This window comes from Paenibacillus sp. JDR-2 (assembly GCF_000023585.1).
GTDB lineage: Bacteria > Bacillota > Bacilli > Paenibacillales > Paenibacillaceae > Pristimantibacillus.
The window spans coordinates 2875064-2990406 of the sequence record NC_012914.1 but is presented as its reverse complement, the minus strand read 5'-3'; the positions used below and the strand labels follow the sequence as shown (position 1 = coordinate 2990406).

Annotated in this window: 76 protein-coding genes and 1 pseudogene (1 of these 77 cut by a window edge); 13 read left to right on the top strand and 64 right to left on the bottom strand. The window is 50.3% G+C overall.

The window, feature by feature from the left end; genetic code table 11:
• The 21 genes from PJDR2_RS13090 to PJDR2_RS12990 form a co-directional block, all read right to left on the bottom strand.
• Positions 1 to 893: the 5' end (the start) of an ADP-ribosylglycohydrolase family protein gene (locus PJDR2_RS13090; protein WP_015844176.1), read on the bottom strand. The gene continues 1222 nt to the left of window position 1, outside the view; the window shows 893 of its 2115 coding nt (coding positions 1-893); its start codon is at positions 891 to 893; the stop codon falls past the left edge of the window.
• 32 nt (positions 894 to 925) lie between these two features.
• Entirely contained in the window at positions 926 to 1753 is an 828-nt protein-coding gene (locus PJDR2_RS13085; protein WP_015844175.1) for a carbohydrate ABC transporter permease, read from the bottom strand.
• Positions 1746 to 2636: a carbohydrate ABC transporter permease gene (locus PJDR2_RS13080; RefSeq protein WP_015844174.1), complete on the bottom strand. Its 891-nt coding sequence runs from the start codon at positions 2634 to 2636 to the stop codon at positions 1746 to 1748. Before PJDR2_RS13080 ends, PJDR2_RS13085 begins: the two co-directional genes overlap by 8 nt.
• 195 nt (positions 2637 to 2831) lie before the next feature.
• On the bottom strand, positions 2832 to 4667 hold the full coding sequence (locus PJDR2_RS13075) for a cache domain-containing sensor histidine kinase (protein WP_015844173.1): 1836 nt from the start codon (positions 4665 to 4667) through the stop codon (positions 2832 to 2834).
• 19 nt (positions 4668 to 4686) lie between these two features.
• Positions 4687 to 6261 (bottom strand): response regulator, encoded by a 1575-nt coding sequence (locus PJDR2_RS13070; protein WP_015844172.1) that lies wholly within the window; start codon positions 6259 to 6261, stop codon positions 4687 to 4689.
• A gap of 112 nt (positions 6262 to 6373) precedes the next feature.
• Complete coding sequence (locus PJDR2_RS13065; RefSeq protein WP_015844171.1) at positions 6374 to 7765, bottom strand: ABC transporter substrate-binding protein; 1392 nt, start codon at positions 7763 to 7765, stop codon at positions 6374 to 6376.
• Between the two features lie 222 nt (positions 7766 to 7987).
• Positions 7988 to 8839, bottom strand: a complete 852-nt coding sequence (locus tag PJDR2_RS13060; protein WP_049790045.1) for a sugar phosphate isomerase/epimerase family protein — start codon at positions 8837 to 8839, stop codon at positions 7988 to 7990.
• Positions 8836 to 9957, bottom strand: coding sequence for a Gfo/Idh/MocA family protein (locus tag PJDR2_RS13055; RefSeq protein ID WP_015844169.1), 1122 nt, complete (start codon positions 9955 to 9957; stop codon positions 8836 to 8838). Before PJDR2_RS13055 ends, PJDR2_RS13060 begins: the two co-directional genes overlap by 4 nt.
• An 80-nt stretch (positions 9958 to 10037) precedes the next feature.
• Positions 10038 to 13544, bottom strand: coding sequence for a discoidin domain-containing protein (locus tag PJDR2_RS13050; RefSeq protein ID WP_015844168.1), 3507 nt, complete (start codon positions 13542 to 13544; stop codon positions 10038 to 10040).
• Between the two features lie 213 nt (positions 13545 to 13757).
• Positions 13758 to 15104: a glycosyl hydrolase family 28 protein gene (locus PJDR2_RS13045; protein ID WP_015844167.1), complete on the bottom strand. Its 1347-nt coding sequence runs from the start codon at positions 15102 to 15104 to the stop codon at positions 13758 to 13760.
• A 178-nt stretch (positions 15105 to 15282) separates the two neighbouring features.
• Positions 15283 to 17466, bottom strand: a complete 2184-nt coding sequence (locus tag PJDR2_RS13040) for a Sip1-related alpha-galactosidase (protein WP_015844166.1) — start codon at positions 17464 to 17466, stop codon at positions 15283 to 15285.
• A gap of 111 nt (positions 17467 to 17577) precedes the next feature.
• A complete protein-coding gene (locus PJDR2_RS13035; protein WP_015844165.1) occupies positions 17578 to 20319 on the bottom strand; it encodes an alpha-mannosidase in 2742 nt (913 codons plus the stop codon).
• A 29-nt stretch (positions 20320 to 20348) separates the two neighbouring features.
• Entirely contained in the window at positions 20349 to 21884 is a 1536-nt protein-coding gene (locus PJDR2_RS13030; RefSeq protein ID WP_015844164.1) for an ADP-ribosylglycohydrolase family protein, read from the bottom strand.
• Positions 21885 to 22010: 126 nt separating this feature from the next.
• Positions 22011 to 23762: an amylo-alpha-1,6-glucosidase gene (locus PJDR2_RS13025; protein ID WP_015844163.1), complete on the bottom strand. Its 1752-nt coding sequence runs from the start codon at positions 23760 to 23762 to the stop codon at positions 22011 to 22013.
• A complete protein-coding gene (locus PJDR2_RS13020; protein WP_265525183.1) occupies positions 23759 to 25642 on the bottom strand; it encodes an S-layer homology domain-containing protein in 1884 nt (627 codons plus the stop codon). Before PJDR2_RS13020 ends, PJDR2_RS13025 begins: the two co-directional genes overlap by 4 nt.
• A gap of 43 nt (positions 25643 to 25685) precedes the next feature.
• On the bottom strand, positions 25686 to 30116 hold the full coding sequence (locus PJDR2_RS13015; protein ID WP_015844161.1) for a VPS10 domain-containing protein: 4431 nt from the start codon (positions 30114 to 30116) through the stop codon (positions 25686 to 25688).
• A gap of 108 nt (positions 30117 to 30224) precedes the next feature.
• A complete protein-coding gene (locus PJDR2_RS13010; protein ID WP_015844160.1) occupies positions 30225 to 31802 on the bottom strand; it encodes an ABC transporter substrate-binding protein in 1578 nt (525 codons plus the stop codon).
• A 63-nt stretch (positions 31803 to 31865) separates the two neighbouring features.
• Complete coding sequence (locus tag PJDR2_RS13005) at positions 31866 to 32759, bottom strand: carbohydrate ABC transporter permease (protein ID WP_015844159.1); 894 nt, start codon at positions 32757 to 32759, stop codon at positions 31866 to 31868.
• Between the two features lie 17 nt (positions 32760 to 32776).
• On the bottom strand, positions 32777 to 33775 hold the full coding sequence (locus tag PJDR2_RS13000; protein ID WP_015844158.1) for an ABC transporter permease: 999 nt from the start codon (positions 33773 to 33775) through the stop codon (positions 32777 to 32779).
• 140 nt (positions 33776 to 33915) lie between these two features.
• The gene (locus PJDR2_RS12995; RefSeq protein ID WP_015844157.1) at positions 33916 to 35688 is read right to left on the bottom strand and encodes a cache domain-containing sensor histidine kinase; all 1773 of its coding nucleotides are present in this window, start codon (positions 35686 to 35688) and stop codon (positions 33916 to 33918) included.
• A 20-nt stretch (positions 35689 to 35708) separates the two neighbouring features.
• The gene (locus tag PJDR2_RS12990) at positions 35709 to 37268 is read right to left on the bottom strand and encodes a response regulator (protein WP_015844156.1); all 1560 of its coding nucleotides are present in this window, start codon (positions 37266 to 37268) and stop codon (positions 35709 to 35711) included.
• Between the two features lie 329 nt (positions 37269 to 37597).
• On the opposite strand from PJDR2_RS12990, the gene PJDR2_RS12985 reads away from it, so the two are divergent.
• Complete coding sequence (locus PJDR2_RS12985) at positions 37598 to 38428, top strand: AraC family transcriptional regulator (protein WP_190276194.1); 831 nt, start codon at positions 37598 to 37600, stop codon at positions 38426 to 38428.
• Positions 38429 to 38566: 138 nt separating this feature from the next.
• On the opposite strand, the gene PJDR2_RS12980 is transcribed toward PJDR2_RS12985, so the two are convergent.
• Positions 38567 to 39259 (bottom strand): GDSL-type esterase/lipase family protein, encoded by a 693-nt coding sequence (locus PJDR2_RS12980; protein ID WP_015844154.1) that lies wholly within the window; start codon positions 39257 to 39259, stop codon positions 38567 to 38569.
• A gap of 169 nt (positions 39260 to 39428) precedes the next feature.
• Here PJDR2_RS12980 and PJDR2_RS12975 point away from each other — a divergent pair, with 169 nt between their 5' ends.
• The gene (locus tag PJDR2_RS12975; RefSeq protein WP_015844153.1) at positions 39429 to 39992 is read left to right on the top strand and encodes a GNAT family N-acetyltransferase; all 564 of its coding nucleotides are present in this window, start codon (positions 39429 to 39431) and stop codon (positions 39990 to 39992) included.
• Between the two features lie 72 nt (positions 39993 to 40064).
• On the opposite strand, the gene PJDR2_RS12970 is transcribed toward PJDR2_RS12975, so the two are convergent.
• Positions 40065 to 40739 carry a TetR/AcrR family transcriptional regulator gene (locus PJDR2_RS12970; RefSeq protein WP_015844152.1) on the bottom strand — a complete coding sequence of 225 codons (675 nt, stop codon included), beginning with the start codon at positions 40737 to 40739 and terminating at the stop codon, positions 40065 to 40067.
• A gap of 150 nt (positions 40740 to 40889) precedes the next feature.
• Here PJDR2_RS12970 and PJDR2_RS12965 point away from each other — a divergent pair, with 150 nt between their 5' ends.
• Complete coding sequence (locus PJDR2_RS12965; RefSeq protein ID WP_015844151.1) at positions 40890 to 41861, top strand: aldo/keto reductase; 972 nt, start codon at positions 40890 to 40892, stop codon at positions 41859 to 41861.
• A 59-nt stretch (positions 41862 to 41920) separates the two neighbouring features.
• On the opposite strand, the gene PJDR2_RS12960 is transcribed toward PJDR2_RS12965, so the two are convergent.
• The 29 genes and pseudogenes from PJDR2_RS12960 to PJDR2_RS12815 form a co-directional block, all read right to left on the bottom strand.
• Positions 41921 to 43639, bottom strand: coding sequence for an RICIN domain-containing protein (locus PJDR2_RS12960; protein ID WP_015844150.1), 1719 nt, complete (start codon positions 43637 to 43639; stop codon positions 41921 to 41923).
• A 24-nt stretch (positions 43640 to 43663) separates the two neighbouring features.
• Entirely contained in the window at positions 43664 to 44500 is an 837-nt protein-coding gene (locus PJDR2_RS12955) for a carbohydrate ABC transporter permease (RefSeq protein WP_015844149.1), read from the bottom strand.
• Between the two features lie 10 nt (positions 44501 to 44510).
• Complete coding sequence (locus tag PJDR2_RS12950) at positions 44511 to 45395, bottom strand: carbohydrate ABC transporter permease (RefSeq protein ID WP_015844148.1); 885 nt, start codon at positions 45393 to 45395, stop codon at positions 44511 to 44513.
• A 100-nt stretch (positions 45396 to 45495) separates the two neighbouring features.
• The gene (locus tag PJDR2_RS12945) at positions 45496 to 46890 is read right to left on the bottom strand and encodes an ABC transporter substrate-binding protein (RefSeq protein ID WP_015844147.1); all 1395 of its coding nucleotides are present in this window, start codon (positions 46888 to 46890) and stop codon (positions 45496 to 45498) included.
• Positions 46891 to 47010: 120 nt separating this feature from the next.
• Complete coding sequence (locus PJDR2_RS12940; RefSeq protein WP_015844146.1) at positions 47011 to 48321, bottom strand: ABC transporter substrate-binding protein; 1311 nt, start codon at positions 48319 to 48321, stop codon at positions 47011 to 47013.
• The gene (locus PJDR2_RS12935) at positions 48318 to 50117 is read right to left on the bottom strand and encodes a sensor histidine kinase (RefSeq protein ID WP_015844145.1); all 1800 of its coding nucleotides are present in this window, start codon (positions 50115 to 50117) and stop codon (positions 48318 to 48320) included. The genes PJDR2_RS12940 and PJDR2_RS12935 overlap by 4 nt, the downstream gene beginning before the upstream one ends.
• Positions 50114 to 51700: a response regulator gene (locus tag PJDR2_RS12930; protein WP_015844144.1), complete on the bottom strand. Its 1587-nt coding sequence runs from the start codon at positions 51698 to 51700 to the stop codon at positions 50114 to 50116. The genes PJDR2_RS12935 and PJDR2_RS12930 overlap by 4 nt, the downstream gene beginning before the upstream one ends.
• A gap of 202 nt (positions 51701 to 51902) precedes the next feature.
• A complete protein-coding gene (locus tag PJDR2_RS12925) occupies positions 51903 to 54557 on the bottom strand; it encodes a PA14 domain-containing protein (RefSeq protein WP_015844143.1) in 2655 nt (884 codons plus the stop codon).
• A 252-nt stretch (positions 54558 to 54809) separates the two neighbouring features.
• Positions 54810 to 59567 carry an S-layer homology domain-containing protein gene (locus PJDR2_RS31915; RefSeq protein ID WP_015844142.1) on the bottom strand — a complete coding sequence of 1586 codons (4758 nt, stop codon included), beginning with the start codon at positions 59565 to 59567 and terminating at the stop codon, positions 54810 to 54812.
• A 24-nt stretch (positions 59568 to 59591) separates the two neighbouring features.
• On the bottom strand, positions 59592 to 62276 hold the full coding sequence (locus PJDR2_RS12915) for a carbohydrate binding domain-containing protein (protein WP_015844141.1): 2685 nt from the start codon (positions 62274 to 62276) through the stop codon (positions 59592 to 59594).
• A 345-nt stretch (positions 62277 to 62621) separates the two neighbouring features.
• Positions 62622 to 64745, bottom strand: a complete 2124-nt coding sequence (locus tag PJDR2_RS12910; RefSeq protein ID WP_015844140.1) for a glycoside hydrolase family 52 protein — start codon at positions 64743 to 64745, stop codon at positions 62622 to 62624.
• A gap of 145 nt (positions 64746 to 64890) precedes the next feature.
• Entirely contained in the window at positions 64891 to 66675 is a 1785-nt protein-coding gene (locus PJDR2_RS12905; RefSeq protein ID WP_015844139.1) for an ABC transporter substrate-binding protein, read from the bottom strand.
• 238 nt (positions 66676 to 66913) lie between these two features.
• Positions 66914 to 67717 (bottom strand): sugar phosphate isomerase/epimerase family protein, encoded by an 804-nt coding sequence (locus tag PJDR2_RS12900; protein ID WP_015844138.1) that lies wholly within the window; start codon positions 67715 to 67717, stop codon positions 66914 to 66916.
• Positions 67714 to 68793, bottom strand: a complete 1080-nt coding sequence (locus tag PJDR2_RS12895; RefSeq protein ID WP_015844137.1) for a Gfo/Idh/MocA family protein — start codon at positions 68791 to 68793, stop codon at positions 67714 to 67716. Before PJDR2_RS12895 ends, PJDR2_RS12900 begins: the two co-directional genes overlap by 4 nt.
• A gap of 24 nt (positions 68794 to 68817) precedes the next feature.
• Positions 68818 to 69702, bottom strand: coding sequence for a carbohydrate ABC transporter permease (locus tag PJDR2_RS12890; protein ID WP_015844136.1), 885 nt, complete (start codon positions 69700 to 69702; stop codon positions 68818 to 68820).
• Between the two features lie 15 nt (positions 69703 to 69717).
• A complete protein-coding gene (locus PJDR2_RS12885) occupies positions 69718 to 70611 on the bottom strand; it encodes an ABC transporter permease (RefSeq protein WP_015844135.1) in 894 nt (297 codons plus the stop codon).
• A gap of 70 nt (positions 70612 to 70681) precedes the next feature.
• Positions 70682 to 72604 carry a hypothetical protein gene (locus PJDR2_RS12880; RefSeq protein WP_041613434.1) on the bottom strand — a complete coding sequence of 641 codons (1923 nt, stop codon included), beginning with the start codon at positions 72602 to 72604 and terminating at the stop codon, positions 70682 to 70684.
• 16 nt (positions 72605 to 72620) lie between these two features.
• Complete coding sequence (locus PJDR2_RS12875) at positions 72621 to 73979, bottom strand: response regulator transcription factor (RefSeq protein WP_015844133.1); 1359 nt, start codon at positions 73977 to 73979, stop codon at positions 72621 to 72623.
• Positions 73976 to 75724 (bottom strand): cache domain-containing sensor histidine kinase, encoded by a 1749-nt coding sequence (locus tag PJDR2_RS12870; RefSeq protein ID WP_015844132.1) that lies wholly within the window; start codon positions 75722 to 75724, stop codon positions 73976 to 73978. The genes PJDR2_RS12875 and PJDR2_RS12870 overlap by 4 nt, the downstream gene beginning before the upstream one ends.
• A gap of 80 nt (positions 75725 to 75804) precedes the next feature.
• The gene (locus PJDR2_RS12865; RefSeq protein ID WP_015844131.1) at positions 75805 to 77493 is read right to left on the bottom strand and encodes an amylo-alpha-1,6-glucosidase; all 1689 of its coding nucleotides are present in this window, start codon (positions 77491 to 77493) and stop codon (positions 75805 to 75807) included.
• Positions 77494 to 77582: 89 nt separating this feature from the next.
• Positions 77583 to 78878, bottom strand: a complete 1296-nt coding sequence (locus PJDR2_RS12860; RefSeq protein ID WP_015844130.1) for a glycosyl hydrolase family 28 protein — start codon at positions 78876 to 78878, stop codon at positions 77583 to 77585.
• Between the two features lie 3 nt (positions 78879 to 78881).
• A complete protein-coding gene (locus PJDR2_RS12855; RefSeq protein ID WP_015844129.1) occupies positions 78882 to 79673 on the bottom strand; it encodes a polysaccharide deacetylase family protein in 792 nt (263 codons plus the stop codon).
• Positions 79670 to 80713 carry an SGNH/GDSL hydrolase family protein gene (locus PJDR2_RS12850; RefSeq protein WP_015844128.1) on the bottom strand — a complete coding sequence of 348 codons (1044 nt, stop codon included), beginning with the start codon at positions 80711 to 80713 and terminating at the stop codon, positions 79670 to 79672. The genes PJDR2_RS12855 and PJDR2_RS12850 overlap by 4 nt, the downstream gene beginning before the upstream one ends.
• 13 nt (positions 80714 to 80726) lie before the next feature.
• A complete protein-coding gene (locus PJDR2_RS12845; protein ID WP_015844127.1) occupies positions 80727 to 80930 on the bottom strand; it encodes a hypothetical protein in 204 nt (67 codons plus the stop codon).
• Complete coding sequence (locus tag PJDR2_RS12840) at positions 80906 to 82639, bottom strand: hypothetical protein (protein ID WP_015844126.1); 1734 nt, start codon at positions 82637 to 82639, stop codon at positions 80906 to 80908. Before PJDR2_RS12840 ends, PJDR2_RS12845 begins: the two co-directional genes overlap by 25 nt.
• 173 nt (positions 82640 to 82812) lie before the next feature.
• Positions 82813 to 84477: a DUF4038 domain-containing protein gene (locus tag PJDR2_RS12835; RefSeq protein ID WP_015844125.1), complete on the bottom strand. Its 1665-nt coding sequence runs from the start codon at positions 84475 to 84477 to the stop codon at positions 82813 to 82815.
• A gap of 472 nt (positions 84478 to 84949) precedes the next feature.
• Positions 84950 to 85336: a VOC family protein gene (locus PJDR2_RS12825; protein ID WP_015844124.1), complete on the bottom strand. Its 387-nt coding sequence runs from the start codon at positions 85334 to 85336 to the stop codon at positions 84950 to 84952.
• Positions 85337 to 85450: 114 nt separating this feature from the next.
• Positions 85451 to 86325: pseudogene (locus tag PJDR2_RS12820) on the bottom strand (AraC family transcriptional regulator).
• A 145-nt stretch (positions 86326 to 86470) separates the two neighbouring features.
• Entirely contained in the window at positions 86471 to 86671 is a 201-nt protein-coding gene (locus tag PJDR2_RS12815; protein WP_015844123.1) for a hypothetical protein, read from the bottom strand.
• A 219-nt stretch (positions 86672 to 86890) separates the two neighbouring features.
• Here PJDR2_RS12815 and PJDR2_RS12810 point away from each other — a divergent pair, with 219 nt between their 5' ends.
• Together PJDR2_RS12810 and PJDR2_RS12805 are read left to right on the top strand one after the other, a co-directional pair.
• Positions 86891 to 90364 (top strand): glycoside hydrolase family 2 TIM barrel-domain containing protein, encoded by a 3474-nt coding sequence (locus tag PJDR2_RS12810; protein WP_015844122.1) that lies wholly within the window; start codon positions 86891 to 86893, stop codon positions 90362 to 90364.
• 303 nt (positions 90365 to 90667) lie between these two features.
• Positions 90668 to 91276, top strand: a complete 609-nt coding sequence (locus PJDR2_RS12805; RefSeq protein WP_015844121.1) for a hypothetical protein — start codon at positions 90668 to 90670, stop codon at positions 91274 to 91276.
• A gap of 26 nt (positions 91277 to 91302) precedes the next feature.
• Here PJDR2_RS12805 and PJDR2_RS12800 read toward each other — a convergent pair whose 3' ends face one another.
• The 5 genes from PJDR2_RS12800 to PJDR2_RS12780 form a co-directional block, all read right to left on the bottom strand.
• Complete coding sequence (locus PJDR2_RS12800; protein ID WP_015844120.1) at positions 91303 to 91980, bottom strand: HAD family hydrolase; 678 nt, start codon at positions 91978 to 91980, stop codon at positions 91303 to 91305.
• A complete protein-coding gene (locus PJDR2_RS33490; RefSeq protein WP_015844119.1) occupies positions 91973 to 92773 on the bottom strand; it encodes an aminoglycoside adenylyltransferase domain-containing protein in 801 nt (266 codons plus the stop codon). The genes PJDR2_RS12800 and PJDR2_RS33490 overlap by 8 nt, the downstream gene beginning before the upstream one ends.
• Before the next feature lie 76 nt (positions 92774 to 92849).
• The gene (locus tag PJDR2_RS12790) at positions 92850 to 95438 is read right to left on the bottom strand and encodes a metallophosphoesterase (protein WP_015844118.1); all 2589 of its coding nucleotides are present in this window, start codon (positions 95436 to 95438) and stop codon (positions 92850 to 92852) included.
• Positions 95439 to 95440: 2 nt separating this feature from the next.
• Positions 95441 to 96706, bottom strand: coding sequence for a class I SAM-dependent methyltransferase (locus PJDR2_RS12785; protein WP_015844117.1), 1266 nt, complete (start codon positions 96704 to 96706; stop codon positions 95441 to 95443).
• 149 nt (positions 96707 to 96855) lie between these two features.
• Entirely contained in the window at positions 96856 to 100821 is a 3966-nt protein-coding gene (locus PJDR2_RS12780) for a collagen-like repeat preface domain-containing protein (RefSeq protein WP_015844116.1), read from the bottom strand.
• 185 nt (positions 100822 to 101006) lie between these two features.
• Here PJDR2_RS12780 and PJDR2_RS12775 point away from each other — a divergent pair, with 185 nt between their 5' ends.
• On the top strand, positions 101007 to 101438 hold the full coding sequence (locus tag PJDR2_RS12775; protein ID WP_015844115.1) for a VOC family protein: 432 nt from the start codon (positions 101007 to 101009) through the stop codon (positions 101436 to 101438).
• A 26-nt stretch (positions 101439 to 101464) separates the two neighbouring features.
• Positions 101465 to 101968, top strand: coding sequence for a GNAT family N-acetyltransferase (locus tag PJDR2_RS31910; RefSeq protein WP_015844114.1), 504 nt, complete (start codon positions 101465 to 101467; stop codon positions 101966 to 101968).
• Positions 101969 to 101993: 25 nt separating this feature from the next.
• On the opposite strand, the gene PJDR2_RS12765 is transcribed toward PJDR2_RS31910, so the two are convergent.
• Positions 101994 to 103109 (bottom strand): DNA alkylation repair protein, encoded by a 1116-nt coding sequence (locus tag PJDR2_RS12765; protein ID WP_015844113.1) that lies wholly within the window; start codon positions 103107 to 103109, stop codon positions 101994 to 101996.
• Positions 103110 to 103205: 96 nt separating this feature from the next.
• On the opposite strand from PJDR2_RS12765, the gene PJDR2_RS12760 reads away from it, so the two are divergent.
• Positions 103206 to 103736, top strand: a complete 531-nt coding sequence (locus PJDR2_RS12760; protein ID WP_015844112.1) for a GNAT family N-acetyltransferase — start codon at positions 103206 to 103208, stop codon at positions 103734 to 103736.
• On the opposite strand, the gene PJDR2_RS12755 is transcribed toward PJDR2_RS12760, so the two are convergent.
• The 3 genes from PJDR2_RS12755 to PJDR2_RS12745 form a co-directional block, all read right to left on the bottom strand.
• Positions 103733 to 104254, bottom strand: coding sequence for a GNAT family N-acetyltransferase (locus PJDR2_RS12755; RefSeq protein ID WP_015844111.1), 522 nt, complete (start codon positions 104252 to 104254; stop codon positions 103733 to 103735). The two genes, PJDR2_RS12760 and PJDR2_RS12755, sit on opposite strands and share 4 nt — an antisense overlap.
• A 95-nt stretch (positions 104255 to 104349) precedes the next feature.
• The gene (locus PJDR2_RS12750; RefSeq protein WP_015844110.1) at positions 104350 to 104772 is read right to left on the bottom strand and encodes a VOC family protein; all 423 of its coding nucleotides are present in this window, start codon (positions 104770 to 104772) and stop codon (positions 104350 to 104352) included.
• An 89-nt stretch (positions 104773 to 104861) separates the two neighbouring features.
• Positions 104862 to 106817: a methyl-accepting chemotaxis protein gene (locus tag PJDR2_RS12745; RefSeq protein ID WP_041613432.1), complete on the bottom strand. Its 1956-nt coding sequence runs from the start codon at positions 106815 to 106817 to the stop codon at positions 104862 to 104864.
• Between the two features lie 359 nt (positions 106818 to 107176).
• On the opposite strand from PJDR2_RS12745, the gene greA reads away from it, so the two are divergent.
• On the top strand, positions 107177 to 107653 hold the full coding sequence (gene greA, locus PJDR2_RS12740; protein ID WP_015844108.1) for a transcription elongation factor GreA: 477 nt from the start codon (positions 107177 to 107179) through the stop codon (positions 107651 to 107653).
• A gap of 37 nt (positions 107654 to 107690) precedes the next feature.
• On the opposite strand, the gene PJDR2_RS12735 is transcribed toward greA, so the two are convergent.
• On the bottom strand, positions 107691 to 108581 hold the full coding sequence (locus PJDR2_RS12735; RefSeq protein ID WP_015844107.1) for a LysR family transcriptional regulator: 891 nt from the start codon (positions 108579 to 108581) through the stop codon (positions 107691 to 107693).
• 116 nt (positions 108582 to 108697) lie between these two features.
• Between PJDR2_RS12735 and PJDR2_RS12730 the strand changes: the two genes are divergently transcribed.
• Positions 108698 to 109795 (top strand): branched-chain amino acid aminotransferase, encoded by a 1098-nt coding sequence (locus tag PJDR2_RS12730; protein WP_015844106.1) that lies wholly within the window; start codon positions 108698 to 108700, stop codon positions 109793 to 109795.
• Here PJDR2_RS12730 and pdaA read toward each other — a convergent pair.
• Positions 109792 to 110586 carry a delta-lactam-biosynthetic de-N-acetylase gene (pdaA, locus tag PJDR2_RS12725; protein ID WP_015844105.1) on the bottom strand — a complete coding sequence of 265 codons (795 nt, stop codon included), beginning with the start codon at positions 110584 to 110586 and terminating at the stop codon, positions 109792 to 109794. The two genes, PJDR2_RS12730 and pdaA, sit on opposite strands and share 4 nt — an antisense overlap.
• 136 nt (positions 110587 to 110722) lie before the next feature.
• On the opposite strand from pdaA, the gene PJDR2_RS12720 reads away from it, so the two are divergent.
• From PJDR2_RS12720 to PJDR2_RS12710, 3 genes are all read left to right on the top strand, one after another.
• Complete coding sequence (locus PJDR2_RS12720; RefSeq protein ID WP_015844104.1) at positions 110723 to 111175, top strand: MarR family winged helix-turn-helix transcriptional regulator; 453 nt, start codon at positions 110723 to 110725, stop codon at positions 111173 to 111175.
• An 8-nt stretch (positions 111176 to 111183) separates the two neighbouring features.
• Positions 111184 to 112419 (top strand): MFS transporter, encoded by a 1236-nt coding sequence (locus PJDR2_RS12715; protein ID WP_015844103.1) that lies wholly within the window; start codon positions 111184 to 111186, stop codon positions 112417 to 112419.
• A 200-nt stretch (positions 112420 to 112619) separates the two neighbouring features.
• Complete coding sequence (locus PJDR2_RS12710; protein WP_041614248.1) at positions 112620 to 113723, top strand: winged helix DNA-binding domain-containing protein; 1104 nt, start codon at positions 112620 to 112622, stop codon at positions 113721 to 113723.
• 67 nt (positions 113724 to 113790) lie between these two features.
• Here PJDR2_RS12710 and araA read toward each other — a convergent pair whose 3' ends face one another.
• Complete coding sequence (gene araA / locus PJDR2_RS12705) at positions 113791 to 115281, bottom strand: L-arabinose isomerase (RefSeq protein WP_150106651.1); 1491 nt, start codon at positions 115279 to 115281, stop codon at positions 113791 to 113793.
• Positions 115282 to 115343 lie beyond the last annotated feature (62 nt).

Sequence of the window (115343 nt, the reverse complement as noted above, 5' to 3'; positions counted from 1 at the left end):
AGGGCGTTGTTAATATCGGGTATAACCTGAATGTTGTCCCAGCCGTACACCATTCGCTTGAAATTGCGCAGCTCGCCTTGTGCCCAGCGCCAATCGTCGGGATTCTCCTCATGCAAGGCTTTGACTTTCATATAAACCTGATAAGGCCAGCTGTTCTTGGGCAAAACCGCAGCAGCCTGATCCAGCGCTTTTCTGGCATCCGGTTCGAAATACGCAAGCGAATACATCGTGCCTTGCAGCTTAGCCCATAGGACGGCGTCATACTCGCCGGAGATATTCGCGAACTTCTCCGTCAGTTCCGCGGCCGTCACGGGCATGCCCGGAGCGTTCATTCCCAAAGTGTCGTTCTCGATATACGCTTCCGTCACCCAGTAGAAATCATTGAACTCCGATAGGCCCGTCAGAGGAGGGAGAAGGTCCAACGTCTTCATGCTGGCCATGGCCGCTCCGCCGCCTCCCCAATCGCTCACGTCGTGCTCCAGCCATTCCGCCTTCATATCCGAATAGGATACGTCCGGCCCGTGGACATCGAGAATATGCTGGTTGAAAAAATCGATATGGTAATCGTCATCGGACCCGATCACCGCTTGTCCTCGTTCCTCGAACAGCCTGTCGTTCTGGGGCTGCTGGATAAAAGCGCTGTTGCCGCTATAGGGCCCTTGAATCCAGCCGAACCATTCATCGGGAAGCGGATCTTCGGATACGAATTCGTATCCCGTTAACACACCGCCAATTTGCCCGATAATGCCCGCAAGCGTCTTGTCGTAATAAGCATCGCGGGAGATGGAGCGGGTCTCCTGCCCGCTCTGCTCCGATGCGGTCCACCAGCCGATGCCCGCCACCGCAATAGCGGCCGCGCATGCGGCGCTGATCGTTTTTATACCAACCTTCATCTTTTTCTGCTCTCCTTTTACAGGCAGGGCAATTATCCTTTCATCCCGGACATTGCGATGCCCTGTACGTAATATTTTTGCGTGAGCAGATACAAGATGATAATCGGTACGATCGCTACCGTTGAAGCTGCCATTAGGAGGCCCCAATCCACGGTGTATACGCCTTTAAAGGACGAGATAATAAGCGGAACCGTAAATTTCTTCTCGCTGTTCAGGAAGATCAGCGGACCAAAGAAGTTGTTCCAGTTGCCGATAAACGTGAACAAACCAAGAGTAATAATCGCCGGCTTGCAGAGCGGCATCATAATCTGCCAGTAAATGCGAGGATGGCTTGCGCCGTCGATTTTGGCCGATTCGATATAGCCGTTAGGAATGCTGCCCATAAACTGCTTGATCATAAATACGCCATAAGCGTTGATCATGATAGCCGGCACCATCAGCGGCAGATGCGTATCAATCCAGTCGATTTTGCTGAACAGAATGTACAGCGGGATCAAAGTCACTTGACCCGGAATCATAAGCGTGGCAAGGAAAACGCCAAAGAGCATGCTGCTTCCTTTGAACTGAATTTTGGCAAATGCATACGCCGCGATACTGCTTGTGAGCAGCGTCCCTACCGTTACAAGCACGGCAATCTTCATGCTGTTCAGATAAGCAAGCGCCATTGGCATAAGCTCGAACACTTTCGGGAAGTAATCCCATGTAAAGTGTTTGGGAAACATTTGGGGCGGAACTTGGAAGATCGCATCACTAGGTTTGACGGCAGTCGTAATCATCCAATAGAACGGGAAGACCGTCGTCAAGGCAACGATAATGAGAATGACATGAATCAGGAGATTGCCGCGTTTGGAGCTATTCAATGTAATTCACCCACCTTTTGGAAAGTCGGAACTGGATAAAGGTGACCAACAGCACGATGGCGAACAGCACGACGGACACAACCGCGGCTTCGCCCATCCGGAAGTAACGGAAAGCCAGATCATAGATGTACATGACAAGCGTGTAGGTCGAGAAGGCCGGACCGCCGCCCGTCAGGATGAAGCTTTCCTGGAACAGATTAAACACGCCGATGAGCATCGTTACGATAATGAAGAAGGTCGTCGGGGACAGGAGCGGCAGCGTAATGTTGAAAAACTTCCGCAGCTTGCCCGCGCCGTCTATTTCCGCGGCTTCATAATAATCTTCCGGGATGCCTTTCAGTCCGGCGAGGAAAATCAGATAATAATAGCCCATTCCCTGCCACGTGCTCATAATGACAATCGCGATTCTTGCCCAGAAGGCTTCGGTCAGCCAGTTGGGACCCGTAATGCCGATAACGTCAAGGAAATTGTTAAGCAGCCCGATATCCGGCGCAAACACCCAATACCATACGAGCACGATGGCAACGGATGAGGTGACCATCGGCAGGAAGAACGCCGCTTTGTAGATGGATAGCCCTTTGATCGCCCGGTTCGTCAGAAGAGCCATAATTAGCGAGATGACCGTCGTTACCGGCACAATCCCTAGAACGAAGTAGAGCGTATTCCGAAGGGCGTAATAGAAGTTCTCTTCATGGAAAATCACGTTAAAGTTGTCCGTGCCTGTCCATTTCGGTGCATTGGTGAAATCCCATTCCGTGAACATTAAGTAGAACGACATCGCGACCGGGAACAGGACAAAGGACAATAGTCCGATGATCTGCGGCGAGATGAACAAATACCCCCAGAAGTTCTCACGCTTGTTTAATTTCGATGCGCCTTGCATGTCTTCACTCCTTTAAGCTGTGCGTCATTTTTTTCTATTGCTTTAGCGCCATGCTCTAAGATTAAAGGTTTGAAAGCGCAATCGTAACGAGTGGATATTATGAGGTGGTGCACAATATTATCAATCTTGCAGAACGTCCGGGAACAAAAAAAGCAGCCGCCCTCAATCGGGCAGCTGCTGCTGTTGTCTTTTCACCTATCCGTCTAACTGTACATAGGGAATATGCATAATAACGGTCGTTCCTTCGCCTAGCCGACTGACGAACTCAAGGCCATACGGCTCTCCGTAATGCAGCTTCAGCCGCTCGTGGATATTTCGGAGTCCCATTCCCCCGATATGGAGCCTGCCTTTATGATCGCGGGCCGGCATGGATGCCGCCGAGCTAAGCTTGCCCGCAAGCCGCTCCAGCTGCCCGGCATCCATCCCTCTTCCATTATCGCTGATCTCGATGCGGATTTTCTCCTCCTCTTCATACGCTTCGATTCGAATGCGCCGTTCCGTCATTTCCGGGTCAAAGGCATGGATAATGCAGTTCTCCACAATGGGCTGGATCGAGAATTTCAGAATGCCGCAGGCCTGCAGTCTGGGCGGAATTCGGGGATCTAATTCAAGCTGCATTCTGTAGCGGTATTGCATGATTGTCACGTAGCTGCTTACATAATTCAACTCGTCCACGATTCGGATAAGGTCCGTCTGTTGGTTGGCGCTGAGACGAAGCAGGTCAATCAAGGCACCGGACATCGCTTCGATATCCTTCGGGCGGTTCATTCTGGCCAGCGACTTGATCGAGTTGATTGTATTGTACAAAAAATGAGGGGTGATCTGAGCCTGCAAAGCACGGATCTCATGCTCCTTCTTCGCCTTCTGCTCCAGCGTTACATCCTCAATCAAGACCTCGACCCGTTCAGCCAAATAATTAAAGGCCCGGGCTAGTCTCCCGAACTCATCGGTACGATCCAGCTCGACCCTCTCCTGCAGCTGCCCGATTTCAAATCTTTTCATCGCCTTAATCAATTGGGCAATCGGCTTGTACAAATGAATATACAGCAACAAGGCCGCAATAAAGGCAAAACAACCCACAATCAAGGTAACAAGCAGTATCATGCGCGATATCTGACTAACTCCTCTGACGATATTGTCGTATGGAATCTTGTATATGATTTTCCAGCCGTTAATATCGGAGGTACGGTAAGAGACAACGGCATCTCCTTGCTTGGCTGTCTCTTTGAAGCTGCCGCTCGCCGTCTGCCAGATTCTCGCGTTCTCTTCTCCGATATGGACGGTTTCTCCAATTTTTGTCCGGTCGGAATCATATATGACTTTATGATCGGCCGTCACTATCTGAATCGATTCGCCCGGGGCCAGCGTATTCGCATTAAGCTCGTCAAAGAGCATTTCGGCATTGACGTCAAAGACCGCAACCCCCAATACCTCGTCGCTGAACGGTTCCACCACGCTTTCCGAGACGGTAAGCTCCTGCCCATCGTTCCCATATGAATATTGCCATACTGCTTTGGCTTGGATGTTGACGGTATTGGCGTAAGCAGGCAAACTCTTGAAATTGTTCAACTCGCCGCCTTTGACCACTCCTCGCAGAAACGGCATAACGTCCCCGCTCGGGATAATGAGAACGGCATCAAACAGTCCGGGCTTGCTGGTCATGATGCTGTCGAGACGGGAGCCCACTTCCGACACGACCGAAAACGCGCGGTCTGACTCGTAATTCGTAGCGTCAATATTTTGCAGATAATACGTGGTATTGAAGTTCGTAACCAAGTCGCCGAGCATAAACTCGATCTCATTAAAGGAGCGGTCGAGCGCGCTCATCTTCGTATTATTCAGGTTAAGGGCGTTTTCGGTTTCCCGTTTAACCGCCAAATCGGATGATTTCGTGCTGACCAAATATCCAACTACCGCCAAAGGGATAATCGATATGCCGATAAAAAAAACGATAAGCTTATATTTCAGACTGCCTTCCAGCTGCTGATACAACCGGTTCGCCCAATCAATCAGGAAACGGATTCGCTTCATGTCAGAACTACCCCTCGCATTAGCGGACCTGATTCGCCGATTGTTTGTATTCCGTAGGCCGAAGTCCTGTCATCTGCTTGAAAATCCGGCAAAAATAGCGGTAATTATCCATGCCTACTTTGCCTGCGATATCCTTCACCCGACTGTCAGGCTGCATAATGAATAGCTTGGCTTTCTCTATTCGGATTTTATTCAACACATTGATGAAATTATCGCCGGTCTCCTGCTTGAACAATTTGCAGAAATGATTTTTGCTGAGACCTACATGATTGGATACGTCGGTTAGCGAAATATCGTCCGCATACCCCTGTTCCATATAGCTTATTGCGTTACGGATCTCCAGTCTTAAATCGGCTAAACGGTTGCCGGATTGCTGGTGCTCCACAAATTGCGCTACTAAGGAAATCAGCAGCTTCATCAGAGAGCTTAATGTCGCATGTTCGGCAAGCAGAGCCTCCTTCAGCGCAGCGGGATTCACCTCTTCGACCGGCGTAAAGCCTTTGTTCTTCATTGCGCGAATCAGCTGTTCGCCAAGCCTGCGAAGGGCTTCGCGGACCATTAGAGGCTCAAAGCGCGCGCCGGCCAAATAACGGTTGAGCAATTGCAGCTGCTCCGTCGCGTATTCTCCATCCGCCGCCTGAACCGCCTTCACGATCGCCAGTTCGTATGAATCAAATGCGAAAGTATCCACTGTCCCCGCTCTTGGCGCCGCTGGAGTGCTGGTGTCCATAAGCGCTTTGTATCCTTCGTAGAACACATCCGACAGCTTCTCCTTCATAATCTGGAGCTGCTTCCGTAAATCAGAGGGCTGCATGCAAATATCGCCTTTTACCACCATACCGTGCCGATCCATCAGACCGGACACCAACCGCAAAGAAATCTCATGCTGAAGCTGCTTAAGCAGCAAATAACTTCTCTGCACCGTGAAAATAAGTAAAATAACTTCGTTCTCCCCGACTTTCACCGCGTCCGCATATTCTTCCTGCTGGCCGGCTATGGCTAGCACGTCTTCCCGTTCAAGCTTATCCGCCTGGACAAGCACGGGAACCCAGACTCCCTTCGCATGAGGAATGCCCAAGCGGGCAGCCCGCTCCGCATAATCTTCGGCTGTCATCCCGCCGCTCAGCCAATCCGACCAGAATTGATTAGTTAAGGCGGTTTGTCCGACCTGTCTAATCTTTTCCAGCTGGGCTTGCTGCTCGGACTCCCGGGCTTCCGCCGCCAGCAGCTTCTTCGTCTGTCCGAGTAAATCCAGCAGCACATCCGGGTCAAGCTTATACTTCAGCACATAGTCCGATGCGCCGTACTTCATCGCTTCCTTGACGGAAGCGAAATCGTCATAATTGCTCATGACCACGATTTTGGCTTTGCGCCTTGCGCTTCTCACCTGCTTGATGAGCTCGATGCCATCCATTACAGGCATGTAAATATCAGTCAGGATAATGTCGGGATCATGCTGCTCGATCAGCTTGAGGGCAGCCTTGCCGTTCTCGGCTTCGCCAATGATATCGTAACCGTGCTCGCGCCAATCCATCATGGTTTGAACATCTTCCCGGATCAATCCGTCATCATCCACGATCAATACTTTGTACATGCTGTTTCCCCCTGAAATGAATTGGCCCTATACGGCCATCGTGATGCTTCTATTTGTCTAGCCGTTATTCGTCAGAAAAGACGAGGGAATCTATCCTCCCTCGTCTCTTTCTTCAATTTGCTTTTTGATCGGTTTTTTCTTTGGTCTCCGTCAGAATCTGAGAAGCCTTGTTCAGGAACTCGTCGACCGACATTTTACCAAGCAGCCAAGTGTCGAGCTGTGCATTGATCTTTTGGTCCGCTTCTTCATAGAAAGAATTATAAGGGACGGATACGGTGTGATCCAATGCCTTTGTGAATGTATCCATATCTTCAACGGAGATTTTGTCGCCGAACAGGTCTTGCTTGATTTCATCAAACACTTCGCGGTGGATCGGAAGGCCGCCTACGCCCGTTTTCGCAAGAGCTTCCCATGCCTCTTTGCTGTAGATTGCCTGCAGTGCTTCCCATGCCTCCTGCGGATGTTTGGTGCCTTTCCAGATCAGGAAGTTATCAATAAATTGCGAAGAGTAAGCTTGTCCTTTGCCTGCCGGAATAGCCGCGATGCCTACGTTAAAGTTTTTGATGTCGTTTTTCACGCTGCCGGCATACCACGTACCGTCAATCGCCATGGCGATGCGACCGGCCTTGAACATATCGAAGCCGCCCATAATCTTTGTATCCGTCGGACGCGGCACGGAATTATCCACGCGCAGCATATCGTCGAACCATTGATACACTTCCTTCGTAGCCGGTTCTTGAATTGCCGGAGTCTGATCGTCATTGAAAATATTTTTGCCGCCGTTCGACAGGGAGAACATTCCGCCCGCATAGCTGAGGAACGGTCCTGCCGACAGGCCAAACGTTTTCTTGGCCCCTTCGCCTTCGGTGAATTGTTTTGCAATGTCTCTTACTTGGGAGAACGAGATGGCATTGTTCCAGTCATGCGACGGCTCCGCAATTCCTTTTGCCTTGAACATATCCTTGTTGTAATACATGAGCATGTAATAAATACCGGAAGGAAGTCCGTAATACTTGCCGTCTTGGAAGCCCGCATTCTTGAACGTATTCTCGAAGTATTTGCTGGAATCCAGGGATTTCATCATATCCGTAATATCGAGCGCTTGATCCTTCTTGATGATCTGCGGCATAAACGATTCGGCAATCCGGCCAAGGTCCGGCGATTTGCCCGCAGCGATCTGAGCGGTTACTTTCTGATAATATTCCGGCCAGGTCGAAGTATTGATCTTCTCGATCTTGATCGTTATTTTCTTACCGTCATCCTTCAGCTTCTTATTCGCCGCGTCAATCATGGCTGTCCAGCCTGCGATCTCGTTGGCATTCGCCTGCATGGCGAAAGTAAGCGTCACCGGTTCCGACGAGGAGCTCTCTGTTTTTCCTTTGTCGGTACTCTGGCCGGCATTATTGTCTTTCGAATTATTGCCTCCCCCGCAAGCAGCGGTCACAACCATCATGAGAGCCATAACGAGCAGCAGCAACGATTTCTTCCCAAGTCTCCGTCTCATTCAAATACCCCTTTCGGCAACTTTATATATCTTGCCACCTAAATGTATCCGATTTCAATAGGCAAAAGTATGTCCTGAAATTATGAACGGGTACACAATATTATGCACTTTGGGGAAGGGAACGTATAACAAGGCGAAAGGCCGGACAAGCCATCGCGGCCTGTCCAGCCCTTCACATTTATACCACCGCTGCAAAAATTGCTGTCTGACTCGGAAAGCATGTCAATTTATTTGTAATGCCGCTTGGACAAACCGCAAGCTTTCCTGTGCCTCTTCCAGCTTCATATGCTCAAGCAGCAGCGGTATGTCCGGCTTGTGCTGACGGAGCAGCTCTGCATAGATTGGCCACTCTGCAACACCCGTTCCAACTCTAGGCGTAACCAGCCATTCGTCGATCCATACGGCGTCTTTCGCATGGGCGATTGGCGAATAAGCGCCGATGGCTTCGAACACGCGCTCGAATGCCTGTCTTTGATCGTCGAAGTCCTCCGGATTCAAATAGTTGAATGGATCCAGCACAAACCCCAAACCGTTCATTCCTAACTCTTCTATAATCCGTTTGGCTTTATCCGTCGTAGAGAGCACATTGTTCACATAACCTTCTAGCAGAATAACGGCATTATGCATAGCCGCCTTGCTCTGCAGCCTGCGAAGGATAGGAACAAGCTCATTCCAAGCTTCCTCCGTGTGGTTAAGAGGGCTATTCGCCCAGGGATTAATAGGATCAAGACCGCCTGTTTCCGTCGCGATATAAGGAGTTCCGAAATGCTCGCATAAGGCAATCATTCCTTCAAAGACCTCCAGCACCTTCTCCCGGTTGGACGGATTGCAGTCCATGAGATTAGAATACCCGGCAAGCGCGGCGATCCGAATACCTTGAGCTTCAAAAATACGCCTTACCTGCTGCGCACGTTCAGGAGAGGGCAGAACCTCGCCTAATGAAACATTAGCCGCGCGAGGATCCAACTGCACAATCGTGAACCCGATTTCCCTCATTCGCTCTGCGGTTTCTTCAATCGATATACCCTCGAATTCATGGCATAAGGCACCATATTCCATACCTTGATTCCTCACGCTTGATTCACTCCTTGCTTTAATTGCTCCAGCATCTCTGCTCGGGTTACAACGCGGCCCTCCTCGCTCGACTTCACCATAGCGGATGTCATCGCCACCGTATTGAAGTTATCCTCCGGCGTTACTTCCGGCTTGCGCCCTTCATCGACCGCCGCGATGAGATCCGACATCGGCCCCTGGAAGGCATCCGGGAACCAGCTTCCTTCCGTTTCGATTCGGATAACCGAATGCGGATCATCGGCTCTAGCGATATAAAGATCGCCGTCCTGCCACATACTTCCCTCGGAGCCGTCAATCCACCAGGTGAATTTATGGGCTTTGGACGCTCGAACGATATTATTGAACTGCAGGCTGGCCATCAGAGGAGCCCTTCCTCCAACCTCGCCGAATTCCACATTAGCGGAATAGATCATCGGATCGATTCCGTTCTGATCAGGGAGCATCGCGGTTGTGCAATGAAGTCTAGTCCATTCGCGGCTGCCTGCCGCAGGAGAGGATGCGAAGTAACGGCTCAAGTCCAAATAATGAATGCCATGATCAAGAATGTTGAAGTGTTTGACATCCTTATACCAGGTTCCCGGCTGATCCTGATATGAGCGCATAAAATGTTGGATGCTATAGACCTCTCCGATTACTCCGCGGTCAAGTAAATGCCTCATCGCTTTGTGACCCGATACCCAGCGCGCTTGCTGATTAACGGCAAGCATAATGCCGGCTTGCTTCGCAACCTCGCTGATCGCCTGCGCTTGCGGCAGATCGAAATGAAGCGGCTTCTGAATAAGAACCGGCCGAGGTGACTTGGCAATCAGCTTCATGACCTCCAGCCGGGCAGGCGGATGCAGGGCAATATCGATAACGGCTACGTCCTCCCGTTCCAGAAGCTCTTCCACCTTGGTTGTCCAAAACGGGATATCAAACTTTTCGGCCGTGCTGCGTGCCGCCTCGGCATTTACATCACAACAGGCTGTCACTTTAAAGCCCGCCATCTTATAGGCTGGCAGATGGGCAATATTAACGATTCCTCCACAGCCAATGATGCCAATTCCATACTTATTCAGATCGACGCCTTGCGGCGGCCCTGGCTTATAATCTTCCTTCTTCAATATCGGTTCCCACATCTGTCTATTCCCCTCTCCCTGTCTCGAAACAACTTGAACGGATGATGCCAGTCACCCGGCATCATCCACAGATTCACTTCTTAATACACGTTAAGCTCTGTTATGCTCCACCAATACCCGTTTGCCGCAGTTAACTGAAATTTGATATACCTCGCCGTCTGCGGAGAGAACGAGATTGTCGTAAGCGGATTTAATCCCACTCCGGAGGCGACAGGGCTTCCCCAATTCGTTCCGTTACTGGAAACGTACACCTCATAACCCCGCATATAATCGTTATTCGCCGTTCCAAGATCAAGCACAAGCTTGCGAATGGTCTGGGCCGCCTTCATATCGATAACAAAGGTCTGCCCGCTCGCTTGGGAAACTCCCGATGTCCAGGAGGTCGAGGAATCTCCATCCAATGCATTCGATTCCGGACGCAAATAATAGGAGTTTGTCGCTGCGGCTGACCAGCCCGTTCGGTTTAAGGCGACAGTCTTGAATACTTTCAATTCAGTAATGGACCACCAATAACCATTTGCTCCCGTTAAGGTTATTTTGAAGTACCGGGCAGACTGACTGGCGAAAGAAATGGTCGTCACCGGATCTACGCCGACACCGCTGGCAATTGGACTGCCCCAGTTGGCACCGTCGTTGGAAGCATACAAATTATATCCTCGCATATAATCATTGTTCGCCGTGCCGAGATCAAGCTCGATTCGGTCAAAATTCTGGACGGACTTCATGTCTACAATGAAGTTTTGTCCGCTTGCCTGCGATACGCCAGATGTCCAGGATGTATTATTATCGCCATCCAGTGCATTCGATGCAGGACGCTGGTAATAGCTGTCCGTTGCGGTTGCCGTCCATCCGAAGCGGTTCAATTCGCCTGTCGCATTAGAGCTGCCTGCCGAGGTAACGAGCACATTGTCGGCCTCGAAGGCATTCCACATGCCCATAAATCCGATTTTGCCAGATTGAAGGGATGAATCGGATACATGGTCAAACAACAACGTAGATACATTGTCGCGAATGCCGGTGACCGTAATGGAATTACCTTGCTTTACCTGAATGTCGTACGTAATGCGTTTGTCGGTAACCGGCCAGCTGCTGGAATAAACAGCTAGGGTAGAATCGCTACCGCTAACGACCTTGTGCAGTTCAACCGTATTGTTATCTCCGCCGCCTACGCTCAGATAATAAAAATTGCTGTCATTCTGATAATTGAATGCAAGCTGCGATACGTTGGCATAGGCAGCCCCATGCGCCGTTACATCAGCAGAGAAGCGATAGTCGCCGCTGAAGGACTGGCCGTCATAAATCGCCTTCATTCGATTGCCGCTGAAATCGTAAAATTGCAATTGGCCGCTGCCGGCGCTGCCCGAAGCAAATGTCCAGTCGACAGCCGAATTGCTCTGGAAATCATTCGCGTACAATACACTTTGGCCTTGTACGGCAGGTGCCGCCGGTCCTTGAGCCGGAACGCTGACACCTGCAGGAGCTCCAATCTTCCACAGCCCATAACAGACAGATCCAAAGAAAGCTTCATGCGTTACTGGATTCACGCGAACGACAGATGCTCCAATGCCTCCGCTTTTGCCAAATGCGCTATTGTTGAATCGGGGACTGAGATTAAGCGACTGCCATGTATCTCCTCCGTCAATGGATCGGGCGGCAGAAACATCGGATTGATAAATATTGGCCGCGCCTGCTTTGTACACGATATTCGGATTGCCCGGATCAACGGCGACAGACCATATCCACCGGTTGCCCATCTGATCGGCCGGAATATGACTCGTGATATCCGTCAGAACGCCCGATTCGAATCGGTAAAGCTTCTCTGCGGTAGAAGCGATGAACAGCCGGTTGCGCTTCTGATCGTAGGCAATATCTCTAACGCCTTCACCCGATGGCAGCGATACAACCGTCGACCAAGTAAGGCCTTTATCGAAGGAAGTAACTACATCGCCGCCATAAGAGCCATACAGCTCTCGTTGTCCGGTTGGATTGGAGGTAAATACGCCTCTGGCTCCGGCAAGCGGCTTCCAGGTCTGGCCGCCGTCCCCGCTTCGGTATTCCCAAGCGAACAGCACATTAGAATCGGCAGGATCACTGTAGGATATCTGCATGCCGTATAGCGGCAGACCGGTATTCGTCCAACCGCTTGTTGCCCCGTTCCTTGTCACATACAGCGAGTAGCTGCCATGCCCGTATCCGCCGTACATGATCTGATTGTTAAGCGCATAACCGCCGTATACCCAGCCGTTGCTGTTAGGGTCGACGTAAGTCCACGTGTTACCCGCGTCCGTGGTTAATCCGCCGTTGTAGTCCTGCGCGGACATATACATGACGTTGCCGTCCTGCGTGCTCCAATTCATCAGTCCGCCGGTCATGATGCCGTTGTTGCCGTTATTGGCCCACTGCCAGTTCGCGCCTGCATCCGTGCTCTTCAGGATGACATCGCCGCCAAAGCCCCAGACGGTATTGCCATTTGTCGGACTCCAAACAAAATGGGAGCTCCGAAGATTCAGCGGAATAAAGCTGTTCGAGCTGTCAATGTTTTGAGAAAGAGACCACGTTACTCCTCCGTCGGTTGAACGGTAATGGCGGTTAACGGTCCAATCATCCGTCTCTTCGGATATCATCATGTTGGACGGATTAACGGGACTAACCGCCAAATATTTGGGATAAGCCGCCGGCCAGGTTGATCCGCTAACCTTCGTGAAGGAATCCCCGCTATCCGTCGATTTGTAGATGCCGTCGTCCTGCGTAATCCATACCGTATTCGGCTGGGATGGAATCACTTCGATATCAACCGCGGCGGAAGTTCGCAGACGGTCAAAGCTGACCCCTCCGTTCTTGCTGCGATAAAAGCCGTTGTCGCTTGCCGCGTACACCCAGCCGTTTGTTGGATGAACCGCGATATCGCCTCCGGCTGGATCTGCAGAGCTAGCAAGCACGTTCCAGGTAGCTCCCCCATCGGTTGATTTGTAGATATTCGGATCAATCGTTGGCGTTCCCCAGTTGTAAGAATCATGCCTGACTCTGCTCCAGTACACTACTTTCGTATAGCCGGCTGCCGCATCATAGCTGCTGCGATCATAGGCAATTTGATCCCGAGTATCCCGGTATCCGGCGATATTCTCGCCGCGGGTTCGCGTCCAGCTTGCTCCTTTATTCGTCGTTAGATATAACCCATTCCACGAAAGCGGCATGGAATAGGCGCCAATGGCAATGGCACGATTCGCATTAAAGGGGTCAATCTGCATGCCGGTTGCACCGCCTGAGTCAAACCCATTGCCAGACGGCTCCCAGCTTGCGCCGCCGTTCGTGCTCCTGAACATGCCTCCTACATCGGTCCCGTAGAGCATAAAGTTCGGGTCGGATTCCGATACGGTCATGTAGATGGGCCACTGCGCGCCTTCTCCACCCATATTGCCGGCGTTCTTGGTTGCGGCCGTTACTAATGGTACCGGTGTCCATGATTCCGCGAAAACGCTTGATACGTTTCCAAAACCTGCAAGCAGCAGGCAAGCTATAAGAGTAATGGCCAGTTTGTTTATCCTGCTGTTCAAGTGCTGCGACTTACCGGATAATCTTGTCTTCATCAATAAAGCTCCTCTCTTATTGGGACAAGCTAATGGCGAGACTGACCTTGTATGCGTTTTCATTTCACCTTCCTCCAGTATTCCTTTTTAATCAACAAGCACGAGTCACCTCCTATACCGGCGCTCCTATGAGCGGGATGCTACCAGTATAGAAGAATAACCTTACAGAAACGCTGGATTAATTAAAGGTGAATACTGCAGTATCTATAGGGGCTAAAGGACCCGAACCCCTTCGGTGAATGCATTGACAACAAGCTTCATTTGCTCCGGTGTCTTGACGCTCTCTCCATGAATGGATATTCTCTCAAAGGTTACATTGCTGATCATCCGCTTCTGGCCCATGCCCCGAATATAAGAGCGGCGCGCTGGACCGCCGGTTACGCTGATGGAACGAAACTTGATATTGTCGATGACGCCGCCTTCAGGCTTGAACGAACCTACAATTGAACCGCTGAACATGCTCTCCGCAAAAAAGACATTAAACAGAGGACCCGCCGCATGCTCGATCCGGATTTGCTCGAACGTAATATCACGGATGATTGTATCGTCGATTGCAATGACGGACAGGGCACCGGCGATATCTCCGCAAGTGTTGCTCACTTTGAGCAAGTCGCAGTTCTCGAACCGGATGTTCTCGATAATTTGAGCTTTATTCTCGCAGCCAACCACAATTCCGTTATTGTTGTCGCTCCAGAAGACGCAGTCCACGACATGAATATTGGTCAGCGGCGACCAGTTGCAATCGAAGCGGTCACTCGCCTGCAAGCCTTTTACCGCAACGCAATCATCCTTGCTCCGCACGAAGCATTTCTCAATCCGGACATCCCGGCAGTTGCATGGATTAATGCCATCGGTTGACCATTTGCGTTCATTAATGATCTTCACGTTCGACACAAGCATGTTGTCGCAGTCGTATCCAACAAGCGTCCAACCGAAGGAATCAATAATGGTTATGCCGCTTACTTCAATATGGCTGCAGGCGTTGAAGCCGACGACTTCCGTCGGATATCCTTCCGGGGTGCCGAACGGAATGTCTGACGCGCATAAAATACCCCGGCCGTAGATTTTCACGTTAGAGGCAAACTCGGCATGAATGGTTCCGTAGACGAAGGCGCCTGCTGCCAAATAAACCGATTCGCCGCTTCCTAATGTCATATTGCCCCCATCATGGATTCCCGGGCCAAAATAATGCTTAATCCCGGTGGCGTCGATCGGCGGCTCTTGCTCTAAACCGTTAGCGAATAAATAGAAAGGAAGCTCGAACTGGTCATTCCACTTAATAAACAGCTGACAAGGACGGTCAATTTGGAATGTTGCGGTATTGCCTTCCAGCGTTGATGCAATTCCATACGATTGAGGTCTAACTTCTACCGACTCCACGTTCCATACCGAAGTAATTTCAATGACTGCTTTGCCTTCAAAATCAAAGGAAGCATACGACACGGCACCGCCCGCCATGCCTGGAATATGGTAGACGAACGCCTCCTCGCCATTAATCTTCAACGTATAATCCGGGGAAGGAGCAATCCCTTCCGGCTTCTCATGCAATTTCAATGTCATGTCATTTCCCCCTCAGCTTCTCTTGATCAATGACCCTATCATATTAAAATAGAATCCCTTAAGGCACTGAAGGGATTATGGATATTAACTGATCTGATTATGACTAAATGTGCTGGCCCTAATCCTGATGTAACAGCAAAAGGCGCAAACGAGTTTGCGCCCCTGTCCCTGTTCATTCCTATGCCTGCCAACTGATCCAAACCGGTTCTCCGCCTGCAAATGTAATCACTTCATAGAGCCGGTCGCCAATCCGGTTTGCTTCAGCCGTCCGGCCGTTCACTTCAACTCCGCTAGGCTGGCTTTCGCTGTACCAGACGAAACGTCCGCCCTCGCGCAGCTTGACGCTCCAGCGTCCTTCATGTCCGGTACTCTCAAGCACGCCATCCGCGCTGAGATACTTATCGGCCAAGCCGATGATCGCCGTACCGTCATGAAGCGGGCATCCCTTGAACAGCTTTGCTTCGCCGCGCGCCAATTCGAACGTCCAACCCTCACCGTTTGCAGTTGCCGGAAGCACTCTCGCTTCGCTGCTGAAATGTTCATAGACCAGTATATCTTCTTCGAAAGTTCCGGCAGCAAGGTCGGAATGTCCAACCTGGCCGCTAAGCTTCTCGGCTGTTCCATGCAGATGGAAGGCTCCCACAAAGGTATGGCTGCCCTTTTTGTTCCAAACTTTAAGCGGGATCTCTCCTGCAGTTGGATCCGAATACAAGCAGTCCGCCGTCGGCAGCCCCGGCTGATCGGCTCTTGCAATTCGGCCGTCCGAGTAGACAAGAGGGAGCAAGCTTTCCTTCTCCGTCTCGCCAACCTTGTCGCTGACATAGATCGGACCGCCGCTAAGCGCGCGGAGCAGTGAATGTACCGCAGCGTCGCTGTGCTTGGTCCACCACATATCCCAGTCCGTCCAGAATACGGTGCCATGCACAACAGCATTGTACACATTTTGCATGACATGCTCGGCAAAGCCCTGCGGCTCGTTCGGGAAGAAGTCGTCGCTATTGCGAGATAACGCCGAATTCGCGCGGTTGAATACATTTTCTGAAGCCATGCCCATGCAGTTGATCATAGCGGAATCAAAGTTTTTGCTGACCGAAGCTTCCAGCGCTTCATGCGCTTCCCGGGCGGTGCTTCCGATTGCGCCGGAGTGACCCAGCATATTGCTTAAAATGCTTTGGTAGTCCACCTTGACGAAGTCAATACCGCTTTGCTTCAAGCTTCGGTGCCACTCGTTCCAGAAAGGGAATGCAGCAGCTGCGCTAGGCGCCGGCACCAGCTTGCCGCATCGGGTCGCCGTCAAAGACGATTGATGCCTGATCGCAAGCTCACTGTTTCTCGCAACTCCGTTCCAATACCCGATTAACGTATGCCATACGCCAACCCAGCGCATTCCGTCATTTGCTTTGAGCTTGCCGACTGTACGGGCGAGGCCCCCTGGGAATTTTACCGGATGCGCTTCGAAGGATTTCAGCGCGTAGTCATCATCATCCGACCAGCCCGCATCGATAATCATCCATTTTGCCGGTATCCCTTTCTCCTTCAGCTCAGCCGCTTTATCCAGAAGGCCTTGCTCGGAAATATCGTAGTAGAAGGCATCCCAAGAGCACCAGCCTAAATACTCGAACATCTCGGGATAACGCCGTTCTTCCCGCAGCTTGCCTAGTGAGCCGGAAGCCTCCAGTGCATATTTCATAGCAAGTCTTGCGGAATCAAACGGCGAGTCCCCAAGCGCGATCGCAAAAGCGGGGCTCTCCATATTGGCATAACCTCCAGCATAAGCTGACGTATTGAGGTATAGCCCCGTTTCATCTTCCGCACCGATTATTTCCGTCTTCAGCTGCGGACCGGTAATCGGCACTATGGTCATATGACGCCCATCCCCGAGTTCGGAGGTCAAGGACTGCGTCCTTGGCGGAAGCTCGGACCAACTGCTGCCAAATGCGGGTCTTGTCCACCAGTCCTTATGCAGATGAAGAGCCATGTATCGCTGCTTCGGCTCCGCGGCAGAATCCGGTTGACCAGGCTGGCCTGCTAGCAGCCGAATACCTTCCCGCGCATGAAGCGTACGGCACTTACCGCCTACCATCTCGCTTGCCGATTCGTAATGGATACTGCCGACAACAACGTCTTCTTCACCGTCATGCGTAAATGTCACTGTAAGCGCGATACTCTTCTCCTGATCCTCGTAACGGAATCGTGCCAGCTTGCCGTCCTCACTCCGCTGCTCCTCTGCGAGGTTCAGCATCGGTCTTTCTTCAGCAGTCCCGTCAAGCTCCAATGAAAGTAAGGGAACTAGTCTATCAAATACCGTCATGCCGCCAAGCTTCAGCTTGCCGCCGCTTTCGATTTCCAACCATGGTTTCAATGTCGACACTCCTTATGCACCGTTATATGTTCTAACAATAACGAAACACCCCTGCGGACGCAGGGGTGTGATTATACAAGAAGCATGTAATAATTATGGCTGTTTCATTCTCTAACTCTTGCAACGAGCGCCGAGTGTAAGGATCCGATAGCCGCCTGCTTTTAACGCCAAGCCATTCCCGCTTCCAACCATTGGCGCTCCTTTACGCTCCAACAGATTACTCTCGTACCATTCCGTAACCGTCGGCAGGGAAGCAATTGACAAGGACCGTTCCTCGGCGCCAAGCGTATACCAGCGGACGATGAGATCCCCTGTTTCCTCGGACAGCTTGAATGCGGAGAGCGCAAGACCTTCTCCATGCCAGGTTAAGAAGCTGCGCTCCGGCGCCTCGAGCCCTGTTGATGCTTGATGATGCTGCTTAGCATGCCACGGCGTCTGCAATTGGTACGCCTGTATATAACTCTCATAAGCCGCATCTTCCCCTGCAAATGGAATAATAGAATACGTAAACGTATGCATGCCTTGGCATTGTGCATCCGGCGTCGGGAAATAGCCCCAATCCCCGAGTTCCCCAACCGCTCGCAGCAATGTAATGGCTAGGGTGTTGCGACCGTCGCGAAGCACTTCATATTCATTTAGTCCCAGGTTTGCGACGGTCAGCCCCGATTGCTCATCGTGCAGGCTTACAAATGCCTGCTGATGCTGGCAGTGACTCGGATTATTCCATTCCGGCTCCGGCTGAATCCTGCGCCTTGCCACCTCGAAGATCGAATCGGCCTCCACGTATTCCGCAGCTATATCGGTAGGGAACAATACCCGAAGACGATAATCGCTCGCGGTGTTATTCACCATGGTCACCACGTCAAGCTTCTTCGCATCCTTTTCCAACGTTACGGTAGTCTTCAGGGCGAGCATCGTTTGTTCCGTACTGCGTTGAGCGCTGCGATGCGCGAAGTAGACGAGCTCGCGGCGCTCACGGTCCAGCTCCTCCGAGCCGCATGCCGGAACATCCCATTCATGGACAATTTCATATACGGTGCGGAGCTCGCTTCTCTCCTTAAGCGTAATCTTCGCTGAAAGTCCTGCTGTCGTAATCGGCTGCTCGCCATTTGGCTGACGGAACATATATTCATTGCCGATGTCGCCGGCATTCTCATAGGCAAGCAGATCATGGTAGCTGCGGCCGCTGCGCTTATCCGTCATTGTCAATCTGCCATCCTCTTGAATGACAACATTCAAATAACGGTTATCAAGCATATGGGGTTCGCTCTCGACTCGCTCCGCCTCATGTCGAGATTCAAGCTGACTCTCCTCATGATCCGCTACCCATGCATAAGTGCGATAGCCCATCTGCGGGACATCGGAGGCTAGCATGTGCAATCGGATTGTCCGGGCCAAATAAGGCTGACGGAACTTATCGCTTGGCAGCTCATAACCAAAGCGTACGCCAAGGTCCTCCAAGGCAAATAAGATCTCCCGGCCATGCGCATCCATCACTTTGCCCTTGGCAAACGCGAGATCGCCGAGTTCGGACAACGAGGCTTCACGCGTGTCATAACTGAACGGCAGCCTGCGAATATCCAGCTCGACCGCTACGACACCTGTCCTTTCCCAGCCGGTTGTATTGTAGACAGTAAAAGGAAGACTACAAGCTGCCGCCGGTCTTGTGAAGGCCGTTAAGTCGATAGACGCGTTGATCATCTGCAGGCTTTGCTCGATAATCGATTCGGCGGCATGCGCGCTCTTCGCGAATCTCGTCATCATCTCCGCATGCACCTCATCCACGCTGCAGCCGCAAATACTGTCGTGAGGGTGATTCTGCATCAACGTCTTCCATGCAAAAGTCAGCTTATCGTGCGGGTAAGAAGCGCCTGTAAGTGCCGCCATTGCAGCAAGAGGCTCGGCCGCTCGCTCTAGCAGCGCCTGTCCTCTTTGATTAGCCTGCTTAATGTACACTCTTGCGGAAGCCGTGTTGACAAGCGTTCCCCATCCATCAGTCTTTTGGCTGCGAAGTTCGCCTTCAACGGTCACCAGACTATCCGGCACCTCCTTCGATAGCTGCTCAATATATTCGGGCCAGCTGGCATGGACGAAATCGATATCGGGATACAGCTCCCTTGTCGCTTCAAGCGCTTGGCTTAAATTCAGTTGAACAGGCTGATGATCGCATCCGTTCATGAAGAGAAGATGCTCCGTTGAGGCAAAGCGGCGCGCATCGGCCAGCTTGCTATTCCAGAATACTGCTGCCGAGTCGGCATCGGCAGGAATCTCCATGCCGTTGTTGTACCAGTTGGCGAACAGCACGCCAAGCACCTTCGAGCCGTCCGGCGACTGCCACCACATTTCGGAATAAGGCGACTCGAATGAATCATAGACGGCATTGTTGAAGCCCGTTGGCTTCACTCCCCGGCCAAAGACGGCACAGGAAATACCTGCTTGGGCAAGAATCTGCGGTGCCTGCCCCATATTGCCGAAAGAATCGGGGAAATATCCGATTAAGCAGCTCCCCCCATAAGCAGCCGCGTCTCGCATCCCGATCTGCAGATTGCGTGCATTGGCTTCACTGCTGGTCAGGAATTCATCCTGGAGCACATACCAGGGACCAACCATCAGTCTGCCTTCGCGCACCAGCTTCAGCACTTTCTCCCGCTGCGCAGGACGAACCTCCAAATAGTCGTCCAAAATAATCGTCTGCCCATCCAGATGGAAACTGAGGAATTGTTCATCATTGTCCAGCAATTCAATTAAGCTGTCCATGATATCGATGAGCTGCATATGATGCTTTTCGTAAGGACGGTACCATTCTCGATCCCAGTGGGTATGCGAAATAATATGTGCAGTCGTCTTGCTCAACTTATTCAAACTCCTCTCGCCTGATTGATCTATAGGCCAGGTTTTCCGTGAATCAGCACGACCGGAATCAGGCCTTTTGTCGGCCGTCCGTTAGAAGTAATCTCCACAATCAGATCATAGCGGGATTGCGTCAGCCCGTTCGCCGTAACCGTGAATTCCAGCTCCGTCATGCCGTCGTTGCAATGGTAATGCTCGAGCGAAGCCGCGTATACCGGACTTGGGCTAATACTCCAGCCTTCGGGCAGATGCCATTTCACCTGCAGCCATTGCTGAATAAACAGCTGATTAACAACCTGCAGCTTGAAGGTCATTTCTTTGCCTTCTTGCACATACGGAGCAGCTCCATAATTAAGCCGTACCGTAAAAATCGTAAAGTCATATTCCACCGTAAACGGGCTTTGCGCAAGCCTATCCGAGAATTTACGGTCAATCCATGCGTTTACCCATTCCGGATGCTGATAAAGACCATCGCCTTCTCTCGTCTCAATCGTATAACCCTCCGAAGAAGTGACGTAGTCGCATAGCTCGCTTCCCAGGAATAGCGGAGTCAAGCGGATAATACGGTCCGTAAGCTCGGTTACCGTCTTCGGAATACGCAGCCCTTGATCACCTAAATTCAAGCATAACGTCTTAATGGCATCACCAATCGGCTCTTTCCAATTCTCGGGAATGCTTGCCGCCCCGCCAATGATGCCAAGAATGGATCCTAAGGTTGCAGCCGTACAATCCGTATCCTCGCCGCAGTTATTCGCTATACAGATGCTCTTCGCGAAATCCCCTTCTCCATAAAGCCAGCCCAATATGGTAATGCCGACATTGCTTGGCGCGTCGTAGCCCATAGGACCAACAGGCACGTCCGTTGGAAGATCTTTCTTGGCCATCGCCAAGATGCCGAAGCTGCCCGGCACATCGTTCATCAGCTTCACGCGTGCTTCCTGCCATGTTGCGCCTGCCGCATAAGAGGCACGGACAGAAGCTACCCCTTTGGCAATGCCGCTGTCTTCCGGAATATAGGACAGACCAATATCAATGAGCGTATCCCGGTTGCTTTCTACGAATGCCGCGCTTTGAATAGCCGCAAAGAATACCTCGGCATAGACCCCTTCGTGGCTATGATCCACAATCGCATCTTCATAAGCGTACTTGACAGCCAGTTCGGGATGACCAGGCGTCAGGCATGCCCAAATCTCCGAGCGGATCCATGCTCCGTTGCTGTCCCGGAATACGTTATTCACATAGCCGGATAACGGCGGAACAAGACCCTGCCGCATATTATTTTTACCGGCTCCATATTCGCCCCAGTTGGGTACGATGTAGGAGAGCCAGTATTCGCCCAGAATCCGTGCGTTAACATTACGGCCGTATTTCTCCGCCGCGTTCAGCCACACCAGCTGCAAATCCAGATCATCGTTTGGGAGCGGCTCGCCGTTTAGTTCCTGCGTGTAGAAATCGAAATCGAATACACCGCGCTTGCATTCAAACGGGGCACCCAGCGTGCCTCCGATGTTTTTGCCGATCCAGCAGCCCGTTACTTTCTCCCGGTAATTCTGTAATGTCAGCTTCATATGTAATTCCTCCCGTTAAGTGATAATCGCAGTATAGCAACGAGGTCACTCTAATCAAATGAACGATCTTTGGCATTCGCGGCATCGCGAGCTAAAGATCGTCCATCTGGTCTTCCGTTAATAGCGTTACTTCAGAACAGCTCCATATTGGCGAAGCAAAATGAGATACACGCTTGATGTCCAGGTATAGGCCAAATCCCGCAGTCCACGGCCCGTCATCGCATCGAAATTCTCCGCCATGCCTGTCTTCTCTACCATACGGCAGAACCTCCGCGCCACCTCACGCGCAAGCTCCTTCTTACCCGAGCGGTCCAGCCCTTCGATAACCAGCAATGTGGAAGGCGCCCAGATCGGGCCGCGCCAATAACCGTCGCTCCGGTATCTTGGACTGTCAACCCGCTCGGTAGCCAATCCGTAATCCGTCAAATAACGGCCTTCCTGGCTCAAATCTTTCGTCAAGATATGAATAACCTCATCAGGCAGCGCTTCGCCTAAGATTAAAGGTAAATACAGAATCAGGCTGTCTGCCTCGACGGTCTCCCCCGTTTCCACATGGAGAGCCGTAAATTTGCCGTCCTTCCAGAATTGATCGAGCATACGCGTTACGAGAAGCTTACGCTGCTCGGCCCATTGCTCCGCTTCTTCCTGAAGCCCGATCTTCCTTGCGATCCGCTCCAATGTCTCCATCTGTACGGATAGAAAAGCAGCAAGATCGGGAGAACGAACCGGCCCGCCTAGACGGAATATCGTCGCATTGTCCCAGCCGCTGTCGTTGCCATGAATATAATAAGGCAAGCCTAGACCGCCTTCATCCCGATAGGTGAGCCACCAGCGCGTCCATTGACAGAGAGGTCCATAGAGTCCAGGCAGCTGCTCTTCAACGAAATCAGGCGCAAGCTCCCATAGCTTCGATAATGCCCAGCCATGGATAGGCGGCTTCGTAAAGTTCGGCAGAGCGAATCCGTCATTAATCAAATCCGGAAGCATGCCAACGCCCTCCTGATGATCAAACGGCAGCATGAACTGATCCCATGCAAGCTTTATATCATGCGGAGCAAGCGCAATGGCATTAAAGCAATGATCCCAGCTCCATACGTTGGTCATATGGTTTTTGGACATGAGCATGGCTGGACGCTTTAGCAGACCCGATGGCCGTACTATTCCAGAACCATTCACGTAAGCCGCCATCGCTACTCCCTCCGTTGACATGCTGTCACGCTCTATCCCGGTATAGACCTGCTCGAGCCAAGACTCGTATTCCTGCTTCGCCTCCAGCACGCATTCCTCAAACGACCGATAAGGCTTAGGCCCGCTCCATGTCGAAGCAAATTCCTCGATTTCAAAGGAAAGCTCGCCCGTTTGTTTATCCGGTGCAAGCTCCAGCACAATATCCGTGCTTTTTACTTCCTCCCAGACAGACATGATATGCAAATGACCGGACAGCGCTTCGACACGATAATTCATTCGCTGAGTGGAAGCGTTAATGAAGCAGCGTTCTCCCCCAAATCCGTATACAAAGTCGTAGCTTCCCGTCGTTGCCTTAACGAGACGAACGCCAACACCGGCGCCTCTCACGCGCAGGGTATCGAGATCGGACCAGCAGAAGCTGGCCGATCCCTTCTCGTGTTCCATGGTTAATACGGCAGGAGATGCAACCATGCTGACATCGCCCAGCACCTCACCGTCCGTCACCAATTGGATACGGAATACTTCACGGCGGGGAAGATCAAAGTTGCCGCCGCGAAGCGTTCGGAAATAAAGTCCAGGCTCAATGTCCATGAAGTACGGCGGTTGACCCAATGCCAGATAGGAGCCTTGGCGGCTGAAGGGCATCGCCTCAAGATTTATCGTAAGCTCTTGTTGTTGTGAAATACTCATTGCAGCCAATTCGCACCTTCCCTGAATAACTTGATGGCTTTATAGATCATCATCGCGGACTCCGCGCGTGTTGCCGACGTGCGCGGATGGACGGCTCCTTTGCCATCGCCCTGCATAATACCTGATTGAAGCAATTGATTTAAACTTTCCGTTGCAAATGCGGATGCTTGGGACAGATCGCTTACCTTAGGCGCATTAGCGCTTGGCAGCAGCAATTGCGCCGCCTGCGCGGCCTTGTACAGCATGACCGCAAGCTCCTCGCGCGTAATCAGCTGCTGCGGATGGAAGGAGGTCGGGCTGGTGCCGTTCACGATGCCAAGTGAATAAGCAATTTGAATCGCATCGGCCGACCAGCTTCCTTCGTCAACATCCTTAAACGGATGGCCGGCAGCACCGGAACCAGCCGTCAGTGCAAATGCTCTGACAAGCATGGCCGCGAATTCTTCCCGCGTCACGTCCCCCTGCGGATCGAATCGATTGCCCGCTTTGCCTTTAAGAACACCTCGGTCCGCCAGCTGTTCAACCGCATTCTTCGACCAATGGTCTTGCATATCGGAGAAGGAAGAAGAAGCCGATTTTATGATAAATGACCCCGCCTCTAAGGTTCTGAACACCATTTGACCGGAGACCGCATCGTACCAGCTGTTCACGACTGGCACTTCGCTGCCGTCTTCCTTGAGCTGAACAATAATGACACGATCCCCTTTCTCGCCAGGCTTCAGCGTATACGGGAAGCTTAACTGTACCGGACCAGGGAGAGGAACAGTCCCGGATTGCTTGGCATCCGCCTGCAGAGCTACGCTAATTCCTGTTCCTGCAGCTCCTGCCAGTTTATTAAACGTAAAGGTAAACACTGTCGCATTGGCCGGCAGCAAGAACGCGTCCGTTTTCACACTCATGCTTCCGGTAGACGTGTCGATGAGCAGCGCAAGTCCAGCTTGCTTCATCGTGATCAGAGCGCCAGCCGGCAGCTCGACTTGAACACTTTCCGCTTGGACAGTTGGCGGCAATTGGATGTGGAATACGCTAGGCCATGGATCATTTATCCCTGCCGTTGCTGCTAGCAGCTTCAATTGCTTTAAGAGATCCGCATACGTGTTAACCGCACCCTGAAGCGCCTGCCCGTTTACGCTTGCAAGTACCGGAGCAGAGCCGCCGCCGGAGATGTTATTGGCTGGAACCTGATAGACAGCCAGTGCCGGAAGATGTGCGCCGATATAAGCCTTCACTTGTTCGATCTTCTGTTCCTTGCTTAACGAGCCGTTCTTGACAATAGATGTTATGGCAGCCACAAAATCGCTGGCGGGAGTGGAAGACGTAATAATCGACCCGCTGCCGCTATGCTCTGTCTCGCTTCCGCCTAATGACAGCGAAAGCGTTGCGCCCGTGATCTCTTCAGGCTTGTCTTGAAGCAGCTTCATCAGTTTGCTTTTCACAACCGATACCGTTGCTGTACCCGCATGCAACGCCTTGAACTGTAAATCAAGCACTGCTGAATTGTCGGAAACGGTAGCACCTTGCTTGACTTGGCTTGCAAGGTAGTCGATATTCCCGTCTTCTGCCGTTACCAGCTGGAATCCCACCGGGGCACCAGCCGTATCGAGTAAATCATACGCATCCGTATTCACCTGACGCTGCGATGCATATTCGAAATAACGCGGCTTTGCCGAAACAAATTCAAGCGCCGTCGCATCGTATGCGATTTGCAGCTGTACTCCGTATAAATGGCCGACCCCGCTGCCCTTAATCGTTACGTTCACCAGTTCCCCTTGTACCGACGGGGCTGCGGTAACCGCTGGCAATGCCGGAGCGTTCGCCTCGGCCCTTGGAGCCGAAGTTAGTCCCAGCGCAATAACCATAGCAAGCAGCATACGAAACATTTTCACAAGCAGTAACCTCCTCGACCTATAATGAGTGCACTTACTAAGGAATAAGGGATAGATATTCATTCGAAATAATCGTCGGATCAGCAAATTCAGGTCCTGTCCATGCCACCTCGTAATGATCTCCGCCGCCGTCCTGCTTCATTAAACCTTCTACATAATAGGAGTGGCCTGCTTCGAGATAGATGTCGGACGTAATCTGATCTCCAGGGTACTTCTGCCACTCATAGGGATTAGCCCAATAATTAAGAAAGGCAATCTTCGTCTTGTTGGCTGGATCGCTGTCCGTGCTGAGCCATAGCTGTCCATGATCGTCACTAGCCATATAGAACTTGTAAGTGCCGGATACGGCAGGCTTCAAATAACCGCTTATGCGAATGCCGTAATCATCGCCTTGACCGCGGGGCGCATCGAAATTCTCGATAACGTCTGTGCGGTTAGGTGCGGTGTCCAGTGGAATCTGATCAATCGATTCTCCGTCGATATTGGTCCATACTTCAAGCTTCAAGCCAGCGTTCTCCTGCTGCTCCGAACGAGGCGTGCGAACATGAATATCATCGACTTCAAATGCGCTGTATTCATGAGACACCCCGATGTAACCACGCGTAAAAGTTGAATCGGCAGCGGTCAAGATCGTCACAGCACCTCCTGCATCCATCGTGTCGACTTGAAGATTGCCAGCTCCATCGGATGTGATTTTGTAAGTTAATGTTGCCCACTCGTCCTTCGGATGATCGACCTCTGCCAATACGGTCGTATTGCCGTCCTGAAGCTTCAGCAGCTTGGCTGTATCCTTCGTAATCTGGAATGCATAACCGTTGCCGGCATCCTGCATATAGAACAGCATTCGGCCCAAGTTAGCCGAGCCGCCTCCGCCTAGCATCAGAGATGCCGAGTACGTCATCTCTCCGTCGACAATAGCCCCTGTATAGAGCGCTGTTGTGCCTCCGCCGAAGTTGTTCACCTTCAGCTTGCCGTCTGCAACGTTCATGGCTCCAAGATCCCAATTATCAACAGTTCCTTCGAAGGATTGATTATAAGTAACGATCGTATCAATTGTTGCCTCATTCTCCGTAACCGGTCCAATGCTGACATTGTCAAACGACGAGAAGCTCCATGTCGCGCCTGCACCCGCATATCCGCCAATGAAATCGGAATCCGTTACATTATTAAATAGAAGCTTGGCGATACCGTCCTTCTTGGCGATTATCGTATACTGATCTCCGCTATTGCGTTTAACGGTATACTCTACCGGCGTCCACTCCGGATTGGTATAGGCTGTTCCTCCCAGCTTCGTCACAGCACCGTCCTTCACTTTCATGAAGAGGGTCTCGGAAGGGGTCAGGTCCAGCATGTAATAGTTATCGTCGTCCTGCCTGTTGAACACGATCTGGGCGCGATTGAGATCACCGCCTCCACCACGTGTAACCGTTACACGGTAGTCGAAGGTTTCTGGCAGCAGACCACCCGAGTAGTAAGCGCGTTCATAGCCTTGCTGACTGCTCTTCAGTTGTCCTCCATCCAGTATCATTGACGACGACAAGTTCCAGTTCTCTGCGGTATTGTCATCGAAGTTCTGCGAATACTGCGTGATATACGGGGAGATCTCCGTTACTTCTCCTGCCACGTATAAACGAGCCGTCCGTTCTTCTGACTTTGGCGATTCCACTTCCGGATTGGCAGAAGATACGGCTGTAACCGTATACGCATAGTCCACACCTTTTTCCGCCTGAAGATCTTCATAGCGGTTATCTTCAATTGCCGTTGCCAGGAGCGTCCAATCCGCATCCCCCTCGGCCTTGCGATAGACATTATAATTGCCGGATTTCTTCTCCCAGTACAAGCGGATCCGGTCACTTTCGCCAGTTACGGTCAAGTATGATGGAGCGGCATTAGACGGCGTCACCTTGGCAATGACAGTCGCAGACTGCTCTTCTCCGCTGTTATGCTCCACTACCCGATAAGCATACGCTGCACCGTTCGTTAATCCGTTATCAACATAGGAGGTGTCTGTCAACTGACCAGCTATCTCCACGAATGCACCGCCCGGCGCATCTTGCCTTTCGACGGAGTAGGTAGATAATGGCTTATCCTGCGAATCTTCCACTCTTCTTGATAAAATGTACAGATCTTTGCCGTCAATCAACCGGTCGCCATTCACATCATAAGCATCTTTTATACGTGAATCGCTATTGTTGTCGACATTCTTAGCCACATTCATCAGGTCACCTAACGTTGTTGAACCGTTACCATACCAGTCGAGTGTCGCCTCACCTGAACCCGAATAGGCGTTTAATGCGAGACCTTCCGTCTCATCTGGACTTCCTGGAGGGGCTATCTTCCAGAAACCGTAGCACTGTCCAGCGACAAAAGCATATCTCGTCTTCGGATTAACGCGAATCCAGCTTGTTTCACGCGCCCCAACTGGGCCAGAGTCAATTACGCTGTTGCGGTCATTCCGGTTGATTACTTCCCAGGACTGCCCTGCATCCTTGGAACGAAGGACCGCCGCATCCGACATATACGTATTAGCCGGTCCGCCCGTATAGACAATAGAAGGGTCAACCGGATCAACCGCCACGGTGGAGAACCGCTGCATGCCGTATTGATCGACTGGTACGGAAGGCTTCAGATCCGTCATTGTCTTGGCAGTGAGATTATAAGAATATAATCCGTCCCAAGTTGCAGCATAGACGACGTTTCGGTCTTGATCGTAGGCGACATCTCTCACATCCTGAGGGAATGTGGCCACCGTATTCCAGGACAAGCCATGATCACGTGACACGACGACTTTACGTCCTTTAGCACCATAAAGCTCATGATCGCCTCCAGGATTGGAGGTTAATACTCCGTTTGCACCAATCATGCGCTTCCATGTTCTTCCTTGATCGCTGCTTCGATACTCATGTACAAATAAGATCTGATCATTCGTTGGATCCGCGTAAGCGGTTTCTAAACCTTGCAGATGAATCTGCCCGCCATTCGCATCTTTCCCAAGATCGACTTGGTTAAAGGACTTGCCGCCATCGCGGCTTACGGCAATATCCTTCGTGCCGTCCCAATATTTGCGGGCAACAATCAGTACATCCTCCGTTACCGCATAGGCGCCATATCCCCAGCCGCCCCATTCCCAGTCGCTGAAATTGACATATTTCCAGCTCGTTCCTCCATTAACGGTCAGCCCTCCGTTGTAATCCTGCGAGGCAACGAAGAGCAAGTCCGGATTATCGAGATTAAAATTGAATGAACCGCCGATCATAACCCCGCCGTAGCCGTTATTCGCCCATGCAAAATGAGCTCCGCCATCTGTCGTTGTCGTCATCCAGTCTCCGCCGAATGCCCACGCCTTCTTCTCATCTGTTGGATGCCAGGCATAGATCTGCTGGCGGGCATTAAACGGACCAAAGTGATAGGTATTGTCTTTGATCGATTCGGTCCACGTTACTCCGCCGTCCGTCGTATAATACGTCTTGGTCGAGAACCATGGATCACCCTCCGTGAAGCCATCCTGCTTATCCATAACATTGTTGCAGATCATCATACGATCCGGATTAACAGGGTTGACCTGCAAGTACATTGGATTCCAGGTTGGGAACGATGTCGACTCTACCTTCTGGAATGATTCCCCGCTGTCCGAGGATACGTATAAGCCGTCGTTCTTATTGATATAAACATTATCCTCTCGTGAACTCACCACACTCATGCTCTTAATATCGCCAGCTTCCTTAAGCGTGTAGGTAGCCCCGCCATCTACACTCTTATAGAAGCCGTCATTACGAGCTGAATACACATAGCCTTTGGTCGGATGAACCGCAATTTGACCACCTGCATAAGCACTCGTGTTAGGCAGCTCTGCCCATGTATGGCCCCCGTCTATCGACTTATAGATAGCAGGGTGGATCTCTGGATTCTGATAAGGATTCACTTCCCATGCTGCCCTGCTCCAGTAGACGACCGCGCTGCCTCCAATAGAATCGTCATAACTAGATGGGTCAAAGGCAAGCTGCGTCCGGTAATCCCGGTAGGCTACAATTCTTGCCCCGAATACCTGGCTCCAGCTGCCTGCTTTATTCTCCGACAAATAAAGTCCGTTGGCATCATTAGCCATGGAATTGCCGCCTGCCATCAATACTCTATTCTCATTGTTCGGATCGATAACAACCGTACTGCCGCCGCGCGACTTCAGCCCGATATTCGCGGCCTCCCAATGATCTCCGCCATCCAGACTGCGGTAGACTCCTCCTACATCCGTTGTGAATACCAGAAATTGTCCGTCCTTGGAATCTACGGCTAGTCCTTGCAGCCACTGCGTACCATCCCCGCCGATATTCCCTGCATTCAACGCAGATTCCGTAGCAAACGGAATATTTACCCAGGATTCTGCTGATACCGGCCAAGCCATTGTGAATAACAGGATAAGTGCAAGCAGGCCGCTGGCGAATCCCTTTTTCTTTCCTATTCTCCATTTCATCCATAAAGCTCCTTCCCTATTCTTCCTCATAGAGAGCAAGCCGCTCCTAACGACTATGCGTTTAGAACGGCTTGCTTTTCCTGCTTTTAAGAGCTGTTATTCAGTTACTTACTTGCCTTTGGAGGCCAGGAACTCCGCCCATTGACGCTGGACTTCGGCATTTACCTTATCCATGCCAGCTGCTTTTTCTTTCTTTTCCAGCTTAGGCAGATAAACGTCTGGATCAAGAAGACCCCAATACATCGCAGCGAATTCCGACGTTGCCGCCGTCAACGCATTTAATTCCTTGCGGACCGGTTCTTCGTCGAAGAAGAAGCCAAGATTTTTAACTGGAATTGCAGACGAGTTGAACGTTTTGAACTGCTCCCACTTATCATCAGCTTCACCAGGCTGCAGGTAGTTCAAGAATTGGTTGCCGTAAGCCCAGTTCATGCCTTTAAGCGAGTATTTGCCTTCAATCGGCTCAATGCGGTTGTCTCCAACTTTCGTGTAGTCAACGCCCTCTTCGCCAAAGTTGATCAGGTTGTTCAAGTACTTATCGTTCATATACAATTCCAGGAACATCATAGCCCGTTCCGGATTTTTGGATGTGCTTGAGATGGCTGTTGAGGATCCAAGCGCTGCATCGTTCGTAATATAAGGCTCGGTAACGATATTTTGTGCGTACACCGCATCTTTCGGGAATGCCGGATTGCCTTTTGCCGCTGCGTTAAGCTCCGCATCCTTGCCTGGCTTAAGCTGCATCCAGCTTGCGAATACCTTTCCGGTGTTGATTAAGTCCACATCGCGCTTTGTAGCTGCGTCTTTGCGGATAAACCCTTTTTTATAGAAGTCGTACCACAGCTTTCTCATTTCCAGCGCTTCCGGCTGGTCGTACAGCTTCACGAGCTCCATGGAGTCATTATCCGTGCGAAGCGTCCAGTTGCCCGCATTCAGCGTTTCAAATGTAGTGCGGCCTCTAAGCGGCTCCTGGTTCTCGTCGATTGGTACAAGATCCGGCTCAACCTCTTTGATTTTAGCCAGAATGGGTTCAATATCCTGGAAGGTCTTCACTTTCGTCATATCGATGCCATACTTGTCCGCAATATCCTTGCGCCATACCCAGCCCCAAGCCTCTGCGATATCCTTGTTGCCCGGAACGGCATAATATTTGCCCTTTACTTTCGTGCTGTCCCAGATCGCATCCGTGAACAGTGCTTTTGTCTGCGGCAAATATTTATCCAGCGCGTCTGGCGTAATTTCGTAATAAGCGCCTTTTTGCGCATTGGAACGGAACCATCTCCACGATGGAGCAAAAATCATATCGAACTCTTCACGAGTCGTAAGCATGGCATTAACCTTCGTATCCCATGAGCCTACATCGATATATTCCATGTCAATCGTTGCATTAAGCTTCTCTTGCGTATACTTGTTGATTGCTGCCAAGATACGGTCCTGATTCGGCGGAATCTCACCGAACGTCATCATGTACCATTTCAGCGTTACCGGCTTGGAAATATCAATTCCGTTGTCTTCCGGCTTTGCTGTCTCTCCCGCGTTGCTGGACGCATTGCCAGGCGTTGTTGTTGAAGCCGAGTTCTTCGTCTTCTCGTTGCCTCCTGAACAAGCCGCAAGCATGGTTGTAATAAGAACAAGTGCAAGCATCAAGAACATGCTGCGAGTAGAGCGGGCTTTCTTGTTAACCATGGTTATCCCCCTATTGCGTAATTTATGTTCATCCGGTTAATCCCGGTTGAAACCAGCTTTGGACTAGCCCTTGATTGCACCAATCGTCAGACCTTTGACAAAGTACTTTTGCAAAAACGGGTATATAAGAACAATTGGTCCCATGGTGATCATGGCCATAGCCATCCGTATCCCTTCGCTTGGGGCATTGGCGAGTGACGTTGCGATGCCGGAAGCGTCCTGACTGTATTCTCGTATAGCCTGAATATTCGTCATGATCCGATAGATCATATATTGAAGGTTCGACAGCTTCGGATCGTTAATCAGCATGAGCGGCAGCCAATAATCGTTCCAGAAACCGACGGCGGTAAAGATAGCTACCGTAGCAATCGCGGGAAGCGAAAGCGGCAATACAATCTGGAAAAAGATACGGTATTCTCCTGCGCCGTCGATCTTAGCCGACTCCAGCACTTCGACAGGTATGGTGCTCTTGTAGAACGTACGCATGACGAAGACGAAGAAGCCATTAAATATGCTTGGCAAAATCATGGCCCAGATGGAATCCTTCAGACCAAGCACTTGCGTGCAAACGAGATACCAAGGCACCATCCCGCCGCCGAACAGCATTGTGAAGTATAGGAAGAAGGTAAAAAAGTTGTTGTACTTCAAGTCCTTCCGCGACAATGGATAAGCATACAGCGCAACCATTAACAGCGTGAGCATCGTGCCGACAACCGTGTTAAATATCGTTATTTTGTAAGCATTTAATATGCCGGATAGGTTCGTATCCATAAGAAACCTGTAAGGCTCGATGCTGAATTTGCCCGGGATGAAGTTGTACCCCTGGTTCAGCAAAGACGTTTCATCCGTGAACGAGACGGAAAGTACCAACACAATCGGCAGCAAACAAAGCAGGACAAGCACGATAAGAAATAAATTGACGATAATATTGGTCGTTCGCGATATCGATGTTCCCATTTTCCGCTCAGCCCCCTCTAGAATAACTTGCTCTCAGGATCAATCTTGCCGGCTATCCAGTTGACGCCAACGACCATAAAGAAGCCGAGTACGGACTGGAACAAACCGACAGCCGCGCTGAGAGAAATGTCTCCCGATGACATCAAGGCATTGTAGACATAGGTGTTAATGACATCCGTTGTCTCTTTCAGCACGCCTTGATTGAGCGGAACGTTATAGAACAAACCGAAGTCGCTGCTGAATATGCCGCCGACCGCCAATATCGTTAAGATAATCATCATCGGCTTGAGCAGCGGAATCATGATTTTACGAATTTGCTGTCCTCTGCTTGCACCGTCGATGGCAGCTGCCTCATACAGCGATTGGTCCTGTCCGGCGATAGCCGCCAGATAAATAATGACGCCGTAACCGGTGCCCTTCCAATGAGCAAAGAAAATTAATATAAACGGCCAATACTTCGGATCGGTATAAAAACTGATTTGTTCAATGCCAAAGGGCTTTAGAATTCCCATATTGATGAAACCGTTTGGCGAGAGGAACGCGTAAGCCAGATAACCAACAATGACCCATGACAGGAAATACGGCATGAACATGATTGTCTGATAGGTCTTGGCGGATTTACGATTGCGAATTTCATTCAAGGCAATGGCAACCGAAACGGCAATAACGAGTCCAAGCACAATGTTGATCACGTTGTAACCGATTGTATTTCGCATAATTCGGTACAAATCCGGCGAGTCCCAGAAAAACTGGAAGTTGTAGAACCCTACCCACTTGCTGTCAAACAGCGTTGACCAGAAGCTGTTGCTGTACGTAATATACTTGAACGGTATGACCAGTCCAACCATGGGCAAGTAAGCGAATACAAGCAGAAAAATGGCTCCGGGTAAAAACATGCTGTACAAGGCTCCATGCCTTCTCATCTCGAAGAAGAAGCCCTTTCTCAATCTTTTGCTCTCAACTTCCGCGCCTTGTAAAAGGCCGTTTGCTACAATGTCTCCTGTTGCCTTTCTCAAACAGGCTCCCTCCCTGCACTTGTTCATTCATCGTTTGAATTCGTCTTAATCGTACAAGGAAATAAAGCGTTTTCGAAGGATATTATCATAGGGAAACACTGCACATTTTATAGATGATGCCTTATTAAGAGAGGTAAGGCTTAGGCCTGCAGCTTCAGTCGATTTGCCTGAATCTCGAAGCTGAACACCGTCCGTCCCGGCTCGCTTTCGATTCGCAGACCGGCTTCCTGGCCAAATACAGCCACAAGTCTCAAATGAACATTGAGCAGGCCGATTCTCTCCGACGTCTTTACGCTTGCACTCTGAGCCAGCCTATCCGTAATTTCTATTAATCGTTCCGGCGAGAAGCCGGGGCTGTCATCGCAAATGGCAATCCTAATCCGCTCGCCAGCCATCTGAACCTTCAAGGAAATACAACCGCCTTCTATCCGTCTTTCAATGCTGTGCACAATGGCATTCTCAATTAATGGCTGAAGAGTGAATTTCGGCAGCTCCAGCTGCTGTGCATCTTCGTCAATTTGCATCTTGAACTGCAGCTTGTCGCGAAAACGAAGCTTCAATACTCGGATGTAATGGCTGATGAAATCCGCTTCCTGCGCAATCGTATTCCACTCGCTCCGCCAATCCATGCTCTGGCGGAACAGCTTCGAGAAGCTGGCCACGATATCCGCCGTTTCCGTATCCCGCTTCTTCACCAAGGTCATCCGTATGGACTCCATCGTATTGAATAGAAAATGCGGATTGATTTGGCTTTGCAGTGCCCTCAGCTCTGCATCCTGCTTCTCAATAATGAGCTGTTTGCGTTCTATATCCTGCTGGTACACTTCCGAGATCAGCTCGTTAATACGATGGATCATATTGCGGAACCCCCGGTTTAGCTCTCCTATCTCATCTCCCGTATGATCGGGTTCAGGCGCGGCCATTCTGCCATCCCTAATGTTCGCCATATGACGGACTAACTGCTTCAGGCGCCGTGACAGCCTTTCGGAGAAGATCATCATCATAAGCAGTGAAATTAGCACGCAGACTAGGCAGACCAGCAGGCTTTGACGTACGATGTCTCCGATATTGGACAGTACCGAGCCTGATGAGAAAATCGCAACAAGCTTCCATCCTGAGAACGGACTTCTGAGTTCCAACGGGAGCGATACAACCGTAGGACCATCGTTCTTCGCATTATTCAGTAACGGGGCAATGCCCGGAATTTGGTCGAAGGCTTGTCCGATATAATCGCGGTTGGCATTGGCCGTCATGACCCTCCCTTGCGCGTCAAGCAGATAGATCTCCTTGTTGCCGGTCTCCATCTGGATATATTTATACAACGTCGATTCCGCTACGCTTAGCTGCAGCAGATGCGTATAGTTCGTCACACTGGCCAGCTGCCGCCCGATGACAATTTCCTGCCGGTTGTTCTGGGCATCCTTCTTTAATCCCAGGAACACATTATCGCCTCTGGCTTTCATGAGCTCCTGTGACCAATCTTCTCTCTTCAGGTCATCGGTCAGCTCCAGCAGGAAGGTACGGTCCTTAATCGTCGATGGATTGTCCGAGAACAGAACCATCTCTGTTTTGTTATTCAGAATCGTAAGTCCCGACGAATAGGTATCAAAGATGGTGCTGTAATCTTTCTGGTACTGAACGAACTCCTCTTCTGTCGCTTCAAGGCCTCTGTATTCCGTATCGAGATAATTCGTAAGGGAGCGGTCCAGCATGATACGGTCAGAAAACTTCATAATATTCGTGATTTCATCCGATATATTCGCGCCGATCTGCTGCAAGCCAATTTTGTTGATACGGTCGTTGTTCTGAAGCGTTACACTCGTCAAGCTGCTGATCAAATAATAGCCTAGTACTATAATTGGGATCAGTACAACAAGCAGGTAGGACAGCAGCAGCTTCTTGCGCATCTTCATCGCATACTTCCCCCTATACATCATTTCATCAGTGAACGCTTGCCGACCTTATATTCAGCGAAGGAAATCCCCTCATAGCGCTTGAACTGGCGATAGAAGTGCTCGACGTTGTTATAGCCTGCCATTCGAATAAATTCCATGACCTTTCCCGGCTTCTGCAGAATTAAACGTTTGACCTCGGAGATCCGTACTTTGTTTAAATAATCATTAAAAGGCTCTCCCATCTTCTGCTTGAACAGCTGCCCCAGATAGGCCGAATTCAAATAAAACTGTCCTGCCAGACTCTTGAGAGATAATTCCTCCTGATAATGTTCATGAATATACATGACGATTTGTTTAATCAGCTCCGGTTCCTTAACCGTATCCGCGTTCAAATTCAAAATGCGGCCGCTTGTCTCATAGGCAAGCTGAATAAGCCATTCCCTCAGACGGTCGGGATGGTCCGTTCCCTCAGGCAGCACCTTCGCATAGTTATCGTTTATCTCCATGCCATGCTTTTGGCACAAAGTATGAAATTGCAGAACAATGCCGTACAGCAGGCTTCGGATTTCCACTTTTGTTACAGCCTTTGGAACAATTACGGTTATAAAGGTTGAAATATGATCCGTAATGGCCGTTTTGTCACCTGACTCCACCGCATCAATCAGCGCCTGTATATTCCAAACAAGCTTCATCGCTTTCGAGGTTTCGAACTCGGATTCGACAAACAGCTTCACGGCATCCTGACCGTCCTCCCAAGCCTCCAGCAGTTGAATGGCCTCCTGTTTGCCCCCTGCGATAGCTTCAAGCGGATAAGAACGGCTGACGCCTATTCTCACATCCGTCTTAAAAATTGATTTCATGGCGGAGCGGACATGGCGAAGCTTGAGCATGGATTTTTCCAGGTCATCGTGAAGAATGACGCCTATTCTGCCGAAGGAATCATCATACACATAGCCTACAGAGGCTTGTTCGAGCAGTTCTTCCGCAATATTGTGCAGTCCGAATTTATATAAAGTCGCGTCGCCGGGTTTATTTCGATAGATGCAGTGAAAATCGACGATTTCCAACATCGTAATTCGAATATGAGGCATTAAACGAATCTGATAGCGGGACTGCAAAACGCTTTTCCCATGTTCAGACAGGTGGCCATTCGAAAGATCGATCAGCATTTTGGCACGCGCGTTTCGATAGGTTAGTAGGTCTGCCGATAACCGGCTTTGCGTCTGATCCAGCTGGCCTCTGATAGAAGTAAGCGTTTCCGTAAGTTCGGTTACGTCTACGGGCTTGAGCAAATATTGGTTAACCCCATGCCTAAGGGCTTGCTTCGCGTAATTGAACTCATTGTGACCGCTTAAAATAATGATTGCAGGTCTCCTTTCCTGCTCGCTGAATTGCCCGATTAATTCCAGGCCGTCCATCTCAGGCATTCGAATGTCAGTAATAACCAGATGATAGTGCTCACGGGTTAATTTCTCCATGGCCTCGAATCCATTGCTAGCCGTATCTTTAATAGTAAAACCATAGTTTTCCCACTCAATCAGCATCTGCATGCCTTCCATCACCAATGGCTCGTCGTCAACCAGCAATACGTTATACACCCTATCTCCTCCTATATTTAAGGTAATAGAAAACCGCCGTCAGTACTGATGTTGAAATTACAGATGACATCTGCACTAAATATTGGTTTCCTTAATCTTATCTGATTTGTCTGTCCGGACATGATGGACAGACAAACGAAAAATCCGATATTCTTATCCAGCAAGGTAAGAATATCGGACGCAAAGTTTATGCTAGAATAGGCTGACTAAATAAGAGCAGACCGAATTGTCCCTAATGAGGTGAATGACCACGCATGGATTATTTCTTCCTGTCCAGATTAGCTAGATTAGATGTGAAGTGGGTCTCTGAATTACAAGGAAACGAGCATTTGCAACAATGGAAATCAAATCCGTTCTTTGAGCTCATCATGATAACGGAAGGGCCTGTTCATCTGCAGATTGGCGAGGATAAGCTGACTTTAAACAGCGGAGAATGCTACCTTTTGCGTTCCTGGGAACAACATAAGGGGTGGAAGCCGATTGGCGATCATTGCGGATTCTACTGGGTACAGTTTCTGACCGATCCCGCACCGGTCTATCAAGCAGGCATTCCTGACCCAACCCGACCAGTTGGCCCAACTAACAACCCGCATCCAGGCCTGCAGGATCTTCGCATAACCGAATCCTCCGCTTCGGATTATTTGCTGCTGCCGAGAAGATTAAAAGCGGCCAAGCGCTACGAACTTTTGGGGCTATTTGAACAGCTATGCGACCGGTTTCGGGAACCGGAGGGCTATTACCGCTACCGAAGTTCCCTGCTGCTGGGACAGATTTTGGGCCTAATTGCCGATAATTGGATGGAGCAACTGCCGGTGCAAACCGATTCTTCACCTAACTATTTACTCTATCGAAAGTTAGTTAATCTGCTGGATGAAACATACACCGGTGACGTCAGTAGTACCGCGCTTGAAGCAGAGTTACTGCATTCCTATGTGTATTTATGCCAAATTTTCAAGAAAAACGCGGGCATTACGATTGGGACATACGTGCAGCAGCTGCGTATTCAGCGTGCGAAGCATTTACTGGCCAGCACTAACCTGTCTGTCGCCGACATAGCGAAGCAATGCGGCTTTGAGGATCCATTCTATTTCTCCCGCATTTTCAAGAAGATAGAAGGACTTGGACCAAGCAGCTACCGCTCGAGAACAACTTCCACTTAGCTAAAATGCTAAATCAAATCATACATGCTGGGGAAGACAAGCTGTGACCAGAGGAACGCGAGTTAAAGTATGCAAAAAAACGGGCAAGCCATCATATCTTGGCATGCCCGTTTGGTGAATGATCCCATCACTTGGCTTCTAGATTTCGATCCCTTGCTGATATAGCGTAGTCTTCAACGTCTGAGCCATTCTATTATAGCCGAGAACATGAGGATGAAGTCCGTCAACCGTCAAGCCGTCTCGCAGCGTCATTCCATCCTGATCAACAAGCGCGGAGTGATAGTCTACGAAGAGATGACTTTGACGCCCGGCCAAGGCTTCCAGCCTGCTGTTTACTCGGACGATCATCTCATTTCGCGAGGCGTTTGTCCGGTTACCCGGTATATTCGTCGGCAGCAGCGAACATAGAATAAGCTTTTGCCCGTGCTCATCCGCCATTTGAACCATCGCTTCGATATTCTTCCCGATAAGCTGCTCGACCTCATGCGGCGTATTGCCCGCTGCGTCCTTATCATCCAGCACCCACGTATCATTGATGCCTATCATAATAACCGCATTGGCGGGCTTCAACTGAATAACATCCGCCATAAATCTGCGTTTCGCGAACTCCGTCTTATCTCCGGCGATCCCTCGGTTAATGACAATGCGCGACGTTCCGCCAAAATATGCCTGCAGCTCCCAGCAGTGGGTAATCGAATCGCCTACGAATACGAAATCGACAGACAGCTTGTTATTAACGATAACCTCATTCTTGGCGTCAAATTCAAGCCTGCGGGCATCCGCAGCAGCCTGAACCGTGAACATGCCGGGACGAACGATTGGAATATGCATAGGTAGACAACTCCTTTTAAGCACTTTCTCCCTAGCATAGCTGAGCATGATCTTTGAATTAAATGCAATAGTTATAGGATGTTACTGTACTATTTATGAAATTCGATTGGAGCCCTTCCAAATTTCTGCTATAATTCTGCATTATTATAACGACATGGAGGTTACCATCATGAGTTTTCAGCACCATTTTACAACATTCCCTGTCTTAGAAACGGAACGGCTTATTCTCAGATCGTTTACTCAAAATGATTCAACGGATGCGGATGCTCTGTTCCTAATGCTTTCTGACTCCGAAAGCGCAAAGTTCTTCGGAAACACGCCGATGGACTCCAAGGAAAAAGCCGTCCTTTTAATCGGCAGATCCCGGCAAAGATTTGAATCGATGGAAATGATCCGCTGGGCGATAACTCTTAAAGATAATGGCACTGTCATCGGTATGGTTATTGCAAGAGATTTCGAGCTTGAAGCAGCAGGTGATCTGGAATATATCATCCTGCCGGAATATTGGGGAAAAGGCTATATGACCGAAGCCCTTCGCGCGGTTATTGCCTACGGATTCGACATCCTGGAACTGAAGCGTCTGCAAGCTAAGGTCATGCCCGAGAATGTCGCGTCCCTTGCCGTATTGCGCAAATTACACTTCCAACAGGAAGGATTGCTGAGGCAATATCCTTTTGGTTTATGGATCACGGACACTCTTATGTTCTCTCTTCTTGATTCGGAGTGGAAATAAACCTTCGAGAGCGCCAAAAAGAACGAATTCAGACAATGAGTTCGTTCTTTTTGTTTGCTTTTTAACTCGTTTTCAGAACAAATCGCGGGTTATTTTCTTCGCCAGGAATTCGCATTTGGCTGCCATGGCCGCATCATCCGACAAGCACCGGTACTCCTGCTTGAATAGCTGGTGCTTCATCAACTTATAATATTCAAGCAGTACTTCTTCCAGCGACATCTGGTAGCTCATCAGGAATTTGACGTCCATCATCGCTCTTACGAGCACATGCTCCTGAAGGAATAACAGATTCTCGTTAAATGCATTGTAAATTCCTTTGTTTTTCCCTTCGAGATGGATTTCAAGTATTTTCTTCTCCCTTTTCTTCATCGCATCGGTTAATCGAACGTGCAGATCCGGATACACCGCCTGCAGCTCATTCAAGAACCCGTCGGAGATATAAGCCGCGATCAGGATCGACTGCTCCAGGAGTTGTTGGAACACGGTTCCATAAGAGTCCACTGTATCAGCGGCATCAACGTCAAATTCTTCAATGAATTCGACGAGCACATCAACCGCGCTCCCCATGACCTCTTCCTTGGATGCAAAATATTTATACATCGTTGCCTTGCTTACATCCATATACTTGCAGATGGTTTCCATTCGAAGCGCCTGAAAACCATTCTTTCGTACGATTGGGATTACTTTTGCCACAAGTTTGCTTCTCATTTCCGCATGCGGATCTTTAGTCTCTTCCTTTGGGGTCATGCCAATGCCTCCTTCAATAGCCCTATTATACAAAAAAACGAAGGATACGAACACACTAAACGTTTTTTACGTTTTTCGTTTACACCGGACAATTCGTGTGGTATTCTGTTCACCGTAATCGAATTTCATTTCGAAGGAGAGAAACAAAAGATGAAAACAAGACAACTTGGCAACAGCGATTTGACCGTATCTTCAATCGGGCTTGGCATGATGGGAATGTCCTCCGGCATTTATGGTCTAGCGAATGATCAAGAATCCATAAACGTTATTCACCGCGCTTTGGAATTAGGCGTGACCCTATTAGATACAGCCGATGCTTATGGCAATGGGCACAACGAAGAGCTTCTCGGACAAGCGTTGAAGGGGCGCCGTGATCAAGCGGTCGTAGCGACCAAATTCACTTTTGGACCAAATTGGGAATTCCGAGGAGGCCATCCCGATTACGTCAAGCAAGCGATCGATGAAAGTCTCAAGCGGCTTGGCCTTGATTACATCGACTTGTATTACCAGCATAGAGTTGACCCTAACGTGCCGATTGAAGAAACCGTTGGCGCAATGGCTGAATTGGTGAAGGCCGGCAAGGTCCGGTACTTAGGCTTGTCCGAAGCTGGCGCGGGAACGATCCGCCGGGCGCATGCCGTTCATCCAATCTCCGCGCTTCAAACCGAATATTCGTTATGGAGCCGCGAAATCGAGGATGAGATTCTGCCCGTCGTACGCGAGCTTGGCATCACGCATGTTGCTTACAGTCCGCTTAGCCGAGGTATTATTACCGGTGAAATTCGCAGCTTCTCCGACTTCGCCGAAGATGATATTCGTAAATATATGCCGCGCTATCAAGGCGAGAATTTCCAGAAAAATCTGGATGTTCTCGAAGAGATTAAGAAGATTGCGGCCGAAAAAAACTGTACGCTTTCGCAGCTCGCTTTGGCATGGACAATTGCAAACGGAGCTCTTCCAATTCCGGGAACTAAACGCCTAAAATATTTAGAGGAAAATGCCGGAGCTGCCGCTATCGAATTGACTGCCGATGAACTGGCTCGCATTGAAGCCGTCAGTCCGAAAAATATCGCCCACGGTGAACGCATGAATGAATCGGGTATGCAGGCCGTTAATCTATAATCAAATAAACAGACGAAAGACCAAGCCAGCCCAGGCTGCCTTGGTCTTCTCTTTCCCTCTTAGTTCACTTTAATGATTTGCCATTGCAGATTGGTGCTGCCATCCCAATTCCATTGTTTTACGGGCGAGCTCTGCGCGACATTGCCACCGCTGTCGAAGACCATGCCGTTTTGACGATTGACGATTCGGTAATATCCTCCGCCGACATCAACAATACTGAATTGCTGATTCGTGCCGCCGTTTACCGCCCATTGAATGAGCGAGGTTCCTTGCGCGACATTCCCTCCGCTATCAAGCGCCATTCCGTTCGTTCGGTTGACGAACTTGTAATAACCGCTTCCCGCATCCAGTATTTGAAACTGTTGATTCGTTCCCCCGTTCCACACCCATTGAATCGCGGATGTGCCTTGCGCAATATTACCTCCGCTGTCTACCACCATTCCATTCGTCCGATTAACAATCTTATAATATCCATTCGGATCAAAGCCGCTTGATCCGCTGCTATCCCCCGGCTTAATGACAAGCTGGTAAGCGGAGCTTGCATTCAAATTATTCAGCGTAAATTGCACGTTGCCGCCTGAACCCGCATAATTGGTGCTTGAGAGCAGATAAGTCCCTGTAGATGTCGTTTTATTGGAATTATCTACACCCCAGACTTCAATTTTAGTTACTCCGTTCGTCTGCAGATTAGCCGGAATATTGTTGACGCGCATATCCAGGCTGCCGCTGCCCCCGCCAAAGATGACGGCCGATAGCTTTCTGGCGCTGTCATAATACCCTAATCCCTGCATGTCTCCGTTTTGCGTTGGAGGCGTAACTGCTATGGTCTGGCCCGTGAACCCTCCGTACCATTGGAATAGATACCATGCCCCAGCTTTGGTGTGCGACGGCGTAAGCAATTCGTCCAGTTGCCCTTCCTTATACCAGTAAGCAAGACCGGCATGTACTTTGCTATTCTCAAACCGAGCCATGTATTGCGTCAATTTGCCCGGTACGCCTAACTCCGTATTTTTGCCATATTCGTTAATAGTAATGGGAAGATCCGCAATGCCAAGCGAGTCTTCCATGCTCCGGTAATCGTTATAGCTGTTGTACCAAGTGCTTGCCGTATCATCGAGTTCATGCCAGCTCGTATAGTCGGGCAATACATTGTTCGCCTTCGCGAAAGTAAAAAAAGAACGATATGCCGCGCTGTTATAATGTTCGAAGTTTGGTCCAACGATCTTCGCGCCAGGATCAATCGATCGAATTAATTGGTAAACGGTCTTCCAATCGTTCTGGAAGTTCGTCAGCTTTGTTCCCGATGTTCCATACCAGATCCAGTCGGGTTCATTAAATGGAACGTACAGAAACCTTGTCCGGTTCACATTGTTTTTCACTTGGTTTGCTATCGTCGATACTTTGGTTAAATAATCCGTAAAATTGTTGGGATAAGGCCACTGTGCGTAAATATCCTGCATGTAAATCTGAACATACTTGCCTCCCGACCTGAACCATTTATCCGCCACGACAAAGGCATCGCCTCCGGCATGCTGTTGGCCGCCCGGGGCCATCTGTCCCGTCATATCCAGCGAATTCAGCCCGGTTAAGAGAGAATCATCCGGAGTTGCATCATTCTCTAGTCCATATAAGAAGCCCGTCGCCCCATGCAGAGGTGCCCCCGTTGATGTTCCAAGGTCTACTGTCATCACTGGATTTGCAGCATAACCGTTATGCGGAATGATAAATAGCAAGCACATAATTAACATGAGCATTAACAAACTAGTACTCTTCTTCAACCTGTTCCCTCCTCGAATAACTGATTATCCTTTCACTGCCGAACCCACCGTTAGCGCCTTTTCAACCTGATCACCTAGTATCAGGTACACCACGATAACCGGAATGCTCGATAATACCATCGCGGCCCCCATCGGCCCCCAATTCGTCGCGTATTGACCGGTAAAGGACAAAAGCCCGATCGGCAGCGTTTTTATGGATTCCTTCGTGGCCAGAATCAGGGATAAAGTAAATTCGTTCCACACGTTCATAAAAGAAAATATCGTAACCGTCGCAACGGCCGGTTGAACCAAGGGCAGCATAATCTGCAGAAAGGTCCGATAGATGGAGGCACCATCCATAAAGGCTGATTCCTCGATCTCCATCGGAATCGTTCGGAAGAAGCTGTAAAATATAAGGCTGGAAAACGCCAAATTAAAAGCGACATACGGGAGAATCAATCCCAGATACGTATTCGAAATACCCATATCGCGAACGAAGACGGCCAGCGGAATCAAGATGACCTGTGTCGGTATAAATAACCCGATTAGGATATAAGAGTTCGCGAAAGATCGCAGCTTCCAAGTCATTCTCGCGGATGCATAAGCGAACATTAAACTGAGAATCAGAATAGCGATTATCGATATCAAAGTAACGATCAGGCTATTTTTGAAATACAACGTAATGTCGAAAGACTCTACGGCGTCCCGGTAATTGTTAAATCTAATCGGATGCGGAAAGCCAAGCGGGTTGGTCGTAAATATTTCGTCATTATTTTTCAGCGAGAAGAAAATGAGATAGATCAGCGGATACAAGGAGATAACGAGATAGATCCAAAGACCGGCCGGCATGGCGATGTTCTTGAGAGATCGGATTATTGTCATCGAAGCCACCTTAATACGTAATGCGTTCACGCGCTACAAATTTATTGATTAAGAAAGTGACAAACAAGCACTGCAGAACAACGACAACGGCAACCGCGCAGCCGTAACCGTACTGATCCAGCTTAAAAGCTGAACGGTACATCATGTACGTTAGCGTGTAAGTAGACGTCCCAGGCCCGCCTTTGGTCATGATCTGCATGTAAGCGAAGGCGTTAAGGCCGGCGTTAAGCGTAAATATCAAGCATATCCGGTACGTTTCCGCGAGCAGTGGAATTGTTATTTTCCGATGGATTTGGAAGGTAGTGGCCCCGTCAATCTTAGCGGCCTCGAAGAAGTGCTCGGGAAGAGATTTGGCTGCGGCATAGATAAGTGCGAATTGATAACCCATCCCTTGCCAGGCAGCCACCATCGTGACCGCGATGATGGAAGACAGGCCCAGGTTAGACAACCAGTCTTGGCTATAGGACAAGCCTAGCGCCTGAAACAGCTTGTTGATCATCCCGTATTGCGGATTGTACATCGAAATCCATAACTGGCAGACAACCGTTACCGACAGGACAACGGGTATGAAATAAGCTCTGCGCAGCATGTTTTTGCCTTTGATTCGAGGATTAAGCAGGATCAAGGCAAACACCGTGGCTAATACCAGTTGAAAGACGGTTAGAATAACCGCGAATATAAAACCGTTCTTAAGCGATACATAAAAGATATCATCGTGAATCAGGGTGTTAAAATTATTCAAACCAACAAACTTCGCTTTCAGTACGCCATCCCAGTCAAACAAACTCATAAACAACGTTTGGACCAGCGGATACATGACGATAACCGTAAATACGATTAGTGCCGGCAGAACAAAGATGGCCGTGGCTAAAGGATTGGAGCGAAGCGTTCTCATGAAATCACGCACCTTCGTGTTCAGTCTTCGATTAGGGGCACGCTCCGCATGTTGAACGGAGCGCGCCTTTGTACATACAACCTGCGCAATTAACGGCGCGTTACTTTTTGAATACGGTCTTGGCTTGCAAAGCATCCACTTCTTTAATGAAGTCGGCTGCGCTCTCGCCCGCAACCAGCTTCTGAAGCAGCTCGCCGAAGCCGGTCGAGAATTCTTTGTTGGGAAGCGTGTGCTCTACCGTGCCGAGTATTTGATATTGCGAAGACATGCTAAGCAGTTTTTTCGTCATATCCGGAACGGCAATCTCCGAGGTAAGACCATCCAATTTGAAGGTGGAGTCGATGCGGCCTTCCTTTACATAACCGCCTTGAGCGATCAACTTGGCAAGAGTGATCGCGACCTGCATCGCTTGATCGGGATCTTTCACCTTCGAGGATACAGCTAAGCCGCCCAGCTCCGCCGCGCCCGGCATCGCATATTTGTTCGCGTCTTCCTTGCCTTGATCGGTCGTTGGGTATACGTCCAGGAAGTCAATGTTGCCGATGTCTGCTCCAAAATCCTTGACCATATCGCCGATATCCCACTCGCCGTTAATTAACATGGCTGCTTTGCCCTGATGGAATAAGCCGCGCGCGGAATCATAGTCGTACGAGGTTGCTCCCTTCTGGAAGATCCCCGCTTTAATCAGCTCTGCCATCTTGCCAATCGCGTCCGCCATCTCCGGATCCGATGCTTTGATATCTCCGTCGTTTAACGCCATCATTCCTTTTGGATTCACGCGCATCGCGAACATATCAAAGAAGGCGCCGATTGGCCATGCTTCCTTCGCGAACATCGGAATCGGAACGATGCCTGCCGCATGAAAGGCTTTTACCGCCTCGAGCAGTTCCGGATAATTCGTTGGTACCTTAACTCCGTTATCGCTAAATACCTTTTTGTTGTAATACAGAGGATCAATCCCCGGGCCGTTTTGCGGAATGGCCCAAATTTTGCCGTCCGTATACTTCAATTGCGTATCGAGGGAGCTTTGAATCATATCGGCCTTGGCCGTCGAGGCATCCCAAGCCGCCGTCAAATCCAGAATCGAACCCGATTGGATAGCCGCGTCGAATTGGATCGGCATAAGGTTGAAGAAATCAGGCAGATCGCCGGTTGCGATTCTGGCTTTCAAGGAGTCCCCGTTGTCATTCATTTGCGGTTCGTATTTAATCGTAACGTTGGGGTAGATTTTCTTGAGTTCCTCCGCCGCCCAATCTGCCGGAGCCTTCTCGTCATCCGTGGAATAATGAGTGAGAACCTTGTAAGTCACGGGATCAGCGGCTGTATTGGATGCGCTTGGCGACGCTTCCGCAGAGGCCATGTTTGATGCTGTCGCATCAGGAGAGTTACTGCTAGAGGCTTGGTTGTCATTGTTGCTGCCGCATGCCGATAACGATAACGACAGCAGAATGGCGGACATAGCGATCGAAAGCGGTTTTTTCATTCCGGTAGTCATAGAATTTTTTCCCCCTATTCATTTGTGAAGCATGGCTTCATTGTAATCAACCTGCCAGACCTCATGAAGGGAATTAACGGGCATCCGTTGGTACTTTTCAGGACAAAAAAAGACACGCGATTATCGCGTGCTAAGAATGAGCGAATCCGTATTTCGTATAAAATCATCCGGCAACTCCCCGGCAGCGAATTTCTGCAGCTCTTCTCCGAAGGCGGCAGCGAACTTCTTGTTGGGAAGCGAATGCTCCGGCATAGACCGCATCACGTAATGGCTCTTGGATAGAAGCAGTCTCTTCGTCATCTCCGACAAAGGGTGCTCGGGGGTCAGTCCCTCCGTAGGAATCGTCACCATTGTGCTGCTCTGCAATTCGAACGAGTATATTTGGAAGGCCCTCGTATACGCAGCCGCGACTTGAACGGCTAAATCCGTGTTAGGCGCATTAGCTGCCACCGCTATTCCGCCAGGTTCTCCTCCTCCCGGCATAGCCAATGGATTTGCCTGAACCGCTCCCTGATCCGTTGTCGGAAAGACATCCATGAAATCCACATCCTTCCCGAGATGGGCTTCGGTATCGCTAATGTCCCATTCTCCGCTAATAAACATGGCGGCTTTGCCGCTGTAAAACAGCGCTTTTGCGGAAACGTAATCCGTGGCAATCGCATTCTGCTGAAACACGCCGTTCTGAATCAATTCGCCCATCTTCCGAATAGCTTCCTTATAACCGGGATCAGAAGCCTTTGCGGTACCTTGGCTAAGGGCCATCATGCCATCTCGATTGGCCCGCATCGCAAACATGTCGAAGAATGCTCCAACCGGCCATGCCTGCTTGGCGAACATCGCAATCGGAATGATATTATGACTTCTCAATACCTTGACGGCAGTAAGCAGCTGCGCATAATGAGTGGGAACTTCAATGTTATACGTCTCGAACAGCCGTTTATTGTAATACAAAAGATCAGCAGCGGGACCGTTACGCGGAAAAGCATAAATATGTCCGTCGGAGTATCTGAGATTGTCGGCTACGCTTGGAATCAATTGATTGGCATAGTCCGGATGAGCATTGAAATAGCTGTACAGTCTAATGACGCTGCCTGAAGTAATGACATTCTCGATGGTCTGTCCATTAATGTCCATGATTGCCGGAAGGTCTCCCGTAACAAGCCGTGTCTTGAATTGCTCCCCGTTATCATTGGCTAATGGCTCAGGAATAAGGGTGACATTGGGGAATTGCTTATGAACCTCCGCAATAGAGGCGTCCACAGGCAGCTTCTCCGCAGCGTTGGAGTAATGGGTCATGATGCGATAGGTATAGATTGTTGCGGCAGGAACTTCCGTTAGCCGGTCATTGCCCTCTTGGTTACCTCCGCATCCGGATAATGCCGCGGCGAGGGAAGCGATTAACATCGGCATAATTAACGTTTTCACTCTCATGTCGACAACCCTCCCTCTACGGGCGGAATCGTAATGGTAACCTTCGTGCCCCTGCTCATACCGCTCTCCACCTGAATGCCGTAACGTTCTCCGAAATACAACTGAATTCGTTCATGAACGCTCTTTAGTCCAAAAGACTTTCCTGCTGGGATCGGCTGAGCAGCAGGGTCGATGTTCGCTTGCCATTCCTCAGTCGGGAATCCGATTCCATCGTCTATGACTTGCAGAATAATGCCCTGGCGATCCCAGAACCCTTTTATCGTAATCTTGCCAGGCGTCATTTTAGGTCTAAGCCCATGATAAATCGCATTCTCGATAAGCGGTTGAATGGTCAGCTTGATAATCGTGTACTCCAGGATGGCCGGGTCCACATCGATCGTAAAGTCGATGATATCGGAATAACGGGTTTTTTGAATAAAGAGATAGTCTTCCGCGACCTTTAGCTCTTCCGCGATTGTAATAATCTCTTTTCCTTTACTCAGCGAGATGCGGTAGAAATCAGCCAATGCCATGGTTGTATCGGCGGCAAGCGACGTTTTCCCTTTTTCGCAAAGCACATAGATCAAATCGAGGGTATTGTAGAAGAAATGAGGTTTGATCTGCGCTTGAATAAGAGCGAATTCGTATTCCCGCTTTTTTCTTTGTTCCTGGGTCACTTTATTTAATAAGCCGTTTATGGTCACGATCATTTCGTTAAAGGTGCCGGCTAGAATCCCTACCTCGTCTTGCGACTTCACTTCGCTAGCCGTGTTGAGGTTCCCTTCCCGAACCAGCTTGGCTACTCTGGTCAGCTTGATGATCGGCTTGGCAATATGGCGGGATAAGACAATCGAACTGATGATGGCTATGATCGTACACAACAGGCCAACAACAAATATCGTGAAGGAGTTCGTATAAGTGTCAATCGTCAGCTCTTTTACCATCATCTGCTTGTACAAAGTCCAGCCTAGCTCCGGAATCTCCTTCTTCACGATGAGATAATCGCCATTACCCAGGTGAACATATTTCGATTCCCCATCATTACCCGTTTGAAGCCAATTCAGGAGATTAGCGTTTGGCACGGGCTGCAGCAGAGCATCCTTGTCCGTTGAAGAAACGACCCGTCCATTGGCGTCCACAATATTGAAGCCGTCTTCCCCTTTGATGCCCTCCATTGGAAATATCGAAGAGAACGTACTTTCCCTAATGTTCAAAATGATGATCCCAAGAGTCTCTCCCGACTCGATATCGACTACTCTCTTCCCAATGGTAAGAACCGGACTGTTCGGATCGGTCGTCAAATAATCCCTGGTCTGCATAGGGAACCATACGCTGGTCGGAATGCCCGGAGCTTTTAACGACTCTAACATCCGGCTTCTCATCGCCTTGTCCATATTGGCATTTAACCGGTAATCCGATACGTACAGGTTGTTCATGGAGTCCATATAGGCTATCGACTCAATGTCCTTGAATGCCCGAAGATTAAAGTCGAATTCATTAAGGATCTGATTTTGAAACCTGACATTCTGATACGTATTTTGTTCTCCGATGCCAAGATCCTGGTAGATCCGGTTAATATCCTTAACCAGAATACTGGAGCAGGTCTCTCCATTGCTGTAGATGTTATCCATGCGAGCCGAGATCACGCTGGTTTCTCCCTTAATGTTCACCTTCGTCTTCTGAAGGGTGGAATCGGAGAAAATGCTATTGGAAGTAAACACAATGACTAGAAGAGGCAGGACAACGATCGGAATAAATACAATGGTTATTTTCTTGCGAATGTACATATTCCGGTACAAGTCGAACAGCTTTCTCATATACGCCCCATATATTCGCTTGGCAGCACGCCGCAATGCTTCTTGAACACCTTGCTGAAATAACCGGCATCACTGTACCCCACTCTTTCGGACACTTCCTGAAGCTTGATTCCCGTAGTCTCCAATAGCTGCTTTGCTTGATTAAGCCGGACATACGTGATATATTCCGCGACGCTTACGTTCAGCTCCTTCGCGAATACTTTGCGGATATAGCTAGAATCCAGATGGAAATAACGGGCAATATTCTCGACGCTTAGCTCGCTGTCCGAATAATGGAGGTCGATATGCTCCTTGACTTCCCGGACGATTTGAAGCGGTCTTGAAACCTTTTGTTTGCTGTAATAGGCAATAGCTACATTAAAAATTTGATTAAGCCATTCGAACGTATCTTCCAGCGAAGACATGCGTTTAATTTGCTGATAGGGACGGAAGTCGCTGCCCAGCACCTGCTCCATGTCTCCTCCCATCTCCGTTATATAGGACAAACATAGGGACACAATGCTCATAAATATGGCGTAAGAGAAATCAACCGGCAGCTGATGGTCCCGGATATAGGCTTTAATTTCATGAAGCGAAGCCTCTGTTTCCTGACAATCATTGCGCCTAAGAGCAGATAACAGCTCCCCGTTCCACTTCATGGAGTTAAATCCGACGCCTCTTCCTTTATCGTTCAGAGAACTATAAGGGATAAGACCGCCGTTGCCGGATATCAATTTATTTTGCAATGCGATAACGGTCTCCGCATAAGCGGCTCGAATATCCTTTAATTCGGCTGCTGGCCGTGACACCCCGACGGTAATGGTGAATTTGAAATAAGTTTTGACATAGTCGCATAGTTTGCGGTATCCTTCAAGCCTTGTTTCTGAAGAATCCTCTTCTTCATCCAGGACATGCAGGATAACAATACGCCCCTCCGGCCCATTAAAGACGATCATCGGTTTACGCGAAACAACAACCTCCATCAGCACGTTGGAAACGGCGAATTTCCACAAGGCAATCTCATGTGACTTGCTCCAAAGCTGATACATCTTATCGATCTCAATGGATACGACCATAAAAGGACCTTGTTGGAGCTTCACCCCTTGTTTATCGAAAAAGCGTATAAATTCGTCTTCCTGTCGATCGAACTCTTCGGTCAGAATCGTGTTTAGCAATCTTTCCTTGGCTAGGAAACGATCATCCATCGCTTGCACGATTTCATCCTTCCGCTTGTTAATGATCGCTTTGAATTTGAACATGGAAGCTAACAGCTCATCCTTCTTGAATGGCTTCAAGACATAATCTTCAACCCCAAGCTTAATGGCCTTACGCGCGTATTCGAACTCGCCGTACCCGGTAAGCAAGGCGATTAAGGTGTTTTCATCAGCATTCTTCAAAGCTTCGGCAGCCAACAACCCGTCCATAATCGGCATGTTAATATCCAGCAGCGCGATCTGTGGCTGCCATAGCTCCGCGAGCTCGAGCACTTCCTTGCCGTTGCGTGCCTGCGCGCAGATCTCGAACCCAAGCGCCTCCCAATCCGTCAAATGAGCCAAATAGTCACGGAATTCCGGCTCGTCATCCGCTATAAGCACTCTAATCATAGAGATAGTCCCCCCTGCTTTTGAAACCGCTGTCTTTTTATAATGTAACACCAAATGCAAACGATAAAATAGCACGACTTTTCATATTAATTCTATTTTTCTAATTTCCAAGGAAAAGAAAAAGCCCGTACTCATCGTTTGCAACGACAATACGGGCCTTTTTGCAAAGCTATTACCCTATTAACAAGACATTAACCATGGCTTACTGCGTATAAAGCTGAGACGCCGGAATAATCTGCTTGGCCTGTGTTGCGCTCGACCAGCTCAGCTTCGCGGATGCACCGCCTGTTTTCTCGTAGTAATCAACGCGAATGCTATATTTCTGTCCGGACTGAAGGGAGATTGTTCCGCTCCACTCCGTCGCCGGCTGGTCGATCCACTTGTCGATAATAAGCTGATCGTTCACCCATACGCGGACACCGTCGTCGGATGTGGTATAGAACGTATACGTTTCGCTGTATCTCGGCTGGACGAAGCCTGACCAGCGGGCCAGAAAGTTGTCAGTGTTCATGCCGGATACCGGTGCTCCTTCGCCCCAGTCGAAATCAATATTTTCGGTCCGGTTCGCTACCCATTGCTCGAAGTTAAGTCCGTTCCAGTACGTACCGTTTAATCCCATTCCGCTGCCTACGCCGGAATCTCCGGGCGGCGGGTTGCTGCCGCTAGGCGCTCCGTAAACAAAGCTGTTCCCTTTAAACCCTACGTATACCTTGCCGAAAACATCCTTATCCCCATCAATGGCGGAGACATTATCGTAGATGCCTTTCGGATAGGTTGCAATCTTGCTCCAGTTCGCCCCTTCGTCCGTGGAACGCCATACGCCGTAATCTCCTTCTACCTTGCCTGCAAGATAGATCGCGGGATATCCGCCGCTTGTCGCCGCTTTGCCAAATCCAATAGACGTTGCATCCTTAACCGCGCTGATCTCCGTCCATGTCGTACCTCCGTCAATGGAATGATAGAGCGAATAAGATGACCCGTCGAGTTGGCCAAAGGTGAGGAAGAGATGACCCGCTTTGCCAGGCACCGATTTCAGTGTCATATTAAACCAGCCTACCGCCCAGCCTTTTGGAAGGGTTGTATTGACCAGACTCCACGATTGACCGCCGTTTGTCGTTCGGTACAAGCCGTTATCGTTGTGATACAGATAGAAGGTATGGTCGTTAACCGTATCGGCAGCCAGGGCATGACGGTTCAAGTAGTAGGCAAAATGCGATCCGCCCACATATTGCCCGTTATCATAAGCATTCTCCGTCCCCGGCAAAACGATAGCATTCCAGGATTGTCCGCGGTTTGTCGTGTAATACGGCGTCCGGTTGCTGGTCGGCAAGTAGACGATATTGTTCGTATCCGAGGCTGCTACGGCAATATCTCCGAAATGCATGTCCGACGGTACCGATGCGAACGGCGTCCAAGTCTGGCCTCCATCGGTCGAGTAGCCGCTTGGGAAGGCTTGTCCGTCGCTCTCGCAGCAGAAGCGGTGATCCGAGATGCTGGCAACTAGGAAATTCGGATTGTTGTACGAATAATCCAGATCCCAAGCGGTATTGAATCTGGAACTTGGTTGATGCTGCGACGGGTACTGGTCATTGTTCGCATGGTAAAATAAAGGCCGGTCCCAGAACGCCGTCACGGGCTTGCCGCCTTGCGGCACTACGATATCGTTGGATACCATTTCCTCAATGCCCGCGCTTAGCGATGTCCATGTTAATTGACTATCGTTAATATCCGTAGAGGTCCATACGCCTATGCCTTGCGCAAACCAAAGCTTATCGGGCACGACAGGGTCAAAAGCGACGTTGCCAACCGACATCCACCCTTCATCCGTCCAGGACAGCCATGGGACATCCCCCGATCCCGATACCCTGTTCTTGTCGAGCTGCGTCCATTGCCCTCCCCCGTTTGTGGTCCGGTAAGGCGTGCCGCCGCCGTTAAAAGCCAAAATTTTGCTTGGATTGGATGGCGATACCGCAATGCTCCAAATATCCGCGTTGCTGTTGATTTGCGTCCAGCTTCCTCCCGCATACTTCCATACGCCTCCGCCAGACACGTACAATACGCCGGACACGATCTCCATGTCGGTATAGTTCCCGTTGTCCGCTGGGCCTGAACCCGTAATTTTATACCAGCTGTTGCCGCCGTTATCCGTCCGGTAAATGCCTTTGCCGTATACGGAAGCGTATGCCGTCTTCGTCCGGGTAACGCCGCCGTCGCTCACTGTACCGCTGCCGGCGTCAATCGCGACGTCCTGCACGCCATGCACGGATTCTCCCGTACCCGGAATGCCCGCGTCCGCCGACCAATTGGTTCCGCCGCTTCTCGTTACGTATAATCCGTTGCCTATGGTGCCGTAATAAACAACATTCTCATTGGCCGGATCAACGGCTAATCTCTCGCCTGTCGTACGGGCATCCCCGTTCGCGTTGTTGGCAAGTCCCGATACATTGGTCTTGCTCCAGGAATCCCCTTTATTGCCGCTTTTGTAGACGCTGTCGCCAAACGCCATATAAGCGGCATTGGCATTGCTTGGCGCAGCAACAATACTTACGACTCCTTTATGTCCTCCCGGCGATTCATCCGGCATGCTTCCCGCGGTTACTAATTGGATCCAGCCCGTCTTCGCATCATTTAAACGGTAGGCTCCGCCTACATCCGTACGCGCGTATATCACGTTTCCGTTAGGATGAATATCGATTCCGGTTACGAAACCGCCTCCGCCCGTTTTTAATTGCTGCCAATCATAGGATGCGGAAATATCGCTTGTTGCCGCCTCGGCGGTTGCAGGCTTGAATGATAAAATAGAAATTTGCGCAAGCAGCGCTACAACCGCGATAATGGCGGTGCCTTTCTTGAACATAACTTGTTCCTCCCTGTAACTAAAGATTATGAATCCTATTGCAGAAAGCGAATCTATGTCATCCGCTTATCGGTCTTCCCGGGATTAGGCCGACAAGGCGGTTATTTTAAGATCCGGTTAGACCTGCATCGTTAAAGCGCTTTCAAATCGATTCATTATCACCTCTAGTTGTTTGCCTCCGTCGTAGGTAAACAGGACGAATAGGCTTGTCGCATGCCTATTCGTCCCACCTCTTCCTGTTGAAAAAACAAATTAGTTAGCTGCTTGCAAAATACGATAAATCAGTACGGCCGCTTCAGCACGCGTTGCGTTTCCGCTTGGCATGAAGCTTCCGTTTTCGTAGCCGTTTAATAATCCCGCTCCGCTTAATTGAAGAACGGCTTCCTTCGCGTAAGAGGAGATGGAAGCCTCATCGGTATACCCCGTTGCCGGAATACCGGTACTTGGCTTCAAACCAAAGGCATTAGCCGCATTCCAGATCATAGCCGCCATTTCTTCGCGGGTAATCGTACGGTTTACGCCAAAGCTTCCGTCGCTGTAGCCTTTGACAATTCCAAGCTTCTCGGCGGAAGCCACTTCGTGCTCATACCAAGCCCCTTGTTTCACATCGGTAAAGGACGATACGGCACTCGGCTGCAGCAAATCAAAGGTGCGGACAAGCATGGAGATAAATTCAGCTCTCGTGACCTTGTTCTGAGGGGCGAAATGTCCCTCTTGCACGCCATTAACAATTTGTCGCGCGGCTAATCCGTCGATCGCCTCTTGCGCCCATTTGACAGAGCCTGCATCCGTAAAGGTTGGCGATGCTGCCGTGATGGCATATTGGCTGAAATGCGGCGGATAAAAGACCAGCATGCCGGACAGGGCATCATAACGCGAGTTTTTCACCGGTTCCAGTTTGCCGCCATCGCCTACATAGGAAGCAATAACCGTGCCCGGTTTTTGACCGGACTGCAGGTTGTAAGGAATTTCCGCTTTCACAGGATGATAACCGTTAAACGTATGCACGGCTGTCCCGTCTACCAACAGGTTGAAGTCATAGACAAGCTTGCCTGCGCTGTCCGAAGCGGCAAGCTTGCTGATTTGCAGCTTGATCGTCTGATCATCGGCATGAAGTCCGGCAATTGCGTCTGTCGACAACGTCAACGTAAAGAATGGCGTTACGATTCGAATCCGGTTAATCCCTTGCTGCTTGGCTTCCAATACGGATGCAGCCGGAATATCGAGATCAAGCGAATCGAACTTGCCCGTTGAGGCAGCTGTCTCTATGGAGATAGCATCCTTCTTGTCTTTCACAGCACCTTGGATAGCATCGCTTATGGTTTGCGCTTTAAGATTTATAGCGGCATGCGTTCCATCCATGCTTGGAACAGTATGAATAGTTCCGCCTTTCACGGTTGGATCCGATACGTTTGTTGTTCCTGTCCCGGTCTGCGGCTGCTTGGACGTTCTAGCTTCAACAGCCGTACTCTTCGCTGATTCATTGCCACGCGCGTCTCGTGCCGCGACCCTGAAGCTATATAACGTATCCGGGGTTAAACCCGTTGCCGTATAGCTTGTTCCCGTAACGGTCGCCTGCTTCGAATCGCCCGCATAAACGTCATAGCCCGTTACGCCAACATTGTCCGTTGCTGCGCTCCAGCTGATAACGGCGCTCTGGCTGGTTACATTGCTTACATGTAGATTGGTTGGCACGGAAGGTGCTTCCGCATCCGCTGCCAACGTTCGTAATTGAACAGGTCCAAGCGTTTCCGAGGCTGTACCTTCCCCATCCACTGCAACGACGCGATACGCGTATTCCGTGTTAGGATCAAGATTCGTAACCGTAAACTGACGCACGGCATTCCCGTCAACGGTTGCGATTGGAGCCGCGACGCCGTCTTGATAAACCTCGTAACGCGATACGGCGAAATCATCGGTTGCATTCGCCCAGTACAACTTCACGTTGGTCTCTCCGCGCTCCGTATAATAGAGCTTCGCGGTCTTTGGCCAAGAAGGCGCCGTTGTATCCGGTATCGTCGAAATCGCGGGTTTTCCGGCCGATTGGCCGTTATCCCAGACGTATACCTTTACGATATGGCCGTCGACGGCTTCCGGCAGTTTTAATTCGGCGCCAAGTACCGCCTTGCCGTTCGCTTTCAAGCTTGCCGTTGTCTTGACCAGCTTTACAGGATTCGCTTGACCATCCTCGAGCGCTGCAACCAAATTCACTTGCTGCGCAATGCCGGTATTGTTCTGTACAGAGGTCTCGACCTTGATGGTCTGACCGCCGGTAAGAGCGGTAAGCGGCTGCCCGGCTTCGTTCTTGTAGCTGATACCGGTCACCTCGGTCAAATCACGAACACTGAAATCTTGTGGTGACGAATACTGCACTCTGCCCTGACTATCCGTTGCTTTGGCAATCATGTAGTAGTCCCCAGGCAAATCGGCTTCTATCTGCAGCGAATAAGGGGCAGTAGTATCCTCGCCCAGCTTCCGGTCGCCTTCGAAGAATTCAACTTTAGAGATCGAGCTTCCGGATGCCGCGGCCGCCTCTGCCTGAATGGCAACGCTTGCCCCTGCCTTGTAGACTCGTCCGGCTTGAACCGCATTAGGCAGTTCTTCATCGGATTGGATGCCCGAGATGCTCACTTCCGGTAGGCCCGCAGGCTGGCCATACACGAATCCGCGGCCTTCGAGCGACAGATATACGCGGTCCTTGTAGCGCATGTCTGCTTCAATGCTGTTGGTCCCCCCGAAGGAATGACTGGCATCCGTGATTTTCTGCCAGCTCTTCGCATTGTCCTTGGATACATACACGCCGGAAGTGCTGTCTCCGTTTGCGATACCGTACAGGTAAATGTAAGGCTGGTCCGGACTGTCGCCTTTGCCGAAGGCTACGTCAACGGCTGCTTGAACGTTAGGCACTTCCGTAAAGTCGGTCACCGAAGCATCCGCGGAGCGGTACAGCTTCGAATATTTGCCTGCGTGGTCATCGCCGAAATCTCCTTGTTTGGATGCCAGGAATACGTCCCCTTCCTTGGCCGGGTTAACTTTAACCTTCACGAATGGAAGTGCTGCAAAGTTCACCTTATGCTCGGGATTGGATGCGGTGTAATCCTCGTCGCCCTGCGCCTCGTAGCCGGTGTACGTATTCTTCCACGTCTTGCCGCTGTCTTCGCTCATATAAAATTGGGCAATCTTTGAATCCTTTTCCGTGAACATATAAAACTTGCTTCCATTTACTTTGTCGGATGCCAGATTCTGCGTGGAGCTCCACCAGTAGCTGTTACGTTCATACAGATGGCCAAATACCTGACTTTCAATCCCGCTCGCATCCTTCCACGTCTTCCCGCCATCCTCGCTATACTTCATATAGCCGTTATATGGAGACCAGATCATGCGGCTTGGCGTTGTAGAAGACATGGCGATCATTCCCCCTGTTGTCTCGAGGGTTGACGGAATGGCGGATTCCTCCCAGGTACGCCCGCCGTCATGCGTTGTCCCGTAGAAATTGAACGGCGCACCGTTCCATAGCGCAAACTGATGATAGCCCATATAAGCCATCTCGTTCGGATTCTGATAGCTGTAATCAAGTCCCGACATTTGGGTCAAATTAATGCCCCACATCGGCGGGCCGTCGTATTTCTGGCCCATTAACCTCGTATCAGGCACCGTATTGCGATCCCGTACCGAGAAGCCCGCGGAATCGGCCGACCCGACATGCACGTCGAAGCCACCCGCAAGAGGCGGTACTTTGGCGATATAGCCTACCAGCTCTTCAATGCCATGCATGTTGGCATCGGCAACCGGCGTATCGGTATTAATGCCCCTGATTTTCAGGATGCCAAAGCCCGTTGAAGTCCATGCCGTCGTAGGGTCGATAGGATCGACTACTAGCGGCGCTCGCTCATGGTTCGACCACCATTCCGGATAATACTCCGGCTCGATTCCTTTGTGCTCCTGCTTGAGGCTCCAGGTCAGGCCCCCATCCGAGCTTACGTACATCCAGGCATTGCCCGCATCGGAATCACCGGCCTGCGCGTAGAAAAGCGAAGCATTGGACGGATCCATATCGATCCCTACAACCGTCTTCTGCACGATTTCGCTATGATCATTGGAATCAAATACCTTGGCAAGCACCGAATCCGTGCGCTCCGCGCGCAGAATCGTCTGTCCGCTTGTCACAAGCAGGGTACCGCTTGCATTCACAGCCGCGCGGAAGAAATGATTGGACTCGCTGCCCGTTGGTCCGCCAAGCTTCGCGAAGCTTATGCCGCCGTCAATCGTTTTGTAGACTCCGTCCTCATAGACGCCGACATAGAATATTTTCGTATCCCCTGATGCCGTCGTACCCGAATTCTTATCGAAGGCAACAAACGAAAACCCGCCGCAGCCCGCTTTGTCCTGGCAGGTTGGCGTATTCGGCAGACCTCCAGTCAGCTTGGACCAAGCAGCATTGCCCTTCTTCGTCCATAATCCGTCTCCTCGCGAGGCGAAGTACAGACTGCCGGAACGGTTCGGGTCAACCGCCAGCCGCTCTCCCGTCTCGGAGCGGAGCGCATCGTTTCCTCCCATGTAAATATCGTTTGCTCCCATACCCGTAGCCGCCCAAGTCTCGCCGCGATTATGGGAAGCATAGATTTCTCCGCCTTTGCTATACGAACCGTTAACGGCCATATAAACATCATCGGCGGCACCCGGATCAATCGCTATGCTCTCTACGGCGTAGCCATGGCGATTATCCAAGCTTAGCCAGTCCGATAAAGGCTCCCAGCGGTCTTCTTCGCGCACGTAACGGTATACGCCGCCAACGTCCGTCTTTGCATACATCAGATATGGAGCCGTCTTCTGCGTGACAAGACCGGTAACCCAGCCCATTCCCTGAAGATTAACGCTGTTCCATTCCCAGGGCTGCTCTGTCTCTTCGGCCGGCGAAGCTTGAATGCTTGGCGTTGCCATAGAACTAAAACCCTGGATGAGCAAAACAAACGCAAAAACGGTACTCAGCCATTTCCTGTTTCTTCTCATGGTAGATCCCTCCATCCTTTCCCGTTAAGACACGTCTGCCGCAATAACCGGCGAATAAGCAGATGATTGCTTGGGATTTATTGCGTAAGCATAAATGCGGTATCCGACGGCATTGCCCGGAACGATGAATCCGGCATGAATAACGGAGGATTCGGATACAGAAGCTTCCGACTGTACCGTTGACCGGTCCACAACCCCGCCTGAAGCTTCGCGCAATTCAATTACATAGGTCGTTTCAATGCTCGTAAACGATTCGTTGACGAATTGAACGGATACGTCTTTAAAGCTGACTCCCGAGTATGGAAGCTCCGTCTCGCCATCGGTAACCTTGATCCAATCAACCGCAACGGATTCCGATGGTTCCGGCAGCGGGACGACGGCATCGGAAGTAAGAAGCTGGACATGATCGAGATAACCGGTCCAGTTCGCTGACGAATCTCCGTTAATGGTCCAGGTTATCGACGTCATCTGCGGAGCAGCAGCGTCAGCCCCCGGCGTAAAGGTCACTTCGTATTGACCGGGAGCTTCGGTAGTCTCGATCGCGGCCGACTTGATCAAATCCTCGCCTTCGTTCCCGGAGATCTTCACGTTTACATCGGCCGGCTTGGACCCTCTCATGGAAAACCGCAGCGTATAGCTTTGTCCAGGAGCCGCATCCGCGCCATCAAGCTTCACAACAGCCGGTCCTTTGCCCGCTTCGATATCGATTCTACCGCGCCCGTGATCATTAGACAGTTCAGCGCCGCTTCCCGATACGGACCAATGTTCTAAACCGCTCTTGAAATCGCCATTCCGGACATGATTGTTCACGAATGGAAGCGGCTGTAACCGTACGTCGTCGATCGAGGTCGTTGTAGCCGTGGACCAGAAAATATGTCCGATAGACATACGGTCGATCTTGTCCACGTCTCCGAGGAACGGAATGTTCTGCTGCTTCAGTTCGCCGTTTAAGTAAATATCATAGGTATGCGTAGGAACGTGAACGATCAGTTTATAATTGCGCCATTCGCTCGTATTGAAATCGCCATCCACGATCCGGTGCCCCGGAGCTTCCGTACTGTCAAAGTTTTCGCCGACCATATTGAAGCGCAGACCCCAAGCCTCAACAAGCGACAAGGCATCCTGACCGGATGCGCTGTCCCACAGACGGACGATCGATACGGCTCCTTGATCCGTATTTTTCATGCGGTATTCAAAAGTGAAGTTTCCCGTCTGCGGGTCAAACGATTTCGTAAGACCGTTTGGGGAATTTTGCAAATCATGCTTCACCTTCAGCTGCTTGCCTCCATCCTGCGAGACGACCTCATAGGTGCCTTCGTCAGGATTGCTGCCGTTCTTGGTCCAGCCTGCGGGAAGTCCGCCGATCTCCGTCGTCTCAAAGTTCTCGTTAATCGCTGCAGGCTGAACGAGCCTAAAGTGTACGATATAGCGGTTCGTTCCTTCGCTATCGGATACGGTAATAACCGCTTGTCCAGGCAAGCCTTGCGCTTGTTCAATCGTTACCTGATTGCTTTCTTGCGCCGTTGCCGTGACTGCCGGTACGGCCGTGGTTCCGACTGCAAGATCGTAATAGTAAGTGTGAGCAGCGGGATCAAAATCAGGAATAGCCGTATCATCCACTTTAAGCCCGGTTAAGGATTGCGGACCACCGGGTGTTTGGGGTTGTTCTCCCGAATCCCCATCCGAAACCTCGCTTAAGGTGAAATCATCCAGGTAGACCTGGTCGGCGCCTTCGCTCCAGATGGATACGAACTGCGTACCCCATTCTTGGGCCATGTCATCCGGTGTTTCAAACGTTATCTCCTTATAGGTGAACTCCGAGTTGTCGGGACCAAACTGGAAGGAACCGTAAGTGTGGGAAGAATCATCCTCCGGTTTCTTGTAATTGATCATGACCGTTGCCGTTTGCGTACCTGTCCCCGTACCTGCTGTTTTGCCCCATACGCCAAGCTTGTAGGACTTCCCTGGCTGGAGGGCAACTACTTGACGGCCCCCATTGTTCAGCAGCACTTTAAGACTGGCGCTGCCCGTATGCGACATATCGCTAGCAGCCGTGAAGCCTTCCCCCCATGCCTGCCAATTATTTATGCCGTCCTCGAGGCCAGGATTAAGCAGCATGGTATTAACCGGTGGCAATGGAGTAGCGCCGCCTTCCCCCTCTCCGGGATCTTCTCCCCCAACGGTGGTTGAACGGATGGAGATTTGCTTTAACGAAAACGCCGTCATATCGCCGCCGAACGGAATTTGCAGCGTAGCGCTCTCTAAATCCTCAGCAGGCGTAAAGGTTACGGAGTAGTGTTTCTCCTGTCCAAGCGTCAGTGTCTGCTGCGATAGAACAACCGTATTGCCGTCGCTTCCTGCCGCCCGCAGCCATACTTCGATTCCCCGCTCCACCTGGGCTTTTGCATCAAAGGAAAACGTATATTCCACGTCCTTGGAAAGAGCGCCTGTGGTTTGTCCTAACGATTGCTCCCACATATCGTCATTTATCAATGGCGTAAAGGTAGCCCATCCGTCTGCCGTCTCGAACGACGTCTTTCCCGTATCCAGCCACCAATCCGAAAGTCCCTGCGAGAAATCGCCGTTATGCACGATTTCCCCGTTTCCTTGCGCCATTGCTTTGTTGGAAACGCTTCCTAAACATTGAACGAATAGTGCCGCTGTTACGATAAGCATAATGAATAATTTTCTCTTCTTACGTCTTTCCACGCGTTCCTCCCCCTTCCTGATCATTGCCGTGCAACTTTAATTGTAAGCGGTTGCAAAATGATGCGATTATTCCTTTCCCACTCCTTTTATTGGATATTTTCCTTTCGTGTAAGAGTGTATATGATACGGCTTAGAAAGGGAGTGAGAGAAGAGAATGATCAGGGTAGGAAGGAATGCCGGGGAAAGTCGGAACCTAGCCTGAGCGTCTTGTATAAATGCATACGAATCAGCTTTCTTTCGCACTACATTAATCCCATCCTCTTACCTGGCCGCAGGCTGCGAACAGAAAAGACACCTCACTTGATAAAGGAAGGTGTCTTTTCTCGTCCAACTATTCTTTTCTTGTTAACCGCGTCGTTCTTCCAGCCATAGTATCGAGGTTACGCCGCGCGGATAATACCGGCTTCCTTTTACCACTCCTGCATGAGTCTGGTCGCTCCATGCCCAATAGGCATTTTGAGGATCCTTGAGCCAAGAGGCATGGGCGTAATCGGCTGCTCTATGTTGCTCTGGCTGAATGACTCCCAGCACCTCTCTAGCGACATACTGATTCAAATAGATTTTGCTGGACCAGGAGTTAATGCTTGTCGACGATAACTGCCATCCGCCGTCCGCGAAAAGGCATACGCCGGGTACAAGGATGTTCTCCAAATGCTTCTTCAAGGCGCTTAAATAACCCGCATGCGGGCTGTCCTTGCCGTACACCTCTAACAAACCTGCTGCGTACGGATATACGAGACCTTCAATGGCAGGAATGATGCGGGATACGCTCTCCCCATCCAATATAGCGGGAATCGTACCGTCTTCCTCCACTCCGGAAGTCACGGTTGACGCACAGCGGGCAGCCTGCTCTGCCGCTTGGCCGGCAAGCTCTGTCTCTCCTTCGCGCTCAAACAAATCCGCAAGCATCACATAGACCGCCCAGCACTTGCTTGCGATATAGATATTCCGACGGGATTGTCCAAGCGAGACATCCAGGCTGTCATAGGTCGTAATTTCCGCGCCGCCGTTTGTCCTGCTGCTCTCCAAATCCATCATCCCGTCTCTTTGGCCGGCGTTATGATGATCCCGGTTCAGCATGCTGGAGAAGCAGCTCTTGATGATCGCCATTTTATCCGCAAGCCATGAGCGGTCTTGTGTCTTCCCCGCATAGACAAGCGCGCACAGCAGCCAGTTCGTAAGCTGCTCCTGCGTCATATACGAGAAGCAATCCTCAATTTCCGAAATCTCGTAGGCCGAATATTGCGGTCTGGAAAAGACGTTAGCAACACCCATATCATGCGTAAAGCTGATACCGCCTTCGTATTTCTTCGGGTTACCGTATTCTTGTACCTCGTCTTTGTAGCTATAGCGTCCGACGAACAAATCCAGTACATTACGAACCGTCCAAGGGTTCATTTTCATTTCGAAGAATAACTGGTCTACGGTCAAATCCAACGTATTGATCATCCGATATTCACCCTCGTTGACAATCCATACCGGCTTTCCCTGGACATCCAGCAATTCCGTACTGCCGTAATAGCTGTGAACGGAATGGCGAATCATGAACTTCTGGTCTTCCGAGAGGCCAACCTCTTCCATCTCCACTTCCAATTGTCCTGAAGCGGCATCTACAGCATCAAACTGCTCAAGCGCGTAACGGGCAACCGATTCAATGGATTCAAACAATCTCGTGTAATAATAAGAGCCGGATAGTCCCGAGGTAACAATCCCTGCCTGGTAGAAGCAAATCGCATAACGAACCGTTACTTTCTCTCCAACCGGAACCTCAGTCAATAATGCTCCGCATGATCCCAGACCAAACGTATGATGGGCTTTCGACCGCGGCTTCAGAATGCTCTCCATATCGAATCCAAGGGAAGAATACGTTCCCGCATGCTCGGTTGCGATCGCTGTCCGGAGCCCTTGTCCTATACCGCAATATCCGGAAGGCATCGTGTCGTCAAGCCTTCTCATGTTGGAGTAGGGGTCATTTCCTTGATAGCCGAAAAACAAAGTTCTAGCTTCCGTCCCGCTCGTGTTGTCCAGTGTGAGCTCTGCCCATACCGCGGGTACCAAAGCTGCCTTAAGCTCCTCCTCCGTTGCCTGATCGGGATCCGGGACAGCCTGAATTTGCGTCAGAATGCGGAACGACAGATCGCCTGCGCGCCACTTGTCGGATGCAGCTTTATATTCTCGCGTAACGGCGTCCAGTGGGAAAGACCTTAGAGCAGCCGGCTCCGCTTCGGACTCTCCTTCCTCTTGCACATAGCGTTGTCTTTCATTATCGCTTCCCGCATAGAACGGCAGCAGCTCATAGTTGCTTCCTTCCCTGCCGGTGCAGCCAATATAGATATTCTGGTCGGCCGGTTTGCCAAGCTCCAGTCCGAGCCCTCCGTTTGCGCCCGGATATCCTAACGTAAAGCTGGCAAACGCGCCGATCGGCGAATGCTGCGCATTAAAGAAGATTGATTCATGGTTAGATTTCATCGTAACTCCACCTTCGTTCAATAGTCATACTCTTTCCTATTATAAGAAGGCATGCATGCCGGAAGAGAGGGACAACTGATTGCGCAAGGTAGCAAAAAAAGACGCAAACCGGCTGTAGCCGGCTTGCGTCTTGCTGACATGCTGCTTATTTTCTCTTATCCACTTCGGCTTGAACTTCTGTCGTAATTTTGTCGCCGCCTTGCGCTTTCCATTGCGACACGAACGTATCGAACGAATCAAGCGGCTGCGTGCCCAGAATAATTTTCAGGTACGTTTGTTTCTGCAGGGATTGCAAGTCTGCCCATGATTTCGTCATCGTTTCGGTTTGGCCTCCATACACGTTTGGAGTCACAACGATGTTGTTCTCATTGTCGGTTACAACCTTCATCGCGTTATTGTAAGCGAGGTATCCAATCCTGTTGGCAATCGCCGTGTTCAGTTCCTCTTCCGTAGGTTTGCCCTTCAGAATGTTCTCGAGCGGATTGCTGATTTCCGCCTGAAGCTGCTTCAGACCGTCTACTTCCGTAGGCAGAAGAATGCTTTCATCGGCTTTTCCTGCCAGAATATCATTGTATTTCTTTTGCTGGTTATAGATCAGTGCAGGATCATTTACGCTCAAGTCCACATATTGAGCATGAGCAGCTACGGACACGGTACCTGCTGCTTGGTATTGCTCGCTTACAGGAACGAGTTCAGGAATCGTTTTGTCCTGGAATTCGGTTGACAGATTGATTAATTGGATGAGAAGCTCCGGATGCGCAAAGCCTTTTTTCACAACCATATAACCGCCAGGGCTAGGATTTGAGCCAATGTTCAGCTTGCCGTCGGATGTCAGCAGCGCATAGGCTTTCCAATCCGCATTTGGATTGTTATGGATCGTATTGCCAAGCGGATAATACGGAGCATACCAAGCTTCAAACACCATGCCCGCACGGCCGGAACTTACGTCCTCCGTTGTTTTTCCGCCGTCTTTCAGACCGTATTCCTTGTCGAGCGAGCCTTCTTTGTACATATCGCGCAAGACGGATAGAGCGGCTTTCGCTTCCGGTTGAATACCGCCGTATTTGACAACGCCGTCTTCTCCTTGTTCCCAAGTAGCCGGGAATGCATTCATGGCCCAATAGATGGTATCAAGCGTATGAAGGTCGAATTGGGAGCTATACATGCTGTTGCTTTGCGCCACGAGACCCAACGTATCGTTCTTGCCGTTACCGTCCGGATCCTGGGTTGTGAACGCTTTCGAAATCGTGCGGATATCGTCAATGGTCTTAGGCTCCGGCAAGTTCAGCTTCTTGCGCCAATCTTCGCGCACCCATACGAGCATCGGCTGCTCTTTCTCCATGCCGTAAGGAATAGCCATCATTTTACCGCCAAAGTTAACGGTATCAAATGCGTATTTATTTGCTGCGTAACGGTCTTTCACTTTCTGTGATGCGTATTTCTCGAAGTATGGCGTCAGGTCTTCAATCATATCGCCCTGAACAAGCGTATTTAACATGCTGACGGTTGTCTGTCCTTCAAGCGGGAAGATATCCGGAATGCGGTTGCTCGCAATGTCCAGAGACAGCTTCTTCGCATATTGGTCGCCGTCGGAAGGGGCTGTCCACAGCAGCTTTCCTTTGACGTTTAATGTTTTCTCCACATAATCCTGGAAGGCGTTTTTCTCATAGCTTTGTCCTGCCGGGAACTTTGGATCCTGGTTAATGCTTTTGACAACCGTGTAATTCACGACGTCTTTGTACGGTGCCATCGGATCGACGGCTGCATCCGGGCTTGGACTTGCGCTTGCATCTGCGTTTGCGCTTGCCGTTGCACCCGCATTGTTTGAATTTTTTGTAGCGCTTTCATTTGAACTGTTGGAGCAGGCTACCATGGAGAACATCAAGCAAGATGCAAAAACAACGGATAATGCTTTTTTGCTGCGCTTCATTTCTTACTTCCCCCTTATTAAATGTCTTTCAAACAAGTTCATTGTACCAATCCATAGGGAAATAGCCGTCAGAATACTGGACGCAGCCTGGTAGAGAAAAGGTGGTTGTTTTTCTGTTAATGTAAGCATTTTCATCCATTCTTCCACCCAAATCGCTCAAAATTCCAATGTATCTTGTCTTAATAAGATTATCGACGAAAAACGACAGCCGTCAACAAAAAAAATGACCTCTGAATAATCAGAGGCCACCGTTAAGCAGTTGTCTTACATAGTCTAAGCTTTCCCTTACTTCATCCGACGGATCATGATCCATCGGCTCGTGCTCGATGGTAAGCGCGCCTTGATAGTTAATCGCTTTAAGCTCGCTTATCACATCCGCGATAGGAACAATGCCTTGTCCAAGCGCACAGGAATCATGAGATCCAGCTGCCACCACATCCTTTAGATGAACGTGGACTAGATGCTCCTTGAGCTCCTGAACGGCTCGAACAGGGTCATAGCCTTGCGTCGCGAACCAGCCCGTATCAAGCGTCGAGCCTATCCAAGGCGCGAATCCGTCAATCTGGTCCAGCACTTCCCGCGCGTTTTTCTCCGGATGATTCTCGATACCGTACTTGATGCCAAACTGCTTGCCAAGTTCATGGATGGCGGGGGCATTCGAAGGGTGAAAACCATTGGCAAGCACGGGTGCGCCAATCGCTTTGGCCGTTTCGTAGACCTTCTTCATTTCATCTATGCCGGTATGCGGCGTACGGAAAGACGGGGTGTAAGAAACAACTTGCAGCTCGTAGCGCTCGAGCAGGTTCGCAGCCGTGCGAATCATTTCCGGCGTGGCTTGAACGGGATCAAGATGAGCCACCCATAGCTCCAACGCATCAAATCCCAATTGCTTGATACGACCCGCAAGTTGTTCGAATTCATAACCAAAGGAAGCGCTATGGAACTTACGGAAGGTCTCCTCCTGGTAAGCTCCCCATTCAAGACCGGGACGATATTGAAGAACCTCAGCCACGTAGTTGGCCGTCATGAACGCCAGCTTCATCCTTCTACTCCTCCCAGGTCCACTTCGACAAGCTTGCCTTCGCGGGCGGACTCGTATATGGCTTCAATAATGGCCATGTTCACGAAACCGCTGTAAGCATTCGTTATAGGCTCTGCGTTCCGCTGAATGCAATCGGTAAAATGGCGGATCATGAGCGAACGCGGATCTTCAGCAGTAGAAGACGGCAAAATGTCAATATCCGCGGTACGATTGAATTGCTCCAGCAGGAATTTGCCGGTATCGCCTTGAAGCGCAGCTCCTCCCTCTGAGCCCATCAGATGCAGGAACGAACCGTTATTCTCAGCGATGGTATGGGCTGCCCAGCTCACTTCAAGCTGCAAGGTAGCGCCGTTATCGAACCGGATCATGGCCGATGCCAGATCCTCTACGTCAAAGCTGCCATTCCAATTCGGCGTTCCCCAGGTTCCGATTCCTTTCTTCTTCCCGCCAAATTCGGAATAAGCGGCCGCGAAGACGGATACCGGCTTCGGGTTGCCCATCAAGTAGATGGCCAAGTCCAGCATATGAACGCCGACATCGATCAGCGGACCGCCGCCCGACAGCTTCTGCTGGGTGAACCAGGAGCCCCAGCCCGGTATGTTTTTTCTGCGGAACCATCCGGTTTTTGCATAATAGATTTGACCAAGCGCTCCTGTTGCAGCCTGCTCCTTAATCGCCAAGGAAGCAGCATCCCAACGCAACTGATGCGGGATCATAACCACTTTGCCGGATTCCTTTTGCGCTCTTACGATATTTCTCGCGCTCTTCAGATCAATAGCCAGGGGCTTCTCGATCAGAACATGCTTTCCTTCCTTCAGGGCCTGAATGACCAACGCTTCATGAAATAGATTAGGCACCGCGATAACAACCGCATCAATCTGTTTGTCTTGCAGCAAGGCGTCGATACTCTCGTGAGTGGTTGTAATTTGGAATTGCTCTGCGACCTGACGGGCTGCCTCAAGCTGCACGTCGGCAATCGCCGCAACCTCGGTATCTAGCTGCTGCTGGAAGTAAGATGCATGTACTTTGCCGATTGTACCGGCTCCAATAATGCCTATTCTTAATTTTTGATCCACCCTAAACTCTCCTTTATCGTTCATCTACTCTTTAACGGAACCCATCATAATGCCGTGAATGAAATAGCGCTGCAGGAACGGATAAATCGCAATAATCGGAACGAGAGACAAAATGATTTTTGCCGCGTTCAGCGTCTTGTTGGATACAAGGCTTGCTTCGATAATTTCCTGGCTCGTCATGCGGGACGGGTCAATCTGAATGAAGATCGACTGCAGGTACGTTTGCAGCGGCATCATTCCGGGATCGCGGATGAAGAGCAAACCGTTCAAATATTCATTCCAAGTCCCCACGATGGTAAACAAGGAAACGGTTGCAAGCACCGGCATCGATAAGGGCAGAAAAATCCGGAATAGCATTTGCCAAGGGTTCGCCCCGTCAATACCGGCTGATTCTTCCAGTTCTTTAGGGATGCTCCTGAAGAAGTTGATGACAAGAATGGTATTGTAGACGTTAACGATCCCCGGCAATACGAGCGCGGCCATCTTGTCGAACAATCCCAGATCATTCACGATCATATAGAACGGAACGAGACCTCCGCTGAACAACATGCAGAAAATAAGAAGCCACATGAATGGGGTACGCAACGGAAACTGTCTCGGATCCCGCGATAACGGAAAAGCGAGCAGCAGCGTTACGAGGAAACTCCCGGCCGTTGTATAGACAACCCGTTCAATGGATACCCAGGCTGCCTTGAAGAATGCGGCATCCTTGAAGATGCTCACATAGGATTGAAACGTGATATCTCTTGGAAAGATGGATACGAGTCCCGCTTCCGCTTTTGCCTGGGCGCTAAGCGATACCGATAACGTATGAAGCATCGGCGCTATGGATAACAGCATGATGACGATCATGAGCAAATAGACCATATAATCAAAGGCCGATTTCTTCTTCCGAATTGAGGCGATCATTGGTTGTCCCTCCCTCTAAAAGATGCGATAGCCCGCAAATTTCGATGCCAGTTTGTATGCCGTAGCAATTAAGAGCAAGCTGATGACCGACTTAAATAAACCTACCGCAGTACCTAATTCGTAATTGACCTGTTCAAAGCCGATGCGGTAGACGTAAGTATCGATGATATCGCCTGTAGGCTCTACAACCGGGTTATACAAGTTGAATACTTGGTCAAATCCGGCATTCAGAACGCCTTGAAGGCTTAATGTCGCGAGCAGAATGACGGTTGTCGTAATGCCCGGAAGACTGATATACCTGATTTTCTGCATGCGGGTAGCCCCATCGATATCCGCGGCTTCGTAGAGAGACGGATTAATATTCGTTAACGCAGCCAGATAGACGATCGCCGAGAAGCCGAACTCTTTCCATACGTCGGTCACGACGAGAATCGGACGGAACCATGTATTGCTGCCAAGGAACAGAATGGGATCGTGCACGCCAAGATGACCGAGAATCACATTAATTAATCCGTTGGAACCCAAAATATCTTTAATGATCCCCGCGATAATAACCCAGGATAAAAAATGCGGAAGATAAACGATCGTCTGAACCACTCGCTTGAAGAACATTTGTCTCACTTCGTTCAGGAAGAGAGCGAAAACGACAGGAACGATAAGGCCCGTTACCATCTTGGAAATGGATATAATCAAGGTGTTGCGAATCGCTTGCCAGCTTGCCTGGTTATGGAACATATAGCTGAAGTTCTCAAACCCGACTAAAGGAGAATGCCACATCCCTTTACCCGGATTAAAATGTTGAAACGCCATAATTATGCCGAACATCGGCGCAATGCTGAATAAAGCGAGCAAAGCCAGACCGGGAATCAGCATGAGCAAATAGTGATAGCTGTTTTTGGATAATTGCATGGGTCCCCCTCATTTCCCTGTCATTTTTAGAAATGGGCGCTAACTGCCGCCAGCGCCCATTCCGTTCGTCTTATTTGCGTTTGTCCAGCTCAGCTTGTACTTCTTGCGTAATTTGGTCGCCGCCCTGCTCGTTCCACTGCTTCACAAAGGAATCAAAGGAATCGATTGGCTGCGATCCGATAATGATCTTGAGATAAGCCTGCTTCTGTAGCGATTGCAGATCCGCCCAGGATTTGACCATGGTAGCCGTCTGGCCGGCAAAAGCATTTGGCGTGACCACAATATTGCTCTCATTATCCGTCACGGCTTTCATGGCATTGTTATAAGCCAGGAATCCGATCCGGTTGGCAATAGCCGTGTTCAAAGCTTCCTTCGTCGGACTGCTTTTCAGGACATTTTCCAGCGGATTTTTCATCTCCGCTTCAATCTGTTCAAAGCTGGAGATTTCGGTCGGGAGCAGGATCGATTTGTCCGCTTTTCCGGCCAGTATGTCATTGTATTTCTTCTGCTGGTTGTAGATCATGGCAGGTTCAATGACCGCCAGGTCCACGTATTGCGGATGCTGGGCTACGGATACCGTTCCCGCCTGCTCATACTTCTCGTATGCATCCTGAAGCTCCGGAATCGTCTTGTCCTTGAATTCCGTAGAGAGATTAATCAGCTTCATTAGCAATTCCGGATGCTTGAAGCCTTTCTTCACGACCAGATAACCAGCCGGACTAGGGTTTGCTCCCACATTCAGCTTGCCATCGGCGCTCAACAGCGGATACGCCTTCCAATCCGCGCTTGGATTGTTCTGCAGTGTATTGCCCAGCGGATAATAAGGAGCGTACCAAGCTTCGAACACCATTCCTGCACGGCCGGAGCTTACATCCTCCGTTGTTTTTCCGCCATCCTTCAGACCGTATTCTTTATCCAGCGAGCCTTCCTTGTACATATCCCGCAGGACGGACAACGCGGCTTTGGCTTCCGGTTGAATGCCGCCGTATTTGACCTTGCCGTCTTCGCCTTGAATCCAAGTTGCAGGGAAGGCGTTCATTGCCCAATAAATAGAATCGAGCGTATGAAGATCAAATGCCGAACTGTACATGCTGCTGCTTTGCGCAACAAGGCCTAACGTATCTTGTTTGCCGTTGCCGTCCGGATCTTGGGTTGCGAAAGCTTTTGAGATGGTCCGGATATCGTCAATCGTCTTTGGTTCGGGCAAATTCAGTTTTTTGCGCCAGTCTTCCCTCACCCAGACAAGCATGGGCTGTTCCTTTTCAATTCCGTATGGAATGGCCATCATTTTGCCGCCGAAATTCACGGTATTGAAAGCATACGGATTCTGAGCGTAACGATCCTTAACGGTTTGCGAAGCATATTTCTCGTAATAAGGCGTTAAGTCCTCGATCATATCCCCCTCTACCAGCGTGTTCAGCATGCTGACGATATTCTGGCCTTCAATGGCAAAGATGTCGGGAATGCGATTGCTCGCGATATCAAGAGACAATTTCTTCGGATATTGATCGCCGTCGGATGGCGCCGTCCAAAGCAGCTTTCCTTTCACGTTAAGCGTCTTCTCCGCATAATCCTGGAAGCTGTTCTTCTCATAGCTTTCGCCCGCCGGAAATTTAGGGTCCTGATTGACGCTGCGGACAACGGTGTAATTTACCGTCTCCTTATAAGGAGCCATCGGATCCGCGTTCTCATCAACGACCGGGTTGTTCGTGTTCCCGGCCTCACTCGAATTGTTCTTGTCTGAGCTCGAACATGCCGCTATAGCCATCATCATGCTGCATGCAACGACCACTGAGAGTATTTTCTTGCTGCGTTTCACTTTCGTCTTGCCCCTTTCGATGCTGTCCTTTCGTTCTTGCTCTCCTATTTTATCAAGCAAGCCCGAAATTCTACTCGTAGTTATGGTCGGGGTCCGGTAGATAACAGATTGCAGTTTTATTGTAAAAACAAGCTTGCCCGTAAACTCTTCGTTCATTTTTCCTACTTCGTTCACTCATTTGTCTATCCGTTCATTTGCGGTACTTCTCCCGGTATTCCTTTGGCAGCAAATGCCGATGCTGCTTGAATACCTTGCTGAAATATTTCTCGTCCTGAAAGCCGGACTGCTCGGCGACGGAATAAATGTAATCATTGGTTGCGACAAGAAGCTCTTCCGCTTTGCGGATTCGCATTTCCGTTAACAGCTCGTGGAACGACATGCCTGCAATCGGACGGAAGCATTGACCGAAATAGCTTCGGCTTAAGGCTACTCTTTGCGCGACATTTTCCTGATTCAAGTTCTCCGACAATTCGTCATGGATGAGCAGAATGGCTTTATAGATGCCGATCGCCGTCTCTTCCGGGAAATTGCGCTGCTGCAGGTAAAGCCGGAGCTCCATCAGGCTTTGCAGCAGCTCATGCCAGTTCCGCTGCTCCATCATTGATTTATGCTCGTCAAGCCCCGCAGGAGCGCCGTTAATAGCCGACAACGCTTTCAGGAACTTGCCCACTTTATCGCCAACATACGTTGAATTTGGTTCTGTTTCTTCAACGAGCTGTATCCAGGTTTGAAACAAGCCCGTATCGAATATCCAGTGCAAGGAATGAAACAACCGGTCAATCTTCTCAAGCTGCTCGGTCCCTTTCGCAGACCGGTTAACAGCGGATTGGAATCGCACGGGGGAAGGAAGATCTCTACGAAAACGGTAGAAGATGCTTTCCTTCACCTGCGCAACCCACTCCTTGGTAGTCATAAAATCCTTCTCCGGAGCCGATTCGCAAACAACGGGAATCCAGCTTTCGTACAATTGTTCTTCCTCCCAAAACTTATGAAGCGGCTTCACGTCGTAAAAACCATAGTCCGATATACGGAAACAGCCTTGTTCAATCGGAATAATCGTAGGGGAGGCCGGCCAAGGAATAACGTCAGGCTTTCCGTTTGCTCCCGACGGCACAAGTATAAGCTCGGGGCATGAAGCCTTCTGAACAACCGCCTGCTGACGGTGCCTCGTTCCATCGCTGATCCGCTTCTCGATTCTGGCGAGCGCTTCCTCCATCTTGCCTTCTTCAATTTGCGTCTTGACCAGATAATCGATGGCTCCGGCATGCATGGCATCCACCACATACCCGAAATCCTGATGGCAGGTAAGCACGACAATCCAGATATGGGGATACTGCTGTTGAACTTCCTTCATTAGTTCAAAGCCCGACATTTTGGGCATGGTCAAATCCGTAATAAGTACATCAATGGGCTGTGCGGACAGCTGTTCCAACGCTTTTTGCCCATTCTCCGCTTCTCCAACAATGTCAAAGCCGTATTCCTTCCATGGGACCGTCAGGATAAGTCCTTTTCTCACAAAATGCTCATCGTCTACGATTAATGTCTTCATTGCACAGCCTCCTTGTCCAGAATGGGAAGACGGATTCTTATCATTGTCCCTTTGCCAAGCTCACTGGATATTTCGAACCGATGCTCCTCGCCGAAATATTCCCGAATCATATGATTGACGAATTTCAGGCCGATTCCCATCCCGCTCTTCCGCTTCTCGTTATCCGAGTAGAGCAGCCTCTGGATCGTTTCGGTATCCATTCCCTGCCCGTTATCTTCTACTTCGATAATGAAGTACGCTTCGTTTTCTTTGAACACGCGCACCGTTATTTGCCCGTTATCATCGGTAAAAGCATGATACATCGCATTTTCAACCAAGGGCTGAATCAGGAACCGTATAATCGGCAGCTCCTCCGTATCCGGTTCAATCTCGAAGAGCACATGGAAGTGGTGATTGTAACGAATCTTCTGCAACGCTACGTAATCCTTCAGAGCGGATATTTCCTCTCGCAGATGGACGATCTCCCCTTCTTTCCCCAGGTTATAGTGCAAAATCCTGGAGAATATAGAGACCAGATTGACGATTTCCTCCTGCTTATGCATTCTTGCGATCCATTGTATGGTGTTCAGCGTGTTATGAATGAAATGCGGATTGATTTGATACTTCAGCTTCTGTACTTCCAGCTTCCGTTTATTCTTCTCCTTCTCTTCAACCTCGACGATAAGATCCCGGATCCGCGTCCTCATCAGATAGAACCTGTCCACGACTTCGTCAAATTCGATAATATTCATCGGGACATAAGGACGGTCGAACTGAAGATCCGTCGTCTGTTTAATCTCTTCCTTAAGCAGACTCAGCTTCTGGTTAATAAACCTCCAGGTCATCCAGGCAAGCAGCAGGGAAATGATCAATGAGCCGACTGCAATGGCCCCATAGCGGATGGACCAGGAAATAATCTCGTCAGACAAATCCCTCTTATTCACGACCGCAACGATAGACCAGTTCCCTTCGCCGCGCTGTACAAACAGTTTTTTTCCTTTATCGTTAATTACCTGGCTTTGCGAGCCTGATAATGACATTTCGGAGTTAATCGGATACGAATCCGTCAAATCACTGTATAAAACTGTATTCGATGAATCGAGAATGAGGTAATTCACGTTAAAGCCAAACGCGTCTTTCGGGAATAGATCCTGAAAAACTTTGAAGTTGGTTTCGATATAGACATAGGTTTTGGGCAGGTTCTTGTTGCCCGTCATTTCCTGAACAATCGAGAACACAATATTGTCGCTGTACAAATAAATACTCGGATGAGGCCCTTGGTACAAGGTAAGCGGATCCGTAAACAGGGTTGGATACTCCATGGGATCTATGTTTTTCTTTAGCAGCATCGTCTGGAACAGATTCATCTGCTGCTCCGGGATAAAATAATACATCGGGCCAAGGCCTTGGTTCGCATAGCTGATTAACGTAAGCCGCGACTCAATATCGCTCTGGATTTCCGATTTCAGGTTGTTCGGGATAGTCGGATTCATATATTGCTCCAGACGCTTCCCGATATCCCCGTCCAAGGTTAGCTGTCTGGATGCGTAGCCGAGATTATCAAGGGAAGATTGCATCGAATGCTCGATCTCCTTCATTCGGCTCTGCACGCCTTTCTCGATGTTATTCTGAAGAATGGAATAAATCGAGTAGTAGGAAATGCTGCCGATCAGAAGAATCGGGATAAGAAGATTAAGCGTCATGACGCTGCCTAATTTAAACATCAATGTATTGGTCCGTACAATTCTCGCTAATCCTTTTACCATCCTGATCCCCCGCTGCTCTGTATAGGAAAAGGACGCCCCCGCTGGCGGGAGACATCCTATATTCGCGTTACCTCTATAAGTTATACATATTTGCTGCCAAGCATCAAGAAAATGCTCGACGTCCAAGTAATTCCCGGATCTCGCAAAGCCCGTCCGGTCTTGGCATGGAAGTTCTCGGCCATCCCGCTCTTCGCAACCAGATTGCAGAACCTTCCCGCAAGATCCTTGGAAAATGCCTCTTCGCCTAGTTCTCGCAAAGCATGGGACAATAGGAACATGGGAGGCGCCCAGATCGGTCCTCTCCAGTATCCGTCCTCTTCGAACGAGCTGCTGTCCAGACGCTCGCTTGCGAGTCCATACTCGGTAAGGAAAGCTCCTTCGACTTTTAGCTCTTCTATCATACGGTCCCGGAGCTCCTTCGGCAATTTCTCGCCGAGCAATAAAGGGAGATACAGAATCAACGATTTGCTCTCGACAAACGCATGATTGCCAGCTCGTCTAGCCTTAAGCCTGCCTTCATGAACAAAATGCTCGAGCATATTGTCCAGCAGCTGCTGCGACCTGGCTTTCCAGCTGTTCGCTTCGGCTAGCATGCCAAGCTTTCTCGCGATGATCTCAAGCGTGTCCATCTGAAGAATCAAATAAGTTGCGAGATCGGGACTTTCAAGCGGCATGCCATCCGCGAAGATGGTGCTGTTATCCCATCCGCAGTCATTTCCGTTATGATATTCCGCCATGCCGTCCTTATCGCTGTCTCTGTGATTGAACCACCACAGTGTCCATTTCGCCAGCGAAGGATAAGCCTCAAGCAGATGGTCATTCGTCAACCATCCCGTTTGCTCCATCATCCATCGCAGCGCAAATCCATGGATTGGCGGCTTCACGTAACCTCTTACGAGATAGTTATCCGTGATTGTATCCGGCAAGGCTCCAAACTGATCCTGGTGATCAAAAACAAGCATCCACTGATGCCAAGCCAGCTCAGGATCCTGCTCCGCAACCGCCATCGCGTGGAAGCAATGGTCCCAGCTCCAGATGCCGCACATGCCGCTTTTGGATGCATACATCGTTGGCCGCGTAATATTCTCGTAAGGGCGAACCTGTACCATCCAGTTCAAATAGACGGCCAGCTGCCTCGCTTCCGAATAACGCTCGGGGAGCTGAAGTGATGCTTGTTCATAGGCCCCGAACTTGTCTGCTGCAGCCAGCAGGCTGTCCGAGAAGGAGGAATACGTCCGTTCCTTCCACGTAATACTGTCCCGGTACAGCTCCAGAACGCCTTCGGCCGTTGCGGAATCTGCAGCTGGTGTAAAATCAATATTGATGAAGTCCGCATTATCGCCGTTCCAGGTCGTATTGACGATCAAATCTCCCGAAGCGGAGGTCAGCCGGATATGCTCGCGCGAACCGTCCGAATTCACTTCGCATTGCTTCTCCCCGTAAGGAACGACATGGGAGGCTTTAATAAATTCAAACCGGACGGCTGCCTGCTCGGCTCGAACCTGGAAGGTAGTCGGGTCCTCGAAGCAAATAACCGCGTTGCCAAATTCCGACCGAAGCGTGATGCTTGCGGCGGATGCTTCTTCCGCGAACGGAACGGGCTTCCCTTCATGAAGCAGCGAAAGTCTTGCCACCCGCTGCCGATAAACGTCTTTATGAAGCGATCTTATATAAAGGCCTTCCGGCTCATCTTCATAGGTCCCCATTCGATTAATCGCGAAATAAGAGCCGGGATAACTAAAAGGTATTTTGGATACATCTACCCGCATATGCGAGATGCCTCCCCTAATTTAAAGTATAAAAAGACGCTTCCGTGAGATAGTAGGAAAATCGTTCGAAAAAGGTAGATAATCGGCTGTTATTTAAACCGGATGTCTTTTGCTTCTTTCACGAAAAGGTCAAGCTCGTTGCCATTCATGATTTTGCGGCCGCCTAGCTTGAAGTTGTCGAAGGTTACGCGCTCAACAAGATGCTTGTCGTCGTATCCGCCAATCACGGAAATGGAATAGCCGGGATTGTACAGCGACGATATCACTTCAATATCCTTAAGCAGAATATCTTGGATGCGGCCTCTTTCTTTATCGGTATTATACATGGAGCGCATGACCCGGAAGTCGATCAGCTTATCGTAATAATGCTCGATCCGGATATTCTCGAAGACGATATCCCGCACGGTAGCGCGATCGCCTACGTGAATGCTGAGCGCTGCGCCGTAACCGTTAACGGAGACGATATCGATATCGTGGAATTTAACCTCTCTTACTTCATCAATCGTTAATTCATGGCCAATTTCGATTGCGTTGCCGGATGGTCCGTTGACGAAAACGCAGGAGCGAACTTCAATGCCATGCACGTTTTTAGCCGCATACAGCATAGGGCTGTCCGGATTCTCCGACCAGTCAAACGCTTTAATAACAACGCAGTCATCATTATTGCGGAGAATGCAATTCTCGATTAATACATGCTGGCAGCCCACAATATCAATGCCGTCGGAGCTGACAACTTCGCCGATCTGCTTGATGCGATCGATATGCACGTGGCGACAGTTGGCCAGCATAATCATCCAGCATGGCGGCTCGACCATGATAATGTCCTTAATCTCCACATTGGAGCAGTCATACAGCAGGATCGTCCGGTAATCCCTCGTCCCGCGGAAATAAGAACCGTCCAATACGCCATTGCCGTAGATTTTAATATTCGAAGCGCCGCTTGCGCGGACGCTGCCTTTGACTACGGCACCGTCTTCAATATAGATGGATTCATTGCTCTGGAGGACAAGCTCGCCAACTTCATAGACCTGTCCGCTCTTGAAGTAAAACGTCGCTTTGCCGTCGTACACCTGCTCCTCATTTCCGTAGAAGAACAAGGGCAGCGAGATACCTTCAATCTTTAGATGAAGGTACCGGTTATCCGTCAAGGTAAAACGCGCGGTATTGCCCGAGATTTCTACAGGAATATTGAACTTGAGAGGGCTTATAGCCACGGATTGGATCGGCGAAGCTGCCTCGATCTCGACTACGGCTGAACCGATATAGGAAGCCGGGGCGAAATAAGCAACGTTTGTGCGAAGCACATCCACCTCTCGGCCGTTTACTTTAACCGTCACCTCTTGGGCGCGGGGATAAGACTTCGGGTAATGATGATGTGTATTCATAGGTTATTTCCTTTCTTCCAGCTCGTCGTAACGAACGGAGGTCACGCCGTATTGGCTGTAGAATGAGGCAAGATCGGGCTCCAGCAGCATTCTGCGTTCGGCATCCCGCTCTGCGGAAATCTGCTCTCCGCTTATCTCGGCATTGCCGAATTGCCGCATCTCTTCACTGTCCAGGCCTGGATGAAAAATGACCGTATAGAGCCCTTCCGGGGCTGATTGAATATCTTGCCTATGATGGGATAAGTAGATCTGCGCCAGATCAACGGTTTCTGCCGGGCTCCCTGCCGCAGCTTCGGCTACTTTTGGGAGCGGCCGAAAGTAACGGTGGAAGTTCATGAGTCCTTCACGTCTGCACCAGGCGTCCAGCCATTCTGCATAGCCCTTTACGGAATAACTAAAAAACATATGCTCGTCGACATACGAGATCCGGAATCCGACCTCTCGGAGTCGATCATATTGCGCGAGCGTCTCCGCAATGGCTTCTTCTAAATTCACCTTCCCTATTAGGGATGGATGAGACAGGAAGTACCCTTGTTCATCTATAAGGCTCGGCACCTGATTAGCAGGAAGCACAGGCTTCCATTTCACGCGGTCCCATTCCGCGTTCAAGGTAATATGCATTCCGAAGCAAATCTCTTTGCAATCGGCGAGCAGCAAGGCGCCCTGCTCCAGGTAAGGCCCCGGAGCCATCACGCTTACGTTTTTCAGCAAGCCTTGCCCGCATGCTTCCGCAATCGCTTGATTCGCCGACAGGCTGCCTCCGAAATCATCGCCCCGAAGCAAGAGCCGTATCATACCGTCACCGGCAAATAGCGGCTGATCTGCTCCGTTAAATGATTCGAAATCTCGAGGAGCCCTTCTTCGGAGGGATGAATGATATCGTAAGTTAACAGAGATGTCTTGGTAAGCAGCTCTTTGCCGGGGATATGAATCAGCTTCGGTCTGTTCATTTGCTTGACTTTATCAGCCACGATGCTGCGGAATTGCTCTCCGAGTTCACCGTTTCTGACGTCGCCCATGTAGGTGAACAGATCGGTTACGAATATCCACTTATCCGGATGAGCATCCGCGATGGTTGAAATAAAATAATCGACGCGCTTCCGGAACTCTTCCGGCGAACCCGGGACCCCGTTCTTGACATCCCAGATCATGTTGACGCCAAGCTCGATAAAAGCAAATTCCCAACCGGGCAGCTGAGCGATATAATCCGCCAACTGCGCGTCAACCATAGCCGCTCCGGCCATGGACAAGCTCCAAAGATCCACGCCAAGCTTCTCGGCCGTACGCATGCTGTAAGCTCCGGTTGGACGAACGGCAGACGCGCCGCTGGAGATGGACGAACCGTACAGCAGCATTTTTCTCTCCGGCATGCTGCCTTCTCTTGGCAGCTCCGTCTCCCCCTCCACGCCAACTAGAGCGATATGGCTCTCATAGGGAAGTATGACGCGTACAAGATCCGGCGGAAAACGGAGCTGCTCCTTGCCAGCGATCATCTGCATAAGCTCCATTTCCTTCGGCCGTTCAACCTCGATCTCCGTCACATGCGCACCTAGAATCCGGGGAGCATTCTCTTGGAAGGTTCCGTGATACACCTCGGCAACGGTGTGTCCTCCTGTCAGTTGATCCGCGTTCAGCACGGCGAACTTCAGCTTTACGCGATCCGATTTCATATGAAAACGGATTTCGACTGATCCTGTTTTGAGCGCAGAATCATGCGCGATTTCGTGCAGCTGCAGTCGCAGCCCATCCGGAATACGGCACAGCTGCACCGCATCGCCGCCTTGCACCGGTTTAAGCTGTGCGACATTATGCAGATAGAGATTTTTATAATTCACAAAGGATCCTCTCCTAGTACGTGACGTTATAAAGTTTATATTTTTCATTCCGGAATACTTTGTAGAACGCTAGCACGTTCTCTTCCTTACCCGCATAACAGCAGCGCTGGCAGTAGTATTCGTCTTCTTCTCCGTCATAGGCGAGCAAATAATCGATCTCCCGGGCGAAGCAGGAAGGGCATAGCAGCAATTTCATTGTTTTTCCACGTTGAGCCATGATGACAAGACACCTCCGAGCTGAACTTTTTTCTCAAGCGTGAGCTTGTAGTAAGGCTTGAACAAGACGCCTTCCTTCACACTGCCCCAGTCAGCCTCCCCTTCGGGAGTCAGGGACAACTGCGTACGGATTTGCGGGATAGCCGCTTTCACTTCCGTTGGAGCCGCAACGCGCGCTTCCTTCGAACGGTAAGTGAACGGAATCGTCTGCTTCTCCTGTTGTTCCGAAGATGCTGTCAACTCAATGCCGCGCATGTCCTCCGGATATACGGTTGTGCCATAACAGCCGTCAAGCACTTCCGTCAAGGTAATTTCCGCAGCCGGATCGGACAGCTCAAGGACTCGGCGCTCGATTAGAATCCGGCCATCGCCCGTGAAGGTAAATGCGGATTCCAGCGTAACCTCCAGATCTCCGACTTGAATGCGGATCGGCTCGACAACAAGCTGATGCTTGCCGCCAGGGGTACGTTCAATCCTTCCTTTGGCGCGTTTTCCTTCAATGCTGGCCGATGCATCGCCGTACTTGATCACGCAGCGATGCCCTGAATGGCCGCGATGCTCTCTTGCAATGACATACGGATAATTGCCATTCCACAGAATATCCGTATCCGGCCCGGTATCGCCCGACAACTCGCCGACGTACGGACGGAAATCGCAAATCACGCCGCCGATATTCAGATCGATTGCAGCCCGGAAATAAGAATCCGCATACCAGAAGGTCTGGCGTTTCGTGCCGGCCAGGATATCCTTCCACAAGTTCACTTCCGCCACTCCGGCACCAATCTCCGTTTTGTAGAAGTCGGCGAATTCGCTCATCGTCACGAACTCCACTTCGCCTTGCTCCGCCTTCGTCTTCAGGTATTGCAAGGAATCGATATACAATGCACGCGCATGCTCGAAGTTATCAACGAAGATATTACCCGGCACTACCCAAGGCGTGCTGACAAAAACGTTGTAATAAGAAAAGCCGTTATAATTCTTCTGTTCAATCCATTGATCGACGAATCGGTGCATATACGGACTGTTAGGACCATCATTCGCTTTCGCTCGCATCACGTTGGCGGGATGGGAGGAGAAATAATCGTCACGGCTTGTCAGCGCAAGCACCATGTCTCGATTCAGATGCGGCAGGGCAACGAGATCGATGGAGCTTTCATTGTCCCGACCGGGAGCCAGATAGTGATATTTCGAAGGATAGAAGGCACCCCAAGGGCCCCCGTCGCTGAACAAATACCACGAGCCGTTATTGCCCTCAAACATTTTGACGCCTTCCTCGAAACAGTTCGTTATGGACGTCTTCACCTGCGGATATTTCTCTTTGATGTAAAGCGTGGTTTCCGTGTCCATGATGTAACCGCCAATGGCGGTTGGAACAAAGCCAAACTCCGCTTGGAACACTTCGAAGATCCGGTCAACAATTTTCTTTTTCGACGAATAGGAGTGCAAATACAAGGCCTGCTCGTCGCTCTCCGCGTAAGGAAGCATTTCCTCGCACATCATGTTGTGAAAATGAATGCCGATTTCGTCGCCTAACGCCATTTGCGTCTTTACGTAAGCCACCATATCCGGATCGCATAGGCCCTCGTATGACAACAGAATTGTTGTCCGAATGCCGGCGCGATGAGCTTCATCCTGTTGAAACTTGATTCCTTCCAGCATAGACGCCCCCCGGTCTGCGCGGTGAATGACGTTTACGTACATCTTACTCATGCCTGTCCCTTCTTTCTGCTCGTATATCCTCCTCATTATAGAGGCGGCTTCCGAAAGTAGAGTGGGACAATAGATTGCAGCAGGTAGGAAGATCGGGTGATTATGCCGCAAAAAAAAGGCCGTGACGAGTTCCACCTTCAAGGTACTCCACGGCCTGCCGGCTATAAACGTTATTAGGCTTCGCTTCGTTTTAAACGGAGCACGTAATCATCATTTAAGGCATTGGATTCATTGGGACACCGGAACAAAACAGCTTGTCCCGCAGACTGTACCATTTGCGGCTCGAAGAATATGCCTGTCCGCGGATTGTACCAATTCATCTCGTAGCTTCCGGCTTGAAGCTGAAGCTCGATGTTCTGGGAAACCGGGGTATAAACGATGTATAGTTCACCCTCATCCGCCAAACATAGCGCATCCTTCTGCGAGAGCAGAGCATCGTTCGGATTTGCCGTCCACCATTTACAACCTTCGAAGAACGTCGCAATATGGGCAAAACCTTCAAGCAGCCTCATCGAATCATCGCCGCGCCCGTTAACCCATCCGCCGAGGCCATGTCCCGCGTATTCTCCGCTTGTCTGATAACATCCCGCCATATAGATTTCCCACGCTCTGCGCCTCAGCGTATCGCGGCTTCTCATCGGATATACTTTGCCTTCGCCCCACGCCGTTGGGTAATGATCCTCGTAGCCGAATTCTTCATTTACCTGAGGCATGATTCTGCCCGTGCCAAGCTGAACGTCCCTGTTCTGCCGCATATACGAATAGCCGCCACCCTCATCCCAGCTTTGGTAGACGGCGAAATCCGCCCAGCCCGACGTCCGGAATTCAAAAGTTCCGTGCCCATGGCAGGTCATTAGATGATGATACGGATCGCAGGATTTGAGATAATGTCCCATCCGTTCCACCCACGCATGAGGACGAATCAACCGGTATTCATTCGTTAAATCCCAGGTTATATTCGGGTATGCTGCAAGCCGGGACGCCGCATATCGAAAATACCTCTGCTCGTCTTGCCCACCCATTAGAAGCTTGCCATAGGGATCCGCTCCTTGGCGGTATGCATCTACATACATGATGAGAGATATTACGATATCTTTCTGGCTGGCGTATTCCAATATTCGCTCCAGCTTATGCCAATAAGCTAGGTCGAATCGGGTTACGTCCCATCCCGGATTCTCCGCATCGTCCGGACGTTCAGCCTTCCAAGGGCCATAGCAGAATGTGAAATCCTCCGACTCGTATACCGGTTCGAACCAGGCCATCGCATTTCGCACCCGGCTGGAGCTTAGTCCGATCCGAACCCGGTTGACTTTATGGTCATGGAAGCGGTCCAGCGTACGCTTAATCTCTTCTTCCTTGCGGATGCCGGGCAAATGGTAAGCCGTCATCCCGTTATAGAAGAAATGCTCGCCCGTTCCCTCCCATAGGAAATGAAACGGATGCTCTTCATCTACCCGGATCAATCCGCGATTATCGCTCGCAATGGCATCGAAATGCCCTTCGTGGGACCATATCTTACCTTGATATTGCAAAGAAACCGTATACAAGTACCGGCCCGCTGAACGCGGCAAGAAACGAATCCGAAACAGGCTTCCGTCTTCCGCATCGCAAAATCCGTCTATCGGAATCAAGCTGTCGCGATTTTCCGCCGTTCCCAGCTGGCCATCCGGCTGTCCATGTTTAAAGGTAAATAAGTCCTCATCACGTCCAAATTGTCCCATTACCTGCGCTTCTGTAAATGGATTGCGAAATTCCGGTTGATCGACATGGATAACGATCTCATAGCGGTCGTAAGCGGCAACAGCGTTTGTCGTAACCGGTACAAAGGAAATGTTCATCCAACTGGCTCCATTCCTAGTCATTGTAGTCTTGATTTGAATTTTACCCTTATCTTACATGAGAACTTCGATAAGATGCGTAGGAGTTATGATTGATCTTGGATAGAAAATGGTCAGGCATTTCCTCAATGATCATAAGGACGAATCTCTTGAATAAGACTGCTCACATGCTCTTCCCAGCATTCCAGCAACCGGTCGTAAAAGGGAAGCTCCGAGCTGCTCGCGATCAGCCCCCGATGATCCAGCCCACGGATAACAGCCCGGATGCCGTCTTCCCAGCTAATCGTATACCGGAAGCCTAGCTCCTTACCTTACGAGCTGCCGTATTATCGAAGATCGTCACATTCCGGAATTTCTCGGCGCACCAGATCGGCATGATAGTGAATCAAAAAAAAGGCTGTACAGGAACGGTCCTGTACAACCACTTTATCGTTATAGAATAAAATATCTTATTTTCCGATGTCACATACCGTTATTCCTCATTCTTATTCCCGGAACCAAATCCGATGACGTAACCATCCGGATCCTTCACCGAAAACTCCTTCCATACTCCCCAATCATGCTCGGATAGGACAGGCTCAGCTTCAATGATTGCCCCGTTTACTTTTAATTCCGCATAGAGAATATCCAGCTCTTGATGGGTCTGTACATAAGCATACGTATTCCATATTCCTCTGTTTGGACGTACATCCTTGCTGTCTTCCGCCTGAATAAGCTTGAAGCCCAGGCCAAAATGATCCCTTATTGCCCAATAGTCATTCACTTCACAGCCTAAAGCTTCCGCGTAATACTTCTGCGACTCTGCCAGATTGGAAACCAATAAGACCGTAAGAGAATTCTCGATTTTCGCCCTCTTCATCACCATTCAACTCCCTAATTATTGGCAATTATACTCACATATCGAATAATACCAAACGTATGTTCCTGTGTAAAGCAAAAAAAGAAGAGGATCTCCCTCTTCTTCTCGCCTGATCTATCCCTTCTGAATGACCGGTACCCATATTTCGCTCCTGAATGTTGGCGAACCGGTATCCTTATGCTCATTCCACAAAATCTCCGGACCTTGCGCCGCTTCATAATTGGAGGATGGGAACCATTCCGAATAGATGCGTCCCCATACATTCTGCAGCGTTGCCGGGAATGGCCCTATCGCTTCGAATACAGCCCATGTTCCGGCTTCAACCCACAATTCGCTGTAAGGCTCCGGACATGCGGAACTCGTTGCTACACCGATATAATGGTCCAGCCCGCCTTTTTCCTCCATGCGGCCCTCGGAGAAATTAACGGAGGCGCTAATTAAGCCTGTTGGCGTCACGTTGGACAATGCTTTAAGCTCGCGGATCCGCTCCTCGGTCAAGCTCTGCCACATCGCGGCAATCTCCGGGTTTACGCCTTCAAATACAATCGGTACCCGCTCATCAGTCCAACAATGCGGAAGGCTTCCTTGTCCTCCATCCGGTATTTCATTTCGTCTCCCCCTGTTATCGTTAATTGAAAGGACATACGGGGAAAAGCTTTCAAAGGTTGCCCAAGCTGTCTTGCCTCGGACGGTGTAACCGCGTGAACAGCCTGGAATGCCTTGCTGAACGAATCCGCGGAGGTATAACCGTATTTGACCGCCACGTCGATCACTCTGGAGGAAGAGTTCATCAGATCAAAAGCCGCTAACGTCAATCTCCTCCTACGGATATATTCAGATAAGGGAACCCCTGCAAGAAACGAAAACATCCGCGAGAAATGGTATTCCGAGCAGTGCGCCCGTCTGGCCGCTTCCTTAAGATCGATCTCCTCAGCCAAATGATCCTCGATATATTTCAGAGCCTGATTCATATGCTCCAGCGTATTCATCCGTTTCCCCTCCTTTCTTCATCATTAGATTAACAAAAGCGGATTCTCCCTATCCGACTTTTCTTGCACAAGATTAACGGCTGGCAACTTATGAACTCTGGGAAATTAAAAAAGGCAAACCTATGCAGGCTCGCCTCTTCCTTGCCTAAGATTGTCTAACTTCCTCGATGACGGAGATCGGAACATGCACAAGCACGTTGGACTGGTAACGCAGCTGCACGAACTGTTCCTCTACCTTTTCGATTGTCCCGCTCCACATTTTTCCTTCGTTAGTTCTAACGGCTACAGACTGCTGTGCGATTTTCGCATGTAATAAGTGCAATCGAATGGCTGAGATTGGTCTCATCTCCCCTTCTGTTACCGGAGACCCTCCGATAGTTATACATAACTGGGACTTATTTCTTAATTCTATAGGATCGGACGTATTTGTACAATTGTATAATTGCTCACTTAAAAAATTAAATAATATACTCGAATAATATTACTTCTTCTCTAATTTCATTGCACTCCCGCACACCTGATGCCACTATCGAAATAGAATCGTCAGAACGAAAGGAGTTCTCCCATGAGCCAGAAACAAAAGCTGAATAATGACTGGTTTTTCTCCAAGCACCCACTCGGTACAGAGCTTGATGCCATCCTGCAAGGCGGTATCGACTGGTCGCCTATTACACTCCCGCATGACTGGTTAATCTATGACTCTAACAATCTGTATGAGAACAGCATCGGCTGGTACCGCAAAGCGATCCGCTTCGAAGACCTTCCCGCAAATAAGAAGTTTGCGCTTCGCTTTGAAGGCGTTTACATGAATTCGACGGTTTATGTGAACGGTCGTGTTGCCGGTACGTGGAAGAATGGCTACTCGACCTTTGAATTCGATATCACCTCCTTGCTTACAAGGGGCGAAAATGAAATTCTCGTTCAGGTTATTCATGAATCTCCGAACTCCCGCTGGTATTCCGGGGCAGGAATTTACAGGCCGGTATGGCTCATTACCTCGCCGGATACCCGTATCGCCTCCGACGGCATTTATATTTCCGCTAAAAAGAATACAAGCGGTACCTGGTCTGTTGATATCGATACCGAGGTTGTATTTGCAAACCTCACCGATTCTTCCGGAATTAAGCTTCGACATACGATCCTGGATGCCGCAGCGACGGTTATTAGCCAGTCCGAAGCCCTTATTCAGCCGGAGTCCGGCTCGACCGCAGCCTTCAACCAGGTGCTTGCGGTTCAGCAGCCGAGGCTTTGGGATCTAGACGAGCCGAGCCTCTACAAGCTCCAAACGGAATTAATCGTCGAAGGTAACGTATTGGATTCGGAAGAGCAAAACTTCGGCTTCCGCACCTTCGATTTCGATACCGAGAAAGGCTTCTTCCTGAATGGCCGGCCTGTCAAGCTTCAAGGGGTTTGTCAGCATCATGACCTCGGTTCTCTTGGCGCTGCCGTCAACAAGACGGCCCTGAGAAGACAAATAGCCCTCCTACAGGAAATGGGCGTTAACGCGATCCGGACAGCCCACAATATGCCGGCGGTCGAGCTGATGGAATTGGCCGATGAGATGGGCGTGCTTATCGTCTCCGAAGCGTACGACATGTGGGAACGGGCGAAGACGCCGTACGACTTTGCGAGATTTTACAAGGACTGGTGGAAAAAAGATATCGCCAGCTGGGTCCGCAGAGACCGGAACCATCCAAGCATGCTGATGTGGAGTATCGGCAATGAAATCTACGATACCCATGCCGACGAACGCGGACAGACGCTGACGGTAGAACTTCGGGACAAAGTGCATTTCCATGATCCGAAGGGCAATGCCGTTGTCACAATCGGTTCAAACTATATGCCTTGGGAGAATGCTCAGAAATGCGCCGATCTGGTTCAATTCGCCGGCTATAATTACGGGGACAAATATTATAAGCAGCATCATGAGGAGCATCCGGACTGGTATATTTACGGCAGCGAGACCTGCTCGACGGTACAAAGCCGGGGTATCTATCACTTCCCGCTCGCCCAGTCCGTTCTGGCGGACGACGACGAGCAATGCTCCTCGCTTGGCAACAGCTCTACTAGCTGGGGAGCAAAAAGCACGGAAGCCTGCATTATCGCTGACCGTGATGCCGCCTTCTCCCTCGGGCAATTTCTGTGGACGGGCTTCGATTACATCGGAGAGCCAACCCCTTACCATACGAAGAACTCCTATTTCGGACAGATCGATACGGCCGGCTTCAAGAAGGATGCCTTCTATATTTATCAGGCGGAATGGACCGATTATCGCGTGAAGCCAATGGTTCATATTTTCCCCTACTGGGATTTCTCGGAAGGACAGCTGATCGATGTACGCGTCTCTTCGAATGCGCCGAAGATCGAGCTTTTCTTCAACGATAATTCCCTTGGAACGTATGACATCGATCATGTCCACGGCCAGAAGCTGCTCGGAGAATGGCAGATTCCTTATACAAAAGGTATCCTTCGGGCTGTTGCTTATGACGAGTCGGGCAATGTGATTGCAACTGACATTCAATCCTCCTTCGGTGACGCGGAAACCGTCCTGCTGACACCGGACAAAACAGCGATAGCCGCAGACGGCTCGGATCTGGTCTTTATCGAGATCTCTGCTCTCGACCGGAATAACTTGCCGGTAGCCAATGCCAATAACCGTATTCACGTGACCGTAGAAGGGCCCGGCCGACTCGTTGGGCTCGATAACGGGGACAGCGCCGATTATGATTCTTACAAAGGAACGAACCGCCGCATGTTCAGCGGCAAGCTTCTGGCAGTCATTGCGCCTACGCTGGAGAGCGGAACCATTACCGTTCGTGCAGTATCCAACGGGTTGGCTGCCGGTGAAGTGACGCTGACGGCTGTTGCTCCTGAACCATCAACACCGGGTAATGAAAATACTCTGTATGCCTATGCACCTGGACAAGCTGCGGAGACTTCAAGCGGATCAGCCGCTTCCGACGATGAGATTCCCGTGCGCAAGCTGGAAATTATTTGTCCGCAAGGAAATGCGCTTTCGGCGGAGAACCGGGCTTTGCCGGTACAAGTTGTTATTCATCCAAGTCAAGCTACGTATCGGGATGTTGAATGGCGGGTCACGAACGCTGCCGGTGTTGATGCCAATATTGCAACCCTTGAGGCAGACGGCCATCATGCTGCCGTTAATGCCCTAAGCGACGGCGAATTCTATATCCGCTGCGCAACAAAGAACGGAGCGGACAATATCCGCCTTTATTCTTTAATGGAGTTCCGGACCGACGGTGTCGGACAAGCTTTTATTAATCCGTATGAATTCGTATCCGCAGGCTACCATAGCGAATCGAGCCGCAATCTGACGAACGGGAATGAACGCGGCGTAGCGACAAGCCGGGACGGCGAAAGCTGGATTTGCTTTGACAACATCGACTTCGGCAGCTATGGTGCGGACGAGATTACGCTGCCGATCTTCTCGCTGGACAGCGAACGGTTCACTATCGATCTATGGGAAGGTATTCCTGGCGAGCCTTCGGCTTCCCTGCTTGCCCAGATCACGTATCAAAAGCCGACCAAATGGAATGTGTACCAGGAAGAGACGTATCGTTTGCCCCGCCGGCTTACAGGCATTACGTCCCTCAGCTTTGTTCTGCAGCGCAAGATTCACCTGAGTGGCTTCCAGTACAAGAAAGCGATCAAAGCATTTGAACGTCTGGAGGCGCTGGAAAACAACCAGATTTACGGAGATACTTATACGCTGACGGATCAGACGATCGAGAACATTGGCAACAACGTCTCGCTGGTGTTCCGGGACATGGACTTTGGGGATACAGGCACAAGCAAGCTTGCGATCTGCGGTCAATCGCCTATCGACAACAATACGATTCATATCCTGTTCAGCGGTGCTGACGGCGAGACCAAACAGCTGGTGGAGTTTGCGTACACGGAAGATTATTGCGAGAAAGAATACGCTCTTGAGAGGATCACCGGCCTTCAGACGGTCACTTTCATGTTCCTGCCAGGCAGTCAATTCAACTTCAAATCGTTCCAATTTCTCCCGGAGTAATTAAACATCAGTCAGTCATAGGGACCTCAGCGAACTGCTGAGGTTCTCTTTTTCTTCTCTTTCCCACCGCAACTTACAAAGCATAATTACGTACAATTGTATAAATCAGGAAGTTGGTAATATTAATACCTATAGGCTACCGTCTTATCCTGATCCTCCTTTACGAAAATGTATATTTCGAAATAAAGACTTTAGAAGGATTGAAGTGATCACTTTGGTACTTTCGAAGATTTCCATACGGGTTCATATTTTGGTACACTAAACGTTGCAATTGTCACAGTCAGCTAAGGGAGGATTTATACATTGCGAGTAAAAGAGAATCTGATTGGCGCTGCTATCGCTTTTGTACTCATTTGCGGTGCGGGAGCCATCGGCGCGAATTACGTTCTTAAAGCCATGGATAGTGGGGATAAGACTGAAACAACCGATAAAACGGAAACAACGGATACAGCACTGCCGCTGCATATTCCGCAGGTTGACTTTGCGGCGAATTCGACGGAAGGAAAAGCGGTCGCGAAGATCAAGGAATATCATTCGACCTTTGATCTCAAGGTAACAGGCGGCGGGCTGGATAATTTCAAGCCTGACAACGATACAGCCTGGGAAGAGTTTCTCGCGTCGGAGGTTTTCAACACGAAAAATTACGAAGACATCGGCAAAGCCCTGTCTAGCGTCGAAGGCCTGCAGATTGATATGAACAACCTGATGGAACTTGCCGATATTGCCCGCAAGAAGCATGATCCGGATGCTTTGCGTTTCATGCACCGTATTTTGCATGATTTGGACTTATACGCATTCCCTAATAAAGATACCGTCCAACGCGATTATTGGGGGGTAACGAACACCGCTCCCTCCGGCGACAATGCGAACCGGGATGAGATGGAAAAGTTTTTGGAAACTAATAAAAAGTAAATGGAAAAACCGGGAACACGAAGGTGTTACCCGGTTTTTGTTTGTACGAAGCTATAGATTAGATTCGGAATCTCCGATAAATCATCGCATGCGAAGTCTGCATACTCGTTAGGATCGGCCATTTGCTTCCATATGGTCTTCATCCCCAGCTCCTTCGCCGGAATCATATCTTTCTTCAGGTTATCGCCGACAAAGACGGCCTCCGCTGCAGATACGTTCAGGTTGGTCAGGGATAATTGAAAAATAGCAGGATCCGGCTTTCGTAAACCAACCGCTTCCGAGATGATAATATCGTCAAAATAACACTCGATGCCTAATGCCCGTATTTTGTCCCTCTGATAAAATGCTCTTCCGTTCGTAATCATGCCTAATTTGAATGCGGCCTTCTTCAGACCGCTAAGCATTTCCTTTAGCCCCGGATAACCGATAGCATACTTCGAAAAGTTCTGATTCAGATCCTCCAGCATAACGGGAAGCAAGGAGCTGTCAATGGCGAAGAGTCCGACTAGATCTTTATAGACCTCTTCCTTCGGACGGACGACATGATTCATTTCCGTAAACTTCCGAATATACTCCCCTTTGTCTATACGAAAGGCTTCCAAGGCATAAGCATCATATTGATGATTGGCGAATCCGATTGAGGATTGATGTTTATCCAGCAAGGTTTGGTCGAGATCGAATATAACGGCAGCGAAATTATTCATTCAAGCACTCCTTAATCATATAGTCCATATAAGCCAAGGCATCTTGTCTGCGTTTGAAGACGGAACGGTACAAGGATTTAGAGTTGCCCTCTCGTATACGAATGGATTCCCGTAAAATGCGATGCCATCTTGCCGGTACATGCTGCATGGCATATTGACCTGCCCCGGTTTTTGAGATCAGATCCCGTTCCTTAATCGAGTAATAAATGCGGGAAACGCCAAGCACTCCCCACTCAATCATCCAGCCTTTGAAAAACATGCCGAAGTAAGGCAAGGAAGGAAATTTCTCGACTCGTCGTTTCCAGTTCAGCCAATAATGCTCTAGATTCAACTTCATGTTACGGGTTAAAACATCCCAATCGGTTGTATAGCCGAAGGTTTGGGGATCCGGTCCAATAATCGCAATGCCGTAGCGCTTGAGCTGAAACGCATCAACCGAATCTTTGCGCAACCGCTCTAATCCTACAAGTCTGCCGCTATTAAAATAATAGTAAGGGCAATCCTGATCTTTGAGACTCCCCAGATCTACCTTCCATATGTACCTGCCGTCCAGGCTGATCTTCGGACGGCTTTTCTCCAGATCGAGATGGATCCGCTCCAGGACCTTCACTTCTTGCTCCGTTAACGGCCGGTAGGTGACTGCCGCAAAATCCAAATCGCTAACCCCTTCCTGAAAGGAGGCAAGCGAGATGGATCCGAACAGGTAGAAGGCTTCCAAGAGGCCGGGCAGATCCTTGTTCAACCTGGCAAAGTATCGATCCAGGATCGCTTGGGCTTGATCTGGCACCTTCATCCGTTTCACCCTCATTTATAGGATAAGGAGAGAATAGCACAGGAGGGGGATTTACAACATCCCTTATTTCCCGTTCTCACAGCCTTGGGTCGATTTCCTTTTCTTTGGCCACCTCAAACAGCAGATTTGCAGCAATATTTTTGTAATGCTCATTATCCGGCGAGATCTCTGCGTGAGGAATGGCCAGCATCCGTTGACCGATCCGGTATTCCGCAGCCGAGGTACGAAGCTTCTGACTGACATTCTTTTGCTTCATCAGCTTGTTGTATTTATGCGGGAATCGATAGTCATATCCGTACACGATGGACAAGTACTCGGCGTTCCGAACCTTGATGAACGGAACCATCTGACCATCGGTCGTTTCCGGCTTGATAACGACTCCTTCCATCTTCTGTTCAACGGTCAGCTTGGAGAAGAATCGCTCCGCTTGCTCAGCAGCGTCCTCCTTCGTTAAATCAAGGAGCAGGAATTCGTCGTCCGAGAGAAAACGGTACATCTCGGAGGTTTTCCAGCCCGCCGGAAGCTCCTCTTGGCCAGAGGCATAAATGATTTTCAGCAATGCAAAAGGCTTATACGCAAGCTCTCCTTCTTCGGCATACAGCTCCATTTGCTGCTTATAGGTTTCGTAAGCGTCCTGATGGACATCAAGCGGCATATAAGCATCGAGGACGGCAGGCAGATGCTTATAGTTCTGATAAGTTATCGATCCATATTTCTTGATCAACTCCGCCTTTGGCGTATGATGCCGATCCTTCTCGAAGCCGCTTTCGCGGTATCCCTCGGTCAACTGATGAAGAGCCGCCTCGAATCCGTTCTGCTGCAGAAAAGCGATCTCTGACTCTAACGCCTTTTCAATAGGCTTGAATTGCCGTTGGATTAATCCTTCTCCCATTGCCTGCCATGGAAGCAGCTCGCCGTCGAGGATAAGCATTTCTATAGCATGGTCTTTCATATAACCGCCAAATTTGTTAAGCAGCCCGGAATAAATAGCGTTCATATCCACTTTCTTGATTTTGTACCCGTTACGGCTGATCGCAAAGCATTGCTCCGCATCGGAATGAAGATAAATATTGCACCTCGAGCCCATATATTTCGGCTGCAGCACAACTTCCCTCACGCCGCGCTCCGCATAATACCGCAAACCTTTGCGGATGGATTCCAATTGGCCCGCCGAATCATCCTTATCCGCCGGCGCCATCGTACCGGAAATATAATTGATCTTGTGATGAGTGGCGTAGCGAAGGCGGCGCAGCTCCTCTTCCCCTAAATCCTGAATCGCTACTTTCCTTTCCGTTACAAATACGGACTTAAGCTCTTCTGTCATATAAGCCTGATTGGATGGCTGGGATTTGAAAAACGGCTTAAATGACAGGCTCACAGCGGTTAATGCGTTACCATGCACGCAGCCGGAATCGACATGGACTTTATTTTTGAGCCGGAACGCATTCTTCGCGGCGACATGCCCGAATACATGAAACGGATAATTGCTCACCGCTTCTTCCTCCAGAAATTTCAGCTGCGATTCCAAGTCTGCTTCGCGGTCAATCCGGAAATTCCGCTGATGGCGAACCGAAGGCGTATCCAGCTTGCCGATATATTTGTTCCGGCATGGCGCATGAGTGACATAAAAAGAGGAACCGTTGCCGCCAACAAGGCGGTAAAAAGGCTTCGAAGCCGCAACAAGCTGATGGAATTGATCAAGCAGCTCCGGATCGCCTGCAAGTACCTGCGTGGAGTCAAAATACGTATGCAGCAGCTCCTGGTCGACTCCGTGAACATCCCCTTTTAAATACTTGTGGACAAAGTTCTCGTGATTACCCAGCACAAAATAGAAATGCTCCCGATTCTCATAAAGAAACCGAATCGTTTCCCTGGTCTGTTTCCCTTTGTCAATCCAATCTCCCACGAGCACAATTTTCGTATCTTTGACACGGTCGGCAGGCGTTAAGCTATTCCCATCAATCTGATAACCGTAGCTGCGCAGCAGGGATTGAAACGTATCCAGACATTCGTGGATATCCCCTACCACAATATATTTATAGCGGCTTGGCAGACCGGTTGCCAGGTAGTCATCCAGATTCTCGATGTGAACCCGGTATTCGGGATTTGCTTTTTTCTCCGTGACGGAGTAAAAATCTTTGGCCCTAATTTTGTGAACGGCTGAATAGCCTTCTCTGGATAAAGATCGCAGCACCTCGGTCTTGAGACGGTTAATATGTGCCGTGATCACTTTTTTGGAACGCTCGGAAGCGTAATAATCGGCGCGGTTGCGATAATCGAACAGGATAACTTCCACATTGTAGTTGTTCTGATAGGCGATTTCTCTCACTTTTGCTCGGAAATCCTCTGCAAGTCCCGTCGTATCTACAATGACGAATTCTGCGTTGACCGGAAAGGAAGTTACAAGCTTCAGCTTAGTAAACAATAATTGAAAAGCCTGATCGCTAGCTTCCATCATGACCCGGTCATATTTATCGTAATCAAACCCCAATACCTCCTGCCGGATGGAATCCGAGGACAAATATTGAATGTTGGAGATAATGCCCCTCTCTTCATCCCGGAACTTCAGGCTCGGAATCAATATCTCGTTCGCGAAGGTAGATTTCCCGCATTCCGTTGATCCGACCATTAGAAAGATGGTATGGACTTTCGTTGAGATTTCCATGGTTATGCCCCTCTTTTCTTCAAAATAACGCCTTGCGTCGTCCGGACGCTGTTCACGCCATCGCCGATTGCGATAAATTCAACATCCCATTTGATTTCATGAACGATATCCTCGAACCACTGCCGGAAATCTTTTTGCGTCATCTCCCATTTGTGATCTTCGTGCCTCATGTTCTGGAGCTCGTAATAGGGATTAAAGTCGGCGTTAGGCGTTGTCAAAATAAATTGATCGAAATCGATATGGGCACAAATCGTTTGAATAAGCTGCTTGGCTTCATCCTTGCTCATATGCTCGATAACTTCGGTCATGATAATATCGACCTGTTCCCCGTTGTAGTCCTCCAGGAAATGCTCAATCGAACGGTAAAGCGCAATATTGTCGATTTCTTTCGAACTTGCTTTTCGTTCCACGGTTGCAAGCAAATCCTCGTTAATATCGATCGCATAATAACTTCCCTCTGTCTTTTTAGCGAAAGGTATCGCATAAAAGCCTTCCCCGCAGCCGACATCCAATATCGATTTATCGAATTTAAGAGAGCTGCCGATATAATTCCTTCTCTGAAACGCCGTTCCGCCAAAATCAAAGTCAATGGCGTAACGTTCCGTGCGCTCCAATGCTTGTTTGTACTTCCAGAAGCTCGACTTGGACTGCAGGAAGTTTCTAGCGAATAGGCTGCGAATATAAAAGGGAGCATCAATGACTTGAATGCTATGAATATATTTTTCAAGAACTTCGTCGTTAATATCGATATACTCCTTGCTTGACATTGCCAGGAACAAACAGAGGACGCTAACCACATGAAGGAGATGATACAAGCTCTTCTCGGTTGTGATCGTTAACGTATAGCTCTTGCCGGATAATGACTGGCAATCAAAGCTGCAATCCCGCATATGCTTCTCGAACATCTCGATATAGCGGACCCATTCCACATGAACCATATTGATTAAAAAAGTATGCCCGAAGCCGTCTACGTCCTCTTGATGCTGGGTTTTGTAAGGCGCCGAGAAAAATTCGTTGATGGCGTTAAGCGGAAACAACGGCGTATTATATCGGGAAACATTCAAATACTCGAATTGTTCCGTCTCGTTTTCTTTATAGGACACTTCATTGTCCGCATCCTTGAAATAGACATTGTAAGCCGAGTCATCGGTATACCAGCCATAGGCCATACCTTTCCGGACGGAACGGATTTGCATGCCGGAGCCCGGATTCTTTTTTAAGAGATAAGTAAATTTCGGATTCGTAGATTTCAACTGTACGATGGCCATAAAGTTCATTCCCTTCTTCCTTCACAACTTCTAATCGAATTTTCACATATCTTCCAATCAAGGAACATGGCAAAAGTATTACGACACACTTATTGAGGGCAAAAAAAGCAGCACAATGGCCTGAGGAACCATCGTGCTGCAGTCTCTTTTTAAGTTAAACGGTGCATACTCCAGACAATTCCTCCCGAGTTAGCACCGCCTAATACCAACGCAACGGTAAGCCCATCCGCATTGTAAAACAACCCGACTACATCACCCGCATTTAAAGTCACGTCACCGGATAAGGTAACCGTGCCATTTCCCAAGATGGCCCTAAGGTTGAGAAGCGTGACATTGACATTAAGAAGCGGGAATAAACCGCTAATAAGCGTCGTGGCCGTTGGCGATGTCCGTTGGACGGCAAAGGAGGGATTGACGCCCGCCCCCAATGATAAGGAGATTGCGGCTGTTGTCGAATAGTTGATCGTTGCCAGAATCTCGTATCTGCCGGTTACCGGAACCGTATAATTGCCTGTCGTCGCATTAAAGCTGGCGCTTGTAAAATACGGTGACGCCGTCGACCAGTTGGTCAACTGCTGGCTTGCCGACAAGTTCAACGTACTAATAAACCCCGAAAAACCTTCCGTCAATATGTTCGGGCCGGTGGCTCCTGTTGCTCCCGTTGCTCCTGTTGCTCCCGCTGATCCTGTCGCCCCTGTGGCTCCCGTTACTCCCGTCACACCTGTGGCTCCCGTCGCTCCTGTTTCGCCCGTGGCTCCCGTTGCTCCTGTAGCTCCCGTCGCTCCTGTTTCGCCCGTGGCTCCCGTTGCTCCCGTAGCTCCTGTCTCGCCCGTTGCTCCTGTCGCCCCCGTCGCTCCCGTTGCTCCTGTCGCCCCCGTCGCACCTGTTGCTCCCGTCACACCCGACTCGCCCGTTGCTCCTGTCGCCCCCGTCGCTCCCGTTGCTCCTGTCGGCCCCGTCGCTCCTGTGGCTCCTGTTACTCCCGTCGCACCTGTTGCTCCCGTCGCTCCCGTTGCCCCTGTCGCTCCCGTCTCGCCTGTTGCTCCTGTTGCTCCCGTTGCTCCTGTTGCCCCCGTCGCTCCCGTTACTCCCGTAGCTCCTGTCGCTCCCGTGGCTCCGGTTGCTCCCGTGGCACCCGTCGCACCCGTTACACCCGTTACACCCGTCGCTCCCGTAGCTCCTGTCGACCCCGTGGCTCCCGTGGCACCCGTGGCTCCTGTCGGCCCCGTTACACCTGTCTCGCCCGTTACACCTGTTGCCCCTGTCACACCCGTAGCTCCTGTCGCGCCCGTTAATCCCGTTGCTCCCGTCTCGCCCGTTGTTCCTGTCGCTCCCGTTGCACCTGTTTCGCCCGTGGCACCTGTTGCTCCAGTAAGCCCCGTCGCTCCTGTCACACCTGTTGCACCTGTCGCACCCGTGGCTCCAGTCTCACCTGTCGCACCCGTGGCTCCAGTCTCACCTGTCGCACCCGTCGCTCCCGTCTCGCCTGTTACTCCTGTCGCACCTGTCTCGCCCGTGGCTCCCGTTGCTCCCGTAGCTCCTGTCTCGCCCGTTGCTCCTGTCGCCCCCGTCGCTCCCGTTAATCCCGTCGCTCCCGTTGCTCCTGTCGCCCCCGTCGCACCTGTTGCTCCCGTCACACCCGTCTCGCCCGTTGCTCCTGTCGCCCCCGTCGCTCCCGTTAATCCCGTCGCTCCCGTTGCTCCTGTCGCCCCCGTCGCACCTGTTTCGCCCGTGGCTCCCGTTGCTCCTGTAGCTCCCGTCGCTCCTGTCTCGCCCGTGGCTCCCGTCGCTCCTGTCTCGCCCGTAGCTCCCGTGGCTCCTGTTGCCCCTGTCGCACCTGTCTCGCCCGTGGCTCCTGTTGCTCCTGTCGCACCTGTGCCTCCCGTGGTTCCTGTCGTACCCGTTATTCCCGTCGCACCCGTCGCCCCCGTTAATCCCGTTGCTCCCGTCTCCCCCGTTGTTCCTGTCGACCCCGTGGCTCCTGTTGCTCCAATCTCGCCCGTCACCCCTGTCGCACCCGTCTCGCCCGTGACTCCCGTTACGCCCGTCGTTCCTGTTGCACCCGTCCCTCCGGTTACTCCCGTTGCTCCCGTCGACCCCGTGGCTCCGGTTGCTCCTGTCTCACCCGTTGCCCCCGTCGCACCTGTGGCTCCTGTCGCACCTGTCTCGCCCGTTGCCCCCATCTCACCTGTGGCTCCTGTCGCACCTGTGGCTCCCGTCTCACCTGTCTCGCCCGTTGCTCCCGTCGCACCTGTGGCTCCTGTCTCACCTGTGGCTCCCGTCGCACCTGTCGCACCTGTCGCACCTGTTGCCCCTGTCTCACCCGTTGCTCCCGTCGCACCCGTTGCTCCTGCTGCTCCCGTTGCTCCTGTCGCTCCCGTTACTCCCGTCGTCCCTGTCGCACCTGTCTCGCCCGTAGCTCCTGTCGCAGCTGTGGCTCCTGTCGGCCCCGTCGCACCTGTGACTCCCGTTTCACCCGTGGCACCTGTCACTCCCGTAGTTCCCGTTGCTCCTGTTGCTCCTGTTGCTCCTGTCGCACCCGTCTCGCCCGTGGCTCCCGTGGCTCCCGTCGTACCCGTTGCTCCTATCGCACCCATCGCTCCCGTCGCTCCCGTTGCACCTGTTGCACCTGTTGCCCCCGTTACTCCCGTCTCGCCTGTTGCACCTGTCGCACCCGTCTCGCCCGTCGCTCCTGTCGGTCCTGTCGCTCCCGTAACACCTATCGGTCCTGTCGCTCCCGTAACACCTGTCGATCCTGTCGCACCCGTTGTTCCTGTCGCACCTGTGGCTCCCGTCGCTCCTGTCTCGCCCGTCGCTCCTGTCGCACCCGTTACTCCCGTCGCTCCCGTTGCTCCCGTCGTCCCTGTCGCACCTGTCGCACCTGTTGCCCCTGTCGCACCTGTGGCTCCCGTCTCGCCTGTCTCGCCCGTTGCCCCCGTCGCACCAGTGGCTCCTGTCTCACCCGTTGCCCCCGTCGCACCTGTGGCTCCCGTCACACCCGTCTCGCCCGTTGCTCCTGTCGCCCCCTTCGCACCCGTCGCTCCCGTCTCGCCTGTTACTCCTGTCGCACCTGTCTCGCCCGTGGCTCCCGTCGCACCTGTGGCTCCTGTCGCACCCGTCTCACCCGTTGCTCCTGTCGGCCCCGTCGCACCCATTGCTCCCGCTGCTCCCGTTGCTCCTGTTTCGCCCGTGGCACCCGTCGCCCCCGCTGCTCCCGTCGCTCCCGTCGCACCTGTCGCACCCGTTGCCCCCGTCTCGCCCGTGACTCCCGTGACTCCCGTCTCTCCCGTCTCGCCCATGTCTCCCGTCGCACCTGTCGCTCCTGTTGCGCCAGTATTACCTGTAGCTCCGGGTTCACCTCCGCCACTGCCTGTTGGCCCTGTTACACCGGTTGCCCCTGTTGGCCCAGTTGCTCCTGCTTCACCGGCTGGACCGGTTGAACCCGTCTCTCCAGGATCACCTACCGCCCCCGTCGCACCGGTTGCTCCAACAAGCCCTTGCACACCTTGAACTCCTGGTGCACCCTCTACTCCTTGTGCTCCTTGTGCTCCTTGCGCTCCTTGCGGCCCCTGTGCTCCTTGCGGCCCCTGTGCTCCTTGCGCCCCCTGCGCACCTTGCGGCCCCGCAGGTCCTCCCGGCCCGGTAGCTCCCGTTGCACCCGGTTGGCAATGGCATCTTAACGCATTAGCCAATATCGCCTGAATAGAAGAAATAATCGTTATTAACCGGCTCGTATAACTGGGATCAAGACAGCCCTGCCTCACGATAGACAACAAAACATTTATCAGCTGCTGCAATGCAATACCGACGCTCAGGGTTGCAAAAGGAGTTATCTTAGCCGTTAAGAGAGCCAGCTCTATTCTGGCAACCAGGCGGGCTTTATTCGCGTTTTTTATTCTCGAGCACTCCGTTATTTTAAGCAGCCTGCTCAAAAGTTCCTGAAGGCATATTACTGCCTGAGGTGTCGGAGCTTCTTGCAGCACAATGGGTATAATCGTCCTTAGCTCTTGCAGAAGATGCAGTACCGTACCCGTTTCTTGTCCAAATCCTTTTATTTTGTATTTATGTCTATTCGGATTTCCCGAAGCGCCTTTAATCGGTTTCCGGCGTTTCAACCGTTTCACCCCCTCTTACTTCTCTTAAGGCTCCACGCAATAACAACCACTGCTACAACCTATATACTTACGTACAAAAGGTTTTTAACATAACTACCTGCTTTCCCTATTGCCACTCCAAATTCCGAGACGATATAATTGGATCAATATTCCATTAACTATTATTTTTTAGGAGGACAAATGCTATGATCCCTCAGCGAGTAAGCTTGATAACGATTGGTGCTTATGATTTACCTGCGCTTCGCGCTTTCTATCAGAAGCTGGGTTGGGAGGAAGGCGCCCACAGTTCGGATAACTATGCTGCATTTCTAACTGCAGGCGTCATCTTGACCCTCTTCCCGATTGAGGAACTAGCCAAAGACGCCGGAGTAACCTTTACCCAAGACAAAGATAGCTACCGCGCGTCTTCATTTGCCATAAACTTGGACGAGCCTGCGCAAGTAGACTCGGTCATAAATCACATCCGAGAGATTGGCGGTACTATTCTAAGGGAACCAAGCGATGCGTTCTGGGGAGGCCGTACCGCATATTTCGCCGATCCGGAAAACAATCTGTGGGAAGTGGCCTGGAATCCCACAGCCGTTTTTGACGAGCGTGGCGCAATGATTTCGTACTAACTTCATGGGGAGGAGGTTGTTCCTTCGTGGAAATCCGAAGCATTGACGAGTCTGAGATCGATTTGTTTATTGAGGTCTTGACGGAAGGCGCAAGATGGATAGCCGCTAACAAAAACCGGATGTGGGATGAATCCGATCTTCATGTGCAAAGCCTGATGGATGGACTAACGATAAACCATTTTTATGCAGCCTTTATGGACGGGGAGATTGCCGCGGTTATGATTTTGCAGGATGAGGACAGCTTTTTCTGGCCGGAAGACCAGGAGGGCGAAGCCTTGTATCTCCACAAACTGTGTATTAGACGGAAACATGCGAAGACCGGGTTATCTGGCAGCATGATCCGATATGCGAAAAGTTTTGCCGAGGTGTCCCGGAAAAAATTCCTGAAGCTGGATTGTGCAGCTGACCGTGCTGCTCTTCGGCAATTTTACGAACAGCATGGCTTCACGCTGGTTGGAGAGAGACTCGCAATGGAAATGTACCCGGCTGCCTTTTACCAATATGAAATAAAGAGCTATGCCAAGACTTAAGGCTTTGGCATAGCTCTTCTTCACTCTATTCAGCAGCTTGAGGCCGCAGTTCAATCACCGTGGAAGCCGTTTCAACGCCGTTAACCATCAGAACGATACGATGCTCTCCCGCATAATGCCGCCGGGTGGATAAATCCGCGAACCGGTGAACCCTGCTTCCAGACAGCCTTGAAGCGCCCGGAACCGTCTTATCTGATAACAGGAACAATTTGCGTGAAGTTTTGCCGCCCGATTTCACGAAATCTATTCCGTATTCAATCCTAAGATGCAGCGGTTCTCCCTCTTGGACTTGCATTTCATATTCCAGTCTGCAGCTGTCGCCAATCTCCAGAATGGAAGGCCGGGCCTGAATATCTGCCGAGGTAACAATGGGGGCCGAGTCTACCGACATCGCATAACCGAAAATGGCCAGTGCCTCCGGATGAGCTTGGCGAACCAGATTCCGGCAGGCATGACGGATAATCCAATCCGTGTACGGATGCTGCCCCTGCCAGCGCCGCGCTAAGTCCAATACAACATCCGGATGATCCTTCGTAATATCGTTCAGGTTGTTGGCAACGCTCTTGCGTACATACAGCGAAGGATCTTCCTTCAACAATTCAAGTACCGGAAGCAGCGGCGCAGGCTCTCTCTTAAAGACGGGCAAGGCTTGGCCCCATGGAAGACGTGGCCTGCAGCCTTCGCTTGCCAGTCTTCGCACATGTTCATTAGGGTCGCTTGCCCAGGTCAGCATTTGCTTCATCATACGCTCGGGATCACGCAGCAAAAACACGCGGACGGCGAATTCCGCCGAAGATTTCGGAGTAAATCTCTCCAGGGCTTGCATGGACAGCTCCCAATGCTCCTCGGCTCCGCCGTACACCTCAACGAAATCCGGGAAGAACAGATACGGGAATCCGCTGCACTCCTCGCAGATCGCATACAAGACTGCAAGCGCGTCACCGTAATTTGCCGGCAAATGCCTGCCCAGTACCGTTGAGATTTGCCTGATCCTCCCTTTCAGCGCCAACTCGTTCCATTGTTCATTCATAACATCCGATACAAAAGCCTCTTTCGCAAACGCCGGATAAGCGGCAAGCACTTTATCCGCGAATTGCCGCAGGAAAGCTTCGTCATACATATCTTTTAACGGCTCAGCCAATGGAGTACCTCTCTTCGATAATCTCTTTGTCGTAGTCATACGCCCATTATAGAACATTTGTTCTTGTTTTGCAAAGTAGCGTGAAGGAGGAACCGCATGTTCCCTGTTCTAGAGACTGACCGATTGCTTTTAAGAGAGATCACGTGCGAGGATCGATCAGACATCTTTGCTTGCTTTTCGAACAAACAGGTTACCATGCATTACGGACAAGAAGCGTTGGAGCATATGGACCAGGCACAGGCACTTATTGATTTTTTCTCAAGAAGCTATGCGGAAAGGCGCGGCATTCGCTGGGGAATTGAACGTAAGGATGCCAAGGATCTTATCGGTACCATCGGCTTTAATCAGTGGTCCCCAAGGCATAGAAGAGCCGAGGTTGGATATGAGCTTCTTCCCGAATCCTGGAGGAATGGATACGCCTCAGAAGCGATTTCCGCAGTTCTGCGGTTCGGATTCCAAGAGCTTAAGCTAAATCGCATTGGTGCCGTTGTGTTTAAGGAAAACGTAGCCTCGAATCATCTGCTGGCAAAGCTGGGGTTTCAACAAGAAGGCATTCTTAGGGATTATATGGTTCAAGACGGGAAGGCGCATGATACTTACATCTACTCTCTGCTAAACCGTATTTAAAATATGCGATACCAAAAAATAGCCTTCTCCTGTGCCGTGGAAAATTTGGAGTAGAGCATCGTATCCATCCCGCCGATGATAAAATGATTCCTGGCATAGAAACGGCATGCAGATAAATTGACGTCTTGCGTCTCGAGCATAAGACCAATCTGATGATTTTGCCTTGCCCACTCAACCGCTTTTTCTAGCAATCGAGTTCCGATGCCTTGCTTACGCCAGCTGCCGGATACCCCGATATCTTCGACAAGCGCAAAGCCGTTCCAATTGGAACGGAGTTTAATCCGGCCAATGCATTTATCGTCCTCGTAGTAGAAAAAAACAGCCTTATCTGCATTTTCCAAATACGAGTCGTCTATATCATCGTTCTCATATTGCTTCAAGTACGGTTCAGAAAAGCTCTCTTCCGTATAGGTCCAATAATCGTTTTCAAACTTGGGGATTATACGTCCGGTTACGAGAAAGCTTTCGTTGGACTTGTTATAATCGAATCTATTTGAAGGTGTCATTTGTATAATCATGCCGACATTCCTGTCTCCTTTCCGGTATAAAAAAAGAACCAGTACCTGCCCTAACAGACTACTGGTTCCTTCTATTTTTGTTAGATAACTATTAGTTAGTATTCGCCAATTCCGAGATTGAACTGCCAATGAATACCGAATTTATCGGTAACCTGACCGTACAGCTTGCTCCAGAACGTCTCCTGCAGCTCCATCGCGATGTTGCCGCCAACCTTCAGACGATCGAAGGCCGAACGGAGTTTGGCTTCGTCTTCCTCCACGAAGGCCAGCGTAATATTGTTGCCTACCGTAAACGGCATGCCCGGGAATACGTCGGAGAACATCACGTTGCTGCCGCCAATATTCAAGCGCGTGTGCATGATCAAGTTTTTCGCATCTTCCGGCAAAGGATATTCCGGGTTGGGAGGCACGTCGCCAAATGTCATCAGCTTCGGCTTGTCCAGTCCAAATACTTCGGCATAAAACTCCGCCGCTTCACGGCAATTTCCGTCAAAGTTCAAATAAGCATCAACTGACATCTCGATCTCTCCTTGTATGACGATTATAAAATCGTTGGATGGCTACCCTTCCATACTGTACCATTTTCGATTTAAATAATCAAAACCTGTTAATTCGTTTTGAATTTCGACAGCACTTCCTGCAAATGCTGCGCCATATGGCTCAAATCCTCGGCAGACGCCGAAATATCCTTCATGGATGACAGCTGCTTCGAGGCACCCTGCGAAATATCTTGGGAATGGTTATGCGTGGTTTGCGTCATCGATACAATCTCGGTCATCGACGCCGTAACCTCTTCCGTCCCCGCGGACATTTGCTCCGATGCGGCAGATACTTCTTGGATTTGACTGGAGATCTCCTGGAACGTTGCCGTCATGCGGCCAAATACCTCGCCCGCTTCATTAATAAGCTCCGATCCAATCTCTACATCATTCACACCCTGATTCATCGCATGCGCGGCACGTAACGTTGTTCCCTGTACTTCCTGAATCAGTGCCGTAATTTCGGACGCGGATTGCGCCGACTGCTCCGCCAGCTTTTTCACTTCGTTGGCAACTACGGCAAAACCTCTGCCATGCTCCCCTGCCCGTGCAGCTTCGATGGACGCATTAAGCGATAACAGCTGCGTCTGATTCGTGATCTCTTGGATAACCGATACAATGCTGCCGATCTGGTTCGACTTAAGCTCCAGTTCCCTTACTTCATCGGCAGACTTGATTGCGGATGCGTGAATAAGCTTCATCTGCTCAACGGCATGAGTAACGGCAACCTGGCCAAGCTGGACTTCATCGAATGAGGTCTGTGAAGCTTCGGCAACAACCGAGGACGATTCGGCAATCCGCTGCACGCCGGAGGCCATCTCTTCCATTGCAGTCGAGGTTTGCTCGGCAGAGATCATTTGATTCTCGCCGGCTGCAGCCACATTGTGAATCGCTTCTCCAATACGGCTCGAAATATCGACTGAGTCGATGGATGAGGCAGTCAGCTCCTCGGAGGAAGCGGCCAGCTGCTCCGCCGCAAAGCTTACTTTGCCGATCGTGTCGGAGAACGAATCCAGCATCTCGTTCATATTATCCGCAAGCTGGCCAAGCTCGTTTCTCGCTTTGACTTCCAGTCTTGGCCGTAGATCCCCGCTTGCGAGAACTTTAACGACATTTGATATGTAAACAATCGGCTTCGCCATCTGGTTGGCCGAGAAATAAGTAGCGATTAGAGCAAGCAAGGTTACCGCGAGGGCAACTCCGATCGTTTTCCAGAGCATGTCCGTAACGGGCTTCATCGCTTCTTGTTCCGATATCGATAATTGAATGACATAACCGTTGCGCGTGGCTTCGGCATAGCCGATCTTTTTCTCCCCGTTAAAGATATAGGAATAGTTCGTGTCCTTGCCTTGCTTGGCCATTTCGAACGCCTTCACCGTTTCCGGCATGTTCATGTCGTAGACCGTTTTTTTCATGACCAAGTCTTCTTTAGGATGACTGACAACAAGTCCGTTGCTGTCCAGCAGAATCGCATAGCCGGTTTTTCCGACCTTCGTTTCGCTTACAATCGCCGCAGCTTTGTTTATTTCGTAACCGAATGCGTAGAAGCCATAAGCTTTTCCATCCTGTTTAAGAGGAGCTGCGATTACGATAGATACCTTGGAAGGATCAAGTTTATTCACTAGCGGATCGCTGACCGTCAAATTGCCTTCCGACAAGGATTTGAAATAAGGCCGTTCCGATAGATCAATCTTGTCACCGGATTGCGTTGCAACAAAATTCTTGCCTGACATGTCAAGCGAATAGCCCGGGGACATCAATTCCGGATTTTCTTTAATAAAATGCTCGATCAATTCCTGATGCTTCTCGGCATCCTCGCCAAAGTATTGGCCTACACCTGCAAGCGCATTGATCTTGGATACCTTCGACTGCACCTCTTCGTCGAGCCTTGCCGTAATGACGTCGGCCTGCTGGCCAAGTTCTTTCTTAATCTGGTTTTTAAATAACGAGGAGTTCGCAAGAAATAAAGCTGTCGACATGGACGCTACGATTGCAATCGCGATAATCAATGTCGTGATCAACACACGGTGGGCTATCTTCCGCGTTTGAAATAACCTGGGTAGTTTGAACCTCTTCTTCAGCATTTCTCTCATTTACTCCCTCTCTGTAATGTCGGCACGCAAGGTGAAACGGCTTGGCGTTTCAAAAAGACCTCGGTCTGAGGTAGCATTTCTTGTTGATTGAGGTCCGTCAGGAATAAAAGTTGCGTAATGCCAGCACGACATATCCTACACTATAAATTTGAGTTTTCGATTTCTTTTAAGTTAGAAATATGTTAGTTTTATGTTCCTGCTGGGAGCCTTGCCCAAGTTTCTTTTCCCTTATGGATAGTGTAAGATGTAGGAAGCGAATCAGAGAAAATCAATGGTAGGAGTTGTCGAGGTTGGCAAAAAACGAAATCATTTTAACACCTGAAGGTCTTAAAAAATTGGAGGATGAGCTTGAAGAGCTCAAGACGGTCAAACGCTCCGAGCTGGCGCATCGTCTGAAAGTAGCCATCAGCTATGGAGACCTGAAGGAAAACAGCGAATACCATTCGGCGAAAGACGACCAAGCCTTCATGGAGACTCGCATTACGCAGCTGGAGAAAATGCTCAAGACTGCCCGGGTATCCAATTCGAAAGATACAACAAAAGTTGGTGTAGGCGCCATTGTTGTTCTGAACGACATTGAAGTCGCTGAGAAAATCGAATACCGCCTCGTCGGACCTGCGGAAGCGGACGTATTCGAAAACAAAATCTCCTATGAGAGCCCGATGGGCCAAGCGCTTATGGGAAAATCCGTTGGAGATACGATCAGCGTGGATGCGCCAATCGGCGTCATCAAATATGAGCTTCTCGAGATCAAAGCGAACGGATAAAGAATAGGATGCAGCATACGATGCTGCATCCTTTTTTTCATTCCTCGAACAAACGGATAAAGTTCCGGGCACTCTTCGACAGATACCGGTCCTTCAGCCAAATAATGCCGACCTCCGATTGGAAATCCGCATCCGAGATAGTGAGCATTTTAATTGTAGGAAGCGGAAATGAGGCCATAACCGATTTGGGAAATACCGTCGCGCCGATACCGGCCGCCACAAGAGCTACAATGATGGCAACGCTGGAGCATTCGCAGATGACCTTTGGTTCAAAGCCATGCGCCCTCGCTTCGATCATTACGCGATGATGCATCCCGATCGTTTTGTCCGTCTTGAGGGTCAGAAACGGCATATCCGCAAGCTCGCTCATCAGCATCGTATTTTTATCCGGGCCCTTCACCCAGCTGGCCGGAAGAACGGCTACGTAAGGATCGGAAGGAAGCGGCAGGACCGAATAAGGCTGCGTATGCAGCGTCGATTCAAAGGGAAGCCTCGCCACAATCAGCTCGATATCCCGCTTCTCCAGCAGATTGCCGAGAATGAAGTGATCACCTTCCCAGATTTTGAATGTGACATTCGGATACAGCCTGCGGAATTGTTCGATTGGCGGAGGCAGAAGAGAAATGCAGGATACAACCGAGCCAATAGCCAGCATGCCGTGCAAGCCCGCGTCGAGCTCCTTTACTTCATGCATGGTCTCGTTGAATTCCTGCAGAAGCTTCTCGGCCTTGTCCCGCAGAAGCTCGCCGGCATGCGTCAGAGTGAGTCCCTTCCCGCTCCGGTCGAACAAAATGACGCCTAATTCATCCTCCATCAGCTTCAGTTGACGGCTGAGCGGCGGCTGCTCCATATTAAGCGCTTTCGCTGCCCGGGTAATTTGTCCTTCTTTGGCAATCGCCAAAAAATACCTTAACTGTCGAATATCCATAGCCTGCCCCCAATATACCTTTTCGGTATGTGTTCGCGATAAAACAGATACTTTAAATATATCGGCTGGCATGGTACGATTCAACTATAACTAGCAACAAGGAGAGATCAAAGACGATGAACAAGGCCATAACAATTGAACTTTCTACTAACAAAAAGCAAAAACCTAAAGCATCCGAGCTTGGATTTGGCAAGTATTACACGGACCATATGTTCATTTTGGACTATGACGCAGCTAAGGGCGGCTGGTTCAACCCGCGCATTATCCCTTATCAGCCGATTACTCTTGATCCAGCAGCGAAAGTATTCCATTATGGCCAAACGATCTTTGAAGGCCTTAAAGCTTACCTGACCGGCGATGGCAAAATCCGTCTGTTCCGTCCGGAGCAGAATATGGCGCGTTTGAACCGTTCCAACGCACGTCTTAGCATCCCTGCTGTTGACGAGGAACTGGCTCTTGAAGCTCTGAAACAGCTTATTCTGACTGACCGCGACTGGATCCCTGCCGACGCGGAAACTTCTCTGTATGTACGTCCATTCGTTATCGCAACCGAAGCACAGCTTGGCGTTAACGCATCGACGCAATACATGTTCATGATCATCATGTCTCCGGTAGGCTCTTATTACGCGGAAGGCATTCATCCGGTTAAAATTCACGTGGAATCCCAATACGTTCGCGCGGTACGCGGCGGCGTGGGCAACGCGAAGACTGCCGGCAACTACGCGGCAAGCTTGAAAGCTCAGGAAGAGGCTTACGCGCACGGCGCATCCCAAGTTCTGTGGCTGGACGGGGTTCACCGCAAATATATCGAGGAAGTTGGAAGCATGAACGTCTTCTTCAACATTGACGGTACGGTTGTAACGCCTGCCCTGAACGGAAGCATTCTGGACGGCATTACCCGCGATTCGATCATCCGTCTTCTCAAACATATGAACGTGCCGGTTGAAGAAAGACAGTTGTCCATTGAAGAGGTTATTACGGCCCATCGGGAAGGCCGTCTTGTTGAAGCGTTTGGTACGGGTACCGCCGCTGTTATTTCCCCAATCGGGGAACTGTCCTGGGAAGGTGCGCGTTATGTCATTAACGAAGGAAATACCGGCGAGCTGTCGCAAAAGCTGTACGACACGCTGACCGGTATCCAAAAAGGTACGGTGGAAGATCCGTTCGGCTGGTCCATTGTTCTTGAACCTTCCGAGCATCTTATCTCGAACTAATTGCCATAGGTCTTGACGGCCATTTGATCAAGACTTTTAAATTCATAACCTTGCTTGCGGGCTTCGTCAATAATGGAGGCGAGCGCATAAGCATTGTCTTTGGATACGGTATGAAGCAGGATTACCGCTCCGGGATGAAGCTGTGCGACGACTTGATTAAAGGCGAAGCCCGCTCCTTTTTGCTGATTGACGTCCCAATCCTTATAAGCGACGGACCAGAATACGTTCGTATAACCGGAATCCTTGCTTACGGCGAGAACATTATCGCTAAAAATTCCTCTTGGAGGCCGCAAATAGGTCATGGCTTGCTGACCGGTTAACGTTTGAACCTGCTCCCTTACCTTTTCGAGCTCTGTACGGATTTGACTCGACGAGATTTGCGTCATATCCGGATGCGTCCAGGAATGATTGCCAACCAGATGGCCCTCATTAACCATTCGTTTCACCAGCTCCGGCTTGTCCTTCACGTAATGCCCCGTTACAAAAAAGATCGCGGGCACCTGCTTCTCCTTAAGCACGTCAAGCACCTTTGGGGTATACCCGTTCTCATACCCGTTATCGAAGGTCATATATAGTTCCTTCTTGCTTGTATCCCCGAGAAAAATCGCCCCATGCTTCATGACAATATCCTTGAAGCCCTCTTCATTGATGGACGGCAGCTGCCCGCCTGTGCTTTTCTTGAATCCAAAATGAAACGGCCCCTGCTGTGCTTCAGCCGGATGCTGCGCAACCAGCAAGGTCAAAACGGCTGCAATCCATAACGTATGGATCCATGCTGATGTTTTTTTCATTCCTCGCTTTCGCTCCTCCATGTGTAGTCCGTTTATTTTCTCCTCATTTTTTGTTTCCAATCCACTATTTTGATTTGACAAAATTAGTTGTCAGGCATATAGTTGTTGTAACAACTAATTTGGAGCGTGATTAACAATGCATCAGAAAGGATTGGATCATTCGATCGGCTTCCTGCTCGGAGCGACATACCGGAAGCTAACGAATTTCTTTAGTTCCCGCATCAAGGAATTTGGCCTGACGCCAGAACAATGGGCTGTTCTTTACCGTGTTCGCGAGGAAGATGGATTGATTCAGAAAGAAATTGCTGACCGTGCAGGCAAAGATAAGCCAACAACAACCAGAATCCTCGATTCCTTGGAAGCAAAAGGATTTGTTACGAAGCGTGCCAGCGAGCATGACCGACGTTCCTTCCAGGTCTATATTACCGAACAAGGAATTGCAACGGCTGATGCCATCGAGCCGATTGAATACAGTACAATGGTTGAAATCGCGCAAGTCTTGTCAACGGAGGAATATGAGCAAATGACAAGCCTGCTGAAGAAATTGAATGAACATGCAAGAAACTTAATTGATCAAGATAAGGAGTAATGAGCAACATGAACATACAACCAGATAAACTATGGAGCCGGTCTTTTGTAACCTTAACGGTCAGCTATTTACTGTTGTTCTTGAGCCTGCAGATGCTGCTGTCTCCATTTCCTACTTACGCGAAAGAACAATTTCATCCGAATAACTTTGCTCTTAGCCTTGTCACAAGCCTGTTCGCCCTAGCCGCAATCGTTACGCGGTTTGCCACCGCTGCTTTGCTTCGCAAGGTCCACCGCAACGTTATTTTGTTTGTTGGGCTTGTGATTGCAGCAATTGCGACAGTTCTCTACCCGTTCGCGAGCTCCATGACATCGCTTCTTATCCTTCGCGCATTGTTCGGTATAGGCTTCGGGATGACGAGTACCATTATCCCTACCCTCGTGTCGCAGATTATTCCGAAGAAAAGAACCGGTGAAGGCATTGGTTACTTCGGATTGTCGACCAGTATCGCCATGTCTCTTGGTCCAATGATTGGCCTTTCCGTCATCAAGCAATTTGGATTTACGACTCTTGCGATGATTGGCACAATCGCCCTTGTTCTTATTATTCCGCTGCTTATTGTTATGCGCAGTATTCCGAAGCAGCCGGCCAAAGCTGCTCCACCGGCAAACAAAGCCGAATCCGGCGAACCGGCATCCGGTTCCTCGACCGCCCGTATGATGGTGCCCGCTATTCTCAATGTATTAATGTCCGTTACTTACGGCGGTATCCTTGGATTTATTGCGCTCTATGGCGCACAAAAACATATTGAACAGATTGGCCTGTTCTTCTTATTTATTGTATTTACCGTCTTTATTATCCGTCCGATCTCCGGCAAGCTGTTTGACCGCCGCGGACCGATGCCCATCGTTATCCCCGGCGCGATTGTTGTCATTGCCAGCTTGATCATCTTGTCCTATGCGGAATCGCTACCTTTGATTATTGTGTCCGCTTTGCTATACGGCTTTGGCTTTGGCGCGATTCAGCCGACAACGCAAGCATGGATGCTGCGCGAGGCCGCACCGCATCAAGTCAGCTTCGCGAACAGCTTGTATTACAATACGATTGATTTTGGCGTAGCCGTTGGCTCAATGCTGCTTGGTATCGTCGCTTCGGCTTCCAGCTATTCGGTAATGTACCGCTGGGCCGCAGTAGCAATGGTCCTATTTATGCTTGTTTACCTGGTCAGCCTGTTTATCGAAAGAAAGAATCGGGCTGCCGCACCTGCAGCCGCCCGCGAGAAAACGGCAGTAACTTCGAGATAACAATAAAAAGCCGGCAAAGAAGTTCGGGTATGCCAATGGTTGGCTGATCCCGCGCTTCCGTTGCCGGCTTTTTAAAGAATCGATGACACAACGCGCCTCCAACCCTAACAAGACTTGTAACCTGCGCCGAATAGAGCTAATCTAATTGGAAATAGATTCTAATGCGGAAACCAATTCTGAATAAAAAGGCGCTGGTAACTATGACTCGCGAAGCAATGTCCATAAGTTCATTAGAGCTAAACCGGGCTATTTTAGCAAGACAAATGCTGCTCACACGGTCGAATACGCCAGTTCTCCATGCCTTAGACTGGTTTATCGGCTTGCAGGCCCAAGCCCCCAATGCACCTTACTACTCGCTGTGGACAAGGCTTGAGGCGTTTGAACCAATCGTGTTATCCTCGCTGATCTCGAATCGTCAAGCGGTAAGAATCGCTCTGATGCGCTCCACTCTTCATCTGGTATCGGCTAACGATTGTTTGCTTCTCAGGCCTTGGGTTCAACCAGTACAAGAACGAGCGTTAAAAAGCAGCTTCGGCAAACGGCTTGGCACGGTTGATTTGAATGCCCTCGCTTCGGAAGGAAGAAAACTTGTAGAGGAGAAGCCCCTTGCCTTCAGCGAAATCGGCAAGCTGCTAGCCGAAGTTTGGCCAGACGCTGATCCGGATGCACTTGCTGCAGCTGTACGTACACTCGTCCCTCTCATTCAAGTCCCGCCACGCGGATTGTGGGGAGAAAGCGGCCGGGCCATTCATACTTCTGCCGAGGTTTGGCTGGAACAGTCTTTGCTTGAGCAGCCTGACGTTGAAAAGCTTGTACTGCGATATCTAGGTGCCTACGGCCCCGCGTCTGTAAAGGATATGCAGGCTTGGTCTGGCCTTACCCGCCTTAAGGATTATTTCGAGAAGCTTAGACCAAGGCTTGTTATCTTCCGAGACGAACTGGGTAATGAGTTATTTGATCTTCCCGATGCTCCGCGTCCAGATCCCGGCTTCATTCCTCCTGTGCGCTTCCTAGGAGAATTTGATCCCATGCTGCTAGGTATTGCCGACCGATCGCGAGTGATGGATCGTAATTATGGCAAACGAATCTTCACTGCTAACGGCATTCTCCGCTCAACGATATTATTGAAGGGCTATATTGAAGGGCTATGGTCGATCGAGCGTGACTCCGGACAAGCGGCACTCCTAATCGATTCTTTCCGCCCTCTCACGAAAGATGAACGGCATGATCTCATTCAAGAGGGCGAAAAGCTGCTGGAATTCGCTGCCCCCGGCTTTACCCATGAGATCCGTTTTAAAGAATAATTAAAGGGGCCATTCCATTGTCAATTAATTACATATGGGATGGCCCCCTTATTGCCTGCCTTATGAATTAACGGCGGCCGTAGCTTTGTTCGTTCCAACGCAGCTCTTGGCGGAACTGGCGGATCGTTGTATTGTTGTCGATAACAACAACTTCGATGCCGAGCATGTCTGCCCAGTCAACAAGCTGATCGGTCGTCACTACATACGACAGCACCGTATGATGCGCTCCGCCTGCATAGATCCAAGCTTCTGCCGAATCGCGAAGGGACGGACGCGGCTTCCACAGTACGCGGGCAACCGGCAGGTTAGGCATATCTTTCTCTACCTTAACCGCATCAACTTCGTTGATGATCAGACGGAAGCGGTTGCCGAGGTCAACCAGGGATGCGTTAACGGCTTCGCCTGCTTTACCGTCGAAGATGATGCGCGCCGGATCCGCTTTGCCGCCGATTCCGAGCGGATGAACCTCAATGCGAGGCTTGCTCTCCGCAATGGTAGGACAAACCTCAAGCATGTGAGCGCCAAGAATCATTTCGTTGCCGTTTTCCAGATGATAAGTATAGTCCTCCATGAAGGAAGTGCCTATGTTACCGGCCATCAGCTTCATAATGCGGGTAAGCGCTGCAGTCTTCCAATCGCCTTCACCGCCGAAGCCGTAACCTTGCTCCATCAGGCGTTGAACAGCTAGTCCCGGAAGCTGCTTCATGCCGTGCAGATCTTCGAACGTTGTCGTGAATGCCGTATAACCGCCTGCTTGCAGGAAACGCTTCATGCCAAGCTCGATTTTTGCCTGCTCTTCAATAGCTGCCCAAGATGCGGCATTGTCGCGGACGCTGCTTGCAATCTCATAACGCTCGCTGTACTCGTTCAGCAGCTCTTGCACCTCTGCATCGCTGATCTCGTTCATGCTGGCAACCAGGTCACCGATTCCGTAGCCGTCAATTTGCCAGCCAAGCTGGATTTGCGCTTCGACTTTATCGCCTTCGGTAACGGCTACTTGGCGCATGTTATCGCCGAATCTTGCGATCTTCAGGTTCTTGCTCTCCATGGATGCTGCCGCGGAGTTCATCCAAGCGCCGATACGGGATTGAACCTCGCCATCCTGCCAATGTCCGGTAACCACTTTGCGGTCAAGGCCAAGACGGGCAAAAATATGGCCGAACTCGCGGTCGCCGTGGGCCGACTGGTTCGTGTTCATAAAGTCCATGTCGATGGAATTCCAAGGAATATCGCGGTTATATTGCGTATGCAGATGAAGGAGCGGCTTGCGGAGCTCGGAAAGCCCTCTGATCCACATTTTCGCCGGCGAGAAGGTATGCATCCAAGCAACAACGCCCGCACAATTTGGATCCGCTTTCGCTTCGATACAAACTTTGTAAATTTCCTCCGGCGTTGTCACTACCGGTTTGTATACAATCTCAAATGGAAGGTTAGAAGATTCGTTTAATCCTGCAGTAATGCTTTGCGAATGCACGGCAACCTCTTCCAGAGTTTCCGGACCGTACAAATGCTGACTGCCTGTTACAAACCAAAATTGATAAGGTTTAATGGATAACACCATAATTCCTCCTAGCTGGAATGAATTTGTACGTACATGGGATTGAATCAAAACAAAAATAG

Excerpts from the sequence above, each read along its gene's own strand:
- PJDR2_RS13080 (WP_015844174.1), bottom strand. The coding sequence starts at position 2,636 with ATGCAAGGCGCATCGAAATTAAACAAGCGTGAGAACTTCTGGGGGTAT.
- PJDR2_RS13075 (WP_015844173.1), bottom strand. The coding sequence starts at position 4,667 with ATGAAGCGAATCCGTTTCCTGATTGATTGGGCGAACCGGTTGTATCAG.
- PJDR2_RS13070 (WP_015844172.1), bottom strand. The coding sequence starts at position 6,261 with ATGTACAAAGTATTGATCGTGGATGATGACGGATTGATCCGGGAAGAT.
- PJDR2_RS13065 (WP_015844171.1), bottom strand. The coding sequence starts at position 7,765 with ATGAGACGGAGACTTGGGAAGAAATCGTTGCTGCTGCTCGTTATGGCT.
- PJDR2_RS13055 (WP_015844169.1), bottom strand. The coding sequence starts at position 9,957 with ATGTGGGAACCGATATTGAAGAAGGAAGATTATAAGCCAGGGCCGCCG.
- PJDR2_RS13050 (WP_015844168.1), bottom strand. The coding sequence starts at position 13,544 with ATGAAGACAAGATTATCCGGTAAGTCGCAGCACTTGAACAGCAGGATA.
- PJDR2_RS13045 (WP_015844167.1), bottom strand. The coding sequence starts at position 15,104 with ATGACATTGAAATTGCATGAGAAGCCGGAAGGGATTGCTCCTTCCCCG.
- PJDR2_RS13030 (WP_015844164.1), bottom strand. The coding sequence starts at position 21,884 with ATGAAGCTGACATTACAGAATTACCGGGAGAAAGTAACGGGCTGCTGG.
- PJDR2_RS13025 (WP_015844163.1), bottom strand. The coding sequence starts at position 23,762 with ATGAGTATTTCACAACAACAAGAGCTTACGATAAATCTTGAGGCGATG.
- PJDR2_RS13020 (WP_265525183.1), bottom strand. The coding sequence starts at position 25,642 with ATGTTTCGTATGCTGCTTGCTATGGTTATTGCGCTGGGACTAACTTCG.
- PJDR2_RS13015 (WP_015844161.1), bottom strand. The coding sequence starts at position 30,116 with ATGAAATGGAGAATAGGAAAGAAAAAGGGATTCGCCAGCGGCCTGCTT.
- PJDR2_RS13010 (WP_015844160.1), bottom strand. The coding sequence starts at position 31,802 with ATGGTTAACAAGAAAGCCCGCTCTACTCGCAGCATGTTCTTGATGCTT.
- PJDR2_RS13005 (WP_015844159.1), bottom strand. The coding sequence starts at position 32,759 with ATGGGAACATCGATATCGCGAACGACCAATATTATCGTCAATTTATTT.
- PJDR2_RS12995 (WP_015844157.1), bottom strand. The coding sequence starts at position 35,688 with ATGAAGATGCGCAAGAAGCTGCTGCTGTCCTACCTGCTTGTTGTACTG.
- PJDR2_RS12980 (WP_015844154.1), bottom strand. The coding sequence starts at position 39,259 with ATGCATATTCCAATCGTTCGTCCCGGCATGTTCACGGTTCAGGCTGCT.
- PJDR2_RS12975 (WP_015844153.1), top strand. The coding sequence starts at position 39,429 with ATGAGTTTTCAGCACCATTTTACAACATTCCCTGTCTTAGAAACGGAA.
- PJDR2_RS12970 (WP_015844152.1), bottom strand. The coding sequence starts at position 40,739 with ATGACCCCAAAGGAAGAGACTAAAGATCCGCATGCGGAAATGAGAAGC.
- PJDR2_RS12965 (WP_015844151.1), top strand. The coding sequence starts at position 40,890 with ATGAAAACAAGACAACTTGGCAACAGCGATTTGACCGTATCTTCAATC.
- PJDR2_RS12955 (WP_015844149.1), bottom strand. The coding sequence starts at position 44,500 with ATGACAATAATCCGATCTCTCAAGAACATCGCCATGCCGGCCGGTCTT.
- PJDR2_RS12950 (WP_015844148.1), bottom strand. The coding sequence starts at position 45,395 with ATGAGAACGCTTCGCTCCAATCCTTTAGCCACGGCCATCTTTGTTCTG.
- PJDR2_RS12945 (WP_015844147.1), bottom strand. The coding sequence starts at position 46,890 with ATGACTACCGGAATGAAAAAACCGCTTTCGATCGCTATGTCCGCCATT.
- PJDR2_RS12940 (WP_015844146.1), bottom strand. The coding sequence starts at position 48,321 with ATGAGAGTGAAAACGTTAATTATGCCGATGTTAATCGCTTCCCTCGCC.
- PJDR2_RS12935 (WP_015844145.1), bottom strand. The coding sequence starts at position 50,117 with ATGAGAAAGCTGTTCGACTTGTACCGGAATATGTACATTCGCAAGAAA.
- PJDR2_RS12930 (WP_015844144.1), bottom strand. The coding sequence starts at position 51,700 with ATGATTAGAGTGCTTATAGCGGATGACGAGCCGGAATTCCGTGACTAT.
- PJDR2_RS12925 (WP_015844143.1), bottom strand. The coding sequence starts at position 54,557 with ATGTTCAAGAAAGGCACCGCCATTATCGCGGTTGTAGCGCTGCTTGCG.
- PJDR2_RS31915 (WP_015844142.1), bottom strand. The coding sequence starts at position 59,567 with ATGAGAAGAAACAGGAAATGGCTGAGTACCGTTTTTGCGTTTGTTTTG.
- PJDR2_RS12910 (WP_015844140.1), bottom strand. The coding sequence starts at position 64,745 with ATGAAATCTAACCATGAATCAATCTTCTTTAATGCGCAGCATTCGCCG.
- PJDR2_RS12905 (WP_015844139.1), bottom strand. The coding sequence starts at position 66,675 with ATGAAGCGCAGCAAAAAAGCATTATCCGTTGTTTTTGCATCTTGCTTG.
- PJDR2_RS12900 (WP_015844138.1), bottom strand. The coding sequence starts at position 67,717 with ATGAAGCTGGCGTTCATGACGGCCAACTACGTGGCTGAGGTTCTTCAA.
- PJDR2_RS12890 (WP_015844136.1), bottom strand. The coding sequence starts at position 69,702 with ATGATCGCCTCAATTCGGAAGAAGAAATCGGCCTTTGATTATATGGTC.
- PJDR2_RS12885 (WP_015844135.1), bottom strand. The coding sequence starts at position 70,611 with ATGCAATTATCCAAAAACAGCTATCACTATTTGCTCATGCTGATTCCC.
- PJDR2_RS12875 (WP_015844133.1), bottom strand. The coding sequence starts at position 73,979 with ATGAAGACATTAATCGTAGACGATGAGCATTTTGTGAGAAAAGGACTT.
- PJDR2_RS12870 (WP_015844132.1), bottom strand. The coding sequence starts at position 75,724 with ATGGTAAAAGGATTAGCGAGAATTGTACGGACCAATACATTGATGTTT.
- PJDR2_RS12865 (WP_015844131.1), bottom strand. The coding sequence starts at position 77,493 with ATGCGGGTAGATGTATCCAAAATACCTTTTAGTTATCCCGGCTCTTAT.
- PJDR2_RS12860 (WP_015844130.1), bottom strand. The coding sequence starts at position 78,878 with ATGAATACACATCATCATTACCCGAAGTCTTATCCCCGCGCCCAAGAG.
- PJDR2_RS12855 (WP_015844129.1), bottom strand. The coding sequence starts at position 79,673 with ATGATACGGCTCTTGCTTCGGGGCGATGATTTCGGAGGCAGCCTGTCG.
- PJDR2_RS12845 (WP_015844127.1), bottom strand. The coding sequence starts at position 80,930 with ATGGCTCAACGTGGAAAAACAATGAAATTGCTGCTATGCCCTTCCTGC.
- PJDR2_RS12840 (WP_015844126.1), bottom strand. The coding sequence starts at position 82,639 with ATGAGTAAGATGTACGTAAACGTCATTCACCGCGCAGACCGGGGGGCG.
- PJDR2_RS12835 (WP_015844125.1), bottom strand. The coding sequence starts at position 84,477 with ATGAACATTTCCTTTGTACCGGTTACGACAAACGCTGTTGCCGCTTAC.
- PJDR2_RS12825 (WP_015844124.1), bottom strand. The coding sequence starts at position 85,336 with ATGAAGAGGGCGAAAATCGAGAATTCTCTTACGGTCTTATTGGTTTCC.
- PJDR2_RS12815 (WP_015844123.1), bottom strand. The coding sequence starts at position 86,671 with ATGAGACCAATCTCAGCCATTCGATTGCACTTATTACATGCGAAAATC.
- PJDR2_RS12810 (WP_015844122.1), top strand. The coding sequence starts at position 86,891 with ATGAGCCAGAAACAAAAGCTGAATAATGACTGGTTTTTCTCCAAGCAC.
- PJDR2_RS12800 (WP_015844120.1), bottom strand. The coding sequence starts at position 91,980 with ATGAATAATTTCGCTGCCGTTATATTCGATCTCGACCAAACCTTGCTG.
- PJDR2_RS33490 (WP_015844119.1), bottom strand. The coding sequence starts at position 92,773 with ATGAAGGTGCCAGATCAAGCCCAAGCGATCCTGGATCGATACTTTGCC.
- PJDR2_RS12790 (WP_015844118.1), bottom strand. The coding sequence starts at position 95,438 with ATGGAAATCTCAACGAAAGTCCATACCATCTTTCTAATGGTCGGATCA.
- PJDR2_RS12785 (WP_015844117.1), bottom strand. The coding sequence starts at position 96,706 with ATGGCCATCGTACAGTTGAAATCTACGAATCCGAAATTTACTTATCTC.
- PJDR2_RS12775 (WP_015844115.1), top strand. The coding sequence starts at position 101,007 with ATGATCCCTCAGCGAGTAAGCTTGATAACGATTGGTGCTTATGATTTA.
- PJDR2_RS12760 (WP_015844112.1), top strand. The coding sequence starts at position 103,206 with ATGTTCCCTGTTCTAGAGACTGACCGATTGCTTTTAAGAGAGATCACG.
- PJDR2_RS12755 (WP_015844111.1), bottom strand. The coding sequence starts at position 104,254 with ATGATTATACAAATGACACCTTCAAATAGATTCGATTATAACAAGTCC.
- PJDR2_RS12750 (WP_015844110.1), bottom strand. The coding sequence starts at position 104,772 with ATGTCAGTTGATGCTTATTTGAACTTTGACGGAAATTGCCGTGAAGCG.
- PJDR2_RS12735 (WP_015844107.1), bottom strand. The coding sequence starts at position 108,581 with ATGGATATTCGACAGTTAAGGTATTTTTTGGCGATTGCCAAAGAAGGA.
- PJDR2_RS12730 (WP_015844106.1), top strand. The coding sequence starts at position 108,698 with ATGAACAAGGCCATAACAATTGAACTTTCTACTAACAAAAAGCAAAAA.
- pdaA (WP_015844105.1), bottom strand. The coding sequence starts at position 110,586 with ATGAAAAAAACATCAGCATGGATCCATACGTTATGGATTGCAGCCGTT.
- PJDR2_RS12720 (WP_015844104.1), top strand. The coding sequence starts at position 110,723 with ATGCATCAGAAAGGATTGGATCATTCGATCGGCTTCCTGCTCGGAGCG.
- PJDR2_RS12715 (WP_015844103.1), top strand. The coding sequence starts at position 111,184 with ATGAACATACAACCAGATAAACTATGGAGCCGGTCTTTTGTAACCTTA.
- PJDR2_RS12710 (WP_041614248.1), top strand. The coding sequence starts at position 112,620 with ATGACTCGCGAAGCAATGTCCATAAGTTCATTAGAGCTAAACCGGGCT.